We start from the raw sequence: 115,343 nt of genomic DNA, 5'->3' as shown, positions 1-115,343 counted from the left end.
TACAGTAGCAAGTGCAGATTTCGATGGTGCACTCACCATGAAAGCCTCTCGTGGCGTGACGCTAACAGCGGATTGTCGATTGGTTGATATCGCTGACGATGAGTTTGATGCAATTGTTCTGCCTGGCGGAGTTGGGGGGGCAGAAACCCTGCGTGATAGCACCGTTATGATTGAAATGCTGAAGCAGCACACCTATGAAGGTAAGCTGGTTGCGGCTATTTGCGCAGCCCCCGCTTTGGTCCTGCAGCACCACAATCTGTTCCCGCAAGCATTAATGACATGCCACCCAAGCTTCCAATCACATATTCCCGAGAACAAATGGCGCGCCAAACGTGTCACCATAGACGTAAACCACAACTTGATCACGAGCCAAGGACCGGGAAGCGCACTGGAGTTCGCCATGGAAATCATTATCAAACTCTCCGGTAAACAGCATGGGTGGGCGGTAGCGGAGCCATTAGTCACCATTCCAACCTTGCACTATCACGAATTTGGTGAAAAGTAATGTTTAACGCAAACACCGTTCGTCAGCAGTTTCCTGCTCTAAACCAAGACGTCAACCAATCGCCTTTGGTTTACCTTGATAGCGCCGCGACAACGCAGAAACCCCAGTGTGTTATCGATGTAATTAGCCACTACTACAGTGCACAAAATGCTAACGTGCACCGAGGCAGCCATAGCCTAACAGCCAACGCCACCAGTCAATTTGAAGCCGCTCGTGAAACCGTTGCGAAATTCATTGGCGCGAGCAGTTCAAAAGAAGTTATTTGGACTCGTGGTGCGACTGAGGCACTGAACTTAATCGCTCAAACTTATGCTCGAAGCGTTCTCCAAGCGGGTGATGAAATCCTGATCAGCGAAATGGAACATCACGCGAACATTGTGCCTTGGCAAATCGTCGCCGAACAAACTGGGGCAACGGTCGTGAAAGTGCCGATGACTGCCGATTGTCAGTTCGATATCGATGCGTTTGAAACTCTGCTTTCGGAGCGCTGTAAGATTGTGGCATGCGCACAAATCACCAATGTGACAGGCTCTCGTCAGCCTATCGAGGAAATCATCGCCATGGTGCATGCGGTGGGCGCAGTTGTTGTTGTCGATGGAGCGCAAGGTATTGTTCATGAGCAGTTGAACTTGGCAGATCTCGATGTCGACTTTTATGTCTTCTCTGGTCACAAGCTGTATGCCCCCGCTGGAATTGGCGTACTGTATGGCAAACTTGAACTTTTAGAGACGATGCCCCCCTGGCACGGCGGCGGCAAGATGGTAGAGAGAGTCTCGTTCGAGAAAACCACCTTTTCTGCATTACCAGGTAAGTTTGAAGCGGGGACACCAAATGTCGCTGGCGCGATTGCTCTGGCGAAAGCCATCGATTGGTATCAAAGCTTTGACCAAACCGCAGTAGAAGCGCATCTGCATTTTTTGCAGGACAAAACATACCAAGCATTAAGTCAATTGGATGACATTCAAATTCTTGGTTATCAGCCGAATGCTTCAGTACTTACGTTCGTGATGGATGGTGTTCATCACCAAGACATAGCCACATTGCTAGACCAGCAAGGTATCGCCGTTCGCGCAGGGCACCACTGTGCTCACCCTCTGATGAATGCGCTCAAGGTCAAAGGTACGGTGCGCGTTTCCTTTGGTATCTACAATACGTTAGAAGATGTTGAGAAGCTGATTGCAGCCGTCAAGAAAGCAGTCGATATGCTTTAACAATCAAGATATAACTGTATATATAGAAGAAGGGTTGAAACCATTTGGCTTCAACCCTTTCTTTGTTTTGTTCTTTATGCGGTGTTAACTAATCGCAATTACTGAGCCTGTGTTTTGATCTGCTCAACAATCGCTTTTAAACCGTTGCCACGCGATGGGCTTAGATGAGCAATTAAACCCAGCTTCTCAAAGTAAGCATCAATATCAAACGTTTGAATATGCTCTGCCGTTTTGCCGTCGTAAGCGGCCATCACCAAGGCAATCAGACCACGTACGATTCGCGCATCAGAATCAGCGCAGAAGTGCCATACGCCTTCTTGCTCTTTGCTCACCAACCATACTAGGCTTTCACAGCCAGAAACGGTCACTTGCTCTGCTTTGAGTTCTTCAGGCATTTGAGGCAATTTTTTACCCCATTGAATCACCTGACGGTAACGATCTTCCCAACCTTTGAGTTGCTGCATGATTGCGGCGATATCTTCACTGGTGATATCGGAGCCAAACGGCGAAACCGGAAAATCAGTCATTAGTACGCTCTCTTCTCTGAATTATTTTTTGTGCTTTTGAATCAGCTTTTCAACGATGCGAGATACCGCAACAAAGCCGAAGGTAGCAGTGACAACCGTCGCCGCACCAAAGCCACTCGCACAATCCATACGTTTTGGGCCTTCCGCTGTCGATTTCACACCACATACCGAACCATCAGCCTGTGGGTATTTCAACTGCTCTGTAGAGAAAACACAATCGATACCAAACTTACGCGCCGGATTTTTTGGGAAGTTATGATGACGACGTAAGGTATCTTTAATCTTCTTTGCCAGTGGATCTTGGATAGTCTTGGTCAAATCCGCCACCATGATTTGAGTTGGATCGATCTGACCGCCAGCACCACCTGTGGTGATCACCTTGATCTTATTGCTACGACAGTAAGCTAACAGAGACGCTTTGGCTTTAACGCTATCGATCGCATCCAACACGTAATCGAATTTTTTACTCAAGTACTGGTCTTGATTGTCTGGCGTGATAAAGTCGTCAATGAGATTCACCTTACATTCTGGGTTAATCAGCTTGACGCGCTCTGCCATCACTTCAATTTTGCTCTGACCTACCGTGCCTGTCATCGCATGAATTTGGCGGTTAATATTGGTCACGCACACGTCATCCATATCGATAAGCGTCAGCTCGCCAACACCGGTACGTGCAAGAGCCTCTACAGCCCATGAACCCACACCACCAATACCAATCACACACACGTGTGCAGCACGAAGGATTTCGACCTCACTGTTCCCGTAGAGGCGACGAGTGCCACCAAAACGTTGGTTGTAGCTGTCAGATGCCGGGGTATCGAGTTCACGCATATTGAAGTTCCAGATGATCGATAGAAAAATAAAGAGTGCGATTTATACGCACTCTTTGAAGAAATGTCTAGATGATGAGAGGTGGTTCCCCTCACTACGTGCTTATTGTAACTTCTCTGGCGACAAAGCCCAAGGCGCTTGCGTTGGTGTGTTTTCCAGACCAAGTTTCCACACTCGGCCAAAGTGCTTGTAATGACCCGCTTGGGTGCCCGCGCGTGGTCCCATACCGTGGTACAGGTCGAGGTGGTTTTGTTTCACTGCACCGCCAGTGTCTAACACGATAAGAAGACGAAGTTGGTGTGCACCGCTCCATGTACCATCTTTATTAAGCAGCGGTACTTCCGCCAAAATTGGCGTTCCCATAGGTAGAATTGAACGATCCCCCGCCACCGATGCCATAGGTAATAAAGGGATGCCTGCCGAGCCAGTGACCGGTGCGTCTGCTTGCGGCTCGAAGAAAACATAAGAAGGGTTTTGCTCTAGCAACTCACGAACGCTTGCCTCATCATTCTTCATTACCCAATCTTTGATGGCTTTAAGTGACATCTCCTCACGCGGCACTTCACCGCGCTCAATCAAAATACGGCCAATGCTCACGTACGCCTTGTTATTTTTGCCTGCGTAAGCGAAGTACTCTAACGTGTCATCATCCTCAAAGTGAACGAAGCCACTGCCCTGCACTTCCATCATAAACGGGTCAATCATATTGGGGGCGTAGCCAAGTTCGAGGCCTTTACCTCTGAGTGCGCCATTATAAATTTCAGCGCGTGTCGGACAATTCGAACCACACGTCGGTTTACCATATACCGGATATTTAAATGTTCCATTTGGTTGATGACGCAATTCCATCACTGGTGAGAAATAGCCAGTGAATAACACGTTGCCCTTCTTATCACCACCACCAAGCTGCGCCGCTTGAATACCGTAAGCACCTAACGATGTCGTATCACCACTCTGTAATGCCCATTCACTCAACTTCTCGTAGAGCGGTTGGTACATTTTGGCCATCGAAGGCGAATTGATAACAACTTGCTCTGCCTGCTTGTTAAATTCAGTGAAGTCTTGCGGCTTACGCGATTCAACCCGATCAGTTCTGTTCAAAATATGCGAAAACTCACCATCGTAATCTTGCTTAGCAAGTGAGTTTTGTTCTGGTTCCGGCACTGGTGCTGTTGCACAACCAAATAGCAGACTTAAAGTGACAATAGGAAGAAGTTTTTTAAGCACGAGTTTTTTCCATAAAAGAAGATAGCAAAAGGATGGCAAACAAATGTGAGTGGCGCAATTGAAAAGCTGCGACAAAGTGTATCAGCAATAAGGCAAAGGCTTTAAGTGCTGATGATTTATCCATAATAGCAATCACAGTGAGTGTTCAAAATTAGCCTAAGAGAAGCCTCTCAGAACAAGCTAGAGGGCCCCATAATTTGCCATGTTCGGCATAACAATATGTTTGGCGATATAGTAACAGGAGGTAAGTGAGCAAATTGTCCAGAGAATGTCTGAACAAGGAAGCAGGAGACTGATTTAACAGAGCAGTTTTGAACAAGCACGGGGAAATAGATCACTCTATACCCAAGAATCTAATTTACCATGACTAACGTATGCCTTTGCTGGAATGGCCCTCTAAATGAAAAACCGGAAGATAATGGGCATTTGAATCTAGTTTTATCTCTGAATGGTGCTGATCGAGAAAGTTAAACTGACGAACCTTAGCACCGATTTTATAAGAAAGCGTATCACCATCAAATTCAAAATCCGTTGCGACGATTGAACCTCTCACAGTGACACCGCGCTCGCTGAGAATAAACACCTCTCTTGCATAGGGAGCGACATCTTGCTCGACCCATTTACCATAAATAGTGGACTTGGGGACAGGTGGATTCACATGGCGCGTAATCAAATCACCATATAAAAGTAAAACAGCGATAGTGCCAACAAATGCTGACAGCATGAGTAAGCGCTCTACCCATTTGCGGAGCAATGATTTGGTTGGGGAACTTTGCTCGGGACGAGCAGCGCTCGCAGCATTCTTATTTCCGACTGAAGACATTAGGCTTAGGTATTTAGACTAGACTCACGCATTGTATCTGCTCCCCTCGAACAGAACCAAACAGCAGACTCCGATTTTTGTGCCTTGTTCCAAAAAACTCTCTTGCTATAAAATGAATAAAAAGGCAATAATAAAACATAAATAAACAAAAGGAATGCGTATAGTGAAATTTCGCAGTACTGCTCTGGTAAAAGGATTCCGTCAATCCACTCCCTATGTAAATGCACACCGTGGAAAAACCATGGTTTTGATGATCGGAGGTGAAGCAATTGAAAACAAAAACTTTGGCAATATTATCAATGACATTGCTTTAATGCATAGCTTGGGCATTAAGATCATAGTCGTTTATGGTGCCAGACCCCAGATAAACCAGCTACTGGAAAAGCAAGACCTTACTACACCATACCACAAACACGTTAGAATCACGGATGAAGCCGCACTTTCAGTAGTTATGCAAGCAGCAGGACAACTTCAACTGGCCATTACCGCACGCTTATCTATGAGTCTTAACAACACGCCAATGGCCGGCACTCAACTGAATATCGTGAGCGGCAATTTTGTCATTGCTCAACCACTCGGTGTGGAGGATGGGGTCGATTATTGTCACAGTGGCCGTATTCGTAGGATTGACACGGATGCCATCCATCGTGCTCTCGATCAGGGTTCAATTGTGCTACTTGGCCCAATCGCCAGTTCAGTCACTGGTGAATGTTTTAACCTGCTTTCTGAACAAGTCGCGACTCAACTGGCAATCAGGTTAGATGCAGACAAACTGATTGGGTTCTGTTCAGAGCAGGGGGTCATTGATGACAATGGCAATGCTATAGCCGAATTATTTCCTATCGAAGCAGAGCACGTCATCAAAAAACTGACCGAGAACACTTCGTCAGGTACCGACAGCACCTCTGAAACATTATGCTTTCTTAAAGGGGCCATTGAGGCCTGTCGTGCAGGCGTGCCACGAAGCCATCTTATTAGTTACCAAGACGATGGTGCACTCATCCAAGAATTGTTCTCTTTCGATGGTATCGGAACCCAAGTTGTCATGGCCAGTGCCGAACAGGTACGGGAAGCTGGCATCGACGATATAGGTGGTATTTTAGATCTGATTCGCCCACTCGAAGAGCAAGGTGTATTAGTCAAACGCTCTCGCGAGCAGCTTGAGCAAGAAATTAATAAGTTTACCATTATAGAAAAAGATGGACTTATTATAGGTTGTGCTGCTTTGTACCCATACCTCGAAGAGCGTAAAGCAGAAATGGCTTGTGTGGCGATCCACTCAGATTATCGCGATGGCAACCGCGGGTTACTTTTACTCAACTATATGAAGCATCGTTCTAAGTCAGATCACATCGACCAAATCTTTGTATTGACGACACACAGCCTACATTGGTTTAGAGAGCAAGGTTTCTACGAAGTAAACGTCAATTATCTACCCGGGGAAAAACAAGACCTATACAACTTCCAGCGTAAATCGAAGATCTTAGTGTTAGATCTATAGAAGTAAGGTTCAATGGTTGAAAAATTGTAATTTTGTTGTGTCGAGAGTTATATTAATACTGGTCGCAAATTAACCTTTTCAATATACACTACGTTGGTTATACTCTGCACAATGTTCGATTGAGTTTTAACCGATCAACATTATGGATCTAGGTGAGTTTTTTCACCCTAAAGTGTTGAGAGTTTTCAAATTGCTGAGAGTGTTAAAGCGCTGAGAGCCTAGACGACTCCTCACGATACATCAAGGACAGCTGTTATTCTTACAATAAATAAGATGAGCGCTGTTATGAGAACCATTATTTGTAACTCACTGCAAAGCTTCTTGGATATGGCGGACAACCAATTTTTGGAAGGGTTCGACGTCCACTGTGTATTTCCTACTAATGACGCTATCAAAGACTTCATATTGACCTGTCAAAAGCAGTATGGGATCCGTAGCGTGTCGTTTACCAACGCGTTTGCCCTAAATTAAAAAAGATCGAGCATCGTGCTCGGTCTTTTTGTTTTAACCAGATAAACGAGAAATTAATCCACTCGCTCGGGTCGTTTTTACCTTGATTCCACGCTTAAGGACACCCATCTCTGCATACATTGAGAGACGTTTCTTTGCACGAGTAATGCCTGTGTAAATCAACTCACGAGTGAGAATTGGACTGAAGTCAGGCGGTAAAATCATCAGCGTGTAGTCGAACTCACTGCCTTGGGATTTATGGATGGTCATCGCATATGCGGTTTCATGCTCAGGCACTCGGCTTGGAAGCACCGACTTCATGCTGCCATCTGGTAATTCGAAGAATACTTTGAGACGCGACGCCCCTTCGCTATTGTCCCGCATGCAAATGCCAATATCACCGTTGTACAACCCTAAGCCATGATCATTGCGAGTAACCATCACAGGTCTACCGTGATACCAAAGCTCGTCTTGGGTTTGGATCAACTTACGTGCCGCTAATGCTTTCTCTATGCGTTGGTTTAGACCTGTCACACCAAAATCACCCTCGCGAATTGCGCACAGTAATCGACATTGATTAAAGCTTTCCAGCACCGCTTTGGCTTGGTGGGTCAGCGTTTCTGGCTCCCCTGTCTTTGGATCAATCTCTGGATGTCCAATACGTTTCAAATAGCGACCATATTCGGAGACTAAGGTCTGGATCATCTGATTGTAATTTTGGCTACTCAGCGCAAAATGTTCGATATCAGCAAAATCGCGAAGCCAAACCTTATCCACTTTAGCCGCTGAGCCGACATTGACCGCCCTCGCTAGCTGGCCGATGCCAGAGCGTGCATCGAACCGGTAACTCTTTTGCAGCATACATAAACTATCAGCAATCGAAGCATTACTGTTGGCGCTGAACGCCAAGGTATCAAACCCGGTTAACTTGGCGACTGCAGACGCCTGCTCTTTGCCAAAGCCAAATGCATGAAACGAACAGATGTCACCTAACACAGCCCCCGCCTCTACTGACGCCAACTGGTCTTTGTCTCCAAGTAAAATCAAACGAGCATGCTTTGGCAACGCATCGACAACTTTGTACATCATCGGCAGATCGACCATAGAGGCTTCGTCCACCACCAAAATATCGAGGTGTAGCGGATTTTGCTTGTTATGACGAAACTCAGCGCTGTTCGGGATCGCACCCAATAAGCGATGTAAAGTACTCGACTCCGTTGGTATTTTCAGCTTGAGTTCGGATTCGACTGGCAACTCTTGAATCGCCTTACCAATAGACTCAGTCAAACGTGCCGCCGCTTTACCAGTTGGCGCCACCAGCTTAATAGTAAGATTTTTCTCTTGTCCTGCTTGCTCAATCAGCGCGGCAAGCAGTTTGGTTACCGTGGTGGTTTTACCCGTCCCCGGACCACCGGAAATCACCGCAAAACGGCGCGTCAGAGCCACAGCCGCTGCAACTTTTTGCCAGTTCACGCAGGCTGACAGCGGTATAAGCTTATCCAATACTTGGAGGTCACTAACGTGTTTCGCTTGGCAGACGACAGCTTCAATGGCTGACCAATCGAGATTGCCTCCGGCAACCACATCCAAATAATCACAGACTAACTGCTGACGCAGCACTTGGCTGCTGGTTCCAACTTCGGCCAATCTGGCGAGTGCATTAAACAAAAAGTGGTACTGACGAGCGAATAAGTGATGGAGCAGTTCTGATAAACGCTCGAACTCTTGCGACTGCAAATTTACAGCAGCACTGAGTTGATTGAGCTTACCCGCCAACGTCACTTCATAGTGCCAGTAACGATGCAAGTAGAGACGCTCACCATCAAACATCATTGGCAAGGCTTCACCTTGAGCACCAACCAAAGGCGACGCTTGCAGAAGCTCAACCCAGTTAACGCCTTGCATCTGAGTGTTCAGCGTCAATGAGGGTTCACCAAACAAACCAAGCTTACTGGCAAGATCGACTGGTTGTCCTTGGCTATCAAAAAGGGGCAAACAAATATGCCCTTTACCTAACTCACTACTGGCTACTCCAGCAATAAAAGCCAGCGCTTGGCTGTTCTCTTGCAGTTCAGCTTGAGCATAAATAAAGCAGGCGAACTGAAAATCCAATTGACGAATCGCCCCCTTACTGACCAGTGACGCTAAGGTGTTCATCAGGTCTAAAGTTGCGATTGCACCATCTGGAGCAGAAGTCACATCATTGGTTTTCATCAAATTAACTCCATTTGACCCGATTCACTGGATCGCGTTTCAAGCGCTCGACCATCAATCAAATGATCCATCTCTTGTAAAAATTCGAAGCTTGGCTTGGCAGAAAAAATACCATGATCGCTTTGCCCATCCATGCCACGCAAGAACAGGTAATAAACGCCACCAAAATGTTGTTCATAATCATAATTTGGCAGTCTGCTGCGCAAGAAACGATGCAGCGCCAAGGCGTAGATTTGATATTGCAGATCGTAACGATGATCCGCCATGGCTGACTTCAGTGCATCGCCATGATAGTGGCACACATCATCGCCCAAATGATTCGATTTCCAGTCAAGTACGTAGTATTTGCCTTGGTGTTCAAATACCAAATCAATAAAGCCTTTCAACATACCTTGCACCGTTTGGAAACCCAGATCGCCCGCTTTGGCAGACAATGGATCATGACGTTGAATCACACGGTTTAGTGCTGGTGCAGACAAGACTTCAATTGGCAGCAAGAATTCCATCTCTACCAAGCGCTGCGCGGTACCTTTTTGATTCAGTTGCAACGCTTTGCTATCCAACGGAGTGGCCAGCACGGTATCAATCAATTTTTGCAGGATTGGCAACCATTCCTCATCAAGCTGTTCACTTTCCATCAAACCAAGAATAATCTGGCTATTCTCTTCTGTTGTTGCAGGCTGAGTAAACTCGATTTCCTCAAATAAACTGTGCAGGAAAGTCCCCGGACGTGCGCCACGAGGGAAATTAAAGATAGAGCGTTCTGGCTCAACCAATGCCGCTTCATCTTGCTCTTCGGAAGAATCGATATCAAAGCCCGTGATTTCTATCGTCGCGTCATGTTCAGCATGATGAGAGCCTTGCTTAATCAAGCCCGAGTAACTGGTGATGCGCCAGTTTCTATCAATTGGTTTTTGCAGCTCTTTCGCTGTCAGCGCTTCTAACTCGGATTGCTCTGCTACATACCTCTCAACATGCTGCTTTGGGGGCTCACAAATCACAACACTATCGAGGTTCTCTTGCTGTTTGCTAAGCCCGACAAACAGATCGTTAATGCCGCCCTCTTGACCATTTTGTACCAAGTAACCAATCGCACTGTGATGCACTCCTGTTGGCTCTTTGGTTGAACGCCCATTACGCAGTGGTGAAGCGCCAATAAAACAGGCATACACGGCACGCGTAAGCGCTACATAGATAAGGCGTAAATCTTCAGCAAGCCGCTCTTTATCAGCTTGTTTTAGCGACGCATCGTTCCCGGTAATATCGAGCACGGTACGATCATTCTCGGCGTCGTAGTATTTGGCTTCACTCGCCTCGCGGTAGCTAAATACAAATGGAAGAAAGACCAACTCGTATTCCAAGCCTTTAGATTTGTGAATGGTGACGATTTGCACCAAGTTACGCTCTGATTCCAAACGCTGAATTTGGTCATCGCTGCCACCTAACCCATGTTCTGCATCGCTGATGGATTGCGCCAACCAACGCAGCAAACCATGGTCGCTGTCTAATTCGTTGCTTGCTTGCTGCAATAACTCACCAATGTGCATCAGATCGGTAAGTACTCGCTCACCGTTTTCGCTTTGTGAGCTGGCTCCTTGTTCCAAAAGACGTTCGGCAATATGACGCTTACTGATCACAGCTCTAAGCATAGGTAGCACGCCACGTTGTACCCATAACTTACGGTATTCTTTAAATTCATTAACCGCATTGTCCCATACGGCTTCATCGTTATTGAGAGCATCCAAGCTTGCCGCATCCAGAGCAAATAATTCAGATGCTAAACTGGCTCGCAATGCCCTGTCATTTTCTGGCGTTAACACCGCTTGCAGCAAACGTTGTAAGTCTTGTGCGACAGAGCTGGTAAACACGCTATCGCGGTTAGAAAGGTACACGCTAGCAATACCTTGGTCAGCCAGCGCTTGCTTGATCTTGCGGCCCTCACTCCCCGTTCGCACCAACACCGCAATATCGCCTGCTTTGACTGGCTTTTGCTTTTCACCATTCACCAAACACGCTTGGCCGCGCTGAGCTGCGGTCAAAATGGTTTGAATTTGGCTCGCCGTCGCTTCAGCCATAACGGTAAGATATTCGCCTTTTGCCAATGGTTTGTCTTCTGCTGCTTGCAACCAATAAGTCAGCGCAGGTTGCTTTTGCCCCCCCATGGTCCAAACGCGTTTGTCTGCACTTGGACTGTAATTCACCGCGTGAAATGGAATATCAGTATCGTAGATGAACGGACTATCTGGCAGAGAGAAAACCTGGTTCACGGCCTGCACCATATCAGCACCTGAGCGCCAGTTAGTGCCAAGCGTGTAATGAGCACTGACTTGGTTACGTGCCTTGATGTAGGTAAAAATGTCGGCGCCACGAAAACCGTAAATTGCCTGTTTCGGGTCACCGATCATAAACAGGCCGCATTCAGGGTTATCCAAATAAATACGGCTAAAAATACTGTATTGCAGTGGGTCTGTATCTTGGAATTCATCAATCATCGCAACGGGATAAAGCGTGCGGATACGATCCGTCAGCAACGCACTCTCATCGCTATCAATAGAAGCAGAAAGCTGAGTCAGCAAGTCATCAAATGATAGCCATTGCTTCTGTTTTTTGGCTTTTGCTAGCATCACTCGGCCATGCTCAATCGCATGGGCTAATAGCGGTGCCTTTAAGCTGATTGGGTTGGCAAGGAAAGCTTCGATCGCCTCAAACATTGGGTGCTGCGGCGCGCTGCCTTTCGCAGTTTTCTCAAATAACACATTTTGTGCAAACTTCTCCAGCTTATCTGGATAGTCATAGCCTGTGGTTTCTGTCGCAGCCCATGCATTGACCACTTCTAACCATGTCGGCAACGACTTTTTAGTGTAGCTGCGTTTGTTGACATCAGAGTCCGAAATCAGCGTAAGAAAGTCATCTTGACTATCACGCCATTGGGCTTTCAATGCATCGATCTGCTTTAAATTTTGCTCATGTAACTCAGCAAGGCTGCCCTGCATTGCTGGAACCGAAAGACTGAGCTGTGCTCCCGTGAGATAGTGACTGATGTCATACAGCAGCTCCGATGGCGAACCCCATAATTGGCGCACTTCTCCAGCCAAAGCGAATGGCAAAGGGTAGAAGTTACGACGCCAGTAATCGGCAACCACTTGCGCCTTAAGGTGACTCTCATCGGTTACAAACTCATTGTCGAAACGGCTACCCGATTCAAAAGCGTTCTGTGTCAGCATACGTTGACAAAAACCGTGAATGGTATAGACCGCGGCTTCATCCATTTGGCGCTCTGCTTGCAAGAGTATCTCAGTGGCTTGCTTATGATCGTCGATCTCTACCAACAGAGGCTGGATAACAGGATCCAAGCTTTGGCCACGAGAAAATGCGATCCTTGCGTCGTGAATACGCGCACGAATACGATCACGCAGCTCCGCCGTTGCGGCCTCAGTAAAGGTCACCACCAATATTTGATCCACGGTCAACGGCACGCGATGTTTGGTATCGGTCGTGCCGTGTCCTAACAGCAGTCGCAGGTACAACCCCGCGATGGTAAAAGTTTTACCCGTACCCGCCGATGCTTCAATTAACCTTGCCCCATGCAGTGGAAAAGTCATGGTTTGCAGTGGCGTTGGAACTGACATTTGCGCCATAACGCTGAATCTCTCCAAGTATTCAATAAGGACATGTTGATGTTCAGAAGGTAAATCACTTCTAAAGATCAATCAGTCCTCTAATACTGTCTATCGTTAAAAAACTCTACTCACTACCAATAAATCGCAACATTTACAGGTTAGTGGGATCTCACTCACGGTAGTCATTATGAAGTACCGTTAGTATGCGGCCCATGCAATTAGCCAGCCTGTTAGGCGGCTAGATTCAAACCAATCACGGTCCCTCTGACCTTGCGGCCGCACAGCAAACGCCCTACAAACAATAATGATTTTCTGGCGGCCACCCTACTCTCTCTGTACAATCAATTCACATTCGCCAACTTAATTTTCATCACTGGCCTCTGTCGCCGCCAATCTTGCACCTTGCAAAACCAACGCCGTCAACATACGTACCTCTGCTGCAAGCTCATCATTCCAAGCAGACCAAATACGCGAAATATAGGCGTTATTTCCTTCGCCCGGGCTCATATAGCCATCATTGAATGCATCGGCCATTTTCTTGAGCGATTTCTCTTCATCATCGGCCCAATGCCCGCGGCTAAAGCCCGCATCAACACACGCAAGTGCAGTTTTCGGGAAATATGGCAATGGCTTAGTCATGCCTTCAAAAAACAAACGTACTAGTTCAGCAAGCAGTTGTTTAGCTTTTGCAGCGTCTGCCATTGCTGGGTAAACCAAGTGTACAGCCCCTTCCTTTCGATCATATCCGATAACATGGGTCTTTCTCGCCTGACCGGAAGCCGACATAGCAAGATGATCAATCCATGCAGCAAGATAATCCTGCGCACGAATTCTACCGCTTCGGTAACGAATCAAGCCAGACTGATAACACTGGGTTAGCCAACCTATTAAACGAATATTCTTCCCTTCGCCAAGCACATCAAAGGTAAGGTCGATTTCTAAATCATCTTGCGGAGCCCCAGATAAGAAGGCCAATTTATCCACCAGCTCTTCAGCTTGCACGCGGTTGGTCTCAAACTCGATATCACCGAATGCACCAACTGGGAGTTTGCCTTGAGCACGTTGTTCACTCATAAAATGCTTGAGTACATCTGCTTTTGCCGACGGTTGAGTAATGGCGGTTTCGAGTAAGGTTTCCAGTAACTCATCACGCATCTGGTAACTTTCTAAGCCACCCAACACGAATGGTTCATCATCTGCCATTATCGGTAATGGTGGCTCGAAAATCACTTTCAAACGGCGATTAAAGAAATACTGTACTGGCAAGCGCCAAAAGCGCTGTAATTCCACCAAGTCCAGCTCGATTGGGAAGCTCGCTCCGAGCAAGTAATCATCCAATGCACGGTTAAACTCACCACGCGCACTGCCTTGCAATTGATTGCTTTGGGTCAATGCAGCAGGAATCCACTCTTTGGCGTAGCTTGCATGTGAACCTTGGAATGAGTTCGGGCTGAATGGCACCATCGCATGCACGTTCACTAACTCGTTGAGCAGTTTATCTCCGGAGTCATCGACTGGCTGTTCTTGATCACCCTCTAGACAGTAGTTTTGATGGCAATATTCCATCAACTCCGATACCAGTACAGACGGCACACGCTCAGTGTTATCTTGGATAGATCGGCCAACGTAGCTGATGTACAAACTTTGCTGCGCAGACAACACGGCTTCTAAAAATAGGTACCGGTCATCATCTCGACGCGAACGGTCACCAGGTTTAGTGCGCCCCGTCATTAAGTCAAAACCTTCCGGAGGCATTGAACGCGGGTAAACACCATCATTCATCCCAAGCAAACACACGCTTCTAAATGGGATCGAACGCATCGGCATCAGAGTACAGAAATTCACTTGTCCGGCAAGGAAACGCTGACTGACTCTTGTTCCTGACAGTTTGTTTTGCAGATATTGACGAACAATCGCAGGCGACAAGTCGTCTTCAAAATCGGCATCAGTGAGCTGTTCTTTCAGTTGACTCAAGGTATCTCGAATCGACTTGAGCGCCATTTCCCCCTCTAGCTCAACTAAGAAGAAGCCATCTAACATCGCCACCAAGATCTCGCGCCATGCGTCAATCGACTGAGCATGGGAAAGTTTGCCTCGATAGTGGCTGATTTGTTGAATAAAGTGGGCTAACTTACCCGCAAGCTCTGCCCCCATACCTTGAACTTCATTGTATGGTGCAAGGCTCCCTTGTTGCGCTTCAAAAAGACTGGCTGATTCAGGCATCGCGTAGCCCAATAGCATACGCTGGATACCAAATAGCCATGTATTTTGACGTGTTTCTGGTAGTTCAAATTCGCCGCCTGTATGGCTATCAAGCCCCCAGCGAATGCCAGATTCTTCCACCCATTGTTTGGCTTGTAGGAAATCGTCTTCGCTGAGTTCAAATCGCTGTAAAATCGCTGGCGTTTCTAACAGTTCAAGCAATTCAGAAGCCAAACAACGTGTATTCGGTAAATTAACAAGTTGCATGAAAGCCGCCAATATTGGGCTTTCTTGATCGGCCGTTCGGTCTGAGATCGAGTAAGGAATGTATCGCTCACCTGGTGCGTTACCGAATACTGCTTGAATGGCAGGGCTGTAGGCATTGATGTCTGCCACCATCACGATAATATCGCGCGGTTTCAGTGTTGGGTCCGCATCGAACATTGCCAGAAGTTGGTCGTGCAGCACTTCGACTTCTCGCATCGGGCTATGGCAAGAATGTAAGCTCAGAGATTTATCACCCAAAGTCACTAATTGTTTGTGCTGACTGCTGTCAATTTGCTGGTCGTCTTGATGCTCTTCTAAATTAAGAATGTCGGCTTGAAGTTGATGGAGTAGACTGTCTCGCTCGACATCAACAAAAGCTTCAATTTCATGGGATTCAAGCTGTGACAGCAAATACATATTGTCGCGCCCGAGTTTCCCCATTGAAGCCAATAAACTATTACCCACCACATCGGCATGCAATTCATCAACCAGGTTCTCTTCTAGTGAGCCTTTTAATTGCTCACTCTCACCTCGCACTTCAGAATGATCTTCTTGCCACACCACGTGTTTACGATGCTTTGCTGCCAAGCGAGCCAAAAATTTACGATCGCGAACTTCACCCCAGTAATAACGACAAGGGTTGGTAAACATCAGGTGCACATCGATATGTTCACCAATGGCTTTTAGTGCATCCATATAACGTGGCGGCAGAGAAGAGATACCAAACACAAACAGACGCTTCGGCAAATGTTCAAAATTACCGTTAAAGTTTTCTAGTGTATCAATGAAGTGCTCGTACAAGTTGGCTCGATGATAAGGTGAATGCCCCAAGGTCACAGTGTGATCGTACAACGCCTGCCACAAGATCGGCTGCCATGGGTGCTCACCTTCAAGTTCAGGCACCGTTTGTCCAGCTTCCCAGTTCGCAATCCATTCCGGGCGATAGACCAAATAGCCATCGAAGATATCGGCAATTTTCTCTGCCAATTGATACAGTTTGGAGTGGTCATCGTCATCCTGGAGATAACGAGCTAAGGGTTCGAATGACGCTTCGTTCAACAAACCCGGAAGCAAGTGCATTAGCTTCCATGTCATGGCTTCTTTGTTGAAGGCACTGCGCTTTGGCACATCGGTCAAGACTTGAGTGAACATTTCCCAAATGAAAGTCGCTGGCAGTGGGAACTCTAGATTTGCGGCAACACCAAACTCTTTTGCCAATTCCATTTTTAGCCACTGAGACATGCCTGGGCTTTGCACCAAGATTTGCTCTTTTTCGAAAGGGTTTTCTAGTGGATTGATGCGAATGAGCTCAACAAGAAGTGATTTAAGAACATCGACCTGATTAGAGTGATAAACAGTAAACAAAGTAAGAGCACCGAATGCCAATGGAAACTGTTAGCAAGCTTAGCACAGCCTTATTTATTCCCAGAACGATCTCGATAGCTTAAGTAACAAAAGGTTAGAGAACACTCAAACTCTGCGCAAACAACCAACAATCGACATTTGTAAGTTAAATCTTACACGCAAACACAAATCGAACGTGACCAGCAGATCACCGATGATTTATTCAGTTTCAAAAACAGGAAAGCGACCAACCGTATTTTGGCTTCTTATTTTACGATTCTGCTCACGGTACCAGTGCATGTGATTAAACATTCCCTCGAGGATATGTCCCGCTTTTACAACAAACGATAAGAATGCAGATGTTCATCATGCCGCTAAATTAGCGTAAGGAATCATTTCAGCGATACAAAAAAGCCTCTTGGTGAGATCAAGAGGCTTCATTTACCAATAAACGTAATGCGCTGTTACTAATTTCGCTGAATTAGTAAGTGATTGATGTATTGCAAACCAACATAAAACACCACAATGGTTGCCACAACCAACTCAATCCCTGCCAAGCCTCGAACTTGTTGTACATAGTGCGCTGCTAGGCCACGCGCTTCCATCCAATCTGCGGTTTTAAACAGCGCTGTCGCACCGATCACCATAGGGAAAGTGAACGCTGCGTAGCCCGGGCTAAATGGCAGTCTTAGCAATTTAAAGAAGGCTAGGTAGGTGATGGCTGTCATCAATACCGCAATACCAAACAACAAAGCAATAATGACAGGTGAAGGCGACGTGGTTACAGTAAGGTAGCCCGCTAATGATAGGCTTGCAGGTGCCGCCATAATCGCCATGGTTGGTTTGGCTACGTCTGGGATTTCATGAGTAAACATAAAACGATAGATCATCATTGGTAGCATTACCGCGTAGGCCACCATACCGAAGACCAAGGTACCGTACGCTATGGGATCAAGTACAGGGTTTCCAGAGAACGACACGTCCGCCACTATGATTCCCACTGGTGGAACGAACCAACTTGGCACCATGTGGTGTAGTTCAAAGTCTTTCGCACGATGGTATAAGAAGCTCACAAGGAACACGATATGCAAGACGACTGCCACTAACCAAAGCACGTCACCTGCAACAGAGAAAAAGTGCCCTAATGACTTTGACACCACCATGGTTCCCATCGCGAAAGTTGGAACGACACTACCGACGACAGGGTGTGCAAGATCTTGTCTCAACAAATGATTGTGAAAAAGAAACTTAATCGCCAAGATTGCTAATAATACGCTTGCAATACCTGCGCTAATCCACTGTCCATAGCCATTTAATTCGGCGAAGTTTTCCCAACTCCAACCTAAGCTCGCAATACCAAGAGCCAGACCCGCCATTGGGGTCGGAGCTCCCATTACTTTTGCTTTTGTTCTTTGAATCATTACGACCTCAAAATTCAAGCTAACTTCTATGGCGGATAGTTTACTCTTGCACTTCGTTCTAATATATCTAATTATTCATAACTAACGTTCAGCTTTGGTTAACGGAACATCATGGCTAGTCATATCTCTTTAAAACAACTGAAAGTTTTTACTACGATCACTCAGCACAAAACGCTGACAGCAGCCTCAGAAAGCCTATTCCTTTCGAAGGCTGCCGTCAGTATGGCACTGTCTGAGTTAGAGAAACAGATTGGCCATCACCTGTTTGATCGGATCAATAACCGCTTAATACTCAATCAAGAGGGACATAAGCTTTTGCCCCTTGCCGATGAACTCCTTAACCGAGCTCGGGATATTGAGAGTGTGTTCGATAGCGACCAAACTTTATCAGGATTGCTACGTATCGGTGCCAGCGACACCATTGGCAACCAAGTCGCACCTTACCTATTAAGTGACTTCCGTGATGAAACAAATCACCAATCGCAGAGTTTGTTCATCTCCAACTCGGCGCAGATTTGTGACATGTTGATCGCCTATGAACTCGACATCGCGCTCATTGAGGGTAAGACTATTCACCCAGAGCTACAATCAACGCAATTCAGTGCAGATGAAATGTGTGTGATTTGTCCGCCGGACTACCCTAACCTCAACGCAGGGCCTATCAGGCTAAACGAACTCGAAGGCACGGAATGGGTTCTGCGTGAGGCAGGTTCAGGTTCTCGAGAGTTCTTCATGCGCGCTATCGCTCCACGTATAGAACACTGGCATGAGGCTTTTCAGCTCAACACAACAGAAGCACTAATTAACTCAGTATCAGCAGGGCTAGGTTTAGGTTGCCTGTCACGCTTATCAGTAGAACCTGCGATTCGCGATGGTCGTGTAAAAATGCTCAACATACCACTGGATATGAAACGTCGCTTCTGGCTTTTGATCCACAAGGAGAAGTATCAGAGTCCACTCCTGCGTAAATTTATTGAGTTCAGTCAAAATTGGAAGCGCCCACAATCCCACACCTCAAGGGTGGCTAGTTCGAGGGGAGTAGTTCAAGGTAGGTAGATAGTTCAAATGCTGGTCACTTAGTTGCACCGGACTCTGATTCTGAGGCTTGCTGCTAGACTTATGAACTCAAAAACTGTATAAAAAGCCAGTATAATTTAATCAACTTAGAGGACCAACCATGGCTGTAATCGTCAAGTACGTGGTAGAACGCAATGGAGAAGAGAAAATGACTTTTACCTCTAAAGCGGAAGCTGACGCATACGATAAAATGTTGGACATGGCGGATGAGCTATTTTCACTGCTGGGTAAAAGTGAACTTCTAGAAGACGAGGGCAAGCAAGAGGATCTTGCTATGTTTCTGGCGCAAAATAAAGACGAAGTACTTCATGCGTTGGGTGCAAAACGTAAACCTGCACCAAAAAAAGCCAAGAAACTTGAAGCTGTTGAAGAAGATAGCGAGCAAGAAGACGCTGCATAAGCCTCTAATTTGTTTCGAGAAAACGTCGCATTGTGCGGCGTTTTTTTATGCTATTTATTTATCGCTATATATCTGTAGCAATATAAAGAACCAATTTAATATCCCCAATTACTCTAAGTTTTATATTGCAGGCTAATGTGACTTAGATCTAATCTATTGGGGTTGGTGATGGGGTGCCACCGGAATCGAATGATTCAAACCGCTTGTATAGCTGATGACTCCTACAGAGACGAAAACAGGTCCGCCCTGTTGGAAATGCTTTTACTTATGACGTGAAAGCTTGAGTTCTGTAGTGAGCAATTCAACTCTCCTCCAACCCTGCCCCTGTTTTCTCAAAAATAAAAATACACTGGGAAAACACTATGCAATACTCACACGAAATCCAATCAATGTGCCCGATTCAACGTGGCGATCTTCATGCATCTGCACCGATCCCTGTCGAAGGCGCAATGATCAATCCAAAAGACGTTATCGCGATTTCTGGTCTAAGCCACGGCGTTGGTGCTTGCGCTCCTCAACAGGGTGCAGCAAAACTGACGCTCAATGTCAAAAGCGGCATCATCGAAGAAGCTTTGATCGAAACGATTGGCTGTTCAGGCATGACCCAATCCGCAGCGATGGCCGCTGAAATCTTAACTGGCAAAACCATTCTTGAAGCTCTCAACACCGATTTGGTCTGTGATGCTATCAACGTCGCGATGCGCGAAATCTTCCTCCAGTTCGTTTACGGCCGCACTCAATCTGCTTTCTCTGAGGGCGGCTTGGAAATTGGCGCAGCACTGGAGGATCTTGGTCAAACTCAACGTAGCCAAGTGGGTACCAGCTATTCAACCAAAGCGAAAGGCGTACGTTACATGGAGTTGGCAGAAGGCTACGTCACTAAGCTCGCGCTAGATGAAAACAAAGAAGTGATAGGTTATCAATATCTCAACCTAGGCAAGATGATGAAAGCCATCAACAAAGGCGTGCCCGCAGCTGAAGCGGCAGACAAGGCAACGGGGACTTACGGTCGTTTTGACGAAGCCGTAACCACCATCAACCCACGCCAACAATAATTGCCACCACGAGGAAAGAGATTATGAACACTCCAATGACTGAATCTGTACGTCGCACACTAGACGAAATGCAACTTTCTTCTCTGGAAGAGGCTTACCAATTTTGTATGGATCGTAGTATCGACCCAAAAGCACTAGTGATGGACACTCAACCTATCGCGTTTGAAAGCGCAGCCGATGCCTACACATTAGGTACTGCATTAGCGATTTTTCGCGGTGCGAAAACAGCGGAAGCCGCAGCAAACATCATCGGCGAAGGACTGCAAGCATGCACAAAACCAGGCAGCGTGGCAGAGCAACGCCAAGTGGGTATCGGGCACGGTGCATTGGCAGCTCGTTTACTGAATGAAGAAAGTGGCTGTTTTGCTTTTCTTGCCGGTCACGAGTCATTCGCAGCAGCAGAGGGCGCAATCAAAATCGCGTTAAACGTGAATAAATCACGCCAAAATCCATTAAAAGTGATCTTAAATGGCTTGGGCAAAGACGCCGCCTACCTGATATCACGCATCAATGGTTTCACTTACGTGCGCACTCAATACAACTACCAAACTGGTGAGTTAGTAGAGGTGGAACGTCGCCGATTCTCGCAAGGTCCACGTGGTGAAATCCTTTGTTACGGTGCAGACGATGTACGTGAAGGCGTGGCTATCATGCACAAAGAACAAGTAGACGTGAGCATCACAGGTAATTCAACCAACCCAACTCGCTTCCAACATCCAGTTGCAGGTATATACAAAGCAGAGCGTAACCGTGAAGGCATGCCTTACTTCTCTGTAGCATCAGGTGGTGGTACTGGTCGTACTCTACACCCAGACAACGTCGCGGCTGGTCCTGCGTCTTACGGTATGACCGATACCATGGGTCGCATGCACGCTGATGCGCAATTCGCGGGTAGCTCTTCTGTACCAGCACACGTTGCAATGATGGGCTTCATCGGCATGGGTAACAACCCAATGGTGGGTGCTACCGTGGCACTTGCAGTAGAGGTCGGTGAGCTAAGCCTCTGATCCGATTTACTGACTTTTCTATCCAAAGCCAGTAAATCCCACAAACCCAGTGTAGGGGGAGTGACTTCGGTCCTCCCCTTATTTTTCGCCATGATAAGTTCCTTCTCGCCTACCTTGGTGCGAACCAAATCCAGTCAGCACTCGCTTTTACGACAGATTTATCATTAGACAAACATTTCTTATCAGACAGGCGCATCTCTAGGAAGACAAAAGGTATCCATCGATAGACTTTCTATCGCTCCCCTCTTTAAACTGCCCGATACTCTCATTATGATGGCTAACAACTCATTATTTCTTGTCAGTGAATAGACGAGACACAAGACCCAACACATGGAGATCAACTATGGCTTTCTTCTCTCTAGCCTTCGGTACAGCAACTAAAAACCGCGACGGCAAAATCATCGAAGCGTTTTTTCCAAACCCAGTTCTTAACCCAAGTGACGCGTTAGTAAGTGCACTCGCAGCAGTAGCAGGTTACGAACAAGGCAACCAAGCTATCGAGATCTCTGCAGCACAAAGCGCAGAACTGGCAGCAGCATTTGAAGCAAACGGCGATGCGGCAAACGCCTCTTTCGCAGCAAAAGCAGCAGAATCAGCACAACCACTTGTACTGGTTATCCTTGCAACGGACGAGCAGCCACAAAGCGTCGCTGAAGGTTTCCTAAAACTTCAACTTATCTCTAACCGACTAGTTCAACCACACGGCACGGTATTAGACGGTATCTTCGGTCTACTGCACAACATCGCATGGACTAACGAAGGTCCAATCGACCTACCTGAACTGGCAGAGCGTCAAATCGAAGCTCGCCTAGCGGGTCATGCACTCAGCGTCGACTGCGTAGACAAGTTCCCGAAAATGGTGGACTACGTGGTACCAACTGGCGTTCGTATCGCTGACACTTCTCGCGTACGTCTTGGCGCACACGTTGGCGAAGGCACAACGGTAATGCACGAAGGCTTCATCAACTTCAACGCAGGTACCACTGGCGTGAGCATGGTTGAAGGCCGCATTTCTGCTGGCGTAGTGGTTGGTAACGGCTCTGACATCGGCGGCGGCGCATCTATCATGGGTACGCTATCTGGCGGTGGTAAAGTTGTGGTTTCTATCGGTGAAAACTCTCTACTAGGCGCAAACGCAGGTCTTGGCTTCCCAATGGGTGACCGTTGTACCGTCGAATCAGGTCTGTACGTAACCGCTGGCTCTAAAGTACGCATGCTAGATTCTGCTGGCCAAGAGGTAGAAGTAGTGAAAGCCCGCGATCTTGCTGGTGTTTCAGATCTACTATTCCGTCGTAACTCTATAACAGGTCAAATCGAGTGTCTTGCAAACAAGAGCGCGGTTGAACTGAACAGCGAACTGCATAAAAACAACTAATTCATTCGTGAATTAGCCCTACGAAAATCCCCCAGCAGGAAACTGTTGGGGGATTTTTATTGCCTGATAGAGGGCAAATTGTTACGACATGGCGTGTGACGTAATGCGTAGTGTTCCAAACACTCTGCTTGTCAGAGAATGTGGATTCCTGACGTTTACTTATTTAGAAAGCTCACCGCTTTATCCGGAAAATCAGTAAACAAGCCGTCTACTTTGACTTGATTGTAGAAGATATCCATCATGCCATCGAAGCTATCTGTGTAAGCAGGAATGCGTCCTGTGTCAGCTCGGAAAGTATAAGGGTGCACTTGCAAACCTGCATCTTTTGCCGCTTTCATCAGAGGTTTGATGATGATGTTATCCTTGGTTGATTTGTCATCCACCAACATTGGCTTCCAAGGACCAATTCCTTCCGCATATTGGGCAACCTTCTTCATGCCATTGGCTTCAAACATCCAGTCATAACTGTATGGTGTTTCCTTGTCGCCTTTGTACTCCATGGTTTCGTTCCAATCGGTGTAAGCCATGAGCTGAACGAGCTTTAAATCCATATCCATTGCTGGCATGAGTTCACTATTAATGCGTTGCAGCTCATTCGCATCAAAGCATTGTAAGAACACTTTGTCATCTTGCGAGTCGTAGCCGTACTGCTTTAAGACTTTAAGTACTGCTTTGGAGATGTCTTTGCCTTCATGACGGTGAAACCATGGTGCTTTGATTTCAGGGTAAATGCCAATATCGTAGCCGAGGGTTTTATTTAAGCCTTGGATTAACTCAATCTCTTCAGCAAAAGTCGGAACAGTAAAATCTGACTTCCACATTGGGAATCGATTCGGGTAACCCGCAACCTTATTCCCCTTGTCATCGATATTAAACCCTTCTGTCACACGCAATGATTTGATCTCTGCAAGCGTGAAATCAATCGCGTAGTAACGACCATCTTTACGTGCACGAGCAGGGAATCGCTCTGCCACATCGGTCACGCGATCGAGATAATGATCATGCAATACGACGAGTTGATCATCTTTGGTCATCACTACATCTTGCTCGATGTAATCTGGCTTCATCGCGTACGCCAATGCTTTTGCTTCTAGGGTATGTTCTGGCAAGTAACCCGATGCACCACGGTGGGCGATAACAAGCGGCTGGGCAATGGCGCCAACTGAAATACTGAGAGCGAGAGCCGCCATACACACTGATGTTGTTTTCATTGTTATTTCCTTCATTTATTCGAAGGGGCAGTATTTCACTGCCCCTTTAAGCTTTTATGACGCTAATGCTTCTTTCTCACGTGCTTTTTGCTCATGATGAGCACGCTCTCCAAGGAATGCGTAAGTCAAACAAACGATGGACGTGATGCACGAACCGATAAGGATGATAAAACCACCATCCCAACCGAAGTGATCAACGGTATAACCAAGAACCGCATTGGCCGCTACCGCACCACCCAAGTAACCGAATAGACCCGTTAGGCCAGCTGCGGTACCTGCCGCTTTCTTGGGGGCAAGCTCAAGTGCGTATAAACCAATCAGCATTACCGGACCGTAAATCAAAAAGCCAATCGCAACCAATGCCATCATATCAACAGCTGGGTTTCCAGCTGGGTTGAACCAATAAACAAGTACAGCAAGGGTAACGAGCACCATAAATAAAATCCCCGCGGGCGCGCGGCGGCCTTTAAATACTTTGTCAGAAATCCAACCACACAACAGCGTCCCTGGGATACCTGCCCACTCGTACAAGAAGTATGCCCAAGATGATTTATCGACCGAGAAGTCTTTTGCTTCTTTTAGATATACCGGAGCCCAATCAAGAACACCGTAACGGATCAAGTAAACGAACGCGTTAGCAATCGCAATTGACCACAGTAATTTATTGGAGAAAACATACTTGAAGAAAATTTCCTTTGCGCTCATTTCCTTTTCATGCGACTTATCGTAGTCGTCTGGGTAATCATCTTTGTATTCTTCAATCGGAGGAAGGCCACAAGATTGAGGCGTGTCTCTGACTGTAAACCAAACAAAAACAGCAACGAGCGTGGCAAAAAATGCAGGGACATAAAAAGCGGTGTGCCAGTCGTCGTTAAACGCCCAAAGACCTAAAATGAACAGTGGACCAATCAAGCCACCACCTACGTTATGTGCCACATTCCAAACCGACACTATCTCGCCACGCTCTTTACGCGACCACCAGTGGACCATGGTTCGACCGCAAGCAGGCCAGCCCATACCTTGGAACCAACCATTAAGGAACAAAAGGATAAACATGGCCGTAATGCTCCCAGTAGCCCATGGCATAAAGCCAAAGCAGAACATCACCAGCGCGGACATCAACAGACCACCACTTAAGAAGTAACGGGGATTCGAACGGTCAGAGACACTGCCCATCAGGAATTTTGATAAACCGTAAGCAATCGAAACCGCGGCTAACGCAACACCCAGATCACCACGACTAAAACCCTGTTCAATAAGGTAAGGCATTGCCAAGCTAAAGTTTTTGCGAACAAGATAGTAACCAGCATAACCGACAAAAATGCCAATGAAGAGTTGCCAACGTAAGCGAGTGTAGACGCCATCAATTTTATCGGACGATAAAGGATCGATATGCGCCTTAGGTTTGAAAATACCAAACATAGGGACCTCATAATTATATGGAGTGGTGGTAAAGAATCTAAAATCGCGAACGAGCAAAAAGGAGTTTCGTTCGAAAGTTGGTGCATTTTATGAAATTCAATTTTTATTTCTGTGATTAGTGTTACATAAGAATTAAATTTAAGTAAATCCAGTAAAATACGAGACATTAAATTAGACTGCGCTTCCACTTTCACCAAAATTTGTTACTGTTAAATAAGTGAGCAAACGCTCAAATCAATGGTATTTTTGAGTTAATCGGCGCTCAAACAAGCACAAAATTCAGAATAAAAGGTTAACTTCAAGTAAGTTGGAGAGACTAATCACCACATATCAAACCGAAATAAGCACAATTTCCACAACTGCATCTCGTAAACAACCGAAAGCGACCTCACCAAACGCCTCTCACCACAACGTGTTTAATAACATCATCGGCAGCTTAAGCTTATTAAGTATGAAGTTGATGCTTCTCAAGCATTTATCAAGTTTTATTTTAAGTAAAAGATGCGCCGTTTAACAAAAGCCAAGAATTTTATTAACAATCTCATGCTCAAACACTCATTTTAATCGTTCGTTTATTTTCGAAAACGTTTATCTATGCACAATGGAGCCGTGCTAGAGAAGCATAACAATTAAAGGACGCTTAACATGACAACAAAAAAACACCCTTCATTGCTCGGAGAATGTTTGGCCGAGTTTATTGGCACAGGGTTACTTATCTTTTTTGGCGTAGGCTGTGTCGCTGCACTTGTATTGACGGGGGCTGAATTTGGTCAATGGGAAGTCAGTATTATATGGGGCTTTGGCGTTGCCATTGCGATTTACTGCACTGCTGGCGTATCCGGCGCGCACATCAACCCTGCCGTTACAATCGCACTAGCCATGTTCCATGGTTTCGATAAGACGAAAGTGGTGCCTTATATCATTGCGCAAATGCTCGGGGCATTTTGTTCTGCTGCTCTGGTTTACAGTTTATACAGCACCCTATTTACTGATTATGAAATCGCGCACAACTTTGTTCGTAGCAGCCAAGATGCATTAGTGACGGCAGGCATTTTTTCAACTTACCCGCACGCTTCTCTCTCTTTCTTAGGCGCTTTTGCTGTGGAGTTCGTAATTACGGCCGTGCTCATGTTTGCCATTCTTGCCCTGGGTGACGAGAACAACGGCGCACCTCGTGGCGCAATGAACCCGCTACTGATCGGTATTCTCATTGCAGTGATTGGTGGATCTTTAGGCCCTCTCACTGGTTTTGCGATGAACCCAGCTCGTGATTTTGGCCCTAAACTGTTTGCTTACTTTGCGGGCTGGGATTATGCACTGACTGGTGCTCGTGAAATCCCGTACTTTATTGTGCCAATTCTTGCTCCTATCGCAGGTGCCTGTTTCGGTGGTTGGTTGTACCCAAAAACAATTGCGGCGTATCTGCCACAGCAAGGTCATGGCTGCACTATTCCAAACCAGTGCGAGAGCGAAGAAGAAGCAGAGCAAGCCCGAGCTTAAAACTCACTAGTTCAACTAAAATATAAATAATGAAACAAAAGGACTCTTACCATGACTGAGCAAAAATACATTGTTGCCCTAGACCAAGGAACGACAAGCTCTCGTGCTGTCATTATGGATCATGACGCAAATATTGTGAGCGTCTCTCAACGAGAGTTTACTCAGATTTATCCCGAGGCAGGTTGGGTCGAACATGATCCTATGGAAATCTGGGCGACTCAAAGCTCTACCTTGGTTGAAGCACTGGCGAAAAAGGGCATCCGCAGCGACCAACTTGCAGGCATCGGTATTACTAACCAACGTGAAACCACAATTGTCTGGAACAAAGAGACGGGCAAACCTGTTTATAACGCAATCGTATGGCAATGTCGCCGTACTGCCGATATCTGTGAAGAGTTGAAAGCACGTGGACTAGAGGATTATGTTCGCAACAACACAGGGTTGGTACTCGATCCGTATTTTTCCGGCACAAAAGTGAAGTGGATTCTTGACAACGTTGAAGGCGCACGCAAAGAGGCAGAAGCAGGCAAACTGTTATTCGGTACCGTTGATACCTGGCTGGTTTGGAAAATGACACAAGGCCGCGTGCATGTAACCGACTACACCAACGCTTCGCGTACCATGCTGTTTAACATAAACGACCTATGCTGGGATCAAAAAATGCTGGACGAACTGGGCATCCCAGCCTCGATGATGCCTGAAGTAAAATGCTCGTCTGAAATCTACGGTCAAACTAACATTGGCGGTAAAGGTGGCACTCGTATCCCAATCGCCGGTATTGCCGGTGACCAACAAGCCGCTCTTTACGGCCAGATGTGTGTGGAAGCAGGCCAAGCGAAGAACACCTACGGCACAGGTTGCTTCTTGTTGATGAACACGGGTCAAGAGAAAGTCACATCCAAGAATGGTCTGCTGACAACCCTCGCATGTGGTCCAAAAGGTGAGCCCGCTTACGCCCTCGAAGGTGCGGTATTCATGGGCGGCGCTTCCATTCAATGGCTGCGTGATGAAATGAAAATTCTAGCGGGTGCAGAAGATTCGGAATACTTTGCGACCAAGGTTGATTCCTCCAACGGTGTTTACGTTGTCCCTGCGTTTACAGGTCTGGGCGCGCCTTATTGGGACGCTTACGCTCGCGGTACGATTGTCGGCCTCACTCGGGGCGTGAATGCTAACCACATTATCCGTGCAACGCTGGAGAGTATTGCTTACCAAACCCGCGATGTTCTCGATGCAATGCAGGCCGACTCGGGCATCAAGCTCGCAAACCTGCGTGTAGATGGAGGTGCTGTGGCGAATAATTTCCTAATGCAGTTCCAGTCTGATGTTCTTAATACCCAAGTTCACCGTCCTCAAGTAACCGAAGTGACGGCGCTAGGGGCTGCATATTTAGCGGGTCTGGCCGTTGGGTTCTGGAGTAGTACAGATGAACTCCAAGGCAAGGCGGTGCTCGACCGCAGGTTCGAGCCACATGACGATGAAGAGAAGCGTAACCGCCGTTATAAGGGCTGGAAGCGCGCAGTGAAGTGTGCTCAAACCTGGTCTGAGCTGCACGACGAAGACGATTAATGTCGGAGAAACCATCACATCTCCCCCAATGAATTGTACAGAGCGTCAAATTGGCGCTCTTTTTTTGTGTTCGATCGCGGATTCTCCACTCCTACAACTTCTCACAATGCGCTAATTCGAGCACAATAGCGCTAGTTTGTATTTTCGATTTTGAAGTGCTGGCAATGACCAGTGCACAAGGGAGTGCTAAGTGAAGCAAATACCGAGACACCAACAGATTGTTGAGTTGGTGAAAAAACAAGGCTATGTCAGCACGGATGAGCTGGTAGACAAGTTTAATGTGAGCCCTCAGACCATTCGTCGTGACCTAAACGACCTCGCGGATGAAAACAAGATCCGGCGCTACCATGGTGGTGCAACGATTCCTTTAAGTTCGGAAAACACATCCTACAACACACGTAAAGCGCTCAACTTTAATGAGAAGGATGTGATTGCTGAAGAGGTGGTAAAACACATTCCTGACGGCGCAACTTTATTTATTGATATCGGCACCACACCAGAAGCCGTCGCTCGAGCACTGAATAAAAACCACAAACAACTTCGCGTCGTCACCAATAACATTAATGTGGCCTCCATCTTATTATCGAACCCTGAAATCAGAGTGATTTTGGCGGGCGGTGAAGTACGTAACCGTGATGGCGGTATTGTCGGGGAAGCAACGCTAGATTTCGTCAAGCAATTTCGTCTCGACTTCGGCATTCTTGGCATTAGTGGGATCGACTTTGACGGTTCGCTGTTGGACTTTGATTATCACGAAGTTCGCGTAAAACAAGCCATTATCGATAACAGCCGAAGTGTCTTCCTAGCGGTTGACCATTCGAAATTTGGGCGCAATGCCATGGTTAAATTGGGCAATATCGCGCAATTGAACATGGTATTTACCAATAAACAACCGCCAGAAGAAATTCTCGCAATCCTGAAAGAAGCCGCCGTTCCGTTCGAAGTGGTTGATACACAAATGAAAATAATAGAAGCCGAATAGCACTTACTGTCGAAATTTACGCGCATAAATGACCTCTTTCTTAATTAGATAGAGGTTTTTTTGTGCCCAAATCACACAAAACGCTCATAAACGAAAATAAACAATGACCAAAAACGAAACCTAAGTTAGGATAAAGACCGTTTCCAATGTGCTCGTTCGCTCACAAAGAGGTCAAATTTATGAGTATCCAACAAAATGCTTCCACGACAAACTCATCCCCTACTCTAGATATGATTGTGATCGGCGGCGGCATCAACGGGGCCGGTATTGCGGCAGACGCTGCTGGTCGCGGCTTAAGCGTCGGCTTGTATGAAGCCAATGACTTTGCATCGGCAACCTCTTCTGCCAGTTCAAAACTGATCCACGGTGGTTTGCGTTACCTTGAACATTACGAGTTTCGTTTAGTTTCGGAAGCGCTCGCTGAACGTGAAGTACTGCTTCGAAAAGCGCCACATATCGCATCACCGATGCGTTTCCGTTTACCTCATCGTCCCTTCTTGCGCCCAGCTTGGATGATCCGCTGTGGTTTGTTCCTTTATGATAACTTGGGAAAGCGGACTACACTGCCAGGCAGTAAAACCATCGACCTCGCGAAATCAGGGCTACTAAAACCTGAAATGAAGACAGGTTTCGAATACTCAGATTGTTGGGTAGACGATGCGCGCTTAGTATTGCTCAACGTTCTGGCAGCAAAAGAAAACAACGCCGAAGTTCGCAACTACTGCCGTGTTGAAAAAGCGCACCGTGAAGGCGGAGTCTGGCATGTCACCATTCACGACATGACGACAGACCAACGCTTCGAACGTAAAGCAAAAACCTTAGTAAATGCAGCAGGCCCTTGGGTCAAACAGTTCTTTGATGATGGATTGGATCAAACCTCTCCTCGTAATATTCGTTTGATTAAAGGCTCACACATCGTTGTTCCTCGTATCCACGATGAGCCACAAGCCTACATCCTGCAAAACAAGGACAATCGCATCGTATTTATGATCCCTTACTTAGATCAGTTCTCGATCATTGGTACCACAGATGTGGAATACAAAGGCGACCCGCGCGAAGTCGCGATCTCAGACGGCGAAGTTGATTACTTAATTGATGTCGTTAACCAGCACTTCGTTCAACAGCTAAGCAAAGAGGACGTAGTATGGACATTCAGTGGTGTTCGTCCACTGTGTGATGATGAATCAGATTCACCACAGGCAATCACACGTGACTACACACTAGAGCTGGATGCAGAATACGATCACGCACCTTTGCTTTCAGTATTCGGTGGCAAGCTCACAACTTACCGCAAGCTTGGCGAGGCTGCACTGAATAAACTGGCTCCTTTCCTTCCTGAAATGGGTAAAGACTGGACGGCAAACCAAGCACTTCCTGGTGGTAACTTCAGCTGTAGCCGTGAGCAACTTGTGAAAATGATTCACGCTAAATACACATGGGCGTCAGAGTCGATGCTACTTCGCTATGTAACCCAGTTTGGGACCCGAACTTGGGATCTTATGGAAGGCGCAAACGACGCAGAAGATCTTGGGCACTGCTTCTCAGATCAAGCGAGTGGTGTATATCAGCGTGAAATTGACTACTTAATCAATCACGAGATGGCAAGAACCGATGAAGACATCTTATGGCGTCGAACAAAACTTGGTTTGTACCTAGCAGAAGAAGAAAAACTGGCGCTGGCAGACTATCTCAAAGACAAGCTGCAGCAAAAAGTCGTGAGCCTCTCACAAGTCAGCTAGATTCAACTTCCCTAATACAAAGCCTGCACTTCGCAGGCTTTGTTTTCGGTGAATCATAGCATTAAGAGTCTATTGTGATATCACCCAAAGCCTTAGCTATAGATATATGTATAGATAGGAATAACCAACACTCTTACTGAGCTTAATAGCCTCACCTTACCTCAGTTTTATACTCAATTTTTTTGAAGTTGCTATAAATGTAAGGCTTCATTTGTCCCGAATAATTCTGAAATCCTTTTTCAAGTAATTGTTCTCCACTAATTTCAAAGAGTTGATGACTAAAAGAACGTTTGTTGTCCCAATCAATAATAATTGTTTCTTCTCCAACCTTAGGACCATGCCTCAAAGGTGTCCAAGCGCGTCGTTTATCAAAAGTGATTCTAACTTTAGTTGCGTTGCTTGGTATGACTACTTTATCACTAGGGTAAGCAATGTCACTCCAACCACCTGGTTTTGATATATCTTTCCATACAGACATATCTTTCCTTATCGGATCTTCTTTCGCTAACTGATTACAGGTCTGCCCTTGAAACAGAGTACATTGGGGCTGATCTGGTGAAAAACATTCACTCCAACGTTTTGCATTCCCACACTTTCCATACATATGTGCGTATTTATTAGACGTTTGGAGACACAATCGAAAGTAAGGCTGAAAAGGACAGCGAGGTGCGTATTCGAACTCCATAAAGTGGTCCCACTTTTTCATCTTTTGTCCTATCGGGCGATAGTCTAAAAATGTTTGCCAATAAGTATTATTCGTGGGATTTAAATACTCAGAGGTTTCATAACGAATTGGAGCAAGTTCTTGGCTGTCATTTTTCTCAAATTGTACTAATTTTTCTTTAAAGTTAAGAAGGTTAAAATCAGAAATGACGCTATCATCACCAACTATGTAGGCTTTAATTTGAAAGTTATAATCATTTTGGTAAAGACGATATTTATCAATCGTCGATTGACTTGCGGAGCCACTGACTAAACCACCGTACGAAGCCGATATTTCCTTGGCCACTTCTTTCGATTTTTTCAGGTCATCAGTTTTTGACTTAACTTGAATTAAAACAGCAATTTCTTTGCCATATATGGCACTGCTAATTACAGCATCTCCACATAAGTTCCGGAAGTTAATTTTAGAAGCCTGACTACCTGCCAGAAGAAGCCTTTGCGCTCTGGAGTTTAGTTCTGGTCTCGCTTGCGTTATTTTTTCTTTGGTTTGGTGTTTGATAGTAAACGCAACTGTCGTTGCATTACTCAACTCATGAAAGTTTTGACTAACCTTCCTCTTATTACTGGCAAAAGCAGAGAATTTACCGAAACCTTCACCTGCAGGCGTATTCATTTCAAAAAACTCATTGATTTCAGAAGTACTGTTCACTACCTTTCCATCAACTATTTTAGATAAGTTTGGCACATCACCCGTCCCACCTTCCATAAGACAGTTATAGTTGGTTGGCTCTTGAGATAGGATATTAAAACCGTAGTTCACGAACTTATCTCTATTGGATAGGATGCTACTGCTATCACGAAGTTCTTTAGTCAAGCTATTATTCAATTTAACCGTTAACATTCCATTATTTTTAATTTTATCTAGCTCTCTATCGTTTAAAACTTCTAATTCTGCTTTTTCCCATAAGCTCGTGAGTTCTTCAGAACTACTTTTAGCATATATTCCGTGAGTAAAAAAAGCTGACAACAATGATATACATATTATTTTCTTATTCATAACATTTCTTTCTTGATGAAAATCCATTACAAATATATATAGCTAGTTCAACAAGTAGAATAAAAATCATCAAAAAGATTTATAATATCAAATACGCCCCCTCAAAAAACACAAGATAAAATAACATTTCAATTAATAACTAAGATGATTTTATAGGCTAGAGGACTTTGTTACGTAATTCCGTTTAGAGATAGAACCGACCATTTAGTATATTTCTTAGTCAACACGACAAGTTTCAGGCATACCTAACCCAGTAAGCTTGCTCAAGGTATTTGTCATTGCTCAAGTCCCCACCCGCTTATCAACTTGCAAGGCCAGCGAGCCACGATTAATGAGTGATTGGTTGTATTGCTTTTAGCTGATTTTTTGTAACTAGATTTGGGCATGGGGCCAAAAGAGATAGTGGACCTAACTGTTCAGATCGTAGGCTCTGGATTTAGTTCCGCTGAATTCCACAACAAAGCCCAGCACCACCTAACTATGTCTAGACTACCACGGTCTAAAAAAGGTAACTAGATACAAAGAGTGGATTATTTCTGAAAAGACTTTAATGGAAGAAATTATGTAACCGATACAACACCACGATAGCCAAGGCCATCGTGATGTTGTTTACAAAGCTACTGAATAAAAAGTTTTAGTTTGGTCGAACGTCTACTAAATACTCAATTTTTTTAAAGTTACTCCAGCTGAAACTTTTTAATTTTTTAAAAATGCTAATTTTTTTGGTTTTGCCCCCCCCCGTCGAAAGTATCGATTCAGATAATTTATCTCCTTTAATCTCTAAGAATGGATGACTAAAAGAGCTTTTATTTTCCCAATCAATGGTTATCGTTTCTTCTCCAACCTTACGATTAGTGCCAACTATAAAACCAGAGCGTTTTTCAAAAGCTACTCTTACTCTAACTGCGTTGCTTGGTATAACTACGGAGTCAATAGCAATAGCTCTGGCATCCCAACCACCCGCTTTTGATATTTCTTTCCATACAGAGTAGCTCTCTTTCTCTAACTGATTACATAGTTGCCCTTGAAGCAAAGTACATTGAGCCTGCTCGGGTGAAAAACACTCACTCCAACCTCTCGCACTCTCACACTTTCCATACATCTCTTTATACTTATTAGCAGTTTGAACACACAATTGAGAATAAGACTGCGAAGGGCAGCGAAGTGCGTATTCAAAGTCCATAAAGTGGTCCCACTTTTTCATCTTTTGTCCTATTGGGCGATAGTCTAAAAATGTTTGCCAATAAGCATTATTCGTTGGGTTTAAATATTCAGAGGTTTCATAACGAATTGGGCTAAGTACTTGACTATCATTTTCCTCAAATCGTACCAATTTATCTTTAAAGTTGAGAAGATTAGAATCAGAAATGACAGTGTCATCACCAACTACGTAGGCTTTAATTTTAAAGTTGTAATCATTTTGGTAACGGCGATATTTATTAATCGTCGATTGATTTGCAGAGCCACTGACAAAACTACCGTATGAAGCCGATATTTCCTTAGCCACCTCTTTCGATTTTTTTAGCTCATTAGTTTTTGATTCAACTTGAATTAAAACAGCAATTTCTTTTCCATATATAGCACTGCTAATTACAGCGTCTCCACATAAATTCCGGAAGTTAATTTTAGAAGCCTGACTACCAGCCAGAAGAAGCCTTTGCGCTCTAGAACTTAGTTCTGGCCATGCTTCCGTTATTTTTTCTTTGGTTTGATTTTTGATAGTAAACGCAACTGTCGTCGCATTACTTAACTCTCTAAAGTCTCGAGTAATCTTCTTCTTGTAGCTGGCAGAAGCAGAGAATTTTCCGAAACCTCCACTCGCACTAGCTGAAGTATTCATTTCGAAAAACTCATTAATTTCAGTGGTATTGATAACCACCTTTCCATCAACTACTTTAGAGTAATTTGGTACCTCAATCGTCCCATTCTCCGAAAGACAGTTATAGTTGGTTGGCTCTTGAGATAAGATGTTAAAACCGTAGTTCACGATATTATCTCTGCTATATACGACGGAACCTCTGTTACGCATGCTCGATAGGGTGTTTCCTCTATCACGCAGATCTTTCGTTAACCGATTATTTAATTTAACCGTTAACGTTCCATTATTTTTAATCTTGTCTAGCTCTCTATCATTTAAAACTTCTAATTCTGCTTTTTCCCATAATCTCGTGAGTTCTTCAGAGCTACCTTGAGCATATATTCCATGAGCAAAAAACGCTGACAACAATGATATAGATATTATTTTCTTATTCATAACACTTCTTTCTTGGTAAAAATCCATCGGAAATATATATAGATAGTTCAGCAAGAAGAATAAAATTTCTCAATAATATTTATAAATCAAACAAAGCCCACAAAAAACACATAATATAATAACAACATTATTACTTAATAAGCGCCTAAATATAATACTTACATTAATAACCTAGATGAATTTATAGGCTAAGGAATAAAAAGACCACAATTTCTCACAAAGAGTCAACAATATATTCTAAAAACGAAAATCCGATCAGCGAAGGAGCTGCAAAACTGGAGGCAATGAGTTGATAAGAGAGATGCTGATGTGCAGTAAGCTTTAATGGGCTTGTGAATTACTGGAGATGAATCATTCCGGTTATGGGCTCATACCGTTGGGTTGAGCCCTTTTTTCCAACTCAAACGGCGATTAGCCTGGGTGACCATCTATTCTTGGCGTTATTAGCATCACGCCAAACCGCCACACAAACATACCGAAAGCCAGAACCCACAAGGCTGCGCTGATATCAATCCAAAGCAACATCTGCGAAGGAGCAAAAGTTACCCCCAAACTTCTTACCAGTGCCGCACAAAATACCGCTAAAAAGGCGATACTCATATTCGGGCCTTTGTAAATCATCCGCCCTGTATGCCCCATAGTCACTCGAGAAATCATCGCTAAGATCAAGCCCCCCAAAGCACCGATAGCAAATAGGTGGATCAAGTTATGATTGGCAAACTCGTTTGCCCAACTACCGCGTAGGATCAGGCTCAACGGTAAACACAAGTAAGCGCTATGTAACGACCATACCAGCGGTTCACTTAACGTTAACCAAGGCTTCCAACGCAAAAATCGAACCAATTGAGCCACACCAGCAAACAGCATAATTGGCTTAGCAAACTCTGCAAATGCCACAGGGAAGAAACTCAATATAAACAGCACAATCAATGGCAAGTTGGCTAACCAATCCAACCACATCAATGGCTGCGCTTTTTCGAAATTAAAACGACGCGCAGTAAAGAAAGGAATCACCCGAGCTCCCATTACCGAAAGCAGCAAAGTAAACCAGCACAGCATTGCTTGCCATACTGCTGATGACGTAAATGGCAGTGTCCCCGTCACCGTAGCGTAACTAGCAAAATTCGCAAAAATAGCGAGTAAAAACAGTGGTACGAAGAATAAATTGCGCCAACCTTTAGAGCGATAAACACGGATGCCAACTTCGTAAGTGACAAATAATAAAAATAAGGCTTCAATACCACTGGTTAGCCACAGTGGTGCGGGAGTCCACAGTAATATTCGAGGAGCAAGCCACAACACAAATACGGCCAACAAGGTGTAATGTTTCGTACCGTTGATGCCTGTCCAGTTTTGCACCGCAGTCAGAACAAAGCCCACGACAATTGCCATTGAAAAGCCAAATAACATTTCATGAACGTGCCACCACAACGCAGGAACACTCAACGCACTTGGCTGACCAGTTTGGAACATCCATACCCATACCGTAATTGCAACAACGGCATAAGTAGCGCCAAATAGAAAAAACGGTCTAAACCCTAATCGCAGCCACGCTGGGATTTTCTCTTCCACTTTTTTATCGGTGATGTTCAGCATTGTGATGCCCCTAAGTACTCGATGATACTGTTCAAAAACTCAACGTGTTTGAATCTTACCACAAACATATATTAAAAATACATGTTACAAATTCAAACTCTCCTTTTGAGGTAAGCTCTGCGTTCCATGCATTGCTTGGTTGATAGGGTTTAGGTATAACGGATAGCAGTGATTTCGTCGAAGTAAAGGAAGCAATCGAGATGTATATATTTGGCTACGGCAGCCTAATCAATGCCGCCTCGCGAAAATTAACGGGGCAAACAGGAGAAGCCATCCCAATCATCGCTCACGGCCTAGTGCGTTACTGGGGAAAAGTTGACGACAGCTATATTTTATCCCCCTTGGTTGTAAATGAGGGCGAAGGGCAAGTTAATGGCGTGCTGCTTGAAGTGGATGAGATAGCGCTGGCTGAGTTTGATCGCCGCGAACGTGGCTACCATCGCATTCAAATACGTCCTGAGCAAATTGAAACAGAAGCCAGTTTCAACTCAGAACATAGCATTTGGGTTTACGTGAAAAACGACCCGCTACCACCCTGCTCACTCAATCCCATAATGCAAAGTTATGTCGATACGGTTCTCGCGGGATGCTTGGAGGTCTCTCACGCCTTTGCTGAGCACTTCGTTCGCCATACCATTGGTTGGCATCATGCTAAAGAGAACGACCGCCACCAGCCAAAATATGGCAACATGGCTGGCGTCAAAGCGCATCATTATGAGTTGATTGATAACCTAATCAAAAAGGGAACCTAATGGCTCCCTTGTGCTATTTGCATTCTGCTTGAGCAAACTTAAAATTTGTAATCAACGCCAGCGTATAAGCCTTCTAAATCAGCACCATATTCCAAGCCTTTATACTCAATCGTTACTGAAGAAACACGGTAACCACCAGAAATAATCAGACCAGAAGCGAATTCATAACCAACTTCAGCACCATAATTGAAAACAGTATCGCTATTGTCAGTTTTAACACTAACCTCTTCAGCACTTGATTTAACCTCCCACTCCGCTACCATCAAACCAAGGCCGGCTACTGCGCCAACGTAAAAGCCAGTGCCAGAGAAGTGGTACTTAGGTTTTGCATTCAGGTTGAAACCGTAGCCTTCAATGGAATATTTTAGTGACTGGCCATATTTTCCTTCAAAACGACCATGGTTAATATATTCACCCTCTAGCGCCAGTTTGAAGTTTTCCGAATATTGCAGCTCTTTACCGACTGCAACACTAAAACCAGTTGCAGAAGAAAATTGTAGCTCCGTAGCGTCTTTAATGTCTGATTTTAAAACATCCGCACCAATGTACCAGTTACCTTCTGCCTGAACCGACGCCGAAGCAAACGCTGCACCTAAAACCAATAATGGCAATACTTTTTTCATTATAATTTCCCGATTTTTCATTATTTTAGATAGCTTTTAAAAGCGCGGGGATTATAAGCAAAAAGGAACACTGTTTCATTTCTTTTTTTATAGAAAGAGTGTGGAAATATAAAAAATCAGCATAAGAGTTACTTTAAAAAGTTTGCGCAAGGGATCGTTCCTATCGACTAAGGCCCAAAAGAACTTTGACTCTAGAAACGTTTACACAATGAGTAAGCTCAATAATTACAATAGGTAAAGATCATAACTTGGTAAGTATACACCGCATAAATTGCACTTATTACACAATGGGTGTTTAATACTTCGATTAACGTTATTTAGCCCACGAAAGGTCCCTCATGGCAACAATCAAGGATGTCGCGAAAGAAGCCGGCTTATCGGTAGCAACTGTATCTCGCGTGATAAATAAATCACCGAAAGCAAGTCAATCCTCTGTCGATGCCGTTACGAAAGCGATGAGTAAATTGGGCTACCGTCCAAATGCGGCGGCACGCGCGCTCGTCAGCCAAAGTACGAATACCATGGGGGTGCTTGTCGGTGATGTCTCAGATCCGTTCTTCGGCACCCTGGTGAAATCGGTAGATAACGTGGCGCGTGAAAACGGCAAACACATTCTGATTGGTAATGGCTACCACAACCCAGAAGACGAACGCCAAGCGCTAGAACTTCTGATCAACAGCCGTTGTGAAGCCATTGTGATTCACTCCAAAGGTTTATCAGACGAAGAACTGATCGACTACGCCAAAGAAGTCAAAGGCATGGTGTTGATCAACCGCCATATCCCAGAATTGGCAGAGCGTTGCATCTCTCTTAATAACCGTAAAGGCGCGTACTTAGCGACGGAATATCTGATTCGTCATGGTCACAGCAAGATCGCTTGTATCGCCTCATCCCATGGCATCGAAGATACTGACGAGCGTTTACAAGGTTACCAAACGGCACTGAAAGATCACGATATCGAGCTATCAAAAAGCTATATCGAACATGGTGAGCCAAACAGTGACGGCGGCGAAACAGCCATGACCAATCTGCTGACCAAATCACTCGCAATCACTGGCGTCGTGGCGTACAACGACTACATGGCAGCAGGTGCGCTGGCGGCGTTAGACCAAAATGGTATCGACGTACCAGAAAAAGTGTCCATGGTTGGCTTCGACGATGGCTTAATTGCTCGCTTCGTCAATCCAAGTTTGACCACGATTCGTTACCCAATCGAAATGATGGCAGAGCGTGCCGCGCGTTTGGCGTTAGCGTTATCGCGTGATGAACAAGTGGAAGATGACACCATCATCTTTAGCCCAACTTTAGTGCGCCGTAACTCGGTGGATCGCCTTTAAGATATCGCGCTATGCAGTGCCAAGAAAGGTTACAAAGTGACAGAGCTTTTTCTTTTTTGGGTGTTTGTAGAGAACGTTATTTTTCCAACTTTCAATGAGCTTTTGACCTACTATGAGCAAAAAGCCTACAGTAACCCAAAAGCTTAAAAGTGCTCAGTTTACCTAGAAAGCAAACTGATAAGTGGTGCAGAAGCGGTACTCTTGTTCAGGCTCAAGAATACAGCTTGGCTGTGCCCACTCAGCATGGTTTGGCAAATCTGGTAAAAACTGCGTTTCTAACGCCAGGCCCGCGTAATCGTTATATTCACCGCCACGGCGATTTGGTGCACCAGCTAGCCAGTTGCCCGTATACAATTGCATCGCAGGCTTATTGGTCACCACCGATAAGTGCACTTTTTCATCTGGAGAAACCACCAGCGCAACTGGTTTCGAAATATCGCGGTGGGCATCAAATAGGTAGCTATGATCATACCCTTTGGCGGCAATCTGCTGTTCATCTTGTAAGAAGTGCTCTGAAACTGTTTTTTCACTTCTAAAGTCAAATCCAGTGCCTTTCACATCTTGCAATTCACCAAGCGGAATACCGACCTCAGAGGTTGGTAAGTATTGGCTTGCAACGATGGTTAAGCGATGCGAACGACAATCTAAGCCCGCTTCTGCCCCCAACAAATTAAAGTAGGCATGGTTGGTCAAGTTGATCGGTGTCGCTTTATCTGTCTTAGCGAAGTACGCAATGCTCACTTGGTTATCATCAGTCAACGTATACGTCACTTGCACTTCTAGATTGCCCGGAAAACCTTGGTCACCATCTTCAGACAACAAAGAGAACGTCACTTGCAGATTCGAGTGAGACTCAATCTTCCAACGACGTTTATCAAACCCTTCATCACCACCATGCAGACAGTTGCCCGCTTGGTTAGTAGACACTTGGAATACTTCGCCATTCACTTCAAAAAGACCATTGGCGATGCGGTTTGCGTAGCGACCAACAGTGACACCCATGTAACACTGTTGCTGCATGAAACTCCCCATCGTCCCCACTCCGAGAAGCACTTCACGCAACTCCTCATTCGCCAAAGGTAAACGACAACTCAGCCATGTCGCGCCAATATCCATAAAAGTAACGCTCATGCCTGTGTTATTTTTCAGTTCGACTACGGTGGCAGGCGCGCCATCAAAGGCGGCCTGCTGTGTCATCGTGATAGTTAATGGCTCAGTCATCTCTCGCTCCTACTGCGTCTCAAAGCACTTTGAACTTAAAGCAATTTTGCATTTAAAGTACTTCGACTAAACCAGCGCCGTTTTTTGCTTGGCACACATAGATGGATTCTTTTAGACCCGTTGCTGCTTGGTACTTCGCTTCTACCGTTGCTTTCACTTCGTCAACCAACGCTGGCGGTACAATAGCAACGATACAACCACCAAAGCCGCCGCCTGTCATGCGAACGCCGCCTTGCTCGCCAATCACTTCTTTCACCATCTCAACTAACGTATCGATTTCTTTGACTGTGATTTCGAAATCATCACGCATAGAAGCATGAGACTCAGCCATCAGTTCACCCATGCGCTTCATGTCGTGTGCGCGAAGTGCTTGTGCCGCTTCTACCGTGCGGTCGTTTTCTGTGATGACGTGACGAGCACGTTTTGCGACCATTTCATCTAGTTCAGAAACTTTTTCGTTAAACTGTTCAATGGTCACATCACGCAGTGCTTTCACACCGAAAATGCGCGCCGCTTCCTCACACTGCTCACGACGTGTATTGTATTCACTGTCTACCAAGCCACGTTTTTTGTTCGAATTGATGATCACCACCGCCATGTCTTCAGGCATTGATACCGCTTCAGTTTCTAGGCTACGACAGTCCAACAGCATGGCGTGGTTTTCACGACCTTCTGCCGAAATCATTTGGTCCATAATGCCGCAGTTACAACCGACGAATTCGTTTTCTGCTCGCTGGCCGTTTAGCGCGATTTCCGCTTGGCTGATTTCAAGATTGAATAGCACTTTGAACGTTTGACCAATCACCACTTCCAACGCTGCCGACGAGCTTAAACCCGCACCTTGAGGCACGTTACCGCTAACAGAAATATCCGCACCAGAGAATTGGTAACCACGAGCAAGAAGACACTTAACTACACCGCGAATGTAGTTCGCCCACATTTTGTCTTGCTGGAATGTGATTTCTTGCGTGATATCGAATTCATCAACGGCATTGCCGTAATCCACAGAAACGACGCGTACTAGGTTGTCTTCACGCTTCACTGCCGCCACAACGGTTTGATAGTTGATCGCACATGGCAGTACAAAACCATCGTTGTAATCAGTGTGCTCACCAATCAGGTTTACACGACCAGGCGCTTGAATAATGTGGCTTGGGGCGTAACCCAACACTTGTTCAAAAGAGGTTTTCACATTTTGGATTAGATCAGACATAGGGACGTTCTCTTAAATTATAAATTTGGTATTGGGATAGCGCATTGAGCCTAACTTTCTACCTGTAAAGTCACGCTATCCCGTTATTCGTTATCAATCTACTTTGAGGCGCTATTGCTCTTTGTAGTGCACATCGCTTAGGTCACGCAGACGCTGCGCCGCCTGTTCTGCGGTTAGGTCACGTTGACTTTCTGCCAGCATTTCATAGCCGACCATGAACTTACGAACCGTTGCGCTACGTAGCAGTGGTGGATAAAACAACGCATGCAGTTGCCAATGGTCAATATCGGTACCTTCTTCAAAGAACGGCGCGTAATGCCAGCCCATTGAATAAGGGAAAGAACAGTGGAATAGGTTGTCGTAACGGCTGGTTAGCTTTTTGATTGCAACCGCAAGGTCGTCACGTTGCTCATCGGTTAGCTCACTCATTCGACGAATATGTGTTTTAGGGAGTAGCATGGTTTCGAATGGCCACGCCGCCCAGTAAGGAACAACAGCAACCCAGTGATCGGTCTCAACCACTGTGCGTGAACCATCTTTAAGTTCAGCCTGCACGTAATCCACCAGCAAATTGCCGCCATGCTCTTGGTAATAAGCTTTTAAGTTTTGTTCTTTGCGCTCAATTTCGTTTGGCAAGAAGCTGTTTGCCCAGATTTGACCGTGCGGGTGAGGCTGAGAACAACCCATGGTCTCACCTTTGTTCTCGAATGCTTGTACCCAAACGTAGTCTTTACCCAGCTCTTCGATTTGATCATTCCACGTGTCAATCACGCCACGGATTTTGTCGACCGGTAGCTCAGGCAAAGTTTTGCTGTGATCAGGCGAGAAACAAATCACTCGGCTCAACCCGCGTACACCTTGCGTTTTGAACAATGGGTTATCTGACTCAGGCGCATCTGGAGAGTCCACCATCAGTGCTGCGAAGTCATTCTGGAACACGTACGTGCCTTGGTAATCTGGGTTTACATCACCAGAAATACGCTCGTTGGTTGGACAAAGAAAACACTTCTCGTCGTAGCTAGGTAGCTCATCAGTTACAGGCTTCTCATCAGCGCCACTCCAAGGGCGTTTTGCACGATGTGGTGACACCAAAATCCACTGACCCGTTAGTGGGTTATAACGACGGTGTGGGTGATCCACTGGGTTAAATTCAACAATCGACATCTTACTTACTCAACTTTTAAAAATCCTTTGTTATGCAATGCGCAAGTTGTTGGCAATGATTGGATCCATGACGACTTTAATCACCCACAAAACGCATGCAACTGCATATTAATCCGTGCCATCTATGACAATAACTTTCACTTATCAACGATTGGAAAATGTTTGAGCCTGCTAATCTAGCAAATTCGTTCATCTCTTCAGTGACTAAAAGTCTATCAATTAAAACCGATTCAGATCCGTGATTAAACTCAAATAGTGTAAACGATACCACATTAATTAATGGCAATTTTAACGCAATAACACCGATGAAAATAAGATTAAGCCAGAATAATTGTAGATTGACAGCACTTAAACTGTAATCGTTTACAATAATTAATGAAAACATGATGATTCACGCAAACGAAAAAGATGGTTTCCCACAATCGATACCTGACATTGCTCTTACAAAACGAGAGATAAAGCTCGCTACAGTAGCCCCACCCCAACTGTAACCTTTTGTAACAAGACTCGAGTCGCGTCTTTTCCTTTTATCGGGGCATGCAAAGAATAAAAAAAGATCTGAAGGGCCCTCATGTTACGCAAGCGAAATGAATTCAGAGACCACCACCAAGAAGTAAAACTATTTAGAAACCGCGCCATTGTGGCTTTTTTGGGCATGGTTGTGTTACTCGGAGGATTGGTCGCGAACCTCTATAACTTGCAGGTGAGCCACTTCAAAGATTATCAAACTCGCTCTAACGATAACCGAATAAAAATCCTGCCTATCGCACCAACACGTGGCTTGATCTATGACCGAAATGGCGTTTTGATTGCACAAAACCGCCCCGTCTATAACTTGGATATGATCCCTGAGCAAGCAGGCGACCTCGATGGATTACTAAAACACATCGCCGATTACATCGACATAACGCCTGAGCAAATTGAATCGTTCAAAAAGCGCTACAAACACACCCGTCGCTTTCGTTCTGTCACTATTATGAACGAGTTAAATGACGAACAAGTCGCACGCTTTTCTGTTCATCAACACGAGTTTAATGGCGTGTTTGTTTCGGCTGATCTCAAACGTTTCTACCCTTACGCTGAAAAACTGACTCACGTTCTAGGTTACGTTTCGCACATCAACGACCGAGATTTACGTCGCCTCGACAAGGAAGGCAAAGCTAAAAACTATCAAGCAACACGAAACATTGGCAAGCTGGGTGTTGAGCGATATTACGAAGATATTTTGCATGGCACTAAAGGCTATGAAGAAGTGGAAGTAAACAGCCGAGGTCGTGTGATTCGTACCATTAAATACGTACCCCCGATCGCAGGTAAAGACATTGTGTTGAACCTCGACGTTGAACTGCAAGAATACGTCTACAAAGCGCTCGACCACCGTCAAGCAAGCGCCGTTGTGCTCGATCCTCGTGACAATAGCGTCCTTGCGATGGCATCTAGCCCAAGCTATGACCCGAATCTATTTGTAAACGGCATTTCCAGCAAGGCTTACAGTGCTCTATTGAACGATCCTGCTCATCCGCTTGTTAACCGCACCACGCTTGGCGTTTATCCACCAGCTTCAACCGTAAAACCTTTTATGGCCGTCGCAGGGCTGGCAGAACACGTCATAACACCAGAGACGGTGCGTAACGATCATGGTATTTGGCGCATTCCTGGTTCGAAATCTAACTCCAAAGCATGGCGAGATTGGAAGCGCTGGGGGCATGGTAATGTCGATGTCACAAAAGCAATAGAAGAATCCGTCGACTCCTTCTTCTATCAAACCGCTTTTGACCTTGGTATCGACCGCATCTCGAAGTGGATGAACAAGTTCGGCTTTGGCTTACCAACTGGAATTGATATCTACGAAGAGAGCGATGCCAACATGCCAACACGCGAATGGAAAGTGGCACGCCACCGCACACCTTGGTATCAGGGCGATACTGTGCCCATCGGTATTGGACAAGGTTACTGGACAGCCACGCCAATGCAGATCGCTAAAGCCACTTCGTTCCTTATTAACCATGGTGAGATGAAAGCGCCGCACCTGCTCAAAGCCGTGATTGAACATGGTGAAGATTTTGCAAACCAAGTTGACGTTGCACCCAAAGATCTGCCGCCAATTGAAGGCGTACCAGATAAATATTGGAACATTCCAATCAACGGGATGCACCTAGTAAACAACGGGGCTCATGGCTCTGGTCGTCGTGCATTTAAAGGGGCGGAATACAATAGTGGTGGTAAATCTGGCACGGCACAGGTGTATAGCTTGCGAAAAGATGAGATCTACAACTCCAAAAAACTCGCCAATCACCTGCTTGACCACGCATTATTTACCGCATTTGCCCCCTACGAAAATCCAAGGTATGTGGCGACGGTTGTGATTGAGCATGGCAACGGTGGCTCCAAAGTCGGTGCACCGTTCATTCGTCAAGTGTTTGATCACGTGCTTGTCGACCGAGGTAAAGACACAGGTAAAAAGTCTTAGTTTAATTCTATGCTTGGCCACTAGAGCTGGACGGCAAGAGTAACAACAGAGCCCGAGCAGATTCTCCTGGCCGCTTGGGCTTTTATTTGCCCCACTATTATTCTCCAATAGATAATCACTTTAGTAGTCGTATAGTTTTACTAAAAATTTGAGCATCCATAAGTACCTGTTTACAATAGTTGGATTATAGCTTAACTCACTGGGGCAGTGATCTTTGCCAACGGGAAGGAACATGGCAACACTAAAAGATATCGCTACTGAAGCGGACGTCTCACTTGCAACCGTCTCACGCGTGTTGAATGACGATCCGACTCTGAGCGTAAAAGAAGAAACCAAACACCGCATTTTAGAAATTGCTGAAAAGTTGGAATACCGCACCAGCAGTTCAAAAAAGGCCACGAAAGAGACCAAACAAAAACATCACTTTTTAGCTTTGTATAACTACAAGCAAGAAGCAGAAGTGAATGACCCCTACTACCTGTCGATTCGTCACGGAATTGAAACCCAGTGCGACAGATTGGGCATTACATTAACCAACTGCTACGACAGCGTCATCGATGTCGAAACGCAAAAGGTCACCGGTATCCTTTTGGTTGGTAAAACCGATAAAGCGATCATCAATAAACTACCTAAACGCCTCGCAGACAGCATTTGTTATATCGACTTCTCAGACAGCAACAGCATGTACGACAGTGTTGATATCGATCTTGTAAGCATCAGTAAGCAAGTAGTCGACTTCTTCGTTGAACAAGGTTACCAGCGCATTGGTTTCATTGGCGGACAAGACGAACCAAATACCGCGGACATCCGTGAAAACGCGTTTGTAGAATACGGTAACCTTAAAGGTGTCGTGTCAGAGAACGACATTTACCGTGGCAATTTTTCTAGCCTATCAGGTTACGATTTAGCCAAAGCGATGTTGGCAAAAGGCGATTTTGCGACAGCACTCTTCATCGCATCAGACTCAATTGCAATTGGGGTTTTGCGTGCCATCCATGAGTACGGATTGAACATTCCACATGACATTGCTCTTATCAGTGTGAATGACATTCCGACGGCGCGATTTACCTTCCCACCACTCTCTACCGTAAGAATTCACTCAGAAATGATGGGCATACAAGGGGTAAACTTATTGGTAGAAAAATACCGCGATGGTCGTGCGCTACCGTTGCAAGTACATGTACCAAGCAAACTCAAACTACGCGGCACGACTAAGTAGTTCTCTCTCTTTATTTATGTTCTATAAAGCACTGAACCCTCAGTGCTTTTTTATTTCCTTATCTAAACTCCCGTTATTTTTTACTCATTTTGCCCAGCAAATAAGTTTAGGATGCCATTCCTTTATGCTGATCACAGCTTGCTCACAGATCGCTATTTAAAACGTGATCAAGTTTAAGTTAAACGTTCTTATCAATTTATTTTAGTAAAACTTTTACTAAAATATTTTCGGATACCTCATAAGCCTTTCACAATACATCGGCTGTATTTCTTATGGGCAGATTCGACGCTCACGATACCGCGTCGAAATGGCCAAACTAAGCCGAGGGGAGAACAAACGTGAACAACTGGGAAAACTTCCTTCACCTACATGAGAACCGTATGGCACCGCGTGCTTACTTCTTCTCATACGATTCCATTAAAAACGCACAAACGTTCCAACGCGAGCTGAGCAGCCGCTTTAAACTGCTGAGTGGTCAATGGACATTCAACTACTTCACTAACCCGCTTTTGGTGCCTGAAGCGTTTTACTCTCAAAAAATGGAGGACTGGGGACGCATTACCGTTCCAAACATGTGGCAAATGGAAGGCCACGGTGACCTTCAATACACTGACGAAGGTTTCCCATTCCCTATCGACGTACCGTTTGTCCCAACCGACAACCCAACTGGCGCATACCAACGCACTTTCACGCTGGGCTCTCAATGGGAAAATAAGCAAACCATCATCAAATTCGATGGTGTTGAAACTTACTTCGAAGTTTACGTAAACGGTCATTACGTTGGCTTTAGCAAGGGGAGCCGCTTGACTGCTGAGTTCGACATTTCTTCTTACGTTCAACAAGGCGAGAACTTATTGTCTGTGCGCGTCATGCAATGGGCAGATTCGACTTACATTGAAGACCAAGACATGTGGTGGACGGCGGGTATCTTCCGTGATGTTTACCTTGTTGGAAAAGAGCACGTTCACGTCCAAGATCTGACTGTTCGTACTGATTTCACCGACGATTACCAACTTGCCACCTTAAACTGCCAAGTTGAGCTAGAAAACCTGTCTACTACGGCTGCGTCTGGTTACACGCTGGAATACGTACTACAAGACAAAGGTACAGTGATTGCTAGTGGCCAATGTGATGCACTGACTATCCAAGACAACAGCCAAACAAGGTTTGCCATTGATGTAGTGAACCCAACTCATTGGACAGCGGAAAATCCATACCTATACCAACTGTTCATCACACTGAAAGATGCGCAAGGCAATGTGATTGAGGTGATCCCGCAGCGCGTTGGCTTCCGCGACATCAAAGTGCGTGATGGTCTGTTCTACATCAACAACCAATACGTAATGCTGCACGGTGTAAACCGCCACGATAACGACCACCTAAAAGGTCGTGCAGTTGGTATGGAGCGCATCGAAAAAGATCTGATTTTGATGAAGCAACACAACATCAACTCAGTTCGCACCGCGCACTACCCTAACGACCCACGCTTCTACGAACTGTGTGACATTTACGGCTTGTTCGTAATGGCAGAAACCGACGTAGAAACCCACGGCTTTGCGAACGTTGGCGATCTCAGCCGCATCACCAACGATGCAGCATGGGAAAGTGTGTTTGTTGACCGCGCAGAACGCCACGTTCACGCCCAAAAGAACCACCCTTCCATTATCATGTGGTCACTGGGTAACGAGTCAGGTTACGGCTGCAATATCCGCGCGATGTACGATGCAACCAAAGCAATTGATAACACCCGTTTGGTGCACTACGAAGAGGACCGTGATGCAGAAGTCGTCGACGTGATTTCTACTATGTACTCACGTGCGCAGCTCATGAATCACTTTGGTGAGCACCCACACGAGAAACCACGCATCATTTGTGAATACGCACACGCGATGGGTAACGGCCCTGGCGGTCTAACGGAATACCAAAACGTGTTCTATGCGCACGACCACATTCAAGGTCACTACGTATGGGAATGGTGTGATCACGGCGTATTAGCACGTGATGAAAACGGCCAAGAATTTTACAAATACGGCGGTGATTACGGCGATTACCCGAACAACTATAACTTCTGTATGGATGGTTTGATTTACCCAGACCAAACACCTGGACCGGGCTTGAAAGAATACAAACAAGTCATCGCTCCAGTGAAAATTCAAGCAGTAGAAGGCAAGACAAACACCTTCACCGTAGAGAACAAATTGTGGTTTACCAACCTTAATGATTTCACCATCACGGCGGATGTCCGAGCGGAAGGTGAAACGCTGCGCAGCGTGCAGTTTAAGGTCGAAGAACTTGCAGCAAACAGCGCGCGTGAAATCATAATTAACCTGCCAGAGCTGGACGAACGCGAAGCCTTTATTAACTTCACCGTGCGTAAAGACAGCCGCACTTTGTACAGCGAAGCAAACCACGACATCGCGGTGTACCAATTCCAACTGAAAGAGAACACAGCAAGCGAAGCAGAATTTGTTAGCCACAATGCGCAAACGTTAGTCACCACGGAAAGCCGCTTGGAACATGTTATTGAAGGCCACAACTTCGCGCTGACCTTCTCTAAAGTCAACGGCAAGCTGACCTCTTGGCGCGTCAATGGTGAAGAGCTAATTCAATCAGAACCTAGATTGAACTTCTTTAAGCCAATGATTGATAACCACAAACAAGAGTACGAAGGTTTGTGGCACCCAGTGCACTTACAAATCATGCAAGAGCACTTCCGCACGCTACAAGTCGAAGCTACGGATGAATCGGTTTCGATTACGGCCACCAGCATCATTGCGCCTCCTGTGTTCGATTTTGGCATGCGCTGTACCTACCGCTACCAAATCAACGCACAAGGTCATTTGAATGTGGAACTGAGCGGAGAACGCTATGGCGATTACCCGTACGTAATCCCTGTGATTGGCTTGGATTTGGGCATTAACGGCAGCTTTGACCAAGTGAGTTACTACGGTCGTGGCCCTGAAGAAAACTACCAAGACAGCCGCCAAGCCAACTTGATTGATGTCTACCACAGCACAGTAGCCGACATGTTTGAAAACTACCCGTTCCCACAAAACAACGGCAACCGCCAACACGTTCGTTGGGCATCACTGACGAATCGCCACGGCACGGGGTTGTTGGTGAAACCACAGCAAGAAATCAACTTCAGTGCTTGGTTCTACACCAACCAAAACCTGCACGAAGCGCAACACACCATTGAGCTAGAAAAGAGCGGCTACATCACGCTCAACCTTGACCATCAAGTGATGGGGCTAGGCTCGAATTCATGGGGCAGCGAAGTGCTCGATTCATACCGCGTGTACATGGACGAGTTCCGTTATGGCCTAACACTGATGCCACTTCAAGCAGGCGATTGCAGTGCACAAGCCATGGCAAACCATGATTTCGACAATGCGTTCTTCACTCAACCTAATACTCAAACAGCAAACGAGGCGTAATACATGATCGTGTTAGACAACTTAGAACAATTCAAAGTCGTGTACCGCAACGGTCGTAAATGGAACCGCTGCGTGGAAGCGATTGAGAACATCGCCAACATCAAAGACGGCGTGATGTATTCGATTGGTGACTCTCTGGTTTACATGATTGAAGACGGCACAAAACAAACCGAACTGTTTGAAGGTAACCGCCGCTACTTCGACGTGCATTACTACCTAGAAGGCCGCGAAACAGTGGAGTTCGCCAATAAATCCGATTTACGCCTAGAGCAAGCATATCGAGATGAAACCGACCGCGAATGTCTCTCCGGCCAAGGTGAAACTCGTGAGCTTTACGAAGGTCAAGTTGCAATTTTTGATAACGATAAAGCGTACCGCTTCCACGGTAACAACCGAGTAAGAAAAGTGGTGCTCAAAGTGACCATCGAAGATGGCTATTTCCTAAATAAATAACGGCTTACTGGCAAGGCCAGACAACGCGTCTGGCCTAACAACAAAATAATTCAACAAACCCAAAGTAATTCAGATCACAGATCAGTTGTAGACCTCGGAAATCCTACGCGATACGAATAATATTTGCCTAAGGATGATAAAATGGCCAATAGCACTATCACTGAGTTACGAAGGGAATTGACGTGATTCATTGGAGGACTCTATGTCTGAATCTATGCGCAGCACCATTGGCAAATTCGCTTTGCTGTCGATGACATTTGCAGCGGTATTTAACGTCCGTAACATCGTGAACAACAACATTGAGCTTGGCCTTAGCTCTGCCCCTATCTTCCTTTTCGCGACGATCGTTTACTTCATTCCATTTGTATTTATCATTGCTGAGTTCGTTTCAGCGAACAAAAACTCTGAGTCAGGCATGTACGATTGGCTTAAACAACCACTTGGCTCTAAAGCCGCTTATCTAGGTTCGTTCCTATACTGGTTCGTGAACCTATTCTGGTTTGTGTCTCTGCTACCAAACGTGATTGCTTACGCGTCTTACGCGATGCTTGGATACGAATACACCTTCTCACCAATGGTCACGTCGGTAATTTCGATCGTTCTGTTCGCAGCAGCGACCCACATTTCAACCAAAGGCGCATCTTGGTTGGGTAAAATTTCTGAGCTGGTTGCTTACGGTGTGTTTGCCCTATTCGGCATTTACGTTCTCGGTGCGCTAATGGCACTGGGCGGCGACACTTACACGCCAGCAGAACCAATCACACTAGAAGCAATGAGCCCAACCATTAACTGGGCAACGCTAGGCATTATGTGTTGGATCTTCCAAGCTGCAGGTGGTGCAGAAACCGCAGCGGCTTACTTGAAAGACGTAAAAGGCGGCCAAAAAGCCTTCATTAAAGTGATCATCATAGCGGGCATCTTGATTGGTGCGATGTACGCTATTGGCTCACTTTTGGTGAACGTGTTCGTTCCGCGTGAGGACTTAACATACGCTGGCGGTATGGTAGAAATCTTTACTGGCATGGCGCAATACTTCAACATTTCAACAGCATTGGTTGGACGCTTCGTTGGTATCGTCTTGTTCATCGCGATGTTTGGCTCAATGATGATGTGGACTGCGGCACCAGTAAAAATTCACTTCTCTGAAATTCCAAAAGGTGTGTACGGCGAGAAAACCACAGAGCTAAACGAACACGGTGTACCAGTGCGTGCAGCATGGTGGCAATTCGCGTTCGTTGTGGTGATGCTGATCGTCAACGGCTTTGGTTCAGAATCCGTCCAAGACATGATGAATCAAGCGATCAACCTAACCGCAGGTACGGCAATGCTACCGCCAATCTTCATCATGATGGCGTACTTTGTGTTCCGCCTAAAACACGACGATACCCCACGTGACTTCCGTATGGGGTCACGCAAAGTGGGCATGAGTGTGGTGTCTGTACTGATTGTAATCTTCGTTGTGAGTATGACCGCGTCGGCATTCCCAACAGGCGTTGACTTAGTAAGTGCATTCTTTATAAACGTGTTTATGACTGCCGTGTTCTCTGCTCTGGCTTGGTGGTGGATCTCTCGCTTTGAAAAGAAGCAAGCTATCAAACAACAAGCAACGCAAGAAAAGGGACAAGAGCCAGTAACGCAATCATAAACGACCTCTAGCCCGATGACGTAAAGGGCACCCTCGTGGTGCCCTCATAAAATCAATTGCCTAAAATCAATTCTGCCACCAGCTGACGCAGCCAAATCCCTTTATCCTCGTTGTTGCGGCTGGTATGCCAAAGCATAGCGATATCAAAACCTGCAACCGCAATAGGTGGCAAGACACTGACCAAATCATCTGAAAACCCTTCCGCTTGGGCCATTTTTTCCGGCACTATCGCTATCAAATCACGCTGTTTCAGTAAGTGACGAATGGTCAAGAAATTACCTGAAGCAACAGTGACTCTGCGGCTCAAGCCATGCTCTGCAAGCTTTTTGTCTACCTGTGTACTCAAGCGACCATCGGGACTGACTAAGGCTTGCTCAATACTAGCAAAAGCATCAACAGATAGCTCTAACTCACCTTTTAATACCCGTTTATCACACAGACATACATGCTCTTCGGTATAGAGGTATTGGCTCTGAAAGTTATCGTCCAGTGTAGGCATGCTGCCAATGATGACATCCAATTTATCGTGTTCTGTGACAGCCATGTAGTTACTGCGATTAACATTAACAAAGCTAATTTGAGCTTGTGGTGCGCGCTTGCGAATTTCATCATAAAGCAATGGCGCGAAAATGAATTCAGCGTAGTCGGTTAAACCAATACGACACACGCCCTCATAGTTTTCTGGTTGGAACTCAGACTTCGTCAGCAAGTCTTTGGCAATGGAATCCAATAGATGATGCACAGTTGGCGCAATATGATGCGCGTGCTCTGTAGGAGCCATTTTATGGCCTTTGCGCTCAAACAAAGGGTCATCAAACAACACTCGCAAACGCGACAAACTATGGCTCATGGCCGATTGACTGACGAAGCTTTTCTCAGCTGCCAAGCTCACGCTGCGGTAGCGGTATAGGTAAGAAAAGGTCACTAATAAGTTTAAATCGATATTGCGCCACTGGATGTCATCTTTCATCGAACCAATTAAATCCCATTTTATTCATAGTAAAAATTAAAACTATTAATTTGAATCATCATAATGCATTTCCTAAAGTAGATGCAGTCTTATTGGAGATTTAACAGGCTCACCATGTTTACCATTTTTAAAACTTTTTTTTGGCTTGGTTGGATAAGCTTCGGCGGCCCCGCAGCACACATCGGTTACTTCCGCCAAACATTCGTTGAAAAGCTCAAGTGGATTGATGACAGTGAATACGCTCAAGTTGTCGCTTTGAGTCAATTCTTGCCTGGCCCTGGATCAAGCCAAGTGGGCTTTGCACTGGGTTATAAACGTGGAGGCCTTGGCGGTGCGTGCATGGCATTTCTGGGTTTCACACTGCCTTCTGTGATCATCATGTTGGCGCTTGCCATGGTAAGCAGCCAGATCACTGATACCGCGCTGTTCCAAAGCATCGTTCACGGCTTGAAGTTACTTGCGGTCGTTGTGGTGGCGGATGCGACTTGGGGCATGTACAAAAACTTCTGCCAAAGCAAACTAACAGCCGGCTTGTGTGTGGTAACCGCGATTGCGTTATTAGTTGCACCGAGCATCGCAACTCAAATGCTAGTACTTGTAGTAGCCGGATTAATTGGAACCCAATATTTACAGAAAGAATCGACCGCACCGACAGAGCCGTTTAAACCGACTATCGCTCCACTGGTTTTGTTCGCTATTCTCTTGGTGGGTTTACCAACAGTGGCTCATACCTTCCCAACCTTAGACCTGTTTAGCGACTTCTTCCAAGCTGGCAGTTTGGTGTTTGGTGGTGGGCACGTCGTACTTCCGCTGCTGCAAAACATCGTTGGCGATCAACTAAGCCAAGACGCATTCCTAACGGGCTACGCCGCAGCGCAAGCAGTACCAGGGCCAATGTTTACCTTCGCAACTTACATTGGTTACGAGCTATCTGATGCACCTATCCTAGGCGCGCTAGTTGCAACATTAGGGGTATTTCTGCCGGGTTTTTTATTATTGCTTGGCGTGCTGAAAAATTGGCAGGCATTAGCGGGGAAACCGTCAGTATCGGGAGCAATAAATGGCGTAAACGCCTCGGTAGTTGGCCTGTTATTGGCAGCACTGTACCAACCCGTGTTCAGCAGCGCTGTGGTTGCACCTATCGACATTGCCCTTGTTGTGGCTGGTTTCTACCTACACAAGACTCTTAATCTGTCGATACTTTGGATGATTGTGTTCTTCATCACTACGGGCATGGTAATTGGCATGATGTAAGTCTATTTCAGAGATAAAAACACAGCCACCGCTGTCGATTGGTGAAGTTTAGCGAAAAGAGTCGATAAGCTGTGATCCTTGACAGCAAGTTGCTGTTTTTTATCTCCCCAAATGATCACACCCATGCTATCGTTAACATTAAATTAACAACAAACACTGCGATTAACATGGAGTTAGAGAATGATTCAGCCTAACGAGTTAAGTGAGCAGACTTGCGCGCTCCCACCACCGAATGAACTGATTCTCAAATGGGCAGCGGAACGCCCAAATGAAGTCTACTTAAAACAAATTATCAATCGACAGTTTGTCGAATTCACCTACGCCGAAGTGGCTGATCAAGCACTGAAGTTAGTCACTGCTTTGCGCCATTTAGGGATGCAACCAGGCGATAAAATCGCGTTGGTGTCAAAAAACTGTGCCGAATGGTTTATCTGTGACCTTGCTATGATGCTTGGCGACTACGTCAGCGTACCTATTTTCCCGACTGCGGGGGCTGATACTATCGAGTATTGTATCAACCACAGTGAGAGTAAAGCCCTGATAGGTGGTAAGTTAGACAACCCAGCAGCAACACAACAGGTCATTAATACAATGCCTGCCCTGATCAGCATTGCACTACCTTATGACAGTGCGCCTCAATGTCAGTACCAATTTACCGAAATCATTGCCGGTGTTGAGCCAAGTACTGAACGCCCAAAACATGATGATCACAAACTCATGTCACTGGTTTATACCTCTGGCACGTCTGGGTTACCAAAAGGCGCAATGCTCACTTACGGCGCATTTAATTGGTCTGTCGAGCAACTCATCAATCATATTGGTATCCAAGAAAATGATCGTTTGTTCTCCTACTTACCACTTGCTCACATCACCGAACGTGTCTATGTCTTTGGCTCGTCCATTGTGGGAGGAGTAACCACTGCCTTTCCAGAATCATTGGATACGTTTATTGAAGATGTGAAGATGCATCGTCCTACATTGTTTATCTCAGTGCCACGTTTATGGACACTGTTCCAGCAACGTATCCAAGACAAACTGCCACAGAAAAAACTCAATATTCTGCTGAAGATTCCGTTTGTTAACTCTCTGATCAAAAAGAAACTTGCCGATGGTCTAGGTCTAGATCAGGCTCGAGTACTCGGCTGCGGTTCCGCGCCTGTCTCACCAGCGCTACTTGAGTGGTACCGCAGCGTTGGCTTGAACATCACGGAAGCTTGGGGGATGACAGAGTCTTTCGCTTACAGCACAATAAACTACCCATTCCGAGCAGATAAAATTGGTACGGTCGGTAATGCTGGCCCCGGCATTGAACTCAAAATTGCAGGCGATGATGAGATCATGGTCCGCAGCAAAGGCATGTTCTCTGGGTACTACAAAAACGACATTGCGACACAAGAGTCTTTTGACACCGAAGGATGGCTGCACACGGGTGATATTGGATCAATTGATGCGGATGGTTACCTAACAATCCAAGGTCGTAAAAAAGACACCTTTAAAACTGCTAAAGGTAAATTCGTTGCACCTGTGCCTATCGAGAAGAAATTGTTCGAGTACAGCCGTGTTGAAATGATGTGTTTGATTGGCCTGGGTCTGCCAGGACCTATATTGTTGGTTGTACCGCACGATTTCCCAAACTTCGACGAAGAACGCTATGCAAGAACGACTCGCAAAGTGGTCGCTCGTATGAACGAGGAGCTGGAATCACACGAACAAATAAAAGGCGTGCTTATGATTCAAGATCCATGGAGTATTGAAAACGGCATTCTAACGCCTACGTTAAAGATTAAGCGCCACGTCCTAGAACAGAAATACCATGAGCTTGGTCATAACTGGCCAAAGGGCGAACTGATTATCTGGGAAAAAGATTTATAAACACATCACGTCATCTCATTCCAATTTCACCCTTGCTTTATCTCTTCTCGGAGCAAGGGTGAACCCAAGAAAAAACTCGTTAAGTAGAATTCTCATTTTTGATTCAAGCTGTGACCCGCTATTCCCACTAATTGTAATCTCATCATTTGGTACTAACCTTTCTATACACTAGTTGCGTATATCTCATAGAAACGAGGTGGCGCGACATTGCTAAACTGCCACGATTAAAAATAGAATATTTTATATATATCAACATTTTAAGCAGAATTAGAACGAAAGGATTTGTTGTAATGGAATTAAGCACCCAACCTTTAGCAGTACATCTATTAAGCAAAGATATGTCATACGCAAGAGTGATTCGCGACTTGGTAAAAATTTCCTTTCCCCTCGTGAGCTTCACTTCAAGTGACACTTTCACCCACTTGGATGAGGAAGCATCACAACGCATTATCCTTTTCGACGTGAAATCCATGCCATGCCCGAAACGATACGGTATTTGCCCCACAGAGAGGAAAGAAAAATGGGTTGCAATGAATGTCTCATCTGTATCTTCACTCGAATGGTTAGAAAAGGGGTATTCAGGACAAGTGTGCTCGCGTTTAGAACTCTTGCCGAAAGCGCTTCATGCAGTCTCTCAGGGAGACGTGTGGTTTCCTCGTCCGATTTTGAATAAAGCAATCTACCATTATCAAGAAGGTAACGAAGATCCTGCGATAACCGCAGATTATCTAAGCACCAAGTTCCTATTAACGAAAAGAGAGAGAGAGATCTGCAGATTGATGCTTCAAGGACTCTCAAATACCCAGATAGCGAGACAGTCAAATGTTAGTATCAATACTATCAAAACACATGCATCAAACGTCTTGCATAAATTAAATGTACATTCTCGGTATGAATTAATGGCGATGGCAAGAAAACCACTCTAAGCTAACCATAAGAAATAAAAGGTATTGTTAATCAAACGAACAATAGAAAGGTGATATCAAGTGGAGTGATACTAGGTTCATCCTTTTTTCACCCCGACTATTAATATGGTCTCACCTTTGTCGGTGATGTGGAGTAGCTAAGTCCCTCATAAGCTCATAAAGCGATTCAAATAACGCATTGTGACTAACGAGGGATTGAGTTATGAAAAAACTATTTCTTGCTACAGCCGTAGCGGCCGCATCGCTTTCTTTTGGTGCTTCTGCGGTTCAATTTAACAACCCAGTGGACTTTACGACACTGAGCAAGACCGATCAAAAAACAATACGAATCGAGGGCCGTGTTCCGAAGCGTTGTCTACTCCGGATTGGTAAGAAAGACGTAAAAAACAACGTTCTACGTAAGGCGAATAAAGTGCACACCGACTCGTGGGACAACGGTTTTAACAACAAAAAAGTCTTAGTGGGTAACCTAAGAGCTTGGTGTAATTACGGTACGGATCTGGATTTCTCCGTAACGGCTTACAAACTGCGTGGCGTGACCAAGCACAACATGGGTGAAAAAATTAACTACAAAGTAAAAATTGGTTCAGAAACAGTGGCGAACACTAAAAACGACCATGGTATGGAGAAAATGGCCTCACCTATCGAATCAGTGGGCGAACATTTAGTGAACAAAATCAACAAACATCCAATTTATGTCAAACCTGAAGATTCAGGCTTTGCACGAGCAGGTAAATATAAAGGTCGTATCAAAGTGAGCCTTTCTGCATCAGGCCCAGTAATGCCGTAACAGAACGACGCTTTATAGATATCGTCTTAAAGGCAGAGGTAAGCTTGGCTCGATAATCGAGCCAAGCTTGTTTAAGGGAGAAATATCTATGGCAAGGATCAGCGCACTTCTTTTTTCTTTTTTTTTCAGCTCTATTGTCGTCGCATACGAGGTAAGTCCAATCTACTTAGAGCTCGATGATATCGGCCGAAACTCTCAAGGCTTGTACAAAGTAACGAATGTAGAGGAAGAACCCATCCTTCTTGAAGTTCGTGTATATCAAGCTGATTTCTCATCAGGGGAGGAAATCCTAACGCCATCGGAAGACGAGTTTCTCATTCTTCCACCTCAAGCTAAAATCGACGGTAAAAAATCTCAAACTTTTCGCGTTCGCCACATGTCGACTGGGTCAATTAAACAAACCGAGACCTATCGCATCGTCTTTACCCAAGTAGAGCTAAATAACCAAGTACAAGAGAATGACGATGACAGCTCGATCTCTATGTTACTGGAGTTCGCCACATTAGCGTTTGTTTCCCCAGCCTCAAGTAAGTCAATGCCTACCGCTACCATTCTAAATAACCAAGTCGCGATTAAAAATAATGGCAAACGAGTACTGAATATGAATGGTATGGAGTTTAGTTTCTCAGGTGGCAAGGCCAACAAAACGCTCGATTGGGAAACGTTGAGTAATAAAACCAGCGCTTATTTAATGCCTGGCTCTACGGTCAAGTATCGTCTCCCTAGTGAGCTAGGACAGCCCCAAAAAGTTTCCATTAAAACCTTAGATTAGTGAGGTTTTATGAGAAATCTCATTTTGTGTCTCACTCTAATGGTCGCCATACAAACTGCGTTCGCTCGTAACTGGTTGTTTCCATTTCCCGCGACTTGGGGGGACCGTGCTATTGGTGAGGTAAACGCTTACTCTGACGGTATGACAGTAAGCTCAATCAACGTAGAACAACTCGCTCAATCCGTAGAAAAGCTTATAAACAGTGAAACTCTTGCTGCACTGCGTGAGTTCCCGGACGAGTACATTACGGTAGAGCAATTGGATCGAATGGGTATCAATGCCAACTTCAACACTTCTGAGCAAAGTATTGTTCTCGTCATTGACGAGTCGGCGGCTGCTGAATTTTTACTCTCTTTTGGCAGTCAGTATGAACCTGCCCAATATTCGGAAAGTGCCTTCTTAACGATACAAAATACATTAAATGCCAGCACAGATTATACCTTGTTTGGCGATTCTAATACCGAAGATACGCAAACTTGGCTTGGAGAGTGGCTCGTTAGAGCAAATCTTGGTGGCGTTCGGGGGGCTAATATCGATGTCTCCGGTTTCGTCACTGGCGGCAACTATGTTGATTCTGACGTATATCGAGGTGAGGCGCGTTTGTTTTTCGATGAGCCCAGCACGCCTTGGCGTTTGACCTTCGGTGATGTGACTCAAACAAGCGCTGGTCACCTACCAAGTACGCCGCTTGGCGGAGTCGCATTTGAACGCTTGTACCAAGATTTACAACCTGCTAGAAATATTCAGAACGGCGGGACACAACCGCTGGTATTAAATGAGAGCGCCGATGTTGAGGTCTATATTAACGATATTTTCCTTACCGAGATACGATTGCCTCCTGGCCGATATACACTTGACGACTTGCCTCTTGTATCAGGCACCAACGATGTGCGATTAGACATTAGTTACCAATCAGGCCGAACCGATACTATCGTATACAGTCAATTTTTTAACTCACGCCTGCTACGTGAGGGCATTTCAGACTTTGGCTTTTACTCAGGTTTAATCTCAACGATTGAGAGTAATAATTTTAAATACGATAAAGAACAGTGGATCACATCGGGATACTACGACTATGGCATTAGTGACACATTAACGCTGGGAGTAAATGGACTCTATCATCCTGAGGGACAACAACTCGGCATTATTGCAACTATTGGCTCTGATTGGGGTAATTTAGGCGCTCGTGCCTCTGCGCAAAACAATAAACCCAACGACGATACTGGCAGCATCTATAGTCTCGATTATTCACATCAACTGTGGGGAACCGATAGCTACGGCTCTCCTAACTTTCGTCTTGGCGCTGAATATCAAGATAAATACTTTGCCTTACCATGGCAAATTAATGAGCCGAGAACTGGCCTGCGCATTTTTTCTAACTATGTGTTAACCATCACAAACGATCTTAGCCTGATATTAAGCGGTGATTATCGTGACTTCGAGGAAGAAGAAATCCAATGGCTCGCCTCATCTGAAATCGCTTGGCAATTTTACAGCTTGTCACTCTCTGCTGGCGTAGAAAAAGAAGAAAATCCGAACGATAACATTAACGAAACTCGCTTCACTTTTTCTGCGGATTGGGACTGGAATTCTTCCTCTGGTGAATACAATGCCAATGTCTCTTATTCAAACGAACCCGATATCTACCGGGCTCAATTTCAACGCCCTTCTGATGACTACTCAGGCAGTTACGGTTATGCGCTTACGGCAGAAGGTGATGTCGATTCTCAGACTTACTCCGTCGAAGGCAATTATGTCGCAAATCGCTTCATCACTGATGCCAAAGTCTCTCATTTAGATTTTGATAACTCGGCCAGCTATCAAACTGCTTCACTACGAGCAAGTACGGCGCTCACGCTTGCTGATGGTAACTTAGCTTGGTCACGCCCTATCAACGGTCCTGTCGCCGTCATCGCTGTTCATAAATCGTTGGATGCTGATGTGGAAATTAATGCGGTTGCCGATGACCCTGCAGAAGCAATATCAACGTCAGCAGTGAACAATGCCGTGCAATTATCAGGTGGGCATCAGTTATCTAATGTTTACATAGATGTGCCCGATGCCCCTATCGGTTATGACTTTGGCGATCACGAGTACAACATCACGCCTGGGTCACAAACAGGCCATTTGATCAAGATAGGTTCAGCGGCATCAAAAACCATCATTGGCACCATTGAAATCAGCTCAAAAAAACCATTAGAACTTTACCAAGGACAATTAATTGGACAACAGAAAACCTATGAGTTTTTTACTAGCCGATCAGGTCGATTTGTTGTGGAAGGCGTCGCTCCGGGTGACTATACCATCATGATTGATGGCTTTGGGCCGACAAAACTGAACGTCCCAAAAACCAATGAAAACCTGATTTACCTACCCACTTTACTTATTAAAGAGGGATAAATAATGAAACACTTATTCACACTCTCAGTGTTCAGTTTAGCCATGCTATCGCATCCTACTTGGGCGGAATGCAGTGGTAAATGGGCACTCAATGTAGACCGAAGTAACGTTGAGTTTAAACGTGATTTAGCCGCTTATATTCCGGTTTATCTGGAGCTATCTCGTGATATTCAGGGCTGTCGATTTCCGATGGCGATGGTCTCTGTTAACAATAAACAGTCCAGCTACTTAAGTTCAACTGGGACAAGTTTACCTTTAACCATCCTGGACAAAAATTATAGACAATTGAGCCACTTCCCAAATAAAGGGTTTCAACTTCCTCTGGACAGTAGCCAAAGAACTAAATTTTGGCTCAAGATTCCAGAAGCAAAAGTTGCCGCATCTGGCAATTATACAGGGCTGCTTGAAGCTACGATTTCCTTAGGCAAAAAGCAAAAAACTCAAAATGCTAAAGTGAAACTCAAAGTACCCGCCTTTGTCGCGTTTAACTCTGCCGCGAATACACCAAATCTTCAGCGTTCCAGCCAGTCAGGTTATCGCTTTCAACTGGGTGACCTAGAGTCTAACCGAACCTACCGGTCCGACTTCGACCTTCTTTCTAACTCGAGCGTAAGGCTGGTTGTAAAACAAAAGTATGGCGAGCTGAGACAGAAGTCAGAGCCCAATATCACTATCCCCTACACATTGCGATTCAATAATACTTCGGTAAACCAGCAAGCTACTTATACCTTCTCCAATAATGAAAGCACTAAGCGCTGGGGCATTCCACTTGAGGTCACTCTAGGCAATATTGAATTTGCCCGAGCGGGAAAATATCAAGACACGATAATCGTAGAAGTAAAAGCCATGCCTTAAGATTAGAACGTAAAAAGCCCCACACTAGGCGGGGCTTTGAGAGCTTAAAGCGTTAACTTAAGAATTACTTCTTGCCGTCACGCTCTTTAACTTCTGCGATTACTTGCTCAGCAACGTTTGCTGGACATGGTGCGTAATGTGCGAACTCCATAGAGAACTGACCACGACCAGAAGTGATAGTACGTAGGTGACCGATGTAACCAAACATTTCTGATAGAGGAACGTCTGCTTTAATACGAACGCCCGTAGTACCAGCTTGTTGGTCTTTGATCATACCACGACGACGGTTAAGGTCACCGATCACGTCACCAACGTTGTCTTCTGGAGTGAACACGTCAACGTTCATGATTGGCTCAAGAAGTTGCGCGCCCGCTTTAGGCATAGACTGACGGAATGCGCCTTTCGCTGCGATTTCGTAAGCGATTGCTGATGAGTCAACTGCGTGGAAACCACCGTCGAAAAGTTCAACTTCAACGTCTAGAGTCGGGAAGCCAGCTAGAACACCAGTATCCATCATTGACGCAAAGCCTTTCTCAACTGCAGGCCAGAATTCTTTAGGTACGTTACCACCAACAACCGTTGATTTGAACGTGAAGCCAGAGTTTGGCTCACCTGGTTTGATGCGGTAGTCGATCTTACCGAACTGACCAGAACCACCAGACTGCTTCTTGTGCGTGTAGCTATCTTCAACTGGTTGAGTGATAGTTTCACGGTAAGCTACCTGTGGAGCACCTACTTCTAGCTCAACGCCGTAAGTACGCTTAAGGATGTCTACCTTGATGTCTAGGTGAAGTTCACCCATACCCTTCAGGATAGTTTCACCTGAATCTTCATCAGTCTCAACTTGGAATGATGGATCTTCTGCAACCATTTTACCGATCGCGATACCCATTTTCTCAGTAGAACCTTTATCTTTTGGAGAAACAGCAATAGAGATTACTGGTTCTGGGAAGATCATAGCTTCTAGAGTACATTCGTGCTTAGGATCACATAGAGTGTGACCAGTTTGAACGTTCTTCATACCTACTACAGCGATGATGTCACCAGCTTGAGCTTCAGTAAGTTCGTTACGTTCGTCAGCTTGCATCTCACACATACGACCGATACGCTCAGTCTTACCTGTTGCAGAGTTAAGAACAGTATCGCCCTTCTTCATGCGGCCAGAGTAGATACGGATAAATGTTAGCGCACCGAAACGGTCATCCATGATCTTGAATGCTAGCGCTCTTAGTGGCTCATCTGCAGATACAGTAGCAACTTCACCTGTTGGCTCACCAGTTTCTGGATCGGTTAGCGGCTGAGGATCAACTTCAGCTGGAGCTGGTAGGTAATCTACAACAGCGTCAAGGATAAGTTGCATACCTTTGTTTTTGAATGCAGAACCACAGTACGTTGGGAAGAACGCTAGCTCACGTGTACCTTTACGGATACAAGCTTTTAGTTGCTCGATAGTTGGCTCTTCGCCTTCCATGTAAGCTTCCATTAGGTCGTCGTCTTGCTCTACTGCAGTTTCAACTAGCTCTTCACGGTAAGCTTCTAGATCATCAAGCATGTCCGCTGGAACGTCTTTGATTTCGTAGTTTTCTGGCAGACCAGTGTCATCCCAAACGTAAGCTTTACGGCTTAGAACGTCTACAACACCAACGAAATCGTCTTCACGACCGATTGGTAGAGTCATCACTAGTGGGTTTGCACCTAGTACGTTCTTAACTTGGTCAACAACGTTGAAGAAGTCTGCACCCATACGGTCTAGTTTGTTTACGAAGATCAGACGAGCAACTTCTGAGTCGTTCGCGTAACGCCAGTTCGTTTCTGACTGAGGCTCAACACCACCAGAACCACAGAATACACCGATACCGCCGTCAAGAACTTTAAGTGAACGGTATACTTCAACTGTAAAGTCTACGTGTCCAGGAGTGTCGATTACGTTCAGACGGTGGCCGTCCCACTCACAAGTTACTGCTGCAGACTGGATTGTAATACCGCGCTCAGCTTCTTGTTCCATGAAGTCAGTTGTAGACTCGCCGTCGTGTACTTCACCAGTCTTATGGATTTTACCAGTAAGCTTCAGGATACGCTCAGTCGTGGTAGTTTTACCCGCATCAACGTGCGCGAAAATACCAATGTTTCTGTATTTTGATAAATCAGTCATTGTCTTACTCTGTTAATAAGGTATAAAGTGCGCGCAGAGTATATCACAATCTGTCAAGACGGATACCTTTGCGTGCTCTTGGAACAAAAAAAAATTTAACGTCAATTTTCCACCCTCAAATAATAGCCAAGCTTCGTAATTTGTCTGCTAATTCGATAATAAAGGGGGAAAGATTCAAATTATTGTTAGCCTTTAAATGGGGGCTCAAGATAGCGATTACAACTCATCAAATGCTTCGATGGCCTCCGACAGTTTTTTAACGCCGTGGATTTGCATACCAGGAATCCCACCCTTTGGCATATTTGCTGCAGGCACGACGGCTTTCTTAAAACCATGTTTGAATGCCTCATTCAAACGCTCTTGACCACTTGGTACCGGGCGAATTTCACCCGCTAAGCCAACTTCACCAAACACCACCACATCTTTTGGTAATGGGCGATCGCGAAAGCTCGACAACAACGCCATAACTAACGCCAAATCAGCGCTGGTTTCTGTGACTTTTACACCACCAACCACATTGACAAATACATCTTGGTCGGCCATCTGCAGACCACCGTGCTTATGCAATACCGCCAATAGTAAAGAGAGGCGATTTTGTTCCAGACCCACCGCAACACGGCGTGGGTTTGCCAATTGCGAGTAGTCCACTAATGCTTGAATCTCTACCAATAGCGGTCGCGTTCCTTCCCAAACCACCATCACTGAAGAGCCCGACGTTTCTTCTTCACCACGTGACAGGAAAATAGCGGAGGGATTGCTGACCTCTTTTAGTCCCTGCTCGGTCATGGCAAATACGCCCAGCTCATTCACTGCACCAAAACGATTCTTGTGACTACGTAAGGTTCGGAAGCGACTGTCTGTGCCACCATCAAGCAGTACTGAACAGTCAATAATGTGTTCAAGTACTTTCGGGCCGGCAAGGGTACCATCTTTTGTTACGTGACCAACAATAAAGACGGCGACATTGTTTTGCTTTGCATAACGCGTCAACGCGGTTGCCGACTCACGCACCTGCGCAACACTACCCGGTGACGACTGAACATCAGACACATGCATTACCTGAATCGAGTCAATAACCATAATGCGAGGCTGTTCTTTCTCTGCAATTTGGCAAATCTTATCGACATTGGTTTCTGATAGCATCTTAAGATGCTCTTTTGGCAAACCAAGGCGTGAGGCACGCATCGCAACTTGTTGAAGTGATTCCTCACCGGTCACATAAAGGGTCGGCATTTGCGCAGACAACAAGCACATGGTTTGCAAAAGCAAAGTCGACTTACCTGCGCCGGGGTTACCACCGATAAGAATCGCAGCGCCCGGAACCACACCACCACCAAGTACCCGGTCGAGCTCTTTAAAACCACTCGTGAAGCGCGGAACTTCTTGCAGGTCTATCTCTGACAATGTTTGAACTTTTGATTCAGTTGCAGAACCTGCGTAACCAGATAAACGTTCATTGCGCGCGACCGTCGGCGATGCTGCGATACGAACTTCTGTAATCGTGTTCCATGCGCCGCACGCATTACATTGCCCCTGCCAACGTGGAAAATCTGCGCCACAATCATTACAAACATACGCGCGTTTTGCTTTTGCCATGATGCCTCAATTCTTAAACACTGTTTTTTCAACAAATGTGACCAAGCACCGCCATGTCATGACCATATCGAAGAAGAACTCTTGATATACTCAGGTTTTGCTTTGCTTAGCCGATATAATTCGAATAACGACATACTTTAACAGAAATAATGCAGCAATCTGAAATTCTCTCGCTCGCAGAGCGCCTAATCCCTGTTTACGGTGCTGATGACTTCGATTTCATCCTGGGTCAATTGACCGAAGGAGAGCCCCCGTCAGCCAAGATTTTAGTAAAAATGGAACTAAACCGAGTCATGGCACCTTGCAAGAAAAGCATTGATTTGCGAGGTCGAGTGAAAGGTGAGTGTCGGGAATACTTATTGGATGGCATTTCACATTGGTTAGATGACGTCGCTTTTAACGCTTACCACAAGAACTTAAAAAAGTATGGCGGGTATACCGACGGTGTGTGGGAAGCTTTGGTCAACACACGTAATAACTTCCGTGTGATGAGCAAAAACAATGACAAGAATGAAGAGCGATCACTTACCGACCCCAATAGCCCTTTTCTCGCGGAACCTGTTCACCTTGGATATGATTTAAAACGCCAAGAAAAACGTTTAAAAGTACAATCTCAAGTGGAAATTGTTTGCTCAAAAGAGCAAGTGATTCACGGTTTGAGTATCGACCTGTCTTGTTCAGGCGCTAAATTTAAAGTCCCAAGTGCCTTCAAATACAGCTTGGGCGAAATAATCCAAGTCACTTTTACTGAGTTTGCTAGTCAATCTCAAATCACGGGGGTCGAAAAACCAATCACTTACCGAGTTCTCGCGGTAGAGGACTGCTTCGAAAATGATGCTATTCGGTACCTAAGAACCGTCCGCTTAACGGAAACCAATATCATTTCTCGTGTAATTGACGAGGCTCTCAGCAGCACAACAAAACGTGCTCGCCATGACAATCAGGACAAAATCATTCGTGCTCGCACGCGTGGCTACGAACACATTGCGCTTAAGCACACTGGTAACTTGCCACTATTTTTCGAAGGCTACGATCTCAAACTCGCTATTCTCACACCCAATAACCAAAAGATTTGGCAATATTGGCATGATGAGCGCAACCAACAAACTTTCGGCTCGCTATTCAACCCAGAAAGAATGGCCTCATTAATTACTCCGGGCGCGAGAGGGGCAACCAATGTGTTGTACTCGTTCACCCATGAACATGAAGACAGAACCTATTTCTACTCTATGCTGCGTCCTGAAGCGACTAGAGAACAACGTCAACTCTTCTGGCATTTAGGCGCCAAGAGAAACAGTTGGCGAGCATTCCGTATTTCAATCTTCGAGTTATCTGAGCAAGAGAAAAATGATCTCGCAGCCTTTTCATCTGAACTAGCAGAGAGCTCACAGAAACTGACACACGTAGGCATTTTGCAAGAAATCGCCGATGAGAAGTCTGGTCAAGATTACCTGCTCACTGAAAAGCCACGTGTGCCAACCAATACCTTGAATGCATTTCGTCACCTTAGAAAAGTCATCGGAAGTCCAAAGGGCATTTACTTCGATGCTCAATCTCGTCGTAAAGAGCCACGTTATCAATTCAAAACGCCTTTAGAACTGGATATCAACAACACAAAAATTACTGGCTTTACCTTAGACATTTCCAAGCGAGGCCTAGGTCTAAAATTGAACGAGCCGACTGCGCTTCGCTTAGGCCAAGAAGTGCAGATTAACTTTCGAGAATTGCAGTTGTACAATACAAAACTGCCACTCTCAAATGTACCTTATCGTGTGATCCGTGTTAGCCCTGATGGCAGAGGTATTCAACTGGTTATCGATGAACAAAGCAAAACCATGTGCGTGATTGCTTTTTTCAATAGCATTATTGATCACAACCAGGGTAAGTTGATCCCCCAAGAAGAGATGCTGCCGAGTAATGCTCTACTAGAGAGGCTGCACAGCATGTTGCTGTCAAGAATGCCAAGCACACCGATATTCATCAGCAGATGTAACACATCTTCTTTAAAAACGCCGGTGATCGGAATTAACTTTCCGTTGATGAAGCATATCGAATTATACGCACGCCTTGGTCATGATCGCCAATATTCACTCGAGCCACTATTTAAAAGCCGATCGAACACACTGATAGCTGAACCAATCAAGCGCATTGATGGTGCGCAGGCTCGTCATCAAGATCTCTACATTAGCGTGAATAAAGTGGGTCATAAAATCACAGCACTCGAATCGAAGCTACAGCAAGACTTCGCCAACGTGAAAGAGCGAATTCAGTTCATCAAGAAAGCCCGTATGATGGGTGAACTTTATGCCATTCGTATCTCAACTGCACCAATTTTCGACCCAATGACATCATTGCTGCATCGTGACTTAAGTGACCTAACTCAATTTGGCGTACATCAAGCGAGCAAGTTAGAAAAAGAGTTGACCGCACTGGTTGGTTACAGCGAATTTGAGGATATTACCGAAGAAGTGATTATTCGATTGGAGCTGACGGAGTAAAAAAACACCGCTCAATAAGCGGTGTCTCAATCATAGTTGTGCACGACAAATGCAGCTAAGGCTGTACCTTCCAACTGACTTTCTGTTGCTTAACTAACGCCCCAGACAGAATACACAGCACACCACCTAAGCCTGCAAATCGAACCGCAGCTTGTGATTGTGCTTCAACCTTAGGTTTGGCGTGATAAGCAATGCCCAACCCCGCAGCAACCATCATAACCAAATCATTCGCGCCATCACCGACGGCAACCGTATTGTGCTGTTCGATGTCGTATTCTTCAGCAAGCTCAACCAAAATGTCTGCTTTCGTTTGGGCTGACACAACATCACCCAACACTTCACCCGTCAACTTGCCATCAACAATTTCCAATTGGTTGGACTGGGCAAAGTCTAATCCTACTTTGTCTTTAATAAAGTCAGAGAAGTATGTGAAACCGCCGGAGGCAATAGCCGTCCTCCACCCAAGAGCTTTAAACGTTGTGACCAAAACTTCAAAGTCTGGCATGAATGGCAGCTGGCTGCGTACCTGTTCAAGAATCGCTTCATCGGCCCCTTTTAGCTTACCGACACGTTGGCGTAAACTCTGCTCGAAATCCAATTCACCTTGCATAGCGCGCTCAGTCACTTCAGCAACTTCCTCACCGACACCTGCAAGTTTTGCAATCTCATCAATACACTCGATTTGGATCACAGTTGAGTCCATATCAAACACAACCAACCCCGGAGTAGAAAGATCCGGCACTTCAAGTAACGAAGCATAATCCAGCTCTAAGCTTTTCAGGATGGTTTCATGTTCAGGGAGCAGATTACCAGCCATCAATGCGACTTCATATTGACCGACTTTCCATGTATCTAAAATCGGATTGTGAAAACCAGTAAAGAAGTCGATGTCTTCGAAGTGGCGAAGCTCAAGATGCTCACCAAATACAATCCAATTCGCCTTGGCTTTATCAAGCTGTGTAGCAAACCGAGTTTCAGGTAATCGTTTTAAAAGAGTCGTATGCCTTCTGATAGGCAAGCTTTTTGACGCATCCATGTATATAATCCCTTATGACTTTGCTAAAACGTTACCTTAACAAACTAAAAAGGCAAGTCTTTGTTTTGATTTGAATGGACGAGTAAAGCGCATGAATGAATCCTTATTCTCAGTAAGGAATGCCCTAAGAATTCTGGCTCTGATACTGTTGTGTGTGATGTTTTTTTTCACCATCAAGAACAGTGTCGTAATCAGCAAGGGGAATGAGAAGATTCAAGCGCAACAGCTTGAAACCCTTACCAAAGTTCTGATCTCGCAAGCATCATTATCTGCCGGCGAGATGTTCATCGATAAAGATCAAGAGCGTCTACTGAAGCTAACGAACCAACTTGCTCAAGATCGTCTGGTATTTGACGCAACCATTTACGATGCGCAAGGTGTCCGCTTGGCTTCTAGCAAGGGAGCCCTGTCAGTTCGTGAAGTATTGGGGCTAGATACCCCACTCGCTACCGCATCGATTGGCCGTCAACAACTGATTGAACCTGTATTATCGGATGGTACTGTCATTGGCTTCGTGCGCGTTACTTTTGAAACAGGTCGAGTCACTGCTATTTCTGATCACCATTACCGCAAGAGTGATCGCTACATGTACATGATGGTATTGATGAGCTTTGCCTGCGGCATGCTAATTATCATGATTTTACGCAGACAACCCATTCGTCGTAAAAAAGGCGAAAACTTATTGCTCACGAAGTAATTCAAAAACCAAATTATCAAAATAAAACAGCCCGCATGGTACGGGCTGTCTTTTTATATTTGAGGTAAAGAGATAAGAAGTTGCTTCACCCTTACTCTTCATCACCGATCAATACTGAGTCTAATGCGATCAGCATCATGTCGTTGAAGGTGGTTTGACGTTCGTCAGATGTGGTTTGCTCACCAGTCTTGATGTGGTCAGAAACGGTACAAATAGTCAGAGCTTTCGCGCCAAACTCTGCGGCGACACCGTAAATGCCTGCAGCTTCCATTTCAACACCCACAATACCGTACTTGTCCATAACATCGAACATCTCAGGATCTGGTGTGTAGAAAAGTTCTGCTGAGAATAGGTTACCAACTTTTACGTCTACGCCACGTGCTTTAGCCGCTTCTTCCGCTGCGCGAACCATCTTGTAGTCAGCGATAGCGGCAAAGTCATGGCCTTTAAAACGGATACGGTTCACTTTAGAATCAGTGCAAGCCCCCATGCCGATAACAACGTCACGTACTTTGATATCTTCGCTCACTGCACCACAGCTACCTATGCGGATCACTTTCTTCACACCGAAATCTTTGATTAGCTCTGTAACGTAGATTGAACAAGATGGGATTCCCATACCGTGCCCCATCACAGAAACCTTACGTCCTTTGTAAGTGCCTGTGTAACCGAACATATTACGAACATCACACACTTGAACTGCATCTTCAAGGAAAGTATCTGCGATGTATTTAGCACGTAACGGATCACCCGGCATTAAAACGACGTCTGCGAAAGCACCCATTTCAGCGTTGATGTGTGGAGTTGCCATGTTTCATTTCCCTTATCTTTCTTTAGCCGAGCCGCACTGCTATTTACGGTTTAGCAAGATTAATCTCATTACAGACAAGCACATTTTATGCTGCCAACCTAAAGCTAGGAGCCGCAATGCTCCTAGTTTTCAAAACCCAATCAATTATAGAAAGTTCTTGCCGTAGTCCATCGGAGAAGTCGCAAAATAACTTGCCAACGTTTGACCGATATCAGCAAAGCTATCGCGACGGCCTAACGAGCCTGCGGGTATTTTCTTACCATAAACAATCACTGGAATGTGCTCACGAGTGTGGTCGGTACCTGGCCATGTTGGATCGCAACCGTGATCCGCCGTAAGGATAAGCACATCGTCTTCTTCCATAATTTCCAGCACTTCATTGATGCGACCATCGAAGTACTCAAGCGCAGCCGCGTAGCCCGCAACATCACGGCGGTGGCCGTAGGCTGAGTCAAAGTCGACAAAGTTAGTAAATACGATAGTGTTATCACCCGCTTCTTTGATTTGCTCCAACGTCGCTTCGAACAATGCGGGAATGCCTGTCGCTTTCACTTTCTTAGTGATGCCGCAGTTTGCGTAGATATCGGCAATCTTTCCGATAGAAATCACATTCCCTTGTTTTTCTTCTACTAGCTTCTGAAGAATGGTTACGGATGGTGGTTCAACAGAGAGATCACGGCGGTTACCCGTACGTTCAAATTGACCTTTTCCAGGGCCAATAAAAGGACGCGCAATGACGCGACCGATGTTGTAATCTTCTAGCTCTTCACGTGCGATTTGGCAAAGTTCCAGCAATCGTTCTAAACCAAACGTCTCTTCATGACAGGCAATTTGGAATACAGAGTCAGCAGATGTGTAGAAGATTGGTTTGCCAGTCTTCATATGCTCTTCACCAAGATCATTCAGTACTTGAGTACCTGATGCATGGCAGTTGCCGAGAAAACCGTCCAGACCAGCGCGCTCAAGGATACGGTCGGTCAGCTCTTTCGGGAAGCTACTCGCTTTGTCAGTGAAGTAGCCCCAATCAAACAGAACTGGCACACCTGCGATTTCCCAATGACCAGACGGCGTGTCTTTACCTGAAGAAAGCTCAGCAGCGTGACCGTAAGCACCTATGATTTCTGCGTCGGTATCTAGGCCAGGAGCAAAGCGACCCGTTGATTCTTTATGCGCCATTGCCAAGCCAAGCTTAGATAGATTGGGCAGACGAAGCGAGCCTTTACGCTGTTCATTATCTGCTAGACCTTGTTCACACTGGTCTGCAATATGGCCTAATGTGTCTGAACCTACATCACCAAATTTTTCGGCATCTGCAGCCGCGCCGATACCGAATGAGTCCAATACTAAAATAAATGCTCTTTTCATTGCTCGTTCCTTAGACCCACTCGGTTTCTTATTATGTTTGAGTGGGCCTTGTGTAATTACTTATTCGATTAAAGATCTTCTGCTCGGATTTGACGGTAAACCTCTGGAGTAGGCGTGTACTCCCCACCCACTTTTATTGCGCTTAGGAGTGCTTTCGCGGCATCTTCCCACTGCGCTTCGGTACGAGCGTGGATAATCGCAAGAGGCTTGTCACTATCAGCAACTTCACCGAGGCGGATGAAGTTATCGAAGCCAACCGCATAGTCGATTTCATCGGTCGCAACACGACGACCGCCGCCCATCGCGACCACAGCCATACCAATGGCACGAGTGTCCATCGCAGATACAACACCTGTTTCTGTTGCGTACACAGGTTTGATGATTTCTGTTTTTTCTAGGTAATTGTCGTAATTTTCGACAAAGTCAGCAGGGCCACCTAGACCTGCAACCATCTTACCGAAGCAGTCAGCTGCTTTACCGTTATCCAGTGCTTCCATCAGTTTTACGCGTGCGTCTTCCGTGTTCTCAGCCAGTTTACCAAGCACCAACATTTCCGCGCATGATGCCATGGTGACTTCAAGTAGACGAGGGTTACGGTATTCACCCGTTAAGAAACGAACCGCTTCGCGAACTTCCACTGCGTTACCCGCCGAAGACGCCAGTACTTGGTTCATGTCCGTAAGAATTGCCGTCGTCTTAGTGCCAGCACCGTTTGCTACTGCAACGATAGATTTTGCTAGCTCTTCAGACGCTTCGTAAGTTGGCATGAATGCACCAGAGCCAACTTTTACGTCCATCACTAGAGATTCAAGACCTGCAGCAAGCTTCTTCGATAAAATCGACGCCGTGATCAGTGAGATGTTGTCTACTGTCGCTGTGATATCGCGAGTCGCGTAAACGCGCTTATCCGCAGGTGCTAGGTCACCAGTTTGACCGATGATTGCTACGCCTGCGTCTTTGGTTACTTGACCAAAGACGTCGTTTGTCGGTGTGATGTTGTAGCCAGGGATTGACTCAAGTTTATCCAGCGTACCGCCAGTGTGGCCAAGACCACGACCAGAGATCATAGGAACGAAACCACCACATGCTGCCACCATTGGGCCAAGCATGAGAGAAGTCACGTCACCCACACCACCAGTAGAGTGCTTATCGACAATTGGGCCACCAAAGTTCATGTGGCTCCAATCGATAACCATACCTGAATCACGCATTGCACACGTTAGTGCGATACGCTCTGGCATCGTCATTTCATTGAAGAAGATTGTCATAGCAAATGCTGCGATCTGACCTTCAGATACACTGTTGTTTGCTACGCCTTGGATGAAGAAGTTGATTTCGTCGGCAGTAAGAACTTCGCCGTCACGCTTTTTACGGATAATTTCTTGTGGTAAATACATTAGTGCCTCCCCAAGCTCAATATGAGCCATGGAAAAAGTAGGATAGAAGAGGATTGGTAGCACCAAAGCTGGTGCTACCGTTCAGACGTATTGTTAGAGTTAGTACGCTGCTGGATCAGCGACTTGGTCTGATACTTCTAATGTATTTAGTAGGTTTGTTAGTAGGCTAGACGCACCGAAGCGGTAGTGACGAGCATCAACCCAGTTGTCACCTAGAATTTCGTCAGCCATTGCTAGATATGCCGCTGCATCTTCAGCAGTACGCACACCACCTGCAGGTTTGAAACCAACAGATTCTGCCACACCCATATCACGAATAACTTCAAGCATCATGCGAGCGTATTCTGGCGTCGCGTTTACTGGCACTTTACCCGTTGAAGTCTTAATGAAGTCCGCACCGGCTTCGATACAGATTTGAGATGCTTTCTTAATTAGTGCTTCTTCTTTAAGCTCACCCGTTTCGATGATGACTTTTAGAAGGATATCACCACAAGCTTCTTTACATTGCTTAACTAGTTCGAAGCCCACTTTCTCATCACCCGCCATTAGGGCACGGTATGGGAAAACGACGTCGACTTCATCAGCACCGTAAGCAACCGCCGCTTTTGTTTCAGCAACCGCAATTTCGATATCGTCGTTACCGTGTGGGAAATTCGTTACCGTTGCGATACGTACGTCTGGTGTGCCTTGCTCACGAAGTGTCTTCTTAGCAATAGGAATAAAGCGAGGGTAAATGCAGATTGCAGCCGTGTTGCCTACAGCTGATTTCGCGTCATGACACAGTGAAATCACCTTTGCATCAGTGTCGTCATCATTTAGCGTAGTTAGGTCCATAAGTTTTAGTGCGCGTAGCGCTGCTGCTTTTAAATCGCTCATTTCTATCTCCGATCAATATTCAAAAAATTCACTACTCAGCCTCACGTCACTTATCTAACTATAATCAACAAGTCGAAACAGTGTGAGAAATGGACTAAGCAATCTATTTATGAACGGACTTGGTTCCCTGAAGACTCGGCATATACTGCGAAAAGTCATATACCAATTGCTATCCTTGTCACCGCACAGTACCAGTTTGGCCTATGGCACAACAATCTATGATTGCGGTGTTTTAATATCCCATCAAACAATAAAAAGCTTGTTCGATTGGATATTGAGGGCAATTCATTTGCCCATCAGTATGTAACATTCACTTCATCATTAAGAGGTGAGTTTTACCACGATTTCGTGATTATTACATTATAGAGTTTCGCCACAAAACTGCAGCACCAAATAGAGCGCAAACGGTTTGTATCTCAAAATTTCCCAGCCTCTATTCCACCGGCTGCGTAAGCCTTCATACAAGGCCGATAAGCGGTTAATGTTCAGGTCTGAAAAACGAAAAATGCCCCGCAGCAATGTCTTGCTACAGGGCATGATTTAAAACGGCGTCTATATATTAAGAACCGATTCTAATTAAAGTGCTGCAAGGCTAAGGCAGAAACCTGCAATAGTCGCTGCCATTAGGTTAGACAAGGTACCAGCAAGAACGGCTTTAATACCCATGCGAGCGATATCACTGCGGCGGTTTGGAGCAAGGCTACCTAGACCACCAAGTAGGATCGCGATAGAAGAAAGGTTCGCGAAACCACACAGTGCGAATGAAATGATAGCGGTTGTCTTCGCCGACATTACCTCACCAGTTGCCGCAACAACTTGAGCGCCTTCACCTAGATATGGTGTGAAGTTCAAGTAAGCAACGAATTCATTGATGACGAGCTTCTGACCGATGAATGAACCAGCAACAATGGCTTCGTCCCATGGAACACCGATTAGGAATGCAAGTGGAGAGAACGCGTAACCTAGGATAAGTTCTAGTGTAAGTTCAGGCATACCGAACCAACCACCGATACCACCTAGCATACCGTTGATAAGAGCAATAAGACCAACGAACGCGATTAGCATCGCACCAACGTTTAGCGCAAGTTGCAGACCAGAAGCCGCACCGCCTGCTGCTGCGTCGATAACGTTAGCTGGTTTGTCGTCACCACCGTCCATCGCTTCTTCGATGTCTTCATGAGGCTGTTCAGTCTCTGGGTGGAGAATCTTAGCAAATAATAGACCACCTGGTGCTGCCATGAATGATGCAGCAACTAGGTACTCCAAAGGGACCCCCATTGAAGCGTAACCAGCTAGTACACCACCAGCCACCGATGCAAGACCACCACACATTACCGCAAATAACTCAGATTGAGTCATTCTTGGAACGAAAGGACGGACGACAAGAGGAGCTTCAGTTTGACCGACGAAAATGTTCGCTGCTGCAGACATAGATTCCGCACGAGAAGTACCAAGCGCTTTTTGTAGTGCACCACCAAGAATCTTGATAACCCACTGCATAATACCTACGTAGTAAAGAACTGAAATCAACGCAGAGAAGAAGATCAGTGTAGGAAGTACGCGAAACGCAAAAATGAATCCCATGTCGAAAGAGTTGGCTAGCTTACCGAATAGGAAACCAGAACCATCGTTACCGTAGTTGATAACGTTAGAAACACCAGTAGATAGACCGTTTAGTAGATCACGGCCCCAAGGTGAGTAAAGAACAAATGCACCAAGGATAAATTGGATAGCAAATGCGCCACCCACAGTTCTAAAATTGATAGCTTTACGGTTAGATGAGAATGCAAATGCAATAGCAATAAGCACTACCATACCGACTAGGCTCATAAACAGGCTCATAGTTTATGACTTCCTTATTAAGTTATTTATTGGCGTGTTACAAAATGGAGCTATAAAGCGTGGCAATTATACTCATGCAGAATGAATTAAAGTAATGCCACCCTCACACTTTCCTATAAGATTCATCATTGATTCACTCCCGTTTGTGAGTTATCTCACAATAAGAAGGGAAACGTTTTCGCATTTAGGCGCCACCTTTAGATTTATTCACACAAAAAGAAGGCAGAGTTGCTATTTTTCCACAATTGAGCGGCGATAGATCGATTGCTCTTGGTATGCAACTTAGCGAGTTCATTCAACACATGAATCAGTTTTGCAGGGTGATTAGGCTCGCCCTGATAGCCAATTATAGGCATATCCGGGGCGTCCGTTTCTAAAACGATATCCTCAAGTGATAATCTTTGAATTGCGTCACGAGTTTTATTGGCTCTTGGGTAAGTGATCGTGCCACCCACTCCGATAAAAAAACCTAATCGAACCCATTCCATCGCCTGCTGATAGCTACCAGCGAAAGCATGTAATACCCCACCTTTTGGAAGCTTGGCTGCTTTAACCAATTGAATGAGGCGATTGTGTGCTTTTCGGCTATGTAAAATCACGGGAAGATCAAATCGTTTTGCCAGCTCAAATTGCAATTTGAGCGCCTGCTCTTGAAGCTCGGCGGGGACATCTATCACAAAATCCAAACCACACTCCCCTATCGCAACGCATTGTCGACTCGGCGAGGAAAGCAGTGATACTAACTCTGGGACAAACCGCTCGAACCCTTGTTGCAGAAAATATGGATGGAAGCCAAGCGCATAATAAAGATGAGAATATTGACTAGCTAGCTGTTGAATACGGTTCCAATTACTCGGCCCAACAGACGGAATCAAGATACGCTCGACCCCTTGCTCACGAGCACGTTCAACCTGACGAGAAAAGTCATCTTGAAAGACATCAAAGTCGAAGTGGCAATGGGTATCAAACAGTTTCATTGTTTACTTTCTCTTGGTCTTATTTTGAGAAGCTATGGCTTCATGAACAGCAACCTGTTTATACGGTACGCAACTGCGTTTTTGTTCAGGCGTCAGACCCATCTTTTGGCACCAATTGTCGTAACGTTTGAGTTCTTGCTTAAACCCGTTCATCCGCTATCTACTGTGCACTTGATGAATGTATTACGCTCAACAAAAAAGCCGCCGTTAGCTAAGTGTATAGCTAACGGCGACTTATAATCTAGTACGCGATATAAAGCGAGTTAGAGTCGATTAGTGCTCACGAGTTGCACGGAAATCGATATCAGGGAAACGCTCCTGCGCTAGGTTCAGATTAACCATAGTTGGCGCAATGTACGTTAGGTTATCGCCGCCATCCAATGCTAGGTTGGTTTGGTTCTTACGCTGGAATTCATCCAGTTTCTTCACGTCATCACATTCAACCCAACGCGCTGTTGCCACGTTAACGCCTTCGTAGATCGCTTCGACGTTGTATTCTGACTTCAAGCGAGCAACAACCACGTCAAACTGAAGCACACCAACCGCGCCAACGATCAGGTCGTTGTTTTGTAGTGGACGGAATACCTGTACCGCCCCTTCTTCAGAAAGCTGGACCAGACCTTTCAGCAACTGCTTCTGCTTCAATGGATCTTTTAGACGAATACGACGGAACAGCTCCGGAGCGAAGTTCGGAATACCGGAAAACTTCAGTGCTTCACCTTGAGTGAAAGTATCACCGATTTGGATCGTGCCATGGTTGTGTAAACCAATAATATCACCCGCGTAAGCGTGCTCTGCACGAGAGCGATCTCCCGCCATAAAGGTTACGGCATCAGAGATACTCACTTGCTTACCAAGACGAACGTGGTTCATCTTCATACCTTGTGTGTAAGTACCCGACACGATACGCATAAATGCAATACGGTCTCGGTGTTTTGGATCCATATTTGCTTGGATCTTAAACACAAAGCCAGAAAACTTGTCTTCTGTCGCTTCTACATCACGCTCTACCGCTTGACGAGTTTTCGGCGCGGGCGCCCACTCAGTTAAGCCATCTAGCATGTGATCAACACCAAAGTTACCCAGTGCCGTACCAAAGTAAACCGGTGTGAGTTCACCAACAAGGAATGCTTCGTGATCAAATTCAGGACAAGCACCCATGACCAGTTCAATTTCTTCACGAACGCTTGCCGCTAGACTTTCACCCACTTTCTCGTCGAGCTCGGGGTTATCCAAGCCTTTGATAATACGAACTTCTTGAATTTCGTGACCATGACCTGATTCGTACAAAATGGTTTCATCACGGTGGATATGATAAACACCTTTAAATTCTTTACCACAGCCAATTGGCCATGTAATCGGCGCACACATCATGCCCAATTCGTTTTCTACTTCATCCAATACTTCCATTGGATCACGAACATCACGGTCGAGTTTGTTCATGAAGGTTACGATTGGCGTGTCACGCAGACGTGTTACTTCCATCAATTTACGGGTACGATCTTCGACACCTTTCGCTGCATCGATAACCATCAAACATGAGTCAACGGCCGTAAGTGTACGGTAAGTATCTTCCGAGAAGTCTTCGTGCCCAGGAGTATCAAGTAGGTTTACCAGACAATCATTGAAAGGAAATTGCATGACAGACGTGGTTACCGAGATACCACGTTCCTTTTCCATTTCCATCCAGTCTGATTTTGCGTGCTGTGCGTTACCACGACCTTTAACCGTACCTGCTTTTTGGATCGCGTTTCCGAATAACAGTACTTTTTCAGTAATGGTGGTTTTACCCGCATCCGGGTGAGAAATAATAGCGAACGTTCTGCGCTTAGAAACTTCGCCTAAAAAAAGGGGATTTGACATTAGTTAATCTTCTAAATTACTTTCATGCTCACGAAATGGGCAAGCATATCTACTATTCGATATTGTGCAGTATTCTCGCTTATTATCGCTATGCTAGCAAACAGGAAAGAAATGAAACCAATGTGCTCGGTTCATCATTCCCTTTCTCTAGGGCTCACAGGCCCTAGTGCCAACAATGGAAAACTAGCTCCACACAAGAGATGTAAAAAATTCAAAAAATGATTATTACATATTCAAAGGCCTCGAATCCGGATACGCTTTGACAGCACAAGTGTTGATAGGGGTGCGATTAACCGCTAAAAATCACCCAAAAACAAGTAACTCATAATAATGGCGTCTTCCTTACCATTTCCCGTTTTAGCAGGGTAATAGTTGTACCGACGATCCAGTTCATTAAAGCCAGCTTGCTCATAAATATGGATAGCTGGGTGATTACTTTCGCGAACTTCCAACCAAGCGCTTTCTGCTTTTGCTCGCTCACAGTACTCGACAAACCCATCCAGCAATTTTTGGCCTAAGCCTTTGCCCTGTTGAGATGATGCCACAGCAAGGTTCAATAACGTCACTTCTCCGACAATATTCTGTGCGTAGAAGTAACCGATGACCTGAGCACCTTTGAGCATCACATGATGACATGCACCACGGCTGGATAAATCACGAATTAAGGATTCGGCCCAAGGGTGAGAATGCACTTGCTGCTCGATTTGCCAAACTTGGTCGAGGTGCTCAGCGCACATCGGCACAATTTCAATTGTCATGCGTTAGCTCCTTTAAGAGTGCGAACAGATTTGTTGCCACAATGCACGGCGCTGTTCGTTATTGCCATCTATATCTTGCAATAGTGGCGAGGTCAGGAGCTTAGCATTGATACTCACGTTGGCCTCACAGCCAGCAAACCATACCCACTCTAGTTGATGCTCACCTAGTGAGGATAAGCGCTCAGGCTCTATGTGCAGGGCGTCGTCGAGCGTAAGCTGGATACTTTTTAATACACGCTCGAACATCAAAGCGGTCTCGTTCTCTGGACACGTTGGCGCTACCAAAAGGAGTTTACAAGAACTTTGTAAGTCCAGGCTTGGCGATTGGTAGCCTTCCAATCTTTCTGGGTGACTCAGCTCCCAAGTGCTGATCCCCATTTCATGTAAATATTGTTTCTGGTTAATTGACATCTTTTGTCACCTATTTGAACAAGGCAATCCTATCAAAATTTCGCATTTAAAGTCAGAGATGTTGTACAGCTTTTCCAATCAATCATCATGAGGTGACTTATTGCAAGCTTGGGCATGACCTGGTTCGGAAGATACAAAACTCAAAGCTCTGGAGTTGGGGAACAAAGTTGGGGAAAAATGACACTCCACAATGCGGGCATGAGCAAAAATTTAAATTCGAGATTTGGGATAAGAAACATGTCTAAAAAGGATTAAACCACTTCCCTCTTTAAAACTGACAATACAGCCCGCTCAAGAGTGGGCTGTATCCCTCATCTAACATTCATGACTCTGAAAATTCTGGTGAATAGTCAATACGACCTGAGCGTCCGTTACATTGACCTTCGACCAATTCTGCAATGCGAAATGCACCTTGCGGAGCTTCCCACGCACAATCAAATCCCATCTCTTCACTGGCTTTAAATCCATGGCGTCCATAGTAGTCAGGATCCCCCAAAACCACACACACTGGATAACCAAAATCACACAGCGAATCAAAGCCTTCTTTAATCAATTTTGCTGCAATGCCTTGGCGGCGATAATCTTCATGCACAGCCAAAGGTGCAAGACCTTGCCAAGATAAATCCTCACCATTCAATGTCACAGGGCTAAACAATGCATGGCCAACCACTTCACCTTCATCGGTACATGCTACCAAAGACAAAGTAAGCTTACTGTTTTCACGCAGGCGCATCACTAATTTAGCTTCCGCATCCGTGGGGAAAGCGTGTTTTAAAAGGCGGTCAATGGTAAGAATGTCCGCTGGGGCTTCAGTTCGAATAAGCATTCGCTACTCCGGTTTCTTGTGCAGGTGCTTGAACCCCTTGCTGAACAAAGTCAGCCAATTGGTTCATTGCAACTTGCATCGCTTTTGGTAACTGCTCTAAGTCGACGCTGTCCATCAAGTTTTTCACTTCTAAGCCTAGCTCAGTGTCACCTTCAATAGAGAGGCGACGTTGAAAGAACAATGTATCAGGATCTTCTTTACGACCAGCAATAAGTACAAGGTCGTTAAGATTACCACTAAAACTCACGTCTTCCTGAATTGGTTTCTCTGCTACCACTAATTTTTCATCTTGATAACTGATGTACCATGCCAAGTTCAAATCTTTAATGGCAACTTTCAACCACCTTCCTTCGAGAAATTCAAAATCACCATCTTCTAGCGCTTCTTTGAACACCATTTTCAAAACTTCTAGCAAAGCTTTTTTCTGAACCGTCGATGGCAATAACTGGACTGGAGATCTCAAAATTGATGCTGCATTCTTTACTAGGTGACTGCGAATCTTGTTTAACACACTAATTATCCGTTACTTTGTCATAAGGTAACCCATATTACGCAATATCGTAATATCTCTACCTGTTATGTATCAATAAATCGGCCTGTTTTAAAAGTAAGCAATTTACTCGTTCAAGCATCGTTTTTTGATCTTATCTGTATTATTGACTTTAAGCGTTGGATAAATGCCTCAATCACGGTATGTTAGAATCCATATTTATAGTTATCAAAATAGCGTTTTTATTACACGGACGAATAATCAGGCTCATTGGAGATCGGTAACACCTTAATGCCTTCCCAGCAATTACAACATTGGTTTGCAACGCTTACCTCAAATAGCCCATTCTTTTTTGCTATTCTTGATAAAAAACACAATTATCAGATGGTAAGTGACCGCTATTGTGACATTGCAGGCTTAGAACACGACGATATCGTTGGTCTAAACGACAGCCAGGTACTGGGAGAGCAATTCTACAAAAAGCTCGAGCCCTATTATCTGCGCGCGTTCAAAGGCGATCATATTGAAGCGGAAATCACGCTCGACGAAACCGATATTGAAACCAGTCTTCACTTTAGCCTCTCTCCGGTTCATGAAGAAAGCGAAGTCAGCTTCGTGGTTTTCCATGCCATCGATACGTCTGAGAAACAAATTCTAGTTCGATCTTTAGAAGAGTCAGAAACCAAGTTCGCCAAATTGACCCAACTGCTACCGGATGGTCTTTTATTGGTGGAAGATGACATTATCATTTATGCCAACCCTGCTTCTGCCCGCTTATTAGGATTGAATTCATCTCATGAGCTTCTTGGTGAAGAACTGACTCGGCTGTTTATCGATGAAAACAGTAAAAAAGTTTTCACTCGTCGCATCAACACTCTACTTTCAGAAAAACCTTTTGTGTGCCTTACCAGCACTCGCTGTGGATTCGAACGGAAAGTTCAGTTGCATGCGGACAACACAGCGATCCTCGGCAGTGAGTCTCAAATCATTTTGATTCAAGACGCCGATGACACACCTAAATTGCTCTCTTCTAACCCTAATGAAGACGCCCACATCGATTCGCTAACCAAACTGTATAACCGCTTTGGTTTTACCAAACGACTAGAACAACTGCTCAAGAGCCAGACACCGTTGCTGGTTTTCTACCTCGACATAGATAACTTTAAGAACATTAACGACTCTCTGGGTCACCACATTGGTGACAAAGTGATTCAAGAAGTCTCCTCCCGCTTAACACGCTCCTTACCAAACCACGCCATCATTGGTCACTTGGGCGGTGACGAATTTGGCATCATTTTGCCTGAACCTGAAAACTCTCGCATGGCGGAGATCTTAGCTGAGCGTATTATTTCTCTGATTAACCAACCTTTCGATCTGCATCATTTCAGCAAGCGCCTCGCATGTTCAATCGGCAGTGTGCGCTATCCAGAAGACGGGCAAGACGCGCGCATTTTGCTGCAAAACGCCGATACTGCGATGTACGAAGCGAAAGACCGTGGTCGGAACCGTCTGATAAAATTTAACGATCAGATGAACAAAGAAGCACGTATGCGTTTATGGTTAGAGATTGAGTTGCAAAAAGCATTGCAGCAAAACGGCTTGGAAGTTTGGTATCAACCAAAGGTCAACGCTCGTGATTTCACCATTAACGGTGCCGAGGCGCTAGTGCGTTGGAAACATCCAGTGGAGGGCTACATCAGTCCCGGCGCATTTATCCCCGTGGCTGAACGTGCAGGTTTGATTGAACGTCTCGGGCGTGTGGTCATGCGCGATGTGTTTAACACGGTAAAGCGCTGGAAACTGCAAGGTATTCTACCGGGACGCGTGGCAATCAACCTCTCTCCAGAGCAGTTTGGTAACCCGCAGCTGATCGACTTCATGGAAAAGCTACTGCGCACTACCGAACTTGACCCAAGCTGCATTACCTTCGAGCTCACCGAAAGTGCAGTAATGAGCGACAACGATCACACGCTGCAAATGCTAAATGCGATCAAGAAACTTGGCTTCGCATTGTCCATTGATGATTTCGGTACTGGTTACTCTTCCCTTTCCTACTTAGCTCGCTTCCCCATTGATGAGCTAAAAATTGACCGCGCATTTATCAGCGATATCGATACGCTACCAAAACAAGTGACAGTGATAGAGAACATCATCAACCTCGGTAAATCATTGGACTTAACCGTTGTTGCCGAAGGCGTAGAAACCCATCAGCAAGCAACGCTGTTATCAAACCTACAATGCAATTCAATACAAGGCTTCCATTTCTACCGCCCACAGCCTAAGCACGAGGTCGAAGAGCTGTTTGCGCAAAACCGCCGTCATAAGAACTGATCTCAACTGCAACAAAATCTGAGTGTTACCCCTTATTCTCAAGGGGTAAATCTCATTTTAATGCGCTAAACCTAACTTAGGTCAATTCTGTTATTCATAATTCTTCATAAAATACAGACACCTTTTCATTCCTTTATGATTGTTAGCATATGGAACTCTTGTGTCCCGCGGGCAACCTCCCTGCGCTAAAAACCGCGATTGATTGCGGAGCCGACGCCGTTTACATCGGCTTCAAAGACGATACCAACGCTCGTCACTTTGCAGGCCTTAACTTCAATGGCCAAAAGCTAGAAAAAGCGGTGCAATACGTCCACGACCGCAGCAAAAAGATCCACATTGCGCTCAACACTTTTGCCCACCCAAATGGGTTCGAACGCTGGACAAATGCCGTCGATAATGCTGCAGCATTAGGTATAGATGCACTGATCGTGGCCGACATTGCGGTACTTGAGTACGCTGCTCGCAAATACCCAGAACTTGAACTGCATCTCTCAGTGCAAGCTTCTGCAACCAACGTGGCCGCGATTGATTTCTACAAACAAAACTTCAACGTCAAACGTGTCGTACTACCTCGTGTACTGTCTATTCATCAGGTAAAACAGCTTTCGCGCAACATCACCAGCGATGTCGACCTCGAAGTGTTTGCTTTTGGTAGCTTGTGCATCATGTCGGAGGGGCGATGCTACCTATCGTCTTACATGACAGGGGAATCACCAAATACAGTTGGTGCTTGTTCTCCAGCAAAATACGTTCGCTGGCAAGAAACAGAAAATGGCTTAGAGTCTCGCCTGAATAACATCTTAATAGACCGCTACAGCGCGGGAGAAAACGCAGGCTATCCAACTTTGTGTAAAGGTCGTTTCGAAGCGGAGATTGAAGGCGAGAAAAAGTGCTACCACGCACTGGAAGAGCCAACCAGTTTAAACACCTTGTCTATGTTGCCTGAGCTTTTTGCTGCCAATGTCGCATCCGTGAAAATAGAAGGTCGCCAACGCAGCCCTGCGTACGTAGAACAAGTAACACGCACATGGCGTGCAGCAATTGATCGCTATCAAGCAAACCAAGAAGCTTATCAAGTAGAAAAAGCTTGGGATGCAGCATTGGCAAACGTATCGGAAGGTACGCAAACCACACTTGGTGCTTATCACCGCAAATGGCAGTAGAGGCAAAAATGGACAACTCAATGAAATATGCACTTGGCCCACTGTTGTACTTCTGGCCAAGGCAAGACGTAGAAGCATTTTATGAACAAGCGAAATCAAGCTCTACGGACATCATTTATCTGGGTGAAACCGTGTGCTCAAAACGCCGAGAAATGAAACCTGCACATTGGTTTAACATCGCAAAAGAATTGTCTGCATCGGGCAAACAAGTAGTGCTATCGACAATGGCACTATTAGAAGCACCCAGTGAAGTGAACATCATGAAGAAGTACATCGATAATGGTGACTTCACAATTGAAGCTAACGACGTGTCTGCGGTTCAACTTGCTTTTGAACACAGAGTACCTTTCGTCGTTGGTCCTGCGATTAACACTTACAACGCACACACGCTGAACTTATTCCTAAAACAAGGCATGGTTCGCTGGTGTATGCCTGTAGAGCTATCTCGCGAATGGCTCAGTAACACACTGGCTCAATGTGATGAACTTGGTATTCGCAATAAGTTTGAAGTGGAAGTATTCAGCCATGGTTATCTGCCACTGGCTTACTCGGCACGCTGTTTTACTGCTCGTGCAGAAAACAAAGCCAAAGACGACTGCGAAACTTGCTGTATTAAATATCCAACAGGTATCCAAGTAAGCAGCCAAGAAGGCCAACAAGTGTTTAATCTAAACGGCATCCAAACTCAGTCTGGTTACTGCTACAACCTGATCAACGACCTACCGAGTATGGAAGGTCTAGTTGATGTCGTTCGTCTAAGCCCACTGGGTCTGAGCACCTTCTCTGAGCTGGACCAGTTTCGTTCAAACGAGAAAGGGACCACCCTAGGCAAGCTCCAAGATCGCCAATGTAACGGTTACTGGCATCAACTTGCGGGCCTAGAAGTGAAAAACATCTAACTCTTTCTCAGGATTTTCAAAGCAACCAAAAAGCGAGGCACTGACCTCGCTTTTTGGTATCCATTTTTGTTAAGAGGCGTGAATACTTGGCTCCGACGAGCTCTCATTCAGTAACTTCTTGATATCACGCCACAGCATCGTCATTACGACAAAACTCAAAGCAATATTAGACAGTGGAAATGCAATCCAAATACCCGTCACACCCAAAAGTTTTGGCATGATGAACAAGAACGGCAATTGAATCACCATATTACCAATGGTGACGAACATGGCTTTGCTGCCTTTATTCACTGATTGGTAGTACGCCGCTGCAACCACTAAGAAGCCATCTAAAAACAACGCAAACATGTGTAAGCGAATACCGACTACCGTCGCATCAATCAGATGTTGGTCTGCATTATTGAACACAGAAACAAACTCGTAGGGGAAGAGGTTCATTAGAAGAACAAACGTAATACCACCAAGTACCGAAGTACCCATTGCCACCTTCAGCAACTTACGAATGTTATCTTGGTTGCGAGCACCATGGTTGTAGCTCACCAAAGGCTGCATGGCATTGGCGATGCCCTCTGCAATAAGGTAATAAACCGTCACTATATAGCCCAAAATCGCGTACGCACCAATGAGCAGCGCACTGCCATATTGGGAAAACAACGCATTATGCAGTGCGACCATCATTGAGCTGTAGGCATACATAAAAAAGCTAGAGGTGCCAATCATGACAATCTTAGGAATAACATCAAACTGTATTTTCAAATCGTTAAAAGACAAGCGCATGTTGGCCCGAGACGTAAAGAAATACCCTACCCCCAAAATTGTCACCACCATCTGCGCCAATGCCGTAGCAATAGCCGCCCCCGTCAGCTCCCAGCCAAGCCAAGCAATAAAAAGGTAATCAAGTACAATATTAATCACCGCGCCAATCACCATCAAGATGGTTGCTAGATTCGGACTATCATCATTACGAAGTAAGAATGGCACCGCAATTGAACCAAGCGAGAACACACACGCGGCGCTCAGAATATGCAGATACTGCAAACCGAGTTCGTAAACGCGACCTTCTGCGCCCTGCCAACGAATAAAGTCATCGGCGAAAAGAAGTAATGTAATTGCCACAACAGGCATGATAGCTATCAGAAACAACAGACCCGTTGAGAGAATACGTTTAGCACCCTCTCTGTCTTTCTCACCTTGTTTGATAGAGGCGAGTGCCCCCGTACCAACCCCCACCATCATGCCGATACCCAGTATTGAGCCAATAACCGGCCAGGCTACGTTGATCCCAGCTAAACCATCAGCGCCGACATAACGGCCAATAAAAATACCATCGACGACTTGGTACAAGCCATTAACCAACATGGCTGCGACGGTCGGAATTGTGTATTTCCAAAACTGTTTATAAATAGAGTTTTGCATGACAATCACCAGTAGTTAGCAAGGCTAACTATATTAATAAAACAATAAAAATCGGTTTAGTTTCCAAGCGCTTTATCTAATAGCGCTTTCAATTGCTTTGCTTCTTTCGCATCCAACCTGCGCATAAGCTGCTGCGAAATATCTTTGTACACCACTTGTTCCAAAGACATTTCTGCTACCACTTTTTCGGTTAATAGCACGCGTTTAGAACGAGCGTCTTGGTGACAAGCAATGCGTTTTACCAGAGCTTTTTTCTCCAAGCGAGCTACCATATTTGAAGCTGACGGTTTGGTCACTTTAAGCTCTGCCGCTAAGTCAGTAACACGTATACCCTCAGGATTTAGTTGAATCACTCGCAAGTAATCAAACTCATTAAAACTCAGGTGCGAAAGTGGATCTTCTTTGGCATAAACGCGCCACGCTTTGGCGCAAAAACGTTCTAAATCAATCAGGCTTTTTTCTAATGCCATGATGCTTTGCCCATTTAGTTAGCAAGACTAACTATTTTAGTGAAGCGATGTAAACTCTTCAAGTACAAAAAAGCCGCTCTCGTTAAGCGGCTGTTTATTATTTTTCTTCTTGTTGCTCGGCTCTGAGCTTAACAAGCTGCTCTTGTTGCAGCTGATCGTAGATTTGCGCCAACTCCACAAAGGAGTAACGGTGCTCTACGTATTCATAAACATTGAAAGAAATAGCCAGCTTGTACAATGAAATCGCATCAGCAATATCGCCTTCTAATTGGTAGCGCTTACCAAGGTAGAAGTAAGTCTCTGTTAAACGTTCGGCAAGACGGAAATTCTCACGAGTACCATCCATGATGGCTTTCAATGCAACATCATCAGAAACGTCACGCAGCATAATTGCCACAAGAACCCAGCCCCACTCTTCGCTACGGTCGCGTTGGTAGTGCCTCGCTAGATTCGCTTTCGCTTGCTCTGGATTTTGCTCAGCTTCAATGATGTATAACCATAGAGCACGAAATGGATCACTTGGCATCTCTTGATAGTGCTTAGTCATGTCTTCTAAAGCGAGATCAATTCGACCACCGTAATAAAGTGCAATCGCACGGTTACGCTCTGCGTATGAGTTCTCTGGCGCCAGCTCTAACGTTGAGTCAAATGCCTCGTAAGCGGCATCAAATTCACCGACTTGAGTAAAATACACACCTAATAAGTTGAAGATGTCTGGTTGAGCAGGGTTGAGTTGTAAAGACTGATTAAAGTCCAAACGAGCAAGATCGCGTAGGCCAACACTATCGTAGTAGTTGCCACGCTCATAGAACATCTTAGCGCGGACTTCATCGTTCAGGTCTGGGCGCTGTAAAAGCTGAGAGAGGCGCGCAATCTGGACTTCTTGTTGCACGCTTGGTTGTAGCGGTACCGCCATCGGAGGATAGATCCACTGTTGTGCCGATTGTTGAGAGGTATTAGCACAACCGGTCAGCGCGATAGCAGCACATAAACTTGCGGTTTGAAACCATTTCACTAATGAGTACTCCTGTTTGGACCGCTCTGGGTCTGTTTCTCTTTATGTACTATAGAATAGTTAACTTCGTTTGAGGCTATAGTGGATGAAACAGGACAAAAAAAGGGAGCGAAAATGCTCCCCTTTTATAACATGCTTTCAGGCTCTTAAGCGAATAAAAGACCAAAAGTTAAAGCTGAGATTAATCGCCTTTTGCTTCACAAGCGTCAGACGCTGCTTCTGCTGGCGTATCTGCTGCTTCTTTCATGCTAAGACGTACACGGCCCTGACGGTCAATTTCAAGTACTTTAACTTGAACTTCTTGACCTTCAGCAAGGTAATCAGACACTTTCTCAACTCGCTTTTCAGCGATTTGTGAAATGTGTACCAGACCATCTTTGCCCGGAAGGATAGTGACGAATGCACCGAAGTCAGCAAGACGTGCAACTTTACCTGTGTAAATACGGCCTACTTCAACTTCAGCAGTGATTTCTTCGATGCGGCGAATAGCTTCTTTCGCTGCTGCACCCTCAGTTGCTGCAATCTTGATAGTACCGTCATCTTCGATCTCGATAGTTGTACCCGTTTCTTCAGTTAGAGCACGGATAACTGCACCACCTTTACCGATAACGTCTTTGATCTTCTCTGAGCTGATCTTCATTGTGTGAATGCGAGGAGCAAACTCAGAGATATCGTCACGAGCACCAGCAATCGCTTCATCCATCACAGATAGGATGTGCTTACGTGCACCTTGAGCTTGGTTAAGCGCAATTTGCATGATCTCTTTAGTGATACCTTCGATCTTGATATCCATTTGAAGTGCAGTGATACCCGTTTGAGTACCCGCCACTTTAAAGTCCATATCACCTAAATGGTCTTCGTCACCAAGGATGTCAGAAAGAACAACAAAGTCATCGCCTTCTTTAACAAGACCCATTGCGATACCCGCAACAGATGACTTGATTGGCACGCCAGCGTCCATAAGAGCAAGAGAAGTACCACATACAGAGGCCATTGAAGAAGAACCGTTAGATTCTGTGATTTCTGATACGACACGTACAGTGTATGGGAACTCGTCTACTGATGGCATTACTGCAGCAATACCACGCTTAGCCAGTTTACCGTGGCCGATTTCACGACGCTTTGGAGAGCCGACAAAACCTGTTTCACCAACACAGTATGGAGGGAAGTTGTAGTGCAGTAGGAAGTTATCTTTACGCTCACCTGTTAGCTCATCGATGATTTGTGCATCACGCTGAGTACCAAGAGTTGCAGTAACGATCGCCTGAGTTTCACCACGAGTGAATAGTGCACTACCGTGAGTACGAGGAAGAACACCAGTACGTACATCTAGTGCACGAACCATATCTTTCTCACGGCCATCGATACGTGGGTTACCAGCAATAATGCTACGGCGTACCACTGTCTTCTCTAGATCGTGGAAGATAGTGTGGATTTCTTTGGTGTCCGCTTCTGGATCTTCAGCAAGAAGAACGTCGTTAACTTCACCAGCGATCTCGTGGATACGGTCGTAACGAGCCATTTTCTCTGTGATTTGGTAAGCCTGGTCCAACTTAGCTTCAGCAAGTTCAGCAATCTTGTTTACAAGCGCAGTGTTCTCTTGTGGCGCAACCCAATCCCAAGCTGGCGTAGCAACTTCAGATTTGAATTCGTTGATCGCCTTGATAACAACCTGCTGTTGGTCGTGACCGTAAACAACCGCTGCTAGCATCTCTTCTTCAGTTAGGTTGTCTGCTTCAGATTCAACCATTAGTACCGCAGATTCTGTACCCGCAACCACTAAGTCAAGCTTAGATGCATCTAGTTCAGTGTTACTTGGGTTTAGAACAAGCTGGCCGTCAATGTGACCAACGCGTGCTGAACCGATAGGACCGTTGAACGGGATACCAGAAATAGCAAGCGCGGCAGACGTACCGATCATTGTCACGATATCAGGTTGAACATCAGGGTTAACAGACATTACTGTCGCGATAACCTGAACTTCATTCTTGAATGAGTCTGGGAATAGTGGACGGATTGGACGGTCGATTAGACGAGCCGTTAGCGTTTCACCTTCAGAAGGACGGCCTTCACGCTTGAAGAAACCACCTGGGATTTTACCTGCCGCGTATGTACGCTCTTGGTAGTTTACTGTTAGTGGGAAGAAATCTTGACCTGCAACCGCTTCTTTCTTACCGACAACTGAAACGAATACTGCTGTATCGTCCATTGTCACCATTACTGCAGCCGAAGCTTGACGAGCGATAACGCCAGTTTCTAGAGTAACCGTGTGGTTACCGTACTGGAACGTTTTAACAACTGGTTTTTCGAACATTGTTATTCCTTGTTTCCGAACCCTCTTTACGAATAAAGAAGTTTCAGAGTGTGTTAATTGATACTCAAGGTATTACAAATCGCGACTAGTAAAAATGGACTGAGTCAGACTTAAGTACACTTTTAATAGTCGCGACCTTTTGGTCGACGTGGTTGACTGTAATACGATGAGCTTAGTGACAATCTCAAAACGAGATTTAGCCGCGTGTATTATAACGGCATAAGTTTGATTTGGCTAAGAGATAGCAATTAAAATTAAGTAACAAACAACAAAAAAGGGGCTCAAAGCCCCTTTTATACAAACTGCTATGCAGTCGCTTATTAGCGACGTAGGCCTAGACGCTTGATTAGGTCTTGGTAGCGAGCTAGATTTTTACCTTTTAGGTAATCTAGAAGCTTACGACGACGAGAAACCATACGTAGAAGACCACGACGGCTGTGGTGATCGCCTTTATGTGCTTTAAAGTGACCTTGTAGGTGGTTGATAGAAGCTGTAAGTAGAGCTACTTGAACTTCTGGTGAACCAGTGTCACCTTCGCCTTGTGCGTATTCTGCAACGATTGCTGCTTTAGTTTCTGCATTCAGAGACATAATTCTCTCCTGATAAGAGTGAGTTTAAAGTTGTAGCAGCCAATCTCTGATTCAGCCGCTACGCGAAGCGCGGATTATAGGGAAATTTCCTTATCCACGCAATACAAAAATACCGACGACTTCGCCGGTACCTTTCATTCATTAACGAGTTTATCCCTCGTCACGAAAAACCACTAAGCGCTTTGGTGCAACTTTGCCATCGTCGTTCAGTTCTGCCACACCGATAAACAGCTTGTCTTCACCGGAAGTCATACGAAGTGGCGTACCCTCTGGTGCACCCAATACCTGCACAGGCATGCCGTGCTGTACCAGATTCGTTAGCTCGGCATTGAGGTTTACTTCAGGTAAATCTTCAACTGCAGTATCCATTGGTAGCAACAGCGGATCAAGTCGTTCTTTTGGTGCTACTTCATCACGGTGAGCTTGCTCTAGCAATTCATTCAGTTGCTCAAGCGTCACCATTTTTTCGTATGGGTACTTTGCAACCCCAGTACGACGAAGCATGGTCACGTGCGCACCACAACCAAGCATTTCACCCAAGTCATCAACGATAGTGCGGATGTAAGTGCCTTTCGAGCAATGCACTTCCATCTCCACTTCATCACCTTCAAAGCGGTGAAGTACGATTTCATATACCGTGATCTTACGAGACTCACGCGGTACCTCAATGCCTTTGCGAGCATACTCGTACAACGGCTTACCCTGGTACTTTAATGCTGAGAACATTGAGGGTATCTGGTCCGATTCACCACGGAACGTGTCGATGCACGCTTCAAGCTTCTGTCGGTTCACGTCGACAGGACGTGTCTCTACTACTTCGCCATCAGAGTCAGATGTATCTGTGCGCTCACCCAGTTTTGCAATGACGCGGTAGCGCTTATCTGAGTCCAATAAGAACTGAGAAAACTTGGTTGCTTCACCTAAACAGATTGGCAACATGCCCGTCGCTAGTGGGTCCAAAGCACCCGTATGACCTGCTTTTTCAGCGAAGAAGATACGTTTTACTTTTTGTAGTGCGTCATTGGAAGAAATGCCTGTTGGTTTGTCCAACAAGATAACGCCATTAATTGGACGACCTTTACGACGACGAGCCATTACTCTTCCCCTGCCTGATCTTCTTCGCGACCTGAATCTTGTTGCTTGCGTTTGTCCTCGCTGACAACCTCAGACACTAGGTTAGACATACGCATGCCCTCTACTAGCGTGTTGTCGTAGTAGAAACGAATCTCTGGGGTTAAACGTAGGCGAATACGCTTACCTAGCATCATGCGGATGTGCACTTCGTGCTCACGCAGCGCCGCCAGACATGATTCTGGTGTTTGCTCACCCACGCACAGGAAAGTAACAAATACTTTTGCGTAAGCAAGATCACGAGATGCCTCAACATCAGAAATCGTAACCATGCCTAAACGGGAGTCACGAACTTCACGTTGAAGGATCATCGCAAGTTCTTTTTGCAGCTGTTGTGATACGCGCTGCGTGCGGCTAAATTCTTTTGACATATTCATTCTCTTAAATAGAAAGAATGGGGGGATGGTCAAGCCAGCCCCCCATGGTGTATTCAACAACCAATTACTATTTGTCTTTCAGACGGTTAGTAATTTTAGTCAATTAGTCTAGAGTACGTTTGATTTCAACGACTTCGAATACTTCGATCTGATCGCCTACGCGAACGTCGTTGTAGTTCTTAACGCCGATACCACACTCGTAGCCATTCTTAACTTCTTGAACGTCATCTTTAAAGCGACGAAGTGATTCTAGCTCACCTTCGTAGATAACAACATTGTCGCGTAGGACGCGGATTGGGTTATTACGCTTAATTAGACCTTCAGTAACCATACAACCAGCGATTGCGCCCAGTTTCGGTGACTTAAATACGTCACGTACTTCAGCAAGACCGATAATCTCTTGCTTAAATTCTGGAGCAAGCATGCCGCCCATTGCTTGTTTAACTTCATCAATCAATTGGTAAATGATTGAGTAGTAACGAAGGTCAACGCTTGCAGTTTCAATCGCGCGACGAGCAGACGCGTCAGCACGTACGTTAAAGCCAAGGATAATCGCATTAGAAGCTTCTGCAAGAACTGCATCCGTTTCTGTAATACCACCAACACCTGAACCGACGATGTTTACTTTCACTTCGTCAGTAGACAGTTTCACCAGTGAGTCTGCAATCGCTTCCACAGAGCCTTGAACATCAGCCTTAAGCACTACGTTCAGCTCGGCAACTTCACCAGCAGTCATGTTAGAGAACATGTTCTCTAGTTTAGATTTCTGCTGACGAGCAAGTTTCACTTCACGGAATTTACCAGCACGGTAGTTTGCTACTTCACGTGCTTTACGCTCGTCACGTACTACTGTTGCTTCGTCACCTGAAGATGGTACACCTGAAAGACCTAAGATCTCTACAGGGATAGATGGACCAGCTTCTGTAATTTCTTTACCTAGTTCATCGCGCATAGCACGAACACGGCCGTACTCTTGACCACAAAGAACGATGTCGCCTTTGTTTAGCGTACCTGATTGAACAAGTACTGTAGCTACTGGGCCACGACCTTTATCTAGGCGAGATTCAACAACAACACCTGTTGCCATGCCTTCAGCTACTGCTGTTAGCTCTAGAACCTCAGATTGAAGAAGGATAGCTTCTAGAAGCCCCTCGACATTTGTGCCCTGCTTCGCAGAGATGTGAACGAAGATGTTCTCACCGCCCCACTCTTCAGGGATTACGTCGTATTGAGCTAGCTCATTCTTAACGTTGTCTGGGTTCGCGCCTTCTTTATCGATTTTGTTTACCGCAACAATCAGAGGAACACCTGCCGCTTTCGCGTGCTGGATTGCTTCAACGGTCTGTGGCATTACGCCATCGTCTGCTGCCACGACAAGAACAACGATATCTGTCGCTTGAGCACCACGAGCACGCATAGCGGTAAATGCCGCGTGTCCAGGAGTATCAAGGAAGGTGATCATGCCGTTATCAGTTTCAACGTGGTAAGCACCGATATGCTGTGTGATACCGCCCGCCTCGCCTGAAGCAACGTGTGTACGACGGATATAGTCAAGTGTCGACGTTTTACCGTGGTCAACGTGACCCATGATGGTCACAACTGGAGCGCGTGGCACTGCTTCTGCGTTTGTATCACGATCAGAAAGTACTGCTTCTTCCAGCTCATTTTCTTTGCGAAGAACAACTTTGTGGCCCATTTCTTCAGCCACAAGTTGCGCTGTTTCTTGGTCAATCACTTGGTTGATAGTCGCCATCGCGCCCATCTTCATCATCACTTTGATAACTTCTGTCGCTTTAACCGACATCTTGTTAGCAAGTTCAGAAAGAACGATTGTCTCACCAACAACAACGTCTTGTTTTGCTACTGTCGCAGACTTATCGAAGCCATGTTGCATCGAAGTTGGCTTAGCCAGTTTACCTTTACGGCCTCTACCGCCACGTTGGTTACGACCACCACGTGATTGTTCCTCTCTGGTCGGTTTCTTCTTCTTACGACGAGCACCACTTTCTTCTTTGCGATCAACTTCGTCTTCAGCTTCACGAGCGTAGGTAGAAGTAGTTACGTGGTAGTCAGAGTTTTCAAGCTCTTTCTTTTTAGTTTCTTCTTCAGACCAACGAGCTTCGTTCTCTTCTGCAAGTTTACGAGCTTCTTCAACAAGTTTCGCTGCTTCTTGCTCAGCTTTACGTTGGGCTTCTTCCTCCTGACGACGCTTTAGCTCGTCAGCTTCTTTTTTGGCTTGCGTATTCACATCCGCATTTTTTGCATTCATTTCTTTCTTAGCCTTTTCAGCTTGGGCGCGTTTTGCCTTTTCTTCAGCTTCACGTTTTGCATCCGCTTCACGTTTCGCTTTCTCATCGGCATCGCGCTGTGCTTTCTCTGCAGCTTCACGTTTGGCTTTTTCTTCAGCCTCACGAATCGCAAGCTCTTCAGCTTCACGTTTTGCTGCTTCCTCAGCCTCACGTTTTGCATCGTCTTCGATAGTGCTGCGCTTCACATATGTGCGCTTCTTACGCACTTCTACTTGAACATCCTTACTTTTGCCGCCACCTGCTGCAACACTCAGTGTGCTACGAGTCTTACGTTGAAGCGTCAATCTAGTAGGTTCAGATTCGCCCGACTTATCGCCGTGCTCTTTCTTCAGGTGAGAGAGAAGCTTTTGCTTCTCCTCATCCGATACTTGGTCAGAACTCGCTTTGTTCATGCCAGCGTCAGCAAGTTGTTCCATTAAGCGGTCAACTGGAGTACCAATCTCTTCACTCAGAGCTTTAACTGTTAATTGTGTCATGCCGCTTCCTCCTTGCTGATATTATGCTTCTTCGCCGAACCAACAGATGTTACGAGCAGCCATGATAAGCTCACCTGCACGTTCTTCTGTCAGACCTTCAGTACCTTCCAAATCGTCGATACCTTGGTCGGCTAGATCTTCTAGTGTCACCACACCTTTTGCAGCCAACTTAAATGCCATCTCACGCTCTAGACCTTCAAGGCCTAGTAGGTCTTCAGCAGGCTCAAGGCCGTCAAAAGACTCTTCTTGCGCTAGGGCAATTGTCGTTAGCGCATCTTTGGCGCGGGTACGAAGTTCTTCTATAAGCTCTTCGTTTAGACCATCTACGTCTAGCAGCTCGTTCACTGGAACGTAAGCGATTTCTTCTAGCGTTGAGAAACCCTCTTCAACAAGAAGTTGAGCAAAGTCTTCTTCAATGTCTAGGTACTTCATGAAGTTTTCAATCGATGCTTGAGACTCTTCAGCATGCTTCTTCTGAAGGTCAGCCACCGTCATAACGTTCAGTTCCCAACCCGTTAGCTGAGATGCCAAACGCACGTTTTGGCCACTACGACCGATAGCTTGCGCTAGGTTGTCAGCTTCAACAGCGATGTCCATTGAGTGTGCATCTTCATCGACGATGATTGAGGCGACATCAGCAGGAGCCATCGCATTGATCACAAATTGAGCTGGATTATCATCCCAAAGAACAATATCGATACGCTCACCACCAAGCTCGCCAGAAACTGCTTGAACACGTGCGCCACGCATACCAACACACGCACCCACAGGATCAGTACGCTTGTCATTTGTTTTCACCGCGATCTTAGCGCGAGAACCCGGATCACGTGCAGCGCCTTTTAGCTCGATGATTTCTTCAGCGATTTCAGGAACTTCTACGCGGAATAGCTCAGCTAACATTTCTGGCTTAGAACGCGTAATGAACAGTTGGAAACCACGTGCTTCAGGAGCAACTTTGTACAGTAGACCACGAACTCGGTCACCCGGACGAAGGTTTTCGCGAGGGAGCTGATCATCACGTAGGATTACCGCTTCAGCGTTGTTACCGAGATCAAGTACGACTGTCTCACGGTTCACCTTCTTAACAACACCAGTGATAAGATCACCTTCGTTGTCAATAAACTGTTCTACTATTTGAGCACGCTCAGCTTCACGCACTTTTTGTACAATAACTTGCTTGGCCGTTTGAGTCGTAATGCGATCGAATGTCACCGATGGGATATCGTCCTCGACAAAATCACCTAGTTGAGCATCTGCATCTTCATATTGTGCAGCTTCAATGGAGATTTCTTTTGTAGGGTTTTCAACATTTTCTACAACCAACCAACGGCGGAATGTTTCAAACTCGCCGGTTTTACGGTCGATAGCGACACGTACATCGATTTCGATTTCGTATTTTTTCTTTGTAGAAGTTGCCAGAGCAATCTCAAGAGCTTCAAAGATACGCTCACGAGGTACCGCTTTTTCGTTCGATACCGCTTCTGCTACCGCTAAAATTTCTTTACTCATTGTATTTAGCCTCTAAGCTTCAAATTTTTTAGGGAACTAAAATTTAGGGATCAGGTTAGCTTTTGAAATGTTACTTAGAGCAAATTCTTCTTGTTGCCCCTCACAAGTAACCGCAATTGTCTCACCATCGACGTTGTGGATAATACCATTCCACTTACGACGGTTCGCAACAGCCATTTTCAATACGATGCTGACCTCGTGACCTATAAATTGCTCGTAATGTGTTGCTTTAAAAAGTGGTCTTTCTAAGCCTGGAGAAGAGACTTCTAGGCTATAAGCAACAGAAATTGGATCTTCAACGTCTAATACTGCACTTACCTGATGGCTAACTTCTGCACAGGCATCTACATTGATACCATTCTCGTGGTCGATGTAGATACGCAACGTTGAGTGCGCACCCGCGCGAATAAATTCTAATCCAACCAACTCGTAGCCTAACGCCTCTACTGGAGCTTCAAGCATTTCAGTAAGTTGTCTCTCTAAACCAGTCATTTAAACCACTCCAGAAACAAAAAAAGGGCTCAGAGCCCAATCAAAAAACCAAGCAATACCCGAGTTGATTTATAAAAACTCAGATAACAAAAAACCCCGAAAGTCGGGGTTTTATGCTGCTGGACCCTGATACGTTAAGAATAGCCCAGGATTGCTTTTCTTAACTCACAGTGTGGTTAGCACTGTGCAAACTTGCCAATCGAATCACTCTTTTTTAATAAAAGAATGAGATTGGTTGCGGGGGCCGGATTTGAACCGACGACCTTCGGGTTATGAGCCCGACGAGCTACCAAGCTGCTCCACCCCGCGTCCGACTTGATGAGCATTATACGCTCAACTAAGTGATTTACAAGTTTGTAAATTCATGGTGCCGAGAGAGGGACTCGAACCCTCACACCAAAGGCACTAGCACCTCATGCTAGCGTGTCTACCAATTTCACCATCTCGGCTACATAAACCTTTACAGCTTACTGTGGAATCTCATCACCAGTAGGTGCTGGAACTTCACTTGCTGCATCTTTAATTTGCTCTACAACCGGCTGGCCCAGTGTTGGGTCTACCCATTGTGATTCAGCCTTGTGCGTGGACATACGGCCAAGTAACAAACTAATGATAAAAAATACGGTTGCTAAAATAGCAGTTGTTCGGGTTAAGAAATTACCTGAGCCGCCTGCACCAAACACTGTGTTTGAAGCACCTGCACCGAACGAGGCTCCCATATCTGCGCCTTTACCTTGTTGAATCAACACAAGGCCAATTACACCAAGCGCCGCCAACAGGTAAATCACAAGTAGAACTGAAAACATTTTTTCCACCTATGTTCCTAATTGTTGAGCCAGCGCCGTCCAAAAACATTCATTCCTGAACAAGGCTAGCGGCCTCCTAACGGGAGGCGGAGCAATACTAGCGAATGCCAGTATCGCTGACAAGGAAAAATTCGCAAAAAATCAGCACCAAGGTATCAAGCGCTCAAAAAAAGGGCAAACGATGCCCTTTCTTTAACAAAATCGGTTAAAGCAATGATTAACAACTTGCTTTAACTGCCTCTGCAATCTTAAGCGCAGAGCTTTGAACAAGTTCTGCATCTTCACCTTCCACCATGACACGGATAAGTGGCTCAGTACCTGACTTTCGTAGTAGCACTCGGCCTTTGTCACCTAACTCCGCTTCTACCTCTGTTACTGAGTCTAATACAGCTTGTGCCTCAAGAGGGTTGCTTTCACCAGAAAAACGTACGTTCTCTAGTACTTGCGGGTAAAGCTTCATTCCTTGGGACAAGTCATGCAACGTCATTTCGCTGCCGACAACTGAAGCGAGGACTTGCAACGCAGCCACAATCGCATCACCAGTGGTCACCTTGTCTAGCAAGATAACATGCCCTGAGTTTTCAGCACCGATCTTCCAACCTCTAGCCAGCAATTGCTCCATTACGTAGCGGTCACCCACCGCAGCACGTACAAATGGAATACCTAATTGTTTGAGTCCATTTTCCATTCCTAGGTTGGTCATTAGCGTACCAACAACACCACCTTTTAACTCGCCACGGCGCATTGCATCACGCGCAATAATGTAAGCAATTTGATCACCGTCGATCTTGTTACCTAAGTGGTCAACCATAATGATACGGTCGCCGTCACCATCGAACGCAAGACCAAGGTGTGCTTGCTCTTCGACAACGCGTTTTTGTAGCGCACGAACATCCGTCGCTCCAACCTCTGCGTTAATATTAGTCCCATTCGGCTCAACGCCCATGGCAATAATATCTGCACCGAGCTCTTTAAATACATTAGGTGCAATGTGGTAAGTTGCACCGTGTGCGCAGTCAACCACAATCTTTACGTTTGCTAAGCTCAGCTCAGATGGGAAAGTACTCTTACAAAACTCGATGTAACGACCGGCTGCGTCATTCAGACGAGTTGCTTTACCAAGCTCAGCTGATTCCACACATTCAATGTCTTTATCAAGTTCAGCTTCGATAGCCAGTTCAATATCATCCCCAAGCTTAGTGCCTTCAGATGAGAAGAACTTAATACCATTGTCATAGTATGGGTTGTGAGAAGCGGAAATAACAATACCCGCTTCTGCTCGGAAGGTCTGCGTCAAATAGGCAACGGCCGGCGTTGGCATTGGACCGGTCAAGGTCGCTTTCAGGCCAGCTGCTGCAAGGCCAGCCTCTAGAGCAGATTCAAGCATGTAACCAGAAATGCGCGTGTCTTTACCAATGATAACTTTCTTCGTACCTTGTTTCGCAAGAACACGACCAGCCGCCCAGCCAAGTTTTAGTACGAAATCTGGAGTAATCGGGTATTGCCCAACCTTACCGCGTACGCCATCAGTACCAAAATAACGTCTTTTATCAGACATAAAAATTTCCTTAATTCTTTTTGATATTTTTATTCGTCATCTCAACCACTTTTATTGCTTCAATGGTTTCTTCGAAGTCATGGACTCGGATAATTTGTGCACCTTTCATTGCCGCAATGGTCGCACAGACCACACTCGCGTTGACGCAATCAGCTGCTGGCTTATCTAGAAGCTTGAAGATCATCGATTTACGCGACATGCCAGCAAGAATTGGCAAGTCGAATTCGTGGAATGTTTCAAGATGAGCGAGCATATGATAATTGTGTTCCATGGTTTTACCAAAACCAAAACCAGGGTCAAGAATAAGTTGGGACTTATTAATCCCCACGGCTTCACAAGCAGCAATCCGTTCTTGGAGAAACTCGACAACATCCATCAGCAGGTCATCATACTGAGGATTCGCCTGCATCGTACGTGGTTGGCCTTTCATATGCATCAAGCAAATTGGCAAGTTAGCTTTTGCTGCTACCTCTAATGCTCCAGGTTCTTGAAGTGCACGAACATCGTTAATAAGATCTACACCAGCTTCAACCGCTTGACGCATCACCTCAGCCTTACTGGTATCAATAGAAATCCAAACATCGTATTTCTTACGAATCGCTTTGATAACAGGAATCACACGCTGCAGTTCTTGCTCCAATTCAACATCAGGGGCACCTGGTCGTGTTGATTCACCGCCGACATCAATAATGCTCACACCAGCGGCAACCATTTTCTCAACTTGAGCGAGCGCTAATTCAATTGAGTTAAATTTACCACCGTCTGAAAATGAGTCAGGCGTGACATTGAGGATAGCCATAACATGAGGGTGAGATAGGTCAAGAGATTTGTTGTTTGCTTTAATAATCATAACTTCAATAGTCACAGCTTTAATAATCACAACAGATACAAAAACCCCGAGCTTAGCTCGGGGCTTTTCGTCAAACGCTACATATTACTCAGCGTCTTTCTTTTCTGATGCTTCACTTGAAATCGCTTCTTGAGATGCAGGGTGCTCTACAGGTTTTGCAGGCTCCTCTGACTTCTCTTCTGCTTTTACTTCAGGTTTCGCTTGAGGCTTGTCGCTATCCTCTGGCTTGTCTGGTTTATCACCCCAACCGGCTGGTTCACGGATCTCATCTTTGCGTTCCATAAGGTCGTTAATCTGGCCAGCGTCAATGGTCTCATACTTCATCAGCGCATCTTTCATCGCATGCATGATGTCCATGTTCTCTTCCAAGATTTTTTTCGCGCGGTCATAGTTGCGGTCGATGATCTTGCGAATTTCATCATCAATGAGCTTGGCTGTATCATCAGACATATGTTTAGTCTGTGTCACGCTGCGACCCAAGAAGACTTCGCCCTCTTCTTCTGCGTAGAGCAATGGACCGAGTTTCTCAGAAAAGCCCCATTGTGTGACCATTTTACGTGCAATGTCTGTTGCACGTTCGATATCATTAGAAGCACCAGTGGATACTTTATCAGCGCCGTAAATAAGCTCTTCCGCTAGACGACCACCGTACAAGCTAGACACCATTGATTCTAGGTGTTGGCGAGACATGCTCACACGATCTTGCTCCGGTAAGTACATAGTCACACCTAATGCACGACCACGTGGAATAATAGACACTTTGTATACTGGGTCGTGCTCAGGGACTAAGCGCCCCACAATGGCGTGACCTGCCTCATGATACGCTGTTGACTCTTTTACTTCTTCAGACATCACCATTGAGCGGCGCTCTGCACCCATCATGATTTTGTCTTTAGCCAGTTCAAACTCAACCATAGACACGTTGCGCTTGTTACCGCGAGCAGCAAATAAAGCGGCTTCGTTAACTAAGTTTGCAAGGTCAGCACCAGAGAAACCCGGCGTACCACGTGCGATTAGTGAAGGTTCTACGTCGCCTGCTAGAGGGACTTTTCGCATGTGGACTTTCAGAATCTGTTCACGGCCACGTACGTCTGGAAGACCAACCACCACTTGGCGGTCAAAACGGCCAGGGCGCAATAGTGCAGGGTCCAATACATCTGGGCGGTTGGTTGCTGCAATGACAATGATACCTTCATTGCCTTCAAAACCATCCATTTCAACAAGCATTTGGTTAAGTGTTTGTTCACGTTCATCGTGACCACCACCAACACCTGCACCACGTTGACGACCTACTGCGTCTATCTCATCGATAAAGATGATGCAAGGTGCGGCTTTCTTAGCTTGCTCAAACATGTCACGTACACGAGATGCACCAACACCAACAAACATTTCAACAAAGTCAGAACCAGAGATAGTAAAGAAAGGGACTTTTGCTTCGCCTGCAATGGCTTTTGCTAATAGCGTTTTACCCGTACCAGGAGGGCCAACCATAAGCACCCCTGTTGGAATCTTACCGCCTAACTTCTGGAAGCGGCTTGGATCGCGTAGGTAGTCCACCAACTCTTTAACGTCTTCTTTCGCTTCGTCACAGCCAGCTACATCAGCAAATGTGGTTTTGATTTGCTCTTCGCCCATCATACGCGCTTTGCTTTTACCGAAGGACATCGCGCCTTTTCCGCCGCCGCCTTGCATTTGACGCATAAAGAAAATCCACACGCCAATCAACAAGATCATTGGGAACCAAGAAATGAAAATTGTGCCTAGCAAACTCTGCTCTTCAGGAGGCGTGCCCTGCACTTTCACATTTTGATTAATTAGGTCATCTAACAACTTCTCGTCATAAACCGGCATGTACGTGACCATTTTGGCACCGCCGCCGCGACGAACGAAACTGATCTCGCGATCTTTAAAAGTTGCTTCTTGAATCTGGCCTTGGCCAACTTCCTGTACAAAGGTGGTGTAATCCACCGTTCTGCCGTTGCTTTCTCCAGGACCAAAGCTCTGGAATACCGACATCAAAACGACAGCGATAACAAGCCACAGAATTAAATTTTTTGCCATGTCACTCAAGGTGTCAGCCTCTCGATAACTAATTGTAATTAAAGGTAGGGTACTACAGTTCATTAACTGTAGCTATAGTGTTAACCATGCTCTAGACGTACGAAATGGTTAACCTTTGTAACCACTGGCTACAACAAAGACTTCTCGTGAGCGAGCTCGCGATGAGTCTGGTTTTCTGATTTTTACGACTCTAAACGTGTCACGGACTTCTTTGACAAATTGATCAAAGCCTTCGCCTTGGAAAACCTTTACGACAAAGCTACCATTAGGCGCTAGAACTTGTCGACACATATCTAAAGCCAATTCGACTAAATACATTGCTCGCGGCTGATCCACTGAGTTATTGCCAGCAATGTTAGGCGCCATGTCAGACATTACTACGTCTACCATCGACGGTTGGATTCTTTCTAACAGTGCATCCAGTACTGCCTCGTCACGAAAATCACCTTGCAAAAAGCTCACGCCAGCGATGGGATCCATAGGCAACAAGTCACAAGCAATGATTTGGCCATCTTCACCTATTATCTTAGCAGCATATTGAGACCATCCACCTGGCGCTGCACCTAAATCGACGACGGTCATCCCAGATTTCAACAATTTATCTTTTGTTTGAATCTCTTCAATTTTGAAGTAAGCACGAGAACGGTAGCCTTTTTTTCGTGCTTCGTTTGCGTATTTATCATCAAAGTGTTCTTTCAACCAACGACCAGAGCTGGCCGAATGTTTTTGTTTACTCATTTTAATCCCAACAAGGCGTAATTAGGAGCTATTGTTCTAACAGGTACAACCTATTAGTCAATAAATTATAGTCTTCAGCAATAGATGGCGCTAAAATAGCTTTTTTCAACCCTTATTTAAAAGAAAATTGGCCGCGTAATGAACCTAAGCACCAAACAAAAGCAGCACCTGAAAGGCCTAGCTCACAGTTTAAAACCTGTTGTGCTAATGGGCGCAAATGGACTTACAGAAGCCGTGCTAGCAGAAATTGAGATCGCTCTTAACCACCATGAACTGATCAAAATTAAAGTTGCATCAGAAGACCGTGAGACAAAACAGCTGATCATCGACGCTATCGTACGAGAGACTGGCGCTGAAAAAGTTCAGACAATTGGTAAAGTGCTTGTGCTCTTCCGTCAATCTGAAGAGCGTAAGATCGAAATCCCACGTAAGTAACGCCACTTACACTACGGAAGAAGAAAAGGTCGCCATGGGCGACCTTTTTTGCATCTATCGTTCATATCAGCGAATATGGTTTGTATCAGCAAATAGTGAGCATCACTTAATTAGATGTACTCAACACTGTCGATTTCAAAGTCTTTCGCACCACCAGGGGTTTGAATGACGACTTCGTCACCTTCCATTTTACCGATTAGGCCACGTGCGATTGGAGAGCTTACAGAGATGCGACCGGCTTTGATGTCCGCTTCGTCATCACCAACGATCTGGTAAGTCTTTTCTTCTTCTGTATCACAGTCGATAAGCGTAACGGTTGAACCAAATATCACTTTACCTGTGTTATCCATCGTTGTTACGTCAATGACTTGAGCAACAGACAGTTTGAATTCAATATCACGAATTTGTGCCTCACAGATACCTTGTTCTTCACGAGCAGCGTGGTATTCAGCGTTTTCTTTCAAATCGCCTAATTCACGCGCTTCTGCGATGGCTTGTGAAATTTGTGGGCGAAGCTTGAGTAGTCTCTCAAGCTCAGTACGTAGTAATTGCTCACCACGTGATGTCATTGGAACTTTTTCCATTATATAACCTCTAGGCCAAAGGTGTCTTTGGACAAAAAAAGCCCACCCAACCGGAAGGTTAGGTAGTGCGTTCAAAGATTCGTTTCCGTTAGTTTAAACAAACTACGATATGAAATCACCCTAATTCGATTTCACAGCGTAACAGCCTCAGAAATTCAAAGTTGTCAAATTCATCCATGCTCATTTATCATCACAACTTATTGAAATGCAGGACGGCTCATCACACCAAAAAAATCAAAAAAGATAAAAACAAATCAATGTCATGGCAATGTGAGCACAGGAAAAGTCACTTGCAAACAACAGCTTAAACTAAAAAAGATAACAATTGAACGGTGTTCGTAATTTGAATTTATATCATTTTACTAACTGATAAGGAAACTTTAGCAGTAAAACATGTTCGGCAAGTTGTTACGTCATAGATTTTTCGAATGTGGGCGATTCTCACGAGTGAAACTATACGCACAATAATAACTTGTGAGAGATAACCTCTCCCCCATAAAACAATGATTATGGACAGCTAACTAGGACAAATAAGATGAAAAAGACTCTACTTGCTCTTTCTGTATCTGTAGCAGCTATGGCAACTGGCGTTAACGCAGCTGAGCTTTACAACCAAGACGGCACTTCTCTAGAAATGGGCGGCCGTGCTGAAGCACGTCTATCTATGCAAGATGGCGACGTAGCGGATAACTCTCGTATCCGTCTAAACTTCCTTGGCACTCAAGCGATCAATGACAACCTATACGGTGTTGGTTTCTGGGAAGGTGAGTTCACCACAAATGAACAAGGTGGTGTAGACGGTAGCAGCAACTTGGACACTCGTTACGCTTACGCTGGTCTAGGTGGTGAATTCGGTGAAATGACTTACGGTAAAAACGAAGGTGCATTAGGCGTTATTACTGACTTTACCGATATCATGGCATACCACGGTAACTCAGCGGCTGATAAACTAGCTGCAGCTGACCGCTCTGACAACATGTTCTCTTACAAAGGTCAATTCGAAAACCTAGCAGTTAAAGCTAGCTACCGTTTTGCAGACCGTCAAGAAACAAACGGTGAGTTCACAGACAACGGTCAAGACGGTTACTCTCTATCTGCAATCTACGCTGTTGCAGACACAGGTCTTGAGCTAGGTGCTGGTTACGCAGATCAATCTGAAGCGAACGAATACATGCTTGCTGCTTCTTACACTATGAGCGATCTATACTTCGCTGGTGTATTCACTGACGGTGAAAAAGAAGCTTCAAACAACTCTACTGTAGACTACACAGGTTACGAACTAGCAGGTGCTTACACTCTAGGTCAAACTGTATTCACTTCTACATACAACACTGCTGAAACTAATAACGAAACGTCTGCAAACAACTTCGCAGTTGACGCTTCTTACTACTTCAAGCCTAACTTCCGTGGCTACGTATCGTACAACTTCAACCTAATTGATGCTGGCGATAAGCTTGGCTCAACGGTTGCGGGCAATAGCGTAGCGACTAAGGCTGACGCAGAAGACGAGCTAGCTCTAGGTCTACGCTACGACTTCTAATAAGTCTCACGACTTGAAGATAAAATGCCCGCACAATGCGGGCATTTTTTATATTCAGAATTGTGTGATTTTTCGGTATATACTCAATTGCATCATTAACTTTATGAAGTGTCACTATGCGCCTACGTTGTTCTTTATTGCTTTTTTTTAGTCTCGCTCCATTCGCATCAATGGCAGATCTTCATCAAGAGGCCTATCCTCACCAAGAGTTACTGCCACAAGGCTCTCGTATTAGCTTGATTGCTGAAAAGCTCAACGACCAAAGTGAGCTCACCTCTATTCAGCCAACCGACCAATATTTTCCACCTGCCAGTACGCTAAAAGTTATCACTGCATTGGCGGCAAAACTCGAACTAGGAAACAACTTTGCGTTTCGAACGACTTTAGAAAGTTCAAGCTCAGATGCTGTGCTTACTTTTTCTGGGGATCCAACGTTACTCACTCAAGATCTAAAGGCCATGCTAACGAGAGCCAAGAAAAATGGCTTTGATAAAATTAAAGGCAACCTTTGGTTAGATAACAGCGCTTTTACTGGTTATAACCGCGCTGTGGGTTGGCCATGGGACATTCTTGGGGTTTGCTATAGTGCGCCCGCATCTGCAATTACATTGAATGATAACTGTGTTCAGGCATCTATCTACACAAAGAAAAATGGTACGACTCGTGTCTACGTTCCTGAACATCAACCAATAAAGGTAAAAACCAATGTGCAAACTGTGTCTAAAAGTGTCCAGAAGAGCCGTCACTGCAATTTGGATTTGATTGCTAACCCAGACAACACATACCAGCTAACGGGCTGCTTGGTTGACCGCGGCGACAAGCCTCTCCCGCTGAAATTTGCTGTGCAAGATCCTGAACACTACACCAGTCAAAAAGTCCAAAAGCTGCTTAAGCAAGTCGGTATTTCACTAAAAGGCAATGTTCGAATTGGTAAGGCTCCAGAAAAGCAACGTAAACTGCTTGCGATACACAAGTCTAAACCGTTGCCACAGCTGTTGGACCAAATGCTGAAACACTCAGACAACTTGATTGCTGATACGTTGACGAAAACACTTGGTGCGAAGTTTTTTATTCAGCCGGGTAGCTTTACGAACGGCACAGAGGCCATCAAGCAGATCATCCTTGCGAATACTGGTGTCGATATCCGTGATGCGAGGCTAGAAGACGGCTCTGGCTTATCACGTAATAATCGAATCTCAGCGCCCGCTATGGCGGCTATATTGCGTTATATTTGGCGACATGAGAACGAGTTAGGCCTGATTGCCATTATGCCCAAATCGGGGGTATCAGGGACTTTGCAATATCGTAGAAGCATGCGTAAAGCGCCCATCAAAGGGCAATTGATAGCAAAGAGCGGCTCTCTGTATGGGACATACAATATGGCGGGGTATGGATTAGATAAAAACGGCAAACCAAACACAGTGTTTGTTCAGTTTGTATCTGACTATTTTCCAGAAAAAAGGGACGATAACAAACCTGCCGTCCCCCCTATCACGCAATTTGAAAAGCAATTCTATCAAGACATTGTGAATTTCAGTCAGGCAACGCCTAAGAAAACGCCTAAGAAGTAGTGCGCTACGGCAAAGTAGATCCACATATCTGAAATATCGACAATCGATGCCAAGACTAGGCTCACCAAACGGCTGAGTCCAGCTTGAAAACCGAGCGGTGACGGAAAATAAACCGCTCGGTAGGCGCTTTCATTTAGAGCTCTTACCGATTACTTAATAGTAATACGTGCGAATTTACGTTTACCGACCTGGAATACGTAAGTGCCTACTTCAGGAGCAAACTTCGCATCAGCAACTTTCTCGCCTTCAATCTTAGCAGCGCCTTGCTTAACCATGCGCATTGCTTCTGACGTTGAAGCACAAAGACCGGCTTCTTTCAGTAAGTTGGCGACTGGCGTGCCTGCCTCAAAATCAAACTCTGGCATTTCGTCAGGAATTTGGTTCTTAGCAAAACGGTTAACGAATTCTTGCTCAGCAGCATCAGCATCCGCTTCGCTGTGGAAACGAGCGATGATTTCTTTCGCTAGCAGAACTTTGATATCTCGAGGGTTCTTACCTGCTTCTACATCGGCTTTGAACTGCGCAATCTCTTCCAAAGGACGGAAAGACAGTAACTCGTAGTAGCTCCACATAAGAACATCAGAAATAGACATGATCTTACCAAACATCTCGCTTGGTGCTTCGCTAATACCAATGTAGTTACCTGAAGATTTCGACATTTTCTTCTCACCGTCTAGACCAACGAGAAGCGGCATCATGAGTACAACTTGAGGTTTTTGACCGTGAGATTTTTGCAGTTCACGACCCATCAGTAGATTGAACTTCTGGTCAGTACCACCAAGTTCAACATCCGTCTCCATTGCAACTGAGTCCCAACCTTGAAGTAACGGGTACATGAACTCATGAATCGCGATTGGCTGACCGCCTGCGTATCGCTTTTTAAAGTCATCACGCTCTAGCATACGGGCCACGGTTTGATTTGCAGCAAGACGAATCATATTTCTGCGCCAAGTTCAGACAGCCATTCAGAGTTGAACTGAATTTTTGTCTTAGCCGGATCCAGAATTTTGAAAACCTGCTCTTTGTACGTTTCTGCGTTTCGCAGAACGTCTTCACGGCTTAGCGGTGGGCGGGTGGTATTCTTTCCTGTCGGATCACCAACCATTGCAGTGAAGTCTCCGATTAAGAACGTAACTTCATGACCAAGTTCTTGGAACAAGCGAAGCTTATTGAAAATCACCGTATGACCTAGGTGAATGTCAGGTGCTGTCGGATCGGCGCCCAATTTAATGCGTAGAGGACGACCTTCTTTTAGTTTTGCGATTAACTCTTCTTCTGGAATAAGCTCATCAACACCGCGCTTAATCTCAGCTAGTGCAGCTTCAATACTCGCCATTCTTGTTCACTCCCACAGATTTGGCAAAAATATAATAGTTCAACATCTTACTTGAATAGCGATGCATTTTGAAACACGTTAGACTAGGTAGTTGTCAATTTTTACGTTTAATTTATTAATCAAGTACCTTATGCATTCAATTTTTGTCCGACTACCACTCTTGCACAAAATATTGATCGGTTTTTTTAGTGTGCAGATCATCGCCACACTGTTCTTCTTACCCGATCCGCAAGACCTCGACCCGCAGCAAAACCGACTCAAAGTTGGTGAGCATTATTCGGTACCGATTTCTGTAAATTTATCTGAGCAAGGCGCCTCTTCTACTCTATCCTCTGTTCTGCGCTGGGAAACATACAAAGTAAAAAATGGGGAGAGTGCTGCAGTGCTTTTTAACCGTGTCGGTTTATCCCCTCGCCTTCTCCACAAGTTGATCACATCAGATAAAGAGATCAAACAGCAACTCACTCGGCTTCGTCCTGGCGACAAGTTGCTATTTGGCTTTGATGAACACAACAACTTTGTTCAGCTCAAACGGACACTGAATGCCTTTGAAACCTTCCGCGTCAGATTACAAGGCGACAAATACGTTTCTGAGGTGGACAAAAAAGAAGTCGACTATCAATACAATTACGCCGAAGCAAGGATCGAATCCAACTTTTGGAATGCTGGGATCACCTCTGGTTTGAATGCAAACCAAATTATGGAACTGGCTGGTATGTTTGGATGGGATATCGATTTCGCTTTGGATATTCGTAAAAACGACTCCTTCCGTGTGCTTTACCAAGAGGAAGTCGTTGAAGGCGAAGTCATTGGACGTGGGAAAATCATAGCCGCAATCTTTAACAACCAAGGTGACACTTTTACCGCAATCTTGGATGAGAAAAGTGGCAAATACTACGACGAGAATGGTCGCGCAATGAAGAAAGCTTTCTTGAGAGCACCTTTGGATTTCCGCCGAGTCAGCTCTAACTTTAATCCTCGTCGCTTGCACCCTGTGACAGGCAGAATTCGCCCACACCGAGGTACCGATTATGCTGCGCCTGTAGGTACACCAATTTGGGCGGCAGGCAATGGTGTCGTACAAAAGTCTGCGTACAACAAATTCAACGGAAACTATGTGTTCATTAAACACAGCAACACTTATATCACTAAGTACTTACACTTAACCAAGCGAACGGTTAAAACGGGTCAACGGGTTAAACAAGGCCAAACCATTGGTACCTTAGGTGGTACAGGACGCGTAACTGGCCCACACCTGCATTACGAGTTCTTGGTTAACGGCGTTCATAAGAACCCAAGAACGGTCAACTTACCACAATCGAAGTCTCTGACAGGTAAAGCGAAACAAACCTTCTTGGCAAACGCAAAAATCAGCATGGCTAAACTGGATCGCTACAGTAAGTTACTCGCAAAAAAGTAATAGAAACAATGTGAATTGAACAACAATCAAGAGGCAGCTTACGCTGCCTCTTCACGTTTTGACGCAACGTCATCGATATTGTGCTCGCGACCAAGCATTAACAAACAAGGCGTCAGAACCAATGTCAATATTGTCGCAAAAGCCAAGCCACCAGCAACAGCGGTGGCTAGTTGAGACCACCACTGTGTGCTCGGTGCGCCGAATTCTATTTTCTGATTCACCAGATCGATATTCATCTCCAACACCATTGGCAGCAAACCAAGAATAGTCGTTACTGTGGTCAATAACACCGGTCGCAGACGTTGTACTCCCGTACGCAAAATCGCGTCTGACTTTTCTAACCCACGTTTACGCATTTGGTTGTAAGTATCAATCAGTACGATATTGTTATTCACTACGATACCAGCTAATGCAATCACCCCAATACCCGACATAATGATGCCAAATGGCTTCTGGAAAAGCAGTAAACCAGCGAACACACCAACCGTAGAAAACAGCACAGCGCTTAAAATCAAAAAGGCCTGATAGAAGCTGTTAAATTGAGTAATCAAAATCAGGGCCATAACGCCTAGAGCCACTATAAAGGCATTTTGCAAAAAGGCTGAAGAGTTCTCTTGTTCTTCATTTTGTCCACGGATTTTAAACTCTATCCCTTCAGGTAACCCCAATTGTGACACTGCTGTCGTAATCTTGGGTAACTCGAGAGCAAGGTTATAGCCTGCGACCATATCCGCTTTAACCTTTACCACGCGACGTCCATCTACACGACGAATGGTGTCTTGCTTATGCTCCGGTTTGATTTGTGCAAAGTTTGTGATCGGCACCAGGCCTGCCGCCGTTTTTACACGCAATTGATCAAAGCGCCCAATATCCCGCTTGTCTCTTGGATAACGCACTAAAATATCAACTTCTTCGTCAGCATCATCTGGTAAATAGTCACCGATCTTCAATCCGTTAGTCACAAACTGAACCGTGTTACCGACCAGAGTCGCATCGGCAGAAAAGCGCGAGGCATCGTCTCTACGAATATCGACCTGCCAATCTATACCGTCTTTGTTGGTGGTATCACTCACGTTAGTCAACGCTGAGTTTCGGTCAGCCCAGTAGCGAACCATCTTGGCAGCATTGTCTAATTGATCTAGGCTTGAATTCTGCGCCGATATTTCGATGACAAGATCGTGTTCAACAGGTGGCCCAGCATCTGGGAATTTGTATTCCAATTCCACGCCGGAGAATTGACTGGTGGTCTGTTTGAGCTCTTCAATAATGTCCTTAACTTTACGCCTATATTGCCAATCGACTGGTGTGATCTGAATTTGACCAATCTCATCGCCATCATTTGAACTGGCGCCAGTTCGTGTGTAGACACTTTCAAACTCATCATGGCCTAACATGACCTGGTCAATTTCTTTCATTACGGCGTCTTTTTCATTGATCGATAAATCGCCGTAAGAACGCACTTTTACGGTAAAAAAAGCAGGGTCTACTTCTGGAAAGAATTCTGCTCCTAATCCTGCTTTGCTGTAGGTAAAACCAACACCGCAAGCAAGTAATATTGCCATTAAGAGAACTTTAAGGGGATGTCGAATAGCGACCGATAAGGTTCGGTAGTAAAGCTTGGTAATGCCGGTGGCCTTATCGAACTCACCATGATGAAGGTCGATCATCTCTCGCTGGATGTTGGGGTTAACCACTTGTGGCTTACCAATAATACCGCCAATCACTGGAACGAATAGCAATGCCATCATAAGTGAGGCACTGAGGGTTGCAATCAAGGTTAATGGCAAATACTTCATGAACTCGCCAGTAATATCAGGCCAAAACAAAAGTGGAGCAAATGCAGCCAGCGTCGTCGCCGTCGAAGCGGTGATCGGCCACGCCATTCGTTTTGCCGCATCGCGATAGGCTTCTTTTCGTGACGTCCCCTCTTGCATCCGTCGATCTGCAAATTCCGTCACCACGATGGCCCCGTCTACTAACATGCCGACCGCCATAATGAGTGCGAAAAGCACGACAATGTTGACCGTCAAGCCAAACACTGAAAGTACGAGTAAGCCAGTAAGAAAAGAGCCCGGAATGGAAATTCCCACCAAAAGTGCGGTGCGCACACCAAGTATCGCGATAATGACAATAATCACTAAAATAATCGCAGAAAGAATGTTGTTTTGCAGATCGTTGAGCATCAGCTTAACGTCATCGGACTGATCCCAAGTGTATTTGACTTGTAAATTGCTAGGCCAATCCGCTCGCTTTTGCGCTTCATTCAGCACTTGTTTGACGAGCGCCACCGTTTCAATAATATTTTCACCCGCGCGTTTTTTGACATCCAGTACGACTGCAGGAATACCGTCTAAACGTGCAAAGCTCTCTGGGTCACGGAAGGCGCGACGCACGGTCGCAACATCACCAAAAGTAATCACCTCTTTGCCGTCCACCTTAATGGGCAACTCCAATACATCTTTAAGAGAATCAAACACCGAAGGAACTTTGACTGAGAAACGACCGTATCCCGTGTCTACAAAGCCCGCAGCAACGACTCGGTTATTTAACGCCACCAAATTGTAGATATCCGCTTGATCTAAACCATAGCTCTCCATCAACAACGGATCGACCACGATCTCGACGATATCCTCACGATCCCCAGCAATATCAACTTCGAGTACCTGACGATAACTTTCTAGTTTGTCGCGCAATGCTCGAGCGATCTGCACCGTTGTGCGCTCGGGCACCGTACCATACAACACCAGGGTGAGGACGGGCTCTTCCGAGGCAAATGTCACCTCGTTCACGGTTGGCTCGTCACTGTCTTCCGGTAATTTAGGCTTTGCAAGATCGACAGCGTCACGTACATCCGCCATCGCTTCTGCCAAATCAACGCCAACACTAAACTCAAGCGTGACCGACGCGTGTCCTTCAGAAGCAATCGCAGTCATCTCCTTAACACCTTCGATTGACCGCAGCTCTTGCTCTATTGGACGAACCAGTAAGCGTTCGGCATCAGTTGGAGAAATACCTTGGTGCCCAACGGAAACATAGATAATCGGGATAGTAATATCAGGGCTCGACTCTTTGGGAATCGTAATGTAAGTGATCACACCAGCAATCAAAATCATCACCAACAAAGTGACCATGGTACGTGCGCGTGATAATGCAGCATCAATTAGAGCAAACATATTGCCTCCCTACTGCTGATTCGCAGCTTCGATGGCGTCACCAACTTTGGTCGCCATCACCAAATCGCCATCACGCGCAAAGCCTTGCCCAAGAACAATAATATCCACTTGTTTGCCCAGTCCAGATAACCACACACCATCTTTCTCGGCTTTCACCAGTTGGATAGGAACAAAATGAACGTGCTGATCGCGCAGTGTTTTGATGCCAAGGTTGCCTTCCTCATCTAACGCCAGCATGGCTGCGGTCACTTTCACAGCCAAGACCTCACTCAAGGACAGCACAACTTCTGTACTGGTCCCAGCTGGCATAAGGCTCTCACGGTTATCAATTTCAATTTCAATTGGAAAAGTATTAGTCGAGAAAGAAGAAACACGCCCGATATAACGAATCGTGCCTAAGTGATGGGTATTATTGACGGTACGAACATCAGCCTGTTGACCTTGTTTAAGGAACTGAATATGACGCTCACTGACATTCACTTCAATGGCTAACTTCTCTAGATCTATCACAGTAGCGATAGGGTCCCCAACGCCGACAAAATCACCCAACTCAACGAATCTGTGATCAAGAATGCCATCGAAAGGGGCTCTTACTGTGGTATTTTTCAGCGCAATTTCAACGTTGCTGAGGTTTGCACGAGCATCGACAAGTGCAGCTTGCGCCGTAGCAAACGCAACTTCACCTTGCAGCCCGCGACTTTTCAGAGATTCTGCGGCTTTAAATTCTTTCTCTTTTACACGCAGCATCGCTTTGGCTCGCT

Annotated in this window: 85 protein-coding genes, 2 tRNA genes, 3 pseudogenes and 1 riboswitch (1 of these 91 running past the window's edge); of the genes and pseudogenes, 36 read left to right on the top strand and 54 right to left on the bottom strand. The window is 45.5% G+C overall.

Going from position 1 to position 115,343, the window contains the following annotated elements; translation table 11 throughout:
• Both AND4_RS11005 and csdA read left to right on the top strand, forming a co-directional pair.
• On the top strand, positions 1–505 hold the 3' portion of the coding sequence (locus tag AND4_RS11005) for a DJ-1 family glyoxalase III (protein ID WP_009843049.1). 95 nt of this gene lie to the left of the window's left edge; the window shows 505 of its 600 coding nt (coding positions 96–600); the start codon falls outside the window, past its left edge; the stop codon is at positions 503–505.
• Positions 505–1,716, top strand: coding sequence for a cysteine desulfurase CsdA (gene csdA / locus AND4_RS11000; protein ID WP_009843048.1), 1,212 nt, complete (start codon positions 505–507; stop codon positions 1,714–1,716). Before AND4_RS11005 ends, csdA begins: the two co-directional genes overlap by 1 nt.
• 98 nt (positions 1,717–1,814) lie before the next feature.
• Here the strand turns inward: csdA and csdE are convergent, their stop codons facing one another.
• The 4 genes from csdE to AND4_RS10980 all read right to left on the bottom strand — a co-directional run bounded on the left by csdE (position 1,815) and on the right by AND4_RS10980 (position 5,124).
• Positions 1,815–2,243, bottom strand: a complete 429-nt coding sequence (gene csdE / locus AND4_RS10995) for a cysteine desulfurase sulfur acceptor subunit CsdE (RefSeq protein ID WP_009843047.1) — start codon at positions 2,241–2,243, stop codon at positions 1,815–1,817.
• A gap of 21 nt (positions 2,244–2,264) precedes the next feature.
• On the bottom strand, positions 2,265–3,074 hold the full coding sequence (gene tcdA, locus AND4_RS10990; protein WP_009843046.1) for a tRNA cyclic N6-threonylcarbamoyladenosine(37) synthase TcdA: 810 nt from the start codon (positions 3,072–3,074) through the stop codon (positions 2,265–2,267).
• A 102-nt stretch (positions 3,075–3,176) separates the two neighbouring features.
• Entirely contained in the window at positions 3,177–4,301 is a 1,125-nt protein-coding gene (gene mltA / locus AND4_RS10985; protein WP_009843045.1) for a murein transglycosylase A, read from the bottom strand.
• A 367-nt stretch (positions 4,302–4,668) separates the two neighbouring features.
• Complete coding sequence (locus tag AND4_RS10980; RefSeq protein ID WP_009843044.1) at positions 4,669–5,124, bottom strand: DUF2850 domain-containing protein; 456 nt, start codon at positions 5,122–5,124, stop codon at positions 4,669–4,671.
• A gap of 163 nt (positions 5,125–5,287) precedes the next feature.
• Here AND4_RS10980 and argA point away from each other — a divergent pair, with 163 nt between their 5' ends.
• Positions 5,288–6,625, top strand: coding sequence for an amino-acid N-acetyltransferase (argA, locus tag AND4_RS10975; protein WP_009843043.1), 1,338 nt, complete (start codon positions 5,288–5,290; stop codon positions 6,623–6,625).
• 285 nt (positions 6,626–6,910) lie between these two features.
• The gene (locus AND4_RS10970; protein WP_009843042.1) at positions 6,911–7,096 is read left to right on the top strand and encodes a hypothetical protein; all 186 of its coding nucleotides are present in this window, start codon (positions 6,911–6,913) and stop codon (positions 7,094–7,096) included.
• 33 nt (positions 7,097–7,129) lie between these two features.
• Here the strand turns inward: AND4_RS10970 and recD are convergent, their stop codons facing one another.
• From recD to AND4_RS10950, 4 genes and pseudogenes are all read right to left on the bottom strand, one after another.
• Positions 7,130–9,289, bottom strand: coding sequence for an exodeoxyribonuclease V subunit alpha (gene recD / locus AND4_RS10965; protein ID WP_009843041.1), 2,160 nt, complete (start codon positions 9,287–9,289; stop codon positions 7,130–7,132).
• Positions 9,289–12,927, bottom strand: a complete 3,639-nt coding sequence (gene recB / locus AND4_RS10960) for an exodeoxyribonuclease V subunit beta (protein ID WP_009843040.1) — start codon at positions 12,925–12,927, stop codon at positions 9,289–9,291. Before recB ends, recD begins: the two co-directional genes overlap by 1 nt.
• Positions 12,928–13,269: 342 nt before the next feature.
• Entirely contained in the window at positions 13,270–16,743 is a 3,474-nt protein-coding gene (recC, locus tag AND4_RS10955; protein WP_043991629.1) for an exodeoxyribonuclease V subunit gamma, read from the bottom strand.
• A gap of 420 nt (positions 16,744–17,163) precedes the next feature.
• Positions 17,164–18,143, bottom strand: a pseudogene (locus AND4_RS10950) (TDT family transporter).
• 111 nt (positions 18,144–18,254) lie between these two features.
• Between AND4_RS10950 and AND4_RS10945 the strand changes: the two are divergent.
• The 5 genes from AND4_RS10945 to dapD all read left to right on the top strand — a co-directional run bounded on the left by AND4_RS10945 (position 18,255) and on the right by dapD (position 23,057).
• A complete protein-coding gene (locus AND4_RS10945; protein ID WP_009843037.1) occupies positions 18,255–19,199 on the top strand; it encodes a LysR family transcriptional regulator in 945 nt (314 codons plus the stop codon).
• Positions 19,200–19,320: 121 nt separating this feature from the next.
• Complete coding sequence (locus AND4_RS10940) at positions 19,321–19,620, top strand: YebG family protein (protein WP_009843036.1); 300 nt, start codon at positions 19,321–19,323, stop codon at positions 19,618–19,620.
• A 155-nt stretch (positions 19,621–19,775) separates the two neighbouring features.
• Positions 19,776–19,851: riboswitch (Fluoride riboswitch) on the top strand.
• A gap of 131 nt (positions 19,852–19,982) precedes the next feature.
• Positions 19,983–20,675 carry an iron-sulfur cluster assembly scaffold protein gene (locus AND4_RS10935; RefSeq protein ID WP_009843035.1) on the top strand — a complete coding sequence of 231 codons (693 nt, stop codon included), beginning with the start codon at positions 19,983–19,985 and terminating at the stop codon, positions 20,673–20,675.
• A gap of 23 nt (positions 20,676–20,698) precedes the next feature.
• The gene (locus tag AND4_RS10930) at positions 20,699–21,682 is read left to right on the top strand and encodes a GGGtGRT protein (protein WP_009843034.1); all 984 of its coding nucleotides are present in this window, start codon (positions 20,699–20,701) and stop codon (positions 21,680–21,682) included.
• Between the two features lie 343 nt (positions 21,683–22,025).
• The gene (gene dapD, locus AND4_RS10925; protein ID WP_009843033.1) at positions 22,026–23,057 is read left to right on the top strand and encodes a 2,3,4,5-tetrahydropyridine-2,6-dicarboxylate N-succinyltransferase; all 1,032 of its coding nucleotides are present in this window, start codon (positions 22,026–22,028) and stop codon (positions 23,055–23,057) included.
• Between the two features lie 155 nt (positions 23,058–23,212).
• Here dapD and glpQ read toward each other — a convergent pair whose 3' ends face one another.
• Both glpQ and glpT read right to left on the bottom strand, forming a co-directional pair.
• Positions 23,213–24,268: a glycerophosphodiester phosphodiesterase gene (gene glpQ, locus AND4_RS10920; RefSeq protein ID WP_009843032.1), complete on the bottom strand. Its 1,056-nt coding sequence runs from the start codon at positions 24,266–24,268 to the stop codon at positions 23,213–23,215.
• A 54-nt stretch (positions 24,269–24,322) separates the two neighbouring features.
• Complete coding sequence (gene glpT, locus AND4_RS10915; RefSeq protein WP_009843031.1) at positions 24,323–25,690, bottom strand: glycerol-3-phosphate transporter; 1,368 nt, start codon at positions 25,688–25,690, stop codon at positions 24,323–24,325.
• A 645-nt stretch (positions 25,691–26,335) separates the two neighbouring features.
• Here glpT and AND4_RS10910 point away from each other — a divergent pair.
• The 4 genes from AND4_RS10910 to glpD all read left to right on the top strand — a co-directional run bounded on the left by AND4_RS10910 (position 26,336) and on the right by glpD (position 31,480).
• Positions 26,336–27,190, top strand: a complete 855-nt coding sequence (locus tag AND4_RS10910) for an MIP/aquaporin family protein (RefSeq protein ID WP_009843030.1) — start codon at positions 26,336–26,338, stop codon at positions 27,188–27,190.
• Between the two features lie 51 nt (positions 27,191–27,241).
• Positions 27,242–28,759, top strand: coding sequence for a glycerol kinase GlpK (gene glpK / locus AND4_RS10905; RefSeq protein ID WP_009843029.1), 1,518 nt, complete (start codon positions 27,242–27,244; stop codon positions 28,757–28,759).
• A 190-nt stretch (positions 28,760–28,949) separates the two neighbouring features.
• A complete protein-coding gene (locus AND4_RS10900) occupies positions 28,950–29,741 on the top strand; it encodes a DeoR/GlpR family transcriptional regulator (protein WP_009843028.1) in 792 nt (263 codons plus the stop codon).
• A gap of 179 nt (positions 29,742–29,920) precedes the next feature.
• The gene (glpD, locus tag AND4_RS10895; RefSeq protein ID WP_043991625.1) at positions 29,921–31,480 is read left to right on the top strand and encodes a glycerol-3-phosphate dehydrogenase; all 1,560 of its coding nucleotides are present in this window, start codon (positions 29,921–29,923) and stop codon (positions 31,478–31,480) included.
• Between the two features lie 151 nt (positions 31,481–31,631).
• On the opposite strand, the gene AND4_RS10890 is transcribed toward glpD, so the two are convergent.
• The 3 genes from AND4_RS10890 to AND4_RS10880 form a co-directional block, all read right to left on the bottom strand.
• A complete protein-coding gene (locus AND4_RS10890) occupies positions 31,632–33,200 on the bottom strand; it encodes a hypothetical protein (RefSeq protein ID WP_009843026.1) in 1,569 nt (522 codons plus the stop codon).
• A 634-nt stretch (positions 33,201–33,834) separates the two neighbouring features.
• Positions 33,835–35,454: a hypothetical protein gene (locus AND4_RS10885; protein ID WP_009843025.1), complete on the bottom strand. Its 1,620-nt coding sequence runs from the start codon at positions 35,452–35,454 to the stop codon at positions 33,835–33,837.
• A gap of 411 nt (positions 35,455–35,865) precedes the next feature.
• Positions 35,866–37,050 carry an NnrS family protein gene (locus AND4_RS10880; RefSeq protein WP_009843024.1) on the bottom strand — a complete coding sequence of 395 codons (1,185 nt, stop codon included), beginning with the start codon at positions 37,048–37,050 and terminating at the stop codon, positions 35,866–35,868.
• Between the two features lie 200 nt (positions 37,051–37,250).
• Between AND4_RS10880 and AND4_RS10875 the strand changes: the two genes are divergently transcribed.
• Entirely contained in the window at positions 37,251–37,802 is a 552-nt protein-coding gene (locus AND4_RS10875) for a gamma-glutamylcyclotransferase family protein (RefSeq protein WP_009843023.1), read from the top strand.
• 38 nt (positions 37,803–37,840) lie between these two features.
• Here the strand turns inward: AND4_RS10875 and AND4_RS10870 are convergent, their stop codons facing one another.
• Positions 37,841–38,425, bottom strand: coding sequence for an outer membrane beta-barrel protein (locus AND4_RS10870; protein WP_009843022.1), 585 nt, complete (start codon positions 38,423–38,425; stop codon positions 37,841–37,843).
• Between the two features lie 338 nt (positions 38,426–38,763).
• On the opposite strand from AND4_RS10870, the gene AND4_RS10865 reads away from it, so the two are divergent.
• Positions 38,764–39,762: a substrate-binding domain-containing protein gene (locus tag AND4_RS10865; RefSeq protein ID WP_009843021.1), complete on the top strand. Its 999-nt coding sequence runs from the start codon at positions 38,764–38,766 to the stop codon at positions 39,760–39,762.
• A 162-nt stretch (positions 39,763–39,924) separates the two neighbouring features.
• On the opposite strand, the gene galM is transcribed toward AND4_RS10865, so the two are convergent.
• The 3 genes from galM to AND4_RS10850 all read right to left on the bottom strand — a co-directional run bounded on the left by galM (position 39,925) and on the right by AND4_RS10850 (position 43,360).
• Positions 39,925–40,983: a galactose-1-epimerase gene (gene galM / locus AND4_RS10860; protein ID WP_009843019.1), complete on the bottom strand. Its 1,059-nt coding sequence runs from the start codon at positions 40,981–40,983 to the stop codon at positions 39,925–39,927.
• Between the two features lie 52 nt (positions 40,984–41,035).
• Positions 41,036–42,196, bottom strand: a complete 1,161-nt coding sequence (galK, locus tag AND4_RS10855; RefSeq protein WP_009843018.1) for a galactokinase — start codon at positions 42,194–42,196, stop codon at positions 41,036–41,038.
• A 111-nt stretch (positions 42,197–42,307) separates the two neighbouring features.
• Positions 42,308–43,360, bottom strand: coding sequence for a UDP-glucose--hexose-1-phosphate uridylyltransferase (locus AND4_RS10850; RefSeq protein ID WP_009843017.1), 1,053 nt, complete (start codon positions 43,358–43,360; stop codon positions 42,308–42,310).
• Positions 43,361–43,931: 571 nt separating this feature from the next.
• Here AND4_RS10850 and mrdA point away from each other — a divergent pair.
• The 5 genes from mrdA to AND4_RS10825 all read left to right on the top strand — a co-directional run bounded on the left by mrdA (position 43,932) and on the right by AND4_RS10825 (position 52,584).
• Positions 43,932–45,830: a penicillin-binding protein 2 gene (mrdA, locus tag AND4_RS10845; protein ID WP_009843016.1), complete on the top strand. Its 1,899-nt coding sequence runs from the start codon at positions 43,932–43,934 to the stop codon at positions 45,828–45,830.
• Between the two features lie 232 nt (positions 45,831–46,062).
• The gene (ebgR, locus tag AND4_RS10840; protein WP_009843015.1) at positions 46,063–47,049 is read left to right on the top strand and encodes a transcriptional regulator EbgR; all 987 of its coding nucleotides are present in this window, start codon (positions 46,063–46,065) and stop codon (positions 47,047–47,049) included.
• Between the two features lie 338 nt (positions 47,050–47,387).
• Positions 47,388–50,486 carry a beta-galactosidase subunit alpha gene (ebgA, locus tag AND4_RS10835; RefSeq protein WP_009843014.1) on the top strand — a complete coding sequence of 1,033 codons (3,099 nt, stop codon included), beginning with the start codon at positions 47,388–47,390 and terminating at the stop codon, positions 50,484–50,486.
• 3 nt (positions 50,487–50,489) lie between these two features.
• Positions 50,490–50,939, top strand: coding sequence for a beta-galactosidase subunit beta (locus AND4_RS10830; RefSeq protein WP_009843013.1), 450 nt, complete (start codon positions 50,490–50,492; stop codon positions 50,937–50,939).
• Between the two features lie 202 nt (positions 50,940–51,141).
• Positions 51,142–52,584, top strand: a complete 1,443-nt coding sequence (locus tag AND4_RS10825) for an amino acid permease (RefSeq protein WP_009843012.1) — start codon at positions 51,142–51,144, stop codon at positions 52,582–52,584.
• A gap of 52 nt (positions 52,585–52,636) precedes the next feature.
• On the opposite strand, the gene AND4_RS10820 is transcribed toward AND4_RS10825, so the two are convergent.
• Positions 52,637–53,554 (bottom strand): LysR family transcriptional regulator, encoded by a 918-nt coding sequence (locus AND4_RS10820; protein WP_009843011.1) that lies wholly within the window; start codon positions 53,552–53,554, stop codon positions 52,637–52,639.
• A 114-nt stretch (positions 53,555–53,668) separates the two neighbouring features.
• On the opposite strand from AND4_RS10820, the gene chrA reads away from it, so the two are divergent.
• From chrA to AND4_RS10785, 7 genes are all read left to right on the top strand, one after another.
• Positions 53,669–54,808 carry a chromate efflux transporter gene (gene chrA / locus AND4_RS10815; RefSeq protein WP_009843010.1) on the top strand — a complete coding sequence of 380 codons (1,140 nt, stop codon included), beginning with the start codon at positions 53,669–53,671 and terminating at the stop codon, positions 54,806–54,808.
• Between the two features lie 180 nt (positions 54,809–54,988).
• A complete protein-coding gene (locus AND4_RS10810; RefSeq protein WP_009843008.1) occupies positions 54,989–56,680 on the top strand; it encodes an AMP-binding protein in 1,692 nt (563 codons plus the stop codon).
• Positions 56,681–56,970: 290 nt separating this feature from the next.
• Entirely contained in the window at positions 56,971–57,606 is a 636-nt protein-coding gene (locus AND4_RS10805) for a response regulator transcription factor (RefSeq protein WP_009843007.1), read from the top strand.
• Positions 57,607–57,808: 202 nt separating this feature from the next.
• Positions 57,809–58,396 carry a hypothetical protein gene (locus tag AND4_RS10800; RefSeq protein ID WP_009843006.1) on the top strand — a complete coding sequence of 196 codons (588 nt, stop codon included), beginning with the start codon at positions 57,809–57,811 and terminating at the stop codon, positions 58,394–58,396.
• 88 nt (positions 58,397–58,484) lie between these two features.
• Positions 58,485–59,168, top strand: coding sequence for a fimbria/pilus periplasmic chaperone (locus AND4_RS10795; RefSeq protein WP_009843005.1), 684 nt, complete (start codon positions 58,485–58,487; stop codon positions 59,166–59,168).
• Between the two features lie 9 nt (positions 59,169–59,177).
• Positions 59,178–61,568, top strand: a complete 2,391-nt coding sequence (locus AND4_RS10790) for a fimbria/pilus outer membrane usher protein (RefSeq protein ID WP_043991624.1) — start codon at positions 59,178–59,180, stop codon at positions 61,566–61,568.
• Positions 61,569–61,571: 3 nt separating this feature from the next.
• Positions 61,572–62,423 (top strand): hypothetical protein, encoded by an 852-nt coding sequence (locus tag AND4_RS10785; RefSeq protein ID WP_009843003.1) that lies wholly within the window; start codon positions 61,572–61,574, stop codon positions 62,421–62,423.
• 64 nt (positions 62,424–62,487) lie between these two features.
• Here AND4_RS10785 and fusA read toward each other — a convergent pair whose 3' ends face one another.
• Complete coding sequence (fusA, locus tag AND4_RS10780; RefSeq protein ID WP_009843002.1) at positions 62,488–64,575, bottom strand: elongation factor G; 2,088 nt, start codon at positions 64,573–64,575, stop codon at positions 62,488–62,490.
• 216 nt (positions 64,576–64,791) lie between these two features.
• Positions 64,792–66,171 carry a DNA repair protein RadA gene (gene radA / locus AND4_RS10775; RefSeq protein WP_009843001.1) on the bottom strand — a complete coding sequence of 460 codons (1,380 nt, stop codon included), beginning with the start codon at positions 66,169–66,171 and terminating at the stop codon, positions 64,792–64,794.
• Between the two features lie 149 nt (positions 66,172–66,320).
• Here radA and AND4_RS10770 point away from each other — a divergent pair, with 149 nt between their 5' ends.
• Positions 66,321–68,669 carry a PilZ domain-containing protein gene (locus AND4_RS10770; RefSeq protein ID WP_009842999.1) on the top strand — a complete coding sequence of 783 codons (2,349 nt, stop codon included), beginning with the start codon at positions 66,321–66,323 and terminating at the stop codon, positions 68,667–68,669.
• A gap of 55 nt (positions 68,670–68,724) precedes the next feature.
• Here AND4_RS10770 and serB read toward each other — a convergent pair whose 3' ends face one another.
• Positions 68,725–69,705: a phosphoserine phosphatase gene (serB, locus tag AND4_RS10765; RefSeq protein ID WP_009842998.1), complete on the bottom strand. Its 981-nt coding sequence runs from the start codon at positions 69,703–69,705 to the stop codon at positions 68,725–68,727.
• A 91-nt stretch (positions 69,706–69,796) separates the two neighbouring features.
• On the opposite strand from serB, the gene AND4_RS10760 reads away from it, so the two are divergent.
• A complete protein-coding gene (locus tag AND4_RS10760) occupies positions 69,797–70,402 on the top strand; it encodes a YtjB family periplasmic protein (RefSeq protein ID WP_043991623.1) in 606 nt (201 codons plus the stop codon).
• A gap of 91 nt (positions 70,403–70,493) precedes the next feature.
• Here the strand turns inward: AND4_RS10760 and deoD are convergent, their stop codons facing one another.
• The 12 genes and pseudogenes from deoD to AND4_RS10705 all read right to left on the bottom strand — a co-directional run bounded on the left by deoD (position 70,494) and on the right by AND4_RS10705 (position 82,039).
• Positions 70,494–71,213: a purine-nucleoside phosphorylase gene (gene deoD, locus AND4_RS10755; protein WP_009842996.1), complete on the bottom strand. Its 720-nt coding sequence runs from the start codon at positions 71,211–71,213 to the stop codon at positions 70,494–70,496.
• 144 nt (positions 71,214–71,357) lie between these two features.
• Positions 71,358–72,578, bottom strand: coding sequence for a phosphopentomutase (locus AND4_RS10750; protein ID WP_009842995.1), 1,221 nt, complete (start codon positions 72,576–72,578; stop codon positions 71,358–71,360).
• A 68-nt stretch (positions 72,579–72,646) separates the two neighbouring features.
• On the bottom strand, positions 72,647–73,975 hold the full coding sequence (gene deoA / locus AND4_RS10745) for a thymidine phosphorylase (RefSeq protein ID WP_009842994.1): 1,329 nt from the start codon (positions 73,973–73,975) through the stop codon (positions 72,647–72,649).
• A 99-nt stretch (positions 73,976–74,074) separates the two neighbouring features.
• A complete protein-coding gene (gene deoC, locus AND4_RS10740; RefSeq protein WP_009842993.1) occupies positions 74,075–74,851 on the bottom strand; it encodes a deoxyribose-phosphate aldolase in 777 nt (258 codons plus the stop codon).
• A 576-nt stretch (positions 74,852–75,427) separates the two neighbouring features.
• Entirely contained in the window at positions 75,428–76,693 is a 1,266-nt protein-coding gene (locus tag AND4_RS10735) for a NupC/NupG family nucleoside CNT transporter (RefSeq protein ID WP_009842992.1), read from the bottom strand.
• Between the two features lie 203 nt (positions 76,694–76,896).
• On the bottom strand, positions 76,897–77,670 hold the full coding sequence (locus tag AND4_RS10730) for a TatD family hydrolase (RefSeq protein ID WP_009842991.1): 774 nt from the start codon (positions 77,668–77,670) through the stop codon (positions 76,897–76,899).
• A 19-nt stretch (positions 77,671–77,689) separates the two neighbouring features.
• A pseudogene (locus tag AND4_RS20270) lies at positions 77,690–77,823 on the bottom strand (DUF5363 family protein).
• 120 nt (positions 77,824–77,943) lie between these two features.
• Positions 77,944–79,533, bottom strand: a complete 1,590-nt coding sequence (prfC, locus tag AND4_RS10725; protein ID WP_009842989.1) for a peptide chain release factor 3 — start codon at positions 79,531–79,533, stop codon at positions 77,944–77,946.
• A 296-nt stretch (positions 79,534–79,829) separates the two neighbouring features.
• Positions 79,830–80,291: a ribosomal protein S18-alanine N-acetyltransferase gene (gene rimI / locus AND4_RS10720; protein WP_009842988.1), complete on the bottom strand. Its 462-nt coding sequence runs from the start codon at positions 80,289–80,291 to the stop codon at positions 79,830–79,832.
• A 12-nt stretch (positions 80,292–80,303) separates the two neighbouring features.
• The gene (locus AND4_RS10715; protein WP_009842987.1) at positions 80,304–80,702 is read right to left on the bottom strand and encodes a DNA polymerase III subunit psi; all 399 of its coding nucleotides are present in this window, start codon (positions 80,700–80,702) and stop codon (positions 80,304–80,306) included.
• 322 nt (positions 80,703–81,024) lie between these two features.
• Positions 81,025–81,528, bottom strand: coding sequence for an N-acetyltransferase (locus tag AND4_RS10710; RefSeq protein ID WP_009842986.1), 504 nt, complete (start codon positions 81,526–81,528; stop codon positions 81,025–81,027).
• Entirely contained in the window at positions 81,512–82,039 is a 528-nt protein-coding gene (locus AND4_RS10705; RefSeq protein WP_009842985.1) for an SCP2 domain-containing protein, read from the bottom strand. The genes AND4_RS10710 and AND4_RS10705 overlap by 17 nt, the downstream gene beginning before the upstream one ends.
• A 270-nt stretch (positions 82,040–82,309) precedes the next feature.
• On the opposite strand from AND4_RS10705, the gene AND4_RS10700 reads away from it, so the two are divergent.
• The 3 genes from AND4_RS10700 to AND4_RS10690 all read left to right on the top strand — a co-directional run bounded on the left by AND4_RS10700 (position 82,310) and on the right by AND4_RS10690 (position 86,411).
• A complete protein-coding gene (locus AND4_RS10700) occupies positions 82,310–84,349 on the top strand; it encodes a bifunctional diguanylate cyclase/phosphodiesterase (protein ID WP_009842984.1) in 2,040 nt (679 codons plus the stop codon).
• Positions 84,350–84,498: 149 nt separating this feature from the next.
• Positions 84,499–85,512: a peptidase U32 family protein gene (locus AND4_RS10695; protein WP_009842983.1), complete on the top strand. Its 1,014-nt coding sequence runs from the start codon at positions 84,499–84,501 to the stop codon at positions 85,510–85,512.
• 20 nt (positions 85,513–85,532) lie between these two features.
• On the top strand, positions 85,533–86,411 hold the full coding sequence (locus AND4_RS10690; RefSeq protein WP_009842982.1) for a U32 family peptidase: 879 nt from the start codon (positions 85,533–85,535) through the stop codon (positions 86,409–86,411).
• A 69-nt stretch (positions 86,412–86,480) separates the two neighbouring features.
• Here the strand turns inward: AND4_RS10690 and AND4_RS10685 are convergent, their stop codons facing one another.
• From AND4_RS10685 to rlmE, 17 genes are all read right to left on the bottom strand, one after another.
• Complete coding sequence (locus AND4_RS10685; RefSeq protein WP_009842981.1) at positions 86,481–87,827, bottom strand: MATE family efflux transporter; 1,347 nt, start codon at positions 87,825–87,827, stop codon at positions 86,481–86,483.
• Between the two features lie 56 nt (positions 87,828–87,883).
• Positions 87,884–88,297, bottom strand: coding sequence for a MarR family transcriptional regulator (locus AND4_RS10680; protein WP_009842980.1), 414 nt, complete (start codon positions 88,295–88,297; stop codon positions 87,884–87,886).
• Positions 88,298–88,394: 97 nt separating this feature from the next.
• A complete protein-coding gene (nlpI, locus tag AND4_RS10675) occupies positions 88,395–89,312 on the bottom strand; it encodes a lipoprotein NlpI (protein WP_009842979.1) in 918 nt (305 codons plus the stop codon).
• Positions 89,313–89,493: 181 nt separating this feature from the next.
• Positions 89,494–91,626 carry a polyribonucleotide nucleotidyltransferase gene (pnp, locus tag AND4_RS10670; RefSeq protein WP_009842978.1) on the bottom strand — a complete coding sequence of 711 codons (2,133 nt, stop codon included), beginning with the start codon at positions 91,624–91,626 and terminating at the stop codon, positions 89,494–89,496.
• A 320-nt stretch (positions 91,627–91,946) separates the two neighbouring features.
• Positions 91,947–92,216, bottom strand: coding sequence for a 30S ribosomal protein S15 (rpsO, locus tag AND4_RS10665; RefSeq protein ID WP_005380094.1), 270 nt, complete (start codon positions 92,214–92,216; stop codon positions 91,947–91,949).
• 150 nt (positions 92,217–92,366) lie between these two features.
• On the bottom strand, positions 92,367–93,311 hold the full coding sequence (gene truB, locus AND4_RS10660; RefSeq protein WP_009842977.1) for a tRNA pseudouridine(55) synthase TruB: 945 nt from the start codon (positions 93,309–93,311) through the stop codon (positions 92,367–92,369).
• A complete protein-coding gene (rbfA, locus tag AND4_RS10655; RefSeq protein WP_009842976.1) occupies positions 93,311–93,718 on the bottom strand; it encodes a 30S ribosome-binding factor RbfA in 408 nt (135 codons plus the stop codon). The genes truB and rbfA overlap by 1 nt, the downstream gene beginning before the upstream one ends.
• A gap of 109 nt (positions 93,719–93,827) precedes the next feature.
• Positions 93,828–96,509: a translation initiation factor IF-2 gene (infB, locus tag AND4_RS10650; protein ID WP_009842975.1), complete on the bottom strand. Its 2,682-nt coding sequence runs from the start codon at positions 96,507–96,509 to the stop codon at positions 93,828–93,830.
• 21 nt (positions 96,510–96,530) lie between these two features.
• The gene (gene nusA, locus AND4_RS10645; RefSeq protein WP_009842974.1) at positions 96,531–98,018 is read right to left on the bottom strand and encodes a transcription termination factor NusA; all 1,488 of its coding nucleotides are present in this window, start codon (positions 98,016–98,018) and stop codon (positions 96,531–96,533) included.
• A 36-nt stretch (positions 98,019–98,054) separates the two neighbouring features.
• Complete coding sequence (gene rimP / locus AND4_RS10640; protein WP_009842973.1) at positions 98,055–98,510, bottom strand: ribosome maturation factor RimP; 456 nt, start codon at positions 98,508–98,510, stop codon at positions 98,055–98,057.
• A gap of 232 nt (positions 98,511–98,742) precedes the next feature.
• A tRNA-Met gene (locus AND4_RS10635) sits at positions 98,743–98,819 on the bottom strand.
• A 56-nt stretch (positions 98,820–98,875) separates the two neighbouring features.
• Positions 98,876–98,959, bottom strand: a tRNA-Leu gene (locus AND4_RS10630).
• An 18-nt stretch (positions 98,960–98,977) separates the two neighbouring features.
• On the bottom strand, positions 98,978–99,316 hold the full coding sequence (gene secG / locus AND4_RS10625) for a preprotein translocase subunit SecG (RefSeq protein ID WP_009842971.1): 339 nt from the start codon (positions 99,314–99,316) through the stop codon (positions 98,978–98,980).
• A 217-nt stretch (positions 99,317–99,533) separates the two neighbouring features.
• Positions 99,534–100,874: a phosphoglucosamine mutase gene (gene glmM / locus AND4_RS10620; RefSeq protein WP_009842970.1), complete on the bottom strand. Its 1,341-nt coding sequence runs from the start codon at positions 100,872–100,874 to the stop codon at positions 99,534–99,536.
• 10 nt (positions 100,875–100,884) lie between these two features.
• Complete coding sequence (gene folP, locus AND4_RS10615; RefSeq protein WP_043991628.1) at positions 100,885–101,724, bottom strand: dihydropteroate synthase; 840 nt, start codon at positions 101,722–101,724, stop codon at positions 100,885–100,887.
• An 84-nt stretch (positions 101,725–101,808) separates the two neighbouring features.
• Entirely contained in the window at positions 101,809–103,785 is a 1,977-nt protein-coding gene (ftsH, locus tag AND4_RS10610; protein WP_009842968.1) for an ATP-dependent zinc metalloprotease FtsH, read from the bottom strand.
• A 108-nt stretch (positions 103,786–103,893) separates the two neighbouring features.
• Positions 103,894–104,523, bottom strand: coding sequence for a 23S rRNA (uridine(2552)-2'-O)-methyltransferase RlmE (gene rlmE, locus AND4_RS10605; protein ID WP_009842967.1), 630 nt, complete (start codon positions 104,521–104,523; stop codon positions 103,894–103,896).
• A gap of 138 nt (positions 104,524–104,661) precedes the next feature.
• On the opposite strand from rlmE, the gene yhbY reads away from it, so the two are divergent.
• Positions 104,662–104,958: a ribosome assembly RNA-binding protein YhbY gene (gene yhbY, locus AND4_RS10600; RefSeq protein ID WP_009842966.1), complete on the top strand. Its 297-nt coding sequence runs from the start codon at positions 104,662–104,664 to the stop codon at positions 104,956–104,958.
• Between the two features lie 110 nt (positions 104,959–105,068).
• On the opposite strand, the gene greA is transcribed toward yhbY, so the two are convergent.
• The gene (greA, locus tag AND4_RS10595; protein ID WP_009842965.1) at positions 105,069–105,542 is read right to left on the bottom strand and encodes a transcription elongation factor GreA; all 474 of its coding nucleotides are present in this window, start codon (positions 105,540–105,542) and stop codon (positions 105,069–105,071) included.
• A 535-nt stretch (positions 105,543–106,077) separates the two neighbouring features.
• Here greA and AND4_RS10590 point away from each other — a divergent pair.
• Positions 106,078–107,082 (top strand): porin, encoded by a 1,005-nt coding sequence (locus AND4_RS10590; protein WP_009842964.1) that lies wholly within the window; start codon positions 106,078–106,080, stop codon positions 107,080–107,082.
• Positions 107,083–107,252: 170 nt separating this feature from the next.
• Entirely contained in the window at positions 107,253–108,653 is a 1,401-nt protein-coding gene (dacB, locus tag AND4_RS10585; RefSeq protein ID WP_086026825.1) for a serine-type D-Ala-D-Ala carboxypeptidase, read from the top strand.
• Positions 108,654–108,802: 149 nt separating this feature from the next.
• Here dacB and tyrS read toward each other — a convergent pair.
• Positions 108,803–109,989: pseudogene (gene tyrS / locus AND4_RS10580) on the bottom strand (tyrosine--tRNA ligase).
• A gap of 130 nt (positions 109,990–110,119) precedes the next feature.
• Here tyrS and AND4_RS10575 point away from each other — a divergent pair.
• Complete coding sequence (locus AND4_RS10575) at positions 110,120–111,409, top strand: peptidoglycan DD-metalloendopeptidase family protein (protein WP_009842959.1); 1,290 nt, start codon at positions 110,120–110,122, stop codon at positions 111,407–111,409.
• A gap of 38 nt (positions 111,410–111,447) precedes the next feature.
• Here AND4_RS10575 and AND4_RS10570 read toward each other — a convergent pair whose 3' ends face one another.
• Both AND4_RS10570 and AND4_RS10565 read right to left on the bottom strand, forming a co-directional pair.
• Positions 111,448–114,582: an efflux RND transporter permease subunit gene (locus AND4_RS10570; protein ID WP_009842958.1), complete on the bottom strand. Its 3,135-nt coding sequence runs from the start codon at positions 114,580–114,582 to the stop codon at positions 111,448–111,450.
• Between the two features lie 9 nt (positions 114,583–114,591).
• Positions 114,592–115,343, bottom strand: a 752-nt coding sequence (locus AND4_RS10565; RefSeq protein ID WP_009842957.1) for an efflux RND transporter periplasmic adaptor subunit, incomplete at its 5' end; no start/stop codon positions are given.

Source organism: Vibrio sp. AND4, assembly GCF_000171815.1.
Taxonomy (GTDB): Bacteria; Pseudomonadota; Gammaproteobacteria; order Enterobacterales; family Vibrionaceae; genus Vibrio.
This window is presented reverse-complemented; position numbering and strand designations above follow the sequence as displayed.

Excerpts from the sequence above, each read along its gene's own strand:
- csdA (WP_009843048.1), top strand. The coding sequence starts at position 505 with ATGTTTAACGCAAACACCGTTCGTCAGCAGTTTCCTGCTCTAAACCAA.
- csdE (WP_009843047.1), bottom strand. The coding sequence starts at position 2,243 with ATGACTGATTTTCCGGTTTCGCCGTTTGGCTCCGATATCACCAGTGAA.
- tcdA (WP_009843046.1), bottom strand. The coding sequence starts at position 3,074 with ATGCGTGAACTCGATACCCCGGCATCTGACAGCTACAACCAACGTTTT.
- AND4_RS10980 (WP_009843044.1), bottom strand. The coding sequence starts at position 5,124 with ATGTCTTCAGTCGGAAATAAGAATGCTGCGAGCGCTGCTCGTCCCGAG.
- AND4_RS10970 (WP_009843042.1), top strand. The coding sequence starts at position 6,911 with ATGAGAACCATTATTTGTAACTCACTGCAAAGCTTCTTGGATATGGCG.
- recD (WP_009843041.1), bottom strand. The coding sequence starts at position 9,289 with ATGAAAACCAATGATGTGACTTCTGCTCCAGATGGTGCAATCGCAACT.
- recB (WP_009843040.1), bottom strand. The coding sequence starts at position 12,927 with ATGGCGCAAATGTCAGTTCCAACGCCACTGCAAACCATGACTTTTCCA.
- AND4_RS10945 (WP_009843037.1), top strand. The coding sequence starts at position 18,255 with ATGGCTAGTCATATCTCTTTAAAACAACTGAAAGTTTTTACTACGATC.
- AND4_RS10940 (WP_009843036.1), top strand. The coding sequence starts at position 19,321 with ATGGCTGTAATCGTCAAGTACGTGGTAGAACGCAATGGAGAAGAGAAA.
- AND4_RS10935 (WP_009843035.1), top strand. The coding sequence starts at position 19,983 with ATGCAATACTCACACGAAATCCAATCAATGTGCCCGATTCAACGTGGC.
- AND4_RS10930 (WP_009843034.1), top strand. The coding sequence starts at position 20,699 with ATGAACACTCCAATGACTGAATCTGTACGTCGCACACTAGACGAAATG.
- dapD (WP_009843033.1), top strand. The coding sequence starts at position 22,026 with ATGGCTTTCTTCTCTCTAGCCTTCGGTACAGCAACTAAAAACCGCGAC.
- glpQ (WP_009843032.1), bottom strand. The coding sequence starts at position 24,268 with ATGAAAACAACATCAGTGTGTATGGCGGCTCTCGCTCTCAGTATTTCA.
- glpT (WP_009843031.1), bottom strand. The coding sequence starts at position 25,690 with ATGTTTGGTATTTTCAAACCTAAGGCGCATATCGATCCTTTATCGTCC.
- AND4_RS10910 (WP_009843030.1), top strand. The coding sequence starts at position 26,336 with ATGACAACAAAAAAACACCCTTCATTGCTCGGAGAATGTTTGGCCGAG.
- glpK (WP_009843029.1), top strand. The coding sequence starts at position 27,242 with ATGACTGAGCAAAAATACATTGTTGCCCTAGACCAAGGAACGACAAGC.
- glpD (WP_043991625.1), top strand. The coding sequence starts at position 29,921 with ATGAGTATCCAACAAAATGCTTCCACGACAAACTCATCCCCTACTCTA.
- AND4_RS10890 (WP_009843026.1), bottom strand. The coding sequence starts at position 33,200 with ATGAATAAGAAAATAATATGTATATCATTGTTGTCAGCTTTTTTTACT.
- AND4_RS10885 (WP_009843025.1), bottom strand. The coding sequence starts at position 35,454 with ATGAATAAGAAAATAATATCTATATCATTGTTGTCAGCGTTTTTTGCT.
- AND4_RS10880 (WP_009843024.1), bottom strand. The coding sequence starts at position 37,050 with ATGCTGAACATCACCGATAAAAAAGTGGAAGAGAAAATCCCAGCGTGG.
- AND4_RS10875 (WP_009843023.1), top strand. The coding sequence starts at position 37,251 with ATGTATATATTTGGCTACGGCAGCCTAATCAATGCCGCCTCGCGAAAA.
- AND4_RS10870 (WP_009843022.1), bottom strand. The coding sequence starts at position 38,425 with ATGAAAAAAGTATTGCCATTATTGGTTTTAGGTGCAGCGTTTGCTTCG.
- AND4_RS10865 (WP_009843021.1), top strand. The coding sequence starts at position 38,764 with ATGGCAACAATCAAGGATGTCGCGAAAGAAGCCGGCTTATCGGTAGCA.
- galM (WP_009843019.1), bottom strand. The coding sequence starts at position 40,983 with ATGACTGAGCCATTAACTATCACGATGACACAGCAGGCCGCCTTTGAT.
- galK (WP_009843018.1), bottom strand. The coding sequence starts at position 42,196 with ATGTCTGATCTAATCCAAAATGTGAAAACCTCTTTTGAACAAGTGTTG.
- AND4_RS10850 (WP_009843017.1), bottom strand. The coding sequence starts at position 43,360 with ATGTCGATTGTTGAATTTAACCCAGTGGATCACCCACACCGTCGTTAT.
- mrdA (WP_009843016.1), top strand. The coding sequence starts at position 43,932 with ATGTTACGCAAGCGAAATGAATTCAGAGACCACCACCAAGAAGTAAAA.
- ebgR (WP_009843015.1), top strand. The coding sequence starts at position 46,063 with ATGGCAACACTAAAAGATATCGCTACTGAAGCGGACGTCTCACTTGCA.
- AND4_RS10830 (WP_009843013.1), top strand. The coding sequence starts at position 50,490 with ATGATCGTGTTAGACAACTTAGAACAATTCAAAGTCGTGTACCGCAAC.
- AND4_RS10825 (WP_009843012.1), top strand. The coding sequence starts at position 51,142 with ATGTCTGAATCTATGCGCAGCACCATTGGCAAATTCGCTTTGCTGTCG.
- AND4_RS10820 (WP_009843011.1), bottom strand. The coding sequence starts at position 53,554 with ATGAAAGATGACATCCAGTGGCGCAATATCGATTTAAACTTATTAGTG.
- chrA (WP_009843010.1), top strand. The coding sequence starts at position 53,669 with ATGTTTACCATTTTTAAAACTTTTTTTTGGCTTGGTTGGATAAGCTTC.
- AND4_RS10810 (WP_009843008.1), top strand. The coding sequence starts at position 54,989 with ATGATTCAGCCTAACGAGTTAAGTGAGCAGACTTGCGCGCTCCCACCA.
- AND4_RS10805 (WP_009843007.1), top strand. The coding sequence starts at position 56,971 with ATGGAATTAAGCACCCAACCTTTAGCAGTACATCTATTAAGCAAAGAT.
- AND4_RS10800 (WP_009843006.1), top strand. The coding sequence starts at position 57,809 with ATGAAAAAACTATTTCTTGCTACAGCCGTAGCGGCCGCATCGCTTTCT.
- AND4_RS10795 (WP_009843005.1), top strand. The coding sequence starts at position 58,485 with ATGGCAAGGATCAGCGCACTTCTTTTTTCTTTTTTTTTCAGCTCTATT.
- AND4_RS10790 (WP_043991624.1), top strand. The coding sequence starts at position 59,178 with ATGAGAAATCTCATTTTGTGTCTCACTCTAATGGTCGCCATACAAACT.
- AND4_RS10785 (WP_009843003.1), top strand. The coding sequence starts at position 61,572 with ATGAAACACTTATTCACACTCTCAGTGTTCAGTTTAGCCATGCTATCG.
- fusA (WP_009843002.1), bottom strand. The coding sequence starts at position 64,575 with ATGACTGATTTATCAAAATACAGAAACATTGGTATTTTCGCGCACGTT.
- radA (WP_009843001.1), bottom strand. The coding sequence starts at position 66,171 with ATGGCAAAAGCAAAACGCGCGTATGTTTGTAATGATTGTGGCGCAGAT.
- AND4_RS10770 (WP_009842999.1), top strand. The coding sequence starts at position 66,321 with ATGCAGCAATCTGAAATTCTCTCGCTCGCAGAGCGCCTAATCCCTGTT.
- serB (WP_009842998.1), bottom strand. The coding sequence starts at position 69,705 with ATGGATGCGTCAAAAAGCTTGCCTATCAGAAGGCATACGACTCTTTTA.
- AND4_RS10760 (WP_043991623.1), top strand. The coding sequence starts at position 69,797 with ATGAATGAATCCTTATTCTCAGTAAGGAATGCCCTAAGAATTCTGGCT.
- deoD (WP_009842996.1), bottom strand. The coding sequence starts at position 71,213 with ATGGCAACTCCACACATCAACGCTGAAATGGGTGCTTTCGCAGACGTC.
- AND4_RS10750 (WP_009842995.1), bottom strand. The coding sequence starts at position 72,578 with ATGAAAAGAGCATTTATTTTAGTATTGGACTCATTCGGTATCGGCGCG.
- deoA (WP_009842994.1), bottom strand. The coding sequence starts at position 73,975 with ATGTATTTACCACAAGAAATTATCCGTAAAAAGCGTGACGGCGAAGTT.
- deoC (WP_009842993.1), bottom strand. The coding sequence starts at position 74,851 with ATGAGCGATTTAAAAGCAGCAGCGCTACGCGCACTAAAACTTATGGAC.
- AND4_RS10735 (WP_009842992.1), bottom strand. The coding sequence starts at position 76,693 with ATGAGCCTGTTTATGAGCCTAGTCGGTATGGTAGTGCTTATTGCTATT.
- AND4_RS10730 (WP_009842991.1), bottom strand. The coding sequence starts at position 77,670 with ATGAAACTGTTTGATACCCATTGCCACTTCGACTTTGATGTCTTTCAA.
- prfC (WP_009842989.1), bottom strand. The coding sequence starts at position 79,533 with ATGTCAAATCCCCTTTTTTTAGGCGAAGTTTCTAAGCGCAGAACGTTC.
- rimI (WP_009842988.1), bottom strand. The coding sequence starts at position 80,291 with ATGACAATTGAAATTGTGCCGATGTGCGCTGAGCACCTCGACCAAGTT.
- AND4_RS10715 (WP_009842987.1), bottom strand. The coding sequence starts at position 80,702 with ATGTCAATTAACCAGAAACAATATTTACATGAAATGGGGATCAGCACT.
- AND4_RS10710 (WP_009842986.1), bottom strand. The coding sequence starts at position 81,528 with ATGCTTATTCGAACTGAAGCCCCAGCGGACATTCTTACCATTGACCGC.
- AND4_RS10700 (WP_009842984.1), top strand. The coding sequence starts at position 82,310 with ATGCCTTCCCAGCAATTACAACATTGGTTTGCAACGCTTACCTCAAAT.
- AND4_RS10695 (WP_009842983.1), top strand. The coding sequence starts at position 84,499 with ATGGAACTCTTGTGTCCCGCGGGCAACCTCCCTGCGCTAAAAACCGCG.
- AND4_RS10690 (WP_009842982.1), top strand. The coding sequence starts at position 85,533 with ATGAAATATGCACTTGGCCCACTGTTGTACTTCTGGCCAAGGCAAGAC.
- AND4_RS10685 (WP_009842981.1), bottom strand. The coding sequence starts at position 87,827 with ATGCAAAACTCTATTTATAAACAGTTTTGGAAATACACAATTCCGACC.
- AND4_RS10680 (WP_009842980.1), bottom strand. The coding sequence starts at position 88,297 with ATGGCATTAGAAAAAAGCCTGATTGATTTAGAACGTTTTTGCGCCAAA.
- pnp (WP_009842978.1), bottom strand. The coding sequence starts at position 91,626 with ATGTTCGAAAAACCAGTTGTTAAAACGTTCCAGTACGGTAACCACACG.
- rpsO (WP_005380094.1), bottom strand. The coding sequence starts at position 92,216 with ATGTCTCTGAATGCAGAAACTAAAGCAGCAATCGTTGCAGAATACGCA.
- truB (WP_009842977.1), bottom strand. The coding sequence starts at position 93,311 with ATGGCTCGTCGTCGTAAAGGTCGTCCAATTAATGGCGTTATCTTGTTG.
- rbfA (WP_009842976.1), bottom strand. The coding sequence starts at position 93,718 with ATGTCAAAAGAATTTAGCCGCACGCAGCGCGTATCACAACAGCTGCAA.
- infB (WP_009842975.1), bottom strand. The coding sequence starts at position 96,509 with ATGACACAATTAACAGTTAAAGCTCTGAGTGAAGAGATTGGTACTCCA.
- nusA (WP_009842974.1), bottom strand. The coding sequence starts at position 98,018 with ATGAGTAAAGAAATTTTAGCGGTAGCAGAAGCGGTATCGAACGAAAAA.
- rimP (WP_009842973.1), bottom strand. The coding sequence starts at position 98,510 with ATGACTGGTTTAGAGAGACAACTTACTGAAATGCTTGAAGCTCCAGTA.
- secG (WP_009842971.1), bottom strand. The coding sequence starts at position 99,316 with ATGTTTTCAGTTCTACTTGTGATTTACCTGTTGGCGGCGCTTGGTGTA.
- glmM (WP_009842970.1), bottom strand. The coding sequence starts at position 100,874 with ATGTCTGATAAAAGACGTTATTTTGGTACTGATGGCGTACGCGGTAAG.
- folP (WP_043991628.1), bottom strand. The coding sequence starts at position 101,724 with ATGATTATTAAAGCAAACAACAAATCTCTTGACCTATCTCACCCTCAT.
- ftsH (WP_009842968.1), bottom strand. The coding sequence starts at position 103,785 with ATGGCAAAAAATTTAATTCTGTGGCTTGTTATCGCTGTCGTTTTGATG.
- rlmE (WP_009842967.1), bottom strand. The coding sequence starts at position 104,523 with ATGAGTAAACAAAAACATTCGGCCAGCTCTGGTCGTTGGTTGAAAGAA.
- yhbY (WP_009842966.1), top strand. The coding sequence starts at position 104,662 with ATGAACCTAAGCACCAAACAAAAGCAGCACCTGAAAGGCCTAGCTCAC.
- greA (WP_009842965.1), bottom strand. The coding sequence starts at position 105,542 with ATGGAAAAAGTTCCAATGACATCACGTGGTGAGCAATTACTACGTACT.
- AND4_RS10590 (WP_009842964.1), top strand. The coding sequence starts at position 106,078 with ATGAAAAAGACTCTACTTGCTCTTTCTGTATCTGTAGCAGCTATGGCA.
- dacB (WP_086026825.1), top strand. The coding sequence starts at position 107,253 with ATGGCAGATCTTCATCAAGAGGCCTATCCTCACCAAGAGTTACTGCCA.
- AND4_RS10575 (WP_009842959.1), top strand. The coding sequence starts at position 110,120 with ATGCATTCAATTTTTGTCCGACTACCACTCTTGCACAAAATATTGATC.
- AND4_RS10570 (WP_009842958.1), bottom strand. The coding sequence starts at position 114,582 with ATGTTTGCTCTAATTGATGCTGCATTATCACGCGCACGTACCATGGTC.